The sequence below is a fragment of the Corallococcus silvisoli genome (assembly GCF_009909145.1).
Lineage (GTDB): Bacteria > Myxococcota > Myxococcia > Myxococcales > Myxococcaceae > Corallococcus > Corallococcus silvisoli.
The window spans coordinates 1-109,693 of sequence record NZ_JAAAPJ010000015.1 but is presented as its reverse complement, the minus strand read 5'-3'; the positions used below and the strand labels follow the sequence as shown (position 1 = coordinate 109,693).

Below are 109,693 nucleotides of genomic sequence, written 5' to 3'. Positions count from 1 at the left end.
CTGCGAGGAAAGGCGGGCGTGGGCTGGACGACGGCCACGGCGCTGAGCGTGCTGCCGTACTACTACTTCGAGGAGCTGCTCTGGCGGCGCTTCGGGGACCGCATCCGCGCGAAGGAATTCGACGTGGTGCACCGCTACACGCCCATCAGCCCCACGACGCCCAGCACGCTGGCGGCGCGGTGCGCGGAGGCCGGGGTGCCCTTCGTGATGGGGCCGATGAACGGCGGCCTGCCGTGGCCCAAGGGCTTCGGGGACGCGCGCCTGCGCGAGCGCGAGTGGCTCAGCTACATCCGGGACGTCTACAAGCTGATGCCCTTCTACAAGTCGACGCGGAAGAACGCGGCGGCGCTGATGACGGGCTCGCGGGCGACGCGCGCGCAGCTGGCGGCGGAGTACCAGGACAAGACGGTCTACATCCCGGAGAACGCCATCGACGTGCGCCGCTTCGGCTCGGCGAAGGCGGAGGCGCCCAAGGCAGGGGAGGCGCTGCGGGTGGCGTTCGTGGGGCGCTTCGTGCCGTACAAGGGCATGGCGATGCTCATCGACGCGGCGGCGCCGCTGGTGCGCGAGGGCAAGGTGCAGCTGGAGTTCATCGGCGACGGCGCGGAGATGCAGAACCTGCGCGCGCAGGTGGCGCGGGGCGGGCTGGAGAACGGGGTGACGTTCGCTGGCTGGGTGAAGCACCAGGAGCTGCAGGGGCGGCTGTCGAAGAACCACATCTTCGGCTTCCCGAGCGTGCGCGAGTTCGGCGGCGCGGTGGTCGCGGAGGCGATGGCGCTGGGCCTGGTGCCCATCGTGATGGACTACGGCGGTCCGGGTGAGATTGTCAGCCCGTCCACGGGCTTCGCCATCCCCATGGGGACTCCGCAGGAGATCGTGGAGCGGGTGCGCGCGGTGCTGGAGAAGCTGGTCGCCGACCCGTCCGTGATTGGACCCATGGGAGAGCGCGCGAGGACGCGCATCTTCAAGCACTTCACCTGGCGGGCGAAGGCGGAGCAGGTGGTGGAGGTCTATCGCTGGGTGTCCGGCGAGCGGGGCCAGCCGGACTTCGGGATGCCGCTGGCGGACTGAGGTCGGGGAGTATTCGGGCCGTCATCCCTCTCGCGAGGGATGGTCGGCCCCGCCGGTTCGACGGACGTTCCAGGTTCCCATTCCGGGAACGAAAGGACGCGTCATGGCGAAGCGGTACAAGACGGGCGACACGTGCGAGGCGACGGGCCGGTATGCCTTCGATGGCTACTCGGACGGCCGTGGTGGACCCCCGGTGACGGCGGAGGAGCGGATCATCCCCCTGAGCCGGGGTGAGACGTTCCCGCCCATCAGGTCCCAGAACAGAGGGGCTTTCTGGACGCTGGTGTGATGCGCGGTCTCCGGCACGGGGCTGCTGCTCCGTGCCGGGACGCGGCTAGTGTTCCCACGCATGAGCCCTGACTCCCCGTGGTTCCGCCGCATCGTCCGTGGCTTCGCGCTGTACGACCTGGCCGTCACGCTGCCGTTCGCCACGCCATGGACGGCGCAGGTGATGCTCTCCGTCATGGGGCAGGTGCATCAAGGGGTGTCATTGGGCGGTGAGGCGATGCCGCCGTTCACGCCCATGCACCTGTTCTTCGTCGCGCTCTTCGGCGTGCTCGCGGTCATCTGGGCGCTGGTGCGCATCACGCAGCCGACCGTGCTTCACGGCGCCATCGACACGGTGGGCCGGGCGCTCGTCGCCACGTGGATGGTGCTGGCCGTCACGCAGGGCGCGTCGCAGGTGCTCATCCTGTTCCTCGTGATGGAGCTGGCGGGGATGGTCGCGCAGGGCGCGGTCCTGTCGCGCGTGTGGCGGCGGGAGGCGGCCCCCGCGCCGGCGCGTTGAAGGGCGGGCTTGCCTCTGCACCCAGGTGCAGGGGTTACGGTTTCTGGCATGACCCCTGACGCCTCCCTGCTTCGCCGTGTCGTCCTCGCCAGCGCGCTGTATGACTTCGTCGTCACCGTGCCCTTCGCCACGCCGTGGACGGCGGAGGTGGTGCTCGCGCAGGTCCGCTCCGCGCACCATGCGCTGTCGCTGGGAGGCGAGCCGCTGCCCGCGTTCACGCCCACGCACCTGTTCTTCGTCGCCCTCTTCGGCACCATCGTGACGCTGTGGTCCGTCGTGCGGCTCGTCCAGCCGACCGCGTTCAACGGCGCCGCCGACACCGCGGGCCGGGCGCTGTTCTCCTCGTGGATGGTGTGGGCGCTCACGCAGGGCGCGACACAGGTGCTGCTCGGGTTCCTCGCGCTGGAGCTGGCGTGGATGTTCGCGCAGGGCGGTGCCATCCTCGCGGGCAGGAGGTGGCGTGGTGGCATCCCCGCGACGGCCCGTTGAGGCAGCGCCCATGCGGATTGGCGAGCTCGCTCGCGCATCGGGCGTGAAGCTGTCCACGCTGCGCTACTACGAGCGCCGCGAGCTGCTCCTGCCGCTGTCCCGTTCGGAGAGCGGTCAGCGGCTCTACGGGCCGGACGCGGCCATCCGCGTGCGCTTCATCCGACGCTCGCAGGAGCTGGGCTTCACCCTGCGCGAGGTGTCCGCCGTGCTCGCCCTGTCCGACCGGCGCGGCATCCCCACCCGCGACGTGGAGCGCTTCGCGGAGGCGAAGCTGCGGGCCATCGACGCGCGCATCGAGGACCTGCGCCGCATGCGACGCGCCATCACCACCCTGATGGTGGAAGGCTTCTGCCCGCCGGACACCGTGTGCCCTGTCCAGGCGTCACTCGGTGCACCTGTGAAGGCGGTGAAGCGGAAGCCCCGGGAGTAGGTCCCACGGGCTTCCTCCGGCTCCGCCACCGGCCCGGTCCTCCGGAGCCTCGCGGGTCCGCGCTTCTTCGAGCACAGGGGCCAGGTCGCCGCCCCGCCCCGCGCCACGGGCGTGCCGCGCGCCTGGAGCGACTACCGCCGCTCCGCCTCATGCGTGCAGCGCGCCTCGGGCCGCGACCGCCGCTCCGCCTCGGGCGTGGTGCGCACCTACTCGCGTGCCGCGCGCCCGGAGCTGCTACCGCCGCTCCGCCTCTCGCGTGGTGCGCACCCATTCGCCGCGCTTCTCCGCGCCGGGGCCCCGCACCATCAGCCACACCTTCCACACGACGTAGATGGGCGCCCACGCCAGGTCCAGCAGCCCGCGCGCGCCCACGCCGGACACCCACCAGCCGCGCAGCACGTACAGCGCCAGCGACGTGAGCCCGAACGACGCCAGCGCGGACGCCGCCACCGCCGTGCCACCCGACAGCCACGCCACCCCGGCCGCCAGCACCGCGCCTCCCACCGTGGCCAGCACCAGCTGACTCAGGGGCGGCACCAGCACGTCCATGGACAAGTCGAAGAGCAGCCCGCTCTTCTGCTTCAGCGCGTCGCTGAGCAGCGGCCAGCCGTGCAGCTTGCGCATCTGCGCGCGGCCGCCCTCCCAGCGCTGGCGCTGCGAGCGGCTCTGCTTCTCCGCCGTCACCATCTCGCCCAGCACCTCCGCCTCCCAGGCGTAGTGCACGCGGTGCCCCGCGCGCGCCAGGCGGATGCCGTACTCCAGGTCCTCCACCACGCTGAACGCGTCGTGCGGCACCTGCTTCAGCACCGCGTGCGTGAAGCACATGCCGTTGCCGCGCAGGCCGCACGACACGCCCATCCGCTCGCGCCCCATGGAGCGCACGCGGTGGAACATGCCCAGCGCGATGGTCATCAGCCGCGTGCGCCACGACGCCGTGGGGTTCATCACCCCGTAGTGCGCCTGCACGCCGTGCGCCCCGTCCTCCAGTCGGCGGGAGAACGCGTGCAGCAGGTTGGCGGACACCACCGTGTCCGCGTCCACCACCACCACCGCGTCCGCGAAGCCGTCGCGCTGGCTGCGCTCGAAGGCGTGCGCCAGCGCGTAGCCCTTGCCGCGCTTCTCCGCGTCCTGGCGCTCCAGCACCGTGGCGCCCGCCTCGCGCGCCTTCTGGGCCGTCGCGTCGGAGCAGTTGTCCGCCACCACGATGATGCGCCGCAGGTTCGCCGGGTAGTCCACCGCGGACAGGTTCGCCACCGTCCGGGCGATGCCCAGCTCCTCGTTGTGCGACGGGATGATGACGTCGAACTTCCGCACCGCGGGCGCCGGAGGCGCCGGCGCCGCCTTCCGCCCGGACAGCAGCGTCAGCAGCAGCAGGTAGCCGCAACCTCCCGCCACCGGCAAGAGGCCCACGCACAGCGCCACGTCCACCCAGGTCCAGACCGTCACGGTGTCACCCCCGCGCGCGCCACCTCCCAGGGCGGCCGCGCGCTTGAACCTTCAGCGTCGTTCCAGCTCCGCCAGCACCGGCAACTTGAGCAGCCGTTCCACCTGCCACTTCTCCAGCACCCGGCGCCGCAGGATGTCCAGCGCCACCGCCGCGAACACCGCCAGCGCCACCCCGCCCACCACGCCCGCGATGGCGATGAGCTTCGGGTTCGGCTTGGACGGCTTCTCCGGAAAGAGCGCCGGCAACAGCACGCTGTAGCGGTGCTTCATGGACGCCTTCGAAATCTCCAGCTCCGTCTGCGCCTGGTCCAGCCGGCGCAGCTTCTCCTGGTGCCGCATCACCACCATCCGCATCCGGTCCGTGGCCACCGCCACCTCCGGATCATCCGGCGTGCCCAGCAGCGCGCCCGCCAGCGGGCCCCCGGCGCCCAGGCTGGTGCCCTCCGTGGCGGACTCCACGTCCGTGCCGCCCATGCGCAGGTACTCCTGGATGAGCGACTGCTCCTCGGAGCGGAGCGCCGTGAGCTGCGGCGTGTCCTGCTGCATCGCCGCCACGCGCTGCTCCAGGTCGACAATCACCGGGTGCTGGGGCGAGAAGACGACGCGCTGCTCGGCCAGCTGCGCGCGCAGCTCCGTGAGCCGGCGGCCGCGGAACTCCTCCACGTCGCGGATGGCGCGGCGCTTGGCCTGCACCAGGAACTTCAGCTGCGCGAGCGCGTGGTCCGTCTGCAAGAGCGCCTGCCGCGCGCTGGCCTGCTTGGGGTCCGCTTCCTTCTTCTTGCGGCGCGCGTCCGCCTGCTTCACCGCGCGCTCCAGGTCCGCGATGGCCTGCTTGATGTTCGCCGCCTCGTTGGCCACCTGGCCCTGGAGGATGTTGACGGACTCGGAGATGGCGCCCATCTCCGAGTCATGGCGCATGTCGAGGAAGTTCTGCGACGCGGCCTCCACGATGTTGAAGGCCAGCTGCGGGTCGCTCCAGTCCACCCCGATGGTCACCGTGCCGCTGCCGCCCTCCGCCATCACGTTGAGGCTGGTCTCCAGCATCGCGATGAGGGCCTCCTCCTTCTCCTCGTCCGTCATGGGAGGAGGCGCCTTCTTCAGGTACTGCTCCTTCGCGCGGCTCAAGGGGGACCGCATCAGGTCCCAGTACTCGATGAGCTTCGCGTTCTTGACGACGGACTTCAGGTTGCCCCGGCTGAGCACCATCTCCCACGCGGCGCGCGTGGGTTGATCCGCCTCCACCGGGATGGACCGGCCCGGGTTCACCAGCGAGGAGATGATGAGGTTGCGGTACGTCAGCATCCGCGTCTCGACGTGGTACTTGCGCGGCATCAGCTTCGCCGCCACGGAGCCCAGGCCGCTCATCACCGCGATGATGCACAGGCCCAGGAACCAGTGCCGGAGGATCGCCCGGCGCACGAAGCCCAGCCCGTCGAACAGGAAGCCCCAGTCGATGAGGTCCGCCGGCGCGTTCGTCTCTTCGCGCTCGGGGACGTACGCCGGGGGCGGGGCGGGGCGGGGCGTGCGGGGGGCGGGCGTCGTCACGCGCTGCTCCGAGGGGCCGCGGCCTTCAGCACCTGGCGCACGCGCTTCTCCAGCTCCTCGGGCGTGAAGGGCTTGCCCAGGTAGCCGTTGGCGCCGGCCTCCTCCGCGTACGCCTTGTCCTCCGGCAGGTTGCGCGCGCTCACCATCAGCACCGGCACATGCGCGATGGCGGGCGTGCGCCGGATGTGTTCGCACACGTCGTAGCCGGACACGTCCGGCAACGTCAGGTCCAGACACACGAGGTCCGGCGGCGACTGGCCCTGGAGGTACTCCATGGCGGCCTTGCCGTTGGGCTGCTCCACCACGTTCTTCACGCCCATCTGCTGGAGCATGTCACGCAGCATGACGCGGAACATCGGAGAGTCCTCCACGAGGAGGACGGTGAGCTGTTGGAGCTCCATCACGTCAGACGCCTTTCCTTCCCTCACCCGAACCCATACCTGGGCACGAGGACGAGCACGCCGTATGCGTACGCCATGTTGAAGAGTGCCACCCACAGGATGGCCTTCTTCATCCCCCGCCACGGATGCGCATCGCGCGCGGCCGCTCCGGGCAGCGCGATGGTGGCAATGAGGACGGAGAGGAGGATGAGCTTCGCCATGGGGGGAGCCTCAGAGGATACCCGTTTTCTGGACTGTCAGTCCCAACGTCGCGGACCACACCGTGCGGGCCGCCTCCACGTCGGGCGAGCGAGTCCAGGCCGTCCGCGTGTCGACCTCCAGGGTCATCCACCGGGACACCGTCCATCCAGCGCCCACCCCTCCCACCACCTGCCGGTCTCCCACCGCCCCGCCCACCGCGAACGCCGACCCCGCCGTCCCGGACACCCGGAGGCGCGGGCCCAACGCCCAGGTGCCGTTCAAGGTCAGGTCGGCCCTCGGGTACACCAGCCCTGTCAGCCGGTCCACGAAGGGCGTCACCCGCGCCGCCAGCCGGCCGTTGAAGTCCGCCACCCGTGACGGCACCCGGTGGGACACCGCCAGCGTGAGGTCCGGCAGGAGCTGAAGCGTCGCGGGGGGCGTCACCTCCGGCTCCGCGCCTCCTACCTGTTGGGTCCGCACCCGCCGTCCCCACGCCGGGGTCTGGTCGGGTGGCGGATCGGTGTCCGCGGGGGCCTCCGTGGCCCGCAGCGAGTACGCCACGCCCACGCCCACGCCCATCTCGAACGACGTGCGCCGGTCCAGCCGCTGCGTCCAGGCGCCGGTGAGCGTCGTCACGGTGGCGTGCGCGCCGGTGGAGAAGCGCGAGTCCGTGAAGCCCACCGTGGTGGCCAGGGTGTGCCGGGGCGCGGGCGTCCAGCCCAGCGACAGCTGCGCGCGCGGGCCGTACTGGAAGGGCACCGCCGCCCGGGCCGTCGCGTCCAGGCCGCCGCTGGCGGAGAAGCCCGCGCTGCCCGACAGCCGCACGCCCCGGCCCAGCCACCCCGTCTCCGCCGCCAGCGTGGTCAGGGACGACAGGAAGAACACCGAATCCGTGCCCTGGGGCAGCGGCTGGATGGGGATGTCCGTCCCCGGGTCCCCCGGCGTGTCGCCGCCCTGGCTCCCGCCCAGGGGCAGGTGGGTGAAGAGGTTCACCTGGCCCAGCACGAACTCCTGGGTGCCGTGCAGGGTGAGGCCGCGCGAGGGCCGCCAGTCGCCCAGCAGGCGCCCCACGTGCTGCACCTCCGTGCGCGGGTTCGTGGTGGCCTCGCGGAAGGAGATGCGCGGCGCGTACTGCACCCGCGCCACCGCGCTGCCGTCGTCGTACTTCAGGCCCACCGTGGGGACGATGTCCATGTCCCCCGCGACGGGCGCGACGGCCGCCCCGGTGGCCTGCGCCTCCATGGAGCGCATGCGGGTGTCCACGCGGGCCGCGGCGTCGTACGTCACGGAGGCGGAGGCCACCTCCAGCCACAGGCTCGCGAGGGCCGCGTCCAGCATCCGGCTACTCCACCACCACCACGTCGCCGGGGCGCAGGCGGAAGGCCGCCGCGCGGCCCTCGCCGCGGATGATGTCCTCGTAGCGCACGCGGATGCGGGTGGGCTGATCCACCTGCGGGTCGTCCCGGCGCAGCACGAAGATGCGGTCGCGGTGGGCGTAGTCGGTGAAGCTGCCCGCGGCGCCCAGCGCCTGGAGCAGCGTCGCGCCCGGGTCCAGCACGTGCGCGCCCACGTTGGCCACCTCTCCCAGCATCGTCACCGACATGGGGCGCGCTTCCTCCAGCGCCACGGTGACGACGGGGTGGTTGATGAAGTCCTTGAGCCGCGTCTGGATCTGCTGCGCCAGCATGGCCGGCGAGTGCCCCGCGGCCTCCACGTCGTCCAGGAAGGTGAGGCTGATGCGGCCGTCCTCGCGCACCTTGGCGCGCGTGGTGAGCGCGTCCTGTCCGAACACGCGCACGTTGAGCACGTCACCGGGGACGATGCGGTAGGCCTCGTCCGACGCGGCGGGCTTCTCCGTGTAGTCGTTCACCCAGGTGTACTGGCCCAGGCCGGTGCACGCGGGGGCGAGCAGGAGCAACCCCGCGCACGCGAGCGCGCGGGAGACGGAGCCGCGGAATCGGGACGGATGGGACGGCATGGCGCTGGAGGTCCTCACGCGGTGGGGGCGGCCGTCACGGCCACTTCGGCGGGAGCCCCATTACCGCGCTGGCGCGCCATGCGCACCACCTGGAGCAGCTCCGCGGGGCGCACGGCGCCGGTGATGAGCACGCCCGCCACGTAGGCGGTCGCCGTCAGCCCCAGGCGAGGCCACGGCGCCACGGTGCCGGACAGGACGCGGTCCAGGGCCACGCACACGGCGCACACCAGGGCCGTCTTCGCCACCATGAGGAGCGAACGCCGGTCGAAGGAGTTCCTTCCCATCCGGCTGAGGAACAGCACCGTGACGATGACCTCCGTGAGGAACATGGACAGCGCGGTGGCGGTGGCGCCGCCGGACGGGCCGATGCGGCCGTACAGCCAGGGGATGAGCGCCAGGTTGAAGAGCGGGTTCACCACCGCGCCCATGGTGGCCGCCAGCGTCACCCACCACTCCTTGTTCGACATGGTGAGCCAGATGCTGCTGACCATGGTGACGTAGGCCATCACGAAGATGGGCGACAGCACGCGCAGGGGCAGCGCCGCGGGTTCGAAGCCGGGGCCGCACATCAGGCGCACCCACAGGTCCGCGCCCAGCACCATGGCCATCATCACCGGCACGGTGAAGGCGAGCACCCCCTCCAGCGAGCGGCGCGTCAGGTGGGACAGCTCCTCCGGGGAGCGGGCCGCGGCGCGCGACATCATGGGCATCAGCACCCAGCCGAAGATGGGGCTGATGAGGAAGGTGAGCCCCGCGATGCTGAACGCACCGCCGTACCAGCCCACCTCCTCCTTCGACGCCAGCTTGCCCAACAGCGACATGTCCGTGCGCCCGTTGCACGCGAGCGCCGCCGCGGTGAGGAAGAACGGCAGGCACGCCTTCATCACCTTCTTCGTGGCGGCGAGGTCGACGCGGAACTTCAGGCCCAGGTGCTCCTTCGCCAGCTTCCAGCTGATGAGGAGCTTCACCGCTTCGGACGCCACCATGGGCACGGCCAGCCACTGCAGGCCCACGCCCAGCGCGGCCATCAGCGCCAGGCCGCCGCCCCATACAATCTTGGTGATGACGTTGGACACCGACAGGCCCGCCACCTTGCCCTTGGAGTGCAGCAGCGCGGCCATGGAGGCGTTGATGACGATGAGCGACTGGGCGAGCGCGAACCACTGCACCAGGTGCTGCACCTCCGGCGGCTCTCCGGTGTGGTGGAGCACCAGCGCCAGCGCCACCATCAGGATGAGCGTCATCCCCAGGCGCAGCAGCATGGTGGTGCCGAAGAAGTCGCTCGCGTGCTCCGGGCGGACGGGCACCTCCTTGCGGATGTACGTCTCCAGGCCCAGGTTGGTCGCGACGAAGAACGTGGCGGCGAAGGCCTCCGACCAGTTGAAGTAGCCGAACGCCTCCGGCCCCAGGTAGCGCGGCATCAGCGCGCGGATGCCCAGCGCGATGGCGTACGTCACCATCAGCGAGCCCCCCAACTGCAGGGTGCTGCGGACCGCGCCGCGCACTTCGTTCGCGCGCGCGCCGTCGTCGGCTTCAGCGGTGGAGGAGGTCTGACTGTTCACGGTCATGGAGACGCGGGCCTTCGAAGGCTGCTTCGCACTCAAGGGGAGGAAGGCCCGCCCCATGGAAAGACAAACGGGCCCGGCGCGTCAACGCCGGGCCCGGAAAGACACCCCCGGTCGCTAGCTTGCTCCGCGGCCGGTGATGACGACCGGCACCGTCTGCAGCAGCAGGCGGAGGTCGCCGGTGAGGCTCCAGTGGTCGATGTACTGCATGTCCAGGTACATCCACTGCTCGAAGGAGATCTGATTCCGGCCGGACACCTGCCAGATGCAGGTGAGGCCCGGGCGCACCGACAGGCGGCGGCGCTGCCAGGTCTCGTACTTGGCCACCTCGCTGGGCACCGGCGGGCGGGGGCCCACGATGCTCATCTCACCCCGGAGCACGTTGAGGAACTGGGGCAGCTCGTCGATGGAGAACTTGCGGATGAAGCGGCCGATGCCGGTGATGCGCGGATCGTTCTTCATCTTGAAGACGGGGCCGGTCTGCTCGTTCTGCGCGGCCAGGCGCTCCTTGAGCTCCTCCGCGTTCACCACCATGGAGCGGAACTTCAGCATGTAGAACGGCTTGCCGTGCTGCCCCGTGCGCAGCTGCTTGAAGAAGATGGGGCCGCGCGAGGTGAGCTTGATGGCCGCCGCCACCACCGCGAACAGCGGCAGGAGCGCCCACAGCGCCACCGCGGACACGGCGATGTCGAACAGGCGCTTCATCGCCATCTGGTGCGGCTTCGGGGCCACCGCGGCGAAGTGCAGGTAGCCGTCCGCCACCGCGCGGGACTCCACCGGGCGCGCGCGGTCCAGGCGGAACGAGTGCGCCGGCAGCGCGAACGGCACGCCGAAGCGCTCGGCCAGCTTGATGGCGGCCTGCATGGACTCGCCCTGCTTGAGCGTGTTGCCCGCGATGTAGACCTCGCTCACCGGCAGCGTCCGCAGCAGGCGCTCCAGCTCGTCCGCGGGCCCCAGCACCCCGGCGGGCAGGCTGTCGCCGGAGGCGTGGTCCTCCGGGAAGCGCACGTAGCCGAGGATCTTGTGGCGGCCCCGCTTGAGCAGGTCCTCGCCGGTGTAGCGGCCCATGGCGCCGGTGCCGACGATGAGCACCTCCTCCGTGGGCGCCTCCTGCGAGGCCACCTGGCGGAAGACGCCCAGGCGCAAGAGCAGCGCCACCGGCCAGAAGATGAACAGCAGCGGCGCCAGGCCCACGTGCGCCGCGGCGGGCATCGCCAGCTCCAGCACCGCCTGCATCGTCACGACGGCCAGCGTGGTGACGGACACCAGCGCCACGTGGTCCAGCTTGCTGCGCTCGGCGAAGCGCGAGTCATACAGACACAGCGCGGTGCCCGTGATGAGCCACACCAGCACGGCGGTGGTCACCATGCCCGGCAGCTCCCAGCCCGGCGGGTACGTCAGCCCTCCGCGCATCCACGCCGAGCCCACCAGCACCGCCACCAGCAACACCACGTCCACGGTGAGGTTCAGCTTCGCCGCGAAGCCAGGAGCCAGGCGCGGCGGGTCGGTGACCTCGGTCGCGGTCATCTTCCCCGTCGCCGGGGAAGCCTTGACCTCGGCACTTGCAGTCGCACTGCTCATCGTGTCCACCCCCCTCTGCTTCGACCCGTCGGGTTTCGCAGAGGATACCGTCAAGGCTAGAAAAGTTTAATCAGGAGGAAATGCAAGACTGCCAAATTGTGCGTCGCGGCGCAACCTGGGTTCAGCAAGAAATACACGACATCAGGTAAATCCTTGAACAACCGCGACAGCCCTCTTTTTGCGAGCCTTTCCAGAGATGGTGACGTCGGACCCGGAGAGGGGATCGCCAGGGGTGTGTTGGAGGTCGCGGCCGGCGCTTTGACTGCATGTACGATGCCGGTCTGACAGGTGGTCGCAGGCCCCTTCACCGGGGTGGGTCATGGCGGAAGTCATGAGGGATTCCCAGGGGTTGGGGGTGAAATTCCAGCCGCTCCACGGCGGTGTAGACGTTGCAGCGGCCGTTCCTTGAGAACGCAGCGAGCGTTATGCCGGCACGCAGGGCCAGGTCGATGGCCAGCGAGCTGGCGGCGGAGACGCTGACGACGACGGGGATGCGGGCGCGCGCGGCCTTCTGGACGATCTCGAAGCTGGCGCGGCCACTGACGGCGAGGACGGTGGGGGCGGCGGGGAAGGGCGGGGCGGGCAGCCGGCGAGGGGCGCGCACGGCGCCGGCGAGCACCAGGGCCCCCACCACCTTGTCCACGGCGTTGTGGCGGCCCACGTCCTCGTAGGCGGCGAGCAGCCCGCCGTGGGCGTCGAGCGCGGCGGCGGCGTGGAGGCCCCCGGTGTGTTCGAAAGCGTGCTGGATGGCGCGCAGGCGTTCGGTGGCGCGGGCCACGGTGTGGGCGGAGAGGACGGGGCCGGGCGCGACGGGGGCGCAGGTGGCCATCAGGTCGTCCACGTCGCGGCGGCCGCACACGCCGCAGGCGGAGGTGGTGAGGGTGCCTCGGCGGGTGGCGTCCACGCGCTCCAGGTCGAGCACCGCGCCGGCGGCGGGGACGACCTCCAGCACGTTGCCGTAGCCGTCTTCACCGGGGTGGCCGCAGTGGAAGAGGCTGCCCAGGTCCTCGGCGTCCTGGAGGATGCCCTCGGCGAAGAGGAAGCCCACGGCGAGCTCGCGGTCGTGGCCCGGGGTGCGCATGGTGGTGGCGACGGTGTCGCCGCTCACGCGGATCTCCAGGGGCTCTTCCACGGCGATGCGGTCGTCCTCGGTGGCGCGGAGGGCGTCGCCGTCGAAGCGGCGCACGGCGCGGTGGGTGACGCCGCGCGGCTCGGGGCCCCGCGCGGGCGCGGCGACCGGCTCCGCGGAGACGGGCGGGGCATGGGCGTGCTCGCGCATCCACGCGAGCACGAAGTCCGCGACGGCGCTCGCGTCGGCGGGCAGCCGCTCCAGGTGGGCCAGGGCGGGCGGAGGCGCGGGCGCGTCCGTCACCAGGGCGAGCACGCCGGGACGCGAGGCCGCGAGCGGCGCGTCCAGCCCCTCACGCCACACCTCCAGCTTCGGCAGCGGTCCGTCCTTCCAGCCCTCCACGAGCACCAGGTCCACGAGGTCCGCGTAGCGCGCGAGCCGCGCGGAGGACAGGGCCTCCTGGGTCGTGAGCTGCGTGCCGTCCGGCGTGGCGAAGCCCACGAGCACCGCGCCCGCGGCCTGGAGTCGCGCGGTGTCGCTGCCCGGACGGTGGAGCGGATGTGCATCCGACGAGTGCTTCACGCACGCCACCCGCAGGCCTCGCGAGGACAGCGCCCGCACCAGCTGCTCCAGGAGCGTCGTCTTGCCGGCGCCGGACCAGCCGATGATGCCGAGGGCGGGGGGCGGCTTCACGCGGCCCCCACGGCCTGGAAGTCCGGTTGATCAAAGAGCTGCACGTCCACGCACTCGCCCTCGGCGAAGTCGGCGCGGCCCGCGGGCAGCACGGCCCAGCCCCGGGCGGCCACGTTCTGGAGGATCTGCCCCGCGCCCTGTGGCCGCAGCCGGGCCCACGGCTCGGCGCCGCCGTCGCGCGCGTCGAGCGCCGCGACGGTGACGAGGTAGGTGAGCCCCGCCTGCTTGTGACGTCCCTCGGAGAGGCGGGCGCGGGTGACGCGGCGCTGCTCGAGCACGCCCTGGTGCTTGAAGAGCAGGGGCCGCGCGAATTGATCGAACGCGACCGTGGCGGCGCCCGGATTGCCAGGCAGCACCACCACGGCGGTGGTTCCCAGGCGGGCCACGGCCACGGGCTTGCCCGGCTTGAGGGCGACGCCATCCACGACGAAGTGGGCCCCCATCCGGGCGAGCACGCGCTTCACGCAGTCCTTGTCGCCCACGGAGGCGCCGCCGGTGGTGATGAGCACGTCCACCTGGGGGGCCAGCTGCTCCAGCCGCGCGCGCAGCTCGGCCTCGTCGTCGCGCGAGCGGGCCAGCTGCGTGACGTCCGCGCCGGCCTCGCGCGCGAGCGCGGCCACGAGGATGCGGTTGCTTTCGAAGACCTGGTGCGGCTGCGCGGGCTGCCCCGGAGGCACGAGCTCATCCCCGGTGGCGATGACGGCGACGCGCGGCGCGGGGCGCACCAGCGCGGTGGCCTCCCCCAGGGACGCGAGCACGCCCAGCACGGTGGCGTCCACGCGCTGTCCGGCGGAGAACAGCGGCGCGCCGGACCTGACCTCCTCACCGGCGCGGCGCAGGTCATGGCCGGGCTCGACGTGGAGGAAGAGGTCCACGTGGGCGCCGTCATCGGTGGCGCGCGCGGCCTCCTGGCGGATGACGGCGTCGGCGCCGGGAGGGAGCGGGGCGCCCGTGAAGATGCGCGCGGCCTCGCCGGGCTGGAGGGCGCGGCGGGGGAGGTGGCCCGCGTAGACGGTGTCGACGACGCGCAGGCGCGCGGGACGGTCGCGGTTGGCGCCCCGGGTCTCCTCGGCGCGCACGGCCCACCCGTCCATGGCGGAGTTGTCGCAGCCGGGCAGCGCGCGCGAGGCCGCGATGCGGGTGGCGAGGAACCGTCCATGGGCTTCCATCAATGGAAGATGTGCGGGCGCCGCGGGCGCGATGGCTTCGAGTGCGGCCATTCGCGCGGCGGAGAGGGGAGTCAGCGGCATGCGTCCAGAGAGGGGAGGCGGAACTCTACGACGTGGGGCGCGGCCCTTGTCCACGGCGAGCGTGGGATTCGCGGCTGCTCCCTCCCCCCAGGACCTGGCGAAATCCCAGGAGTGGCGTGTTTTCTTGGAGGTTGGGACAGGGAGTGCACGAAGGGAAAGCTGTGTAGGGTCCCGCGGACATGGACGGATCCGCGACCTTTCCCGACGTGACGCTGGCCATCCTGGCGGGGGGGCAGGGGACCCGGCTGGGTGGGGCCGCGAAGGGGCTGCTGACCGTGGAGGGGCGCACGACTCTTGAACGGCTGCTGGCGCTGGGGTCGCATTTCGCGGACGTGGTGTTGGTGGCGAACGCACCGGAGCCCTACGCGCGCTTCGGGGCGCGCACGGTGGCGGACGCGGTGAAGGGGAAGGGCGCACCCGGCGGTGTCCACGCGGCCTTGGGCGCGGCGCGCACGCCGTGGGTATTCGCGGTGGCGTGCGACATGCCGTTCGTCACGGAGGCCGCGGCGCGGGTCGTGCTGGACGCGCGAGCGGAGGACGTGGACGCGGTGTGCTTCGAGCGCGAGGGACGCTGCGAGCCGCTGCTCGCGGCGTACCGCGCGGGGCTGGTGGCGCGGTGGGGCGAGGCGCTGGCGGAGGACCCGTCGATGCGGCGCGTGCTCCTGCGCTTCCGCACCCGGACGTTGCCCGAGGCCGCGTTGCGCGCGGTGGATCCACAGCTGCGTGCGCTGGCGAATGTGAACACGCCGGAGGACCTGGTGCGCTACGGCGTGACGCTGCCGGCGCGCTGAGTGGCGGTTGGCGGACGGAGGGCGGAGGCGAGTGACGGTGGAACCTCGCCGGGACGCGGTGCTGCTGGCGGACGGAAGTGTCGCGCGGAACGCCGCGCGCCGCCGTGACGTCGCGGCAACATGGCGCCATCACGACGGTTCCGGCGGCGTCACCATGAAGCGCGCATAGGGGGCGTCCGGTCGGGGCGCGCGCTCCGGCGCTCCCTGCCCCAGCACGGGCAACGGGAAGCTCAGCGGCCTTCCATCCGAAGCCTCCGTGTTCCCCTCCACCTGCGCCGCGCCCAGCCCCTGGCGCTGGCCCTGGAACGTCGCCTGCGGATCCCTCGCGGAGACCCGGCCCGCCTGGATGATGCCGAACCTCGCGGCCACCGCGCCCACCGTGGACAGCGTGTCCGCCATCACCTGCTTCCACCGCGCGCGTCCCGGCAGCACGTCCACCCCCAGCCCCGCCAGCGAGCACGTCCGCGACAGCGCCCACAGCGCTCCCGCCGCGCCCCCGCGCAGCGGCCTGCCCACCTCCACCACCCGCCGCGCCTCCAGCTCCACCGCCTCGCGGGTGAACGCCTCCGCCACCTTGCCCGCCACCCGGAAGCGGCGCAGCACCCGCTCCTCCGCGTCCGTGTGCGGGAACAGCGACAGCAGGCTCCCGGCGCTCGCCGTCGCGGAGGCCATGAAGAACAGCGGCAACACCCGGCCCACCTGCTGCCACAGCGGCACCGCGGTGTTGCTCACCAGCACCGCCGTGTAGCCCGCGAGCGGCAGGCCCAACGCCGCGCCCACCGCGCCCGCCGCGCGCCCCAGGCTCCCCCACGCGCCCGGCCGTCGACGCAGCGCCAGCGCCGCCGTGTTCGCCGCCCCCGAGCCCGCCAGCACCCACGACCCCATGCTCATGGGCGACGTGGGCCGGAACACCCGCAGCATGTTCAGGAAGCGCGACGGACGGCCCAGGTCGTGGATCAACAGCCCCGCGCTCACCAGATCCCCCGCCGTGGCCACCGTGTGGCAGCGCCCCGCCAGCCGCTCCAGCCCCCGTCCCCCCAGGTGCTCCAGCGCCGCGCCGAGCACGCTCGCCGCGCCCGCCACCCCGCCCACGTAGAAGTACGCGGGGACGGACCAGATCCACAGCGGCTCCTTCAACACGGGCAGGCCGTAGTAGCTCGGGGCCTCGGCGCTGTCCGGCCCCGACCGCGAGGGCACCGTGGCCAGCACCTCCGGCCCTGGCTTCGGTGGCTCCGGATCCTTCACCCGCTGCTGGGCCCCCTCGCCTTCGAGGATGCCCGCGCGCGGGTCGATGTTCCGCCCGTCCGCCTTGCGTTGCAGCCGGTCCAGCAGCGTGTCGTCGCTCATCCGCGCCCCTCCCGCCCGAACACCGCCGCGCCCACCGCCACCGCGACCATCCCCACCGCGCCCGCCGCCACGGAGGCCCAGGCGCGCAGCGCCTTCTTCGTCGGCGCCACCGGATCCGGCGGCAGGTTGTAGACCTCCGGCTTGTCCAGCAGCAGGAAGAACGCGTTGAGCCCACCGGTCCCGGGCTGGCTCTCCGCGTCCTTGCCGTACAGGTACGCGTCCGTCACGCCCTGGCCATGCAGCGCGCGCACCCGCGACTCCGCCCGCGCGTGCAGTTCGTCCAGGTCGCCGTACTGGATGGACGCCGTGGGGCACGCCTTCGCGCACGCGGGCGTCTGGTCGTCGCCGATGCGGTCGTAGCAGAGCGTGCACTTCCACGCGCGCCCGTCATCCTCGCGCCGGTCCACCACGCCGAACGGACACGCGGACACGCAGTAGCCGCAGCCGTTGCACACGTCCGGCTGCACGTACACGGTGTCGAACTCTGTCCGCACGATGGCGCCCGTGGGACACGCCTCCAGGCATGCCGCGCGCTGGCAGTGCTTGCACACGTCCGACATCATCAGCCACGAGAAGTCCCCCGCGCCCGACGTCTGCCCCTGCAGCGGTGCGGGCCGCTCCACGAACGCCACGTGCCGCCACGTCGACGCGCCCAGGTGCGCCGTCTGGTCGTACGACATGCCCGTGAAGTGGAAGCCGTCGTCCGGGAGCTGGTTCCACTGCTTGCACGCGACCTCGCACGCCTTGCAGCCGATGCAGAGCGTCGTGTCCGTGAAGAACCCCTTGCGGCTGCCCATGCGCCTACTCCTTCTCCCCGGGTTCCTGTGCTTCCGAGTGGTCCACCGGGCCCGGTGGTGACACGTCGCGCGGCACCTCCGGCACCGTGAGCGGCGGCGGCCGTGCCCCCGCCGCGGCCCGCTCACCCGTGCGCAGCCGCCCCGCCTTCAGGTCCGCCGTGAACACCTTCGACTCCTGGATGTCCACGTTCTGATCCGCGACGAAGGACGTCAGCTCGTTGGCCGCGTCGCCCCGCACGCGCCCGGTGACGCCCCAGTGGTACGGCAGGCCAATCTGGTGCACCCACGCCCCCTTCACCCGCAGCGGGCGGAGGCGCTCGGTCACCAGCGCCCGGCACTCGATGTCCCCTCGCGCCGTGAGGAGCGTGCACCAGCCCCCGTTCGCCAGCCCCTTCTCCCGCGCCAGCTCCGGGGAGATTTCACAGAACATCTCCGGCTGCAGCTCGCTCAGCCACGACAGCCAGCGCGACATGCCGCCCGCGGTGTGGTGCTCGGTGAGCCGGTACGTCGTGACCAGATAGGGGTAGCGCGGGTCGCCCCAGGCCCGGTGGTAGGGGTTGTCCCCGCGCCTCCACTCCTCGCGCGTGGGGCTGCACTGCTGCGCATGGAGCGGGTTGGGCACCACCGACTCCATGGGCTCGTAGTGCGTGGGCAGCGGCCCGTCCATCAGCCCGCTGGGCGCGAAGAGCCAGCCCTTGCCGTCCGCCTGCATCAGGAAGGGATCATTCCCCGCGAGGGTCGCGAGCCCCGTCGCGCCCTCGGGCGGCCGGTACTCCGGGGGCCGGTCCGCGATGAAGTCCGGCACGTCCTCGCCCGTCCACCTCCGCGCCTCCGCGTCCCACCACACGTAGCGCTTGCGCTCGCTCCACGGCTTGCCATCCACGTCCGCCGACGCGCGGTTGTAGAGCAGCCTCCGGTTGGCGGGCCACGCCCAGCCCCACTCGGGCGCCACCCACGTCTGCTCCTGTCCGGGCCTGCGTCGCGCGGGCTGGTTGACGCCGTCCTGGTAGCAGCCGGAGTAGATCCAACAGCCGCACGCCGTGGAGCCGTCGTCCTTCAGCGCCATGAAGCCGTCCACCGGCTGGCCGTCCGCCACCGTGTACCCGTTGATCTCCTTCAGCACCGCCTCCGCGGAGGGCTCCGCGTGCGGCCCCCGCGTGGGGTAGTCCCACGTCAGGTCCAGCAGCGGCGCGTCCTTGGGGTCCGTGGAGCCCGCGTGGAGCCGCCGCAGCTTGAGGCCCAGGTGATAGGCGAAGTGCAGCTCGCTGCGCGTGTCCCCCGCCGGCTCCACCGCCTTGTGGTGCCATTGCAGCAGCCGCTGCGTGTTGGTGAAGCTGCCGTCCTTCTCCGTGTGCGCGGCGGCTGGGAAGAAGAACACCTCCGTCTGGATGTCCTCCGTGCGCACCTGCCCGGCCTGGATTTCAGGCGCCGTGCGCCAGAACTCCGCGGTCTCGATGAGGGTGAAGTCGCGCACCACCAGCCAGTCCAGCTGGCGCAGCCCCTTGCGCTGGAGCGCCCCGTTCATGCTGCCCACGGCCGGGTTCTCCCCCATGACGAAGTAGCCCTGGAGCTTCCCGTCCGCCATGTCCGCCACCGTCTGCATGTGCGAGTGGTTTCCCGTCAGCCGGGGCAGGTGGGCGAAGAGGTAGTCATTGGCCCGCGTGGCCTTGTCTCCGAACCACGCCTTGAGCAGCGACACGGCGTACTTGGGGAACTCGCTCAACCAGCCGCCGCCGGACGTGTTGTCGCGGAGGTACTGCTCCAGCCGGTCCTGGGGTTGCGCGCGCGGCATGGGCAGGTAGCCGGGCAGCAGGTTGTAGAGCGTGGGGATGTCCGTGGAGCCCTGGATGGACGCGTGCCCGCGCAGCGCGAGGATGCCGCCTCCGGGCCGGCCGATGTTGCCCAGGAGCAGCTGGAGGATGGCCGCGGCGCGGATGTACTGCACGCCCACCGAGTGCTGCGTCCAGCCCACCGCGTAGCAGAACGCGCTGGTGCGCTCGGGGTTGGAGTTGGCGCACAGCGTCTCCGCCACCTGGAGGAACAGCGCCTCCGGCACGCCGCACACCTGCGACACCACCTTGGGCGTGTAGCGGGAGAAGTGGCGCTTGAGCAGCTGGAACACGCACCGGGGATGCTGGAGCGTGGGGTCCTGGTGCTCGTCGCTCGGCGCCCCCCGGTGCTCATCCCCGCCGCCGCCCGCGCCCGGTTCGTCCGTCAGCTCCTTGTGGCCCGCCGCGGGCACCACGCCCTCCGCGCCCTGGTACTGCCAGGAGAGCGGGTCGTAGCGGTTGTCCTTCGGCTGGAAGCCGCTGAAGAGGCCCTCCAGGTCCTCCGTGTCCAGGAAGTCCTCGCGGATGAGCGTGGCCGCGTTGGTGTATTGCACGACGTAGTCGCGGAAGTAGCGCTCGTGCTCCAGCACGTAGTGGATGAGCCCGCCCAGGAACGCGATGTCGGAGCCCACCCGGATGGGCGCGTACAGGTCCGACACCGCGCTGGTGCGCGTGTAGCGCGGATCCACGTGGATGACCTTGGCGCCCCGGGCCTTCGCCTCCATCACCCACTGGAAGCCCACCGGATGGCACTCGGCCATGTTGGACCCCTGGATGAGGATGCAGTCCGAGTGCTGCAGGTCCTGCTGGAACGTCGTGGCGCCCCCGCGGCCGAACGTGATGCCCAGACCGGGCACCGTGGACGCGTGTCATATTCGCGCCTGGTTCTCCACCTGCACGACGCCCAGCGCGTTGAACAGCTTCTTGAGCAGGTAGTTCTCCTCGTTGTCCAGCGTCGCCCCTCCCAGGTGCGCCATCCCCAGCGTCCGGTTCAACCGCTGGCCCTTCGCGTCCGTCAGCTCGAACGTCGCGTCGCGCGTGCGCTTCACGCGCTCCGCCACCCGGTCCATCGCCTCTTCCAGCGGGATGGGTTCCCACCGCGTCCCGCCGGGGCGGCGGTAGAGCACCTGCTGGACGCGCTGCGTGCCCGTGACGAGCTGGAAGGTGGCGGCCCCCTTGGGACACAGGCGCCCCCGGGAGATGGGCGAATGCGGGTCGCCCTCGATGTCGAGGATGCGCCCTCCGCGCACGTGGACCTCCTGGCCACAGCCCACCGCGCAGTACGGGCAGATGGACTTGACCACGGTGTCCGCGGACTTCGTGCGCGGCTCCAGCGCGCGGCTGCGCGCGGACATCGCCGTGTCCCCCAGCGCCCGGCCGTCCCCCCGGGCGAGCTGCCGCAGCACGGGCCAAGCGTTCAACAGCTCACGGAACTTCAAGGCCGCTCCTCCGGGAGATGCGCGGTCCACCGCGCGTCCCCAAGATGGGGACGCGCGAGGGCGGGGACCAGTGCCGGGGAGGCCCGGGCTTCCGTCCAGCAACCCCTAGGAACGAGCCGGCGGGCAGGCATGAGCGTGCGCGCCCCCAAGAGGCGGAGCGGAAATGCCGGGCGTGTCGGGGAGCGAGTGGAGACCCGCATGACAGACAGGACCCCCCTCATCTTGCTGATTGAAGACGAGGAAGACATCCGTGACGCGGTCGCGACATTGCTGGAGATGGAGGGCTACCGCGTCGCGCAGTGCGTGCACGGCGAGGACGCGTGGTCGTGGCTCCAATCCCACCCGCGTCCGTCGCTGGTGCTGCTGGACCTGATGATGCCGGTGATGGATGGCCAGGCGTTCCTCCTGCGGTTGTCCCAGGAGCACCTGCTGCGGGGCGTGCCCATCATCGTGCTCTCCGGCAGCCCCTTCCGGCCGCCGGGCGCGGTGGCCTACCTGCGCAAGCCGGTGGCGGTGGATCCACTGCTGGAAGCAGTGCGCCACTTCCTGCCGTCATCCGAGGAAGGACCGGAAGGACCTCACACGTCGTGAAACATGTGTCGCGAGGGGCGCTCCGAGCCCATCAGGGACTCGCGGTGGGGCGTGACCTGTGGAATCCTCGTGGCCCGTCAGGTTCCCGCCTGGTGGATTCCCCCAATCAAAGGACGACGCTAATGCCTCCTGGCATGCTGGAACTTCCCGAGGACGTCGCCCGCGACCTGGAAGCGCGCCTTGCCGCGACCACGTCGGAGGACACGAGCCGGGGTCTGTTCTTCCTGGGCGTGCTGGACGCGGTGCGCTTTCTGGGCGGACCCCAGGCGGTGGCGCGCTGTCTGGAGCAGGTGGGCGAAACCGCCGACTTCCTGCCCATGCAGACCTATCCCTTCCCGCGCTTCCTGCGGCTGTCGTACGTGGCGGCCGAACAGCTGTCGCCGCTCGTCGGAGGCCATGAGGCGGCGCAGCGGCAGATTGGCACGCAGGCGATGCTGGACTTCCTCAACTCCATGTTCGCGCGCGACTTCGTGCAGCAGGCGGGAGGCGACCCGAAGCGGCTGCTGGAGCTGATGCACTCCGGTTACCGCACGGCGCTGAACTTCGGCGAGCGCACCGTGGAGTGGACGGGCCCCACGTCGGGCCGGGTCGTGATGAAGCGCTCGTTGATGCCGGTGCCGTACAACGAGGGCATCCTCCAGTCCGCGCTGGAGGTGACGGGCGTGCATGACGTGCAGGTGCGCGGCAAGGCGCAGTCGCTGGTGGACGCCATCTACGAAGTCTCCTGGTCGTGAGCCGCGCGAGCCCCCCGCCCTCCTGGAGGGCACGGGGGCCGGTGGCGCTCGCCGTCGCGCGCGGGGCTCAGGCCAGGGCGCGGCGCACGAGGCGGTAGGTGCCCTCGGTGGTGGTGCCGTAGACGAGGTGGGCGGCCAGCGCGCTCAGGTGTGACTTCGCCGGGACCTTGTGGGGCGGCGGGGCGAGGCGCAGGAGCGGCACCGCCAGCTCGTCGCCGAAGAGGAAGAGGCCCAGGCCGAAGCCCACGCCGAACAGCTTCCCCGCCAGCGGCGCGCGGCCGTGCAGGGCGCCGTGAAGGGCCCCCCACAGCGTGCCGTAGCCCCAGTGCACGGCGTTGCCCGCGGCCTTCTTCCGTTCGCCCTCCAGGTGCACACCCACGGGCTCCGCCAGCTTGCGCGCGGCCACCTCCGTGGCGGGCTCCCGCGCGGATGACTGTGAGCTGTCCTCGTCCTTCGACTTGCTCCACTTCGCGATGAGCGCCTGTGACTGGTTCATCGCGAAGGTGCCCACGGCGCCGCCCACCGCGCCCATGAGGACGTCCTTCCAGATTGAGCGCCGCTCCTCGCGGGCGAACGGAGGGAGGCGGTTCCAGCGGATCATGGGCGGTCCTTTCGGTGTCGGGGGGGACGGCTTCAGCCAGACGCGGTGCTCCGTCCGGCCCTGTCCTCCGGCGGTGGAGGGCGGGGGCTGTGCGTGCTTCCTGGTCCATAGGGTGGGGTGGCCCCGGGCCGGGTGCATGGCGAAGAGAGGGAGGGCGAGGCCCGCCTCGACCCTGGCATGAGGGGCGGCCGGGCGGGCGGGCCCCCTGCTGGACGGTTTTTCCGGAGGCTCGCGGCGTGCCGGGGCTCTCTGGAGGGCCCACCTGTGAAGGAGGGGGGCGAAAGCGCATGGCACGTCGCGAGGACTTGAGGGGACAGGTGGCCATCGTCACCGGCGCATCGAGTGGCGTGGGCTGGCAGTCCGCGGTGCGGCTGGCGGAGGCCGGGGTGAGGCTGTGCGTCACCGCGAGGCGGCAGGCGGCGCTGGAGGCCTTGCGCGTGGAGGTGCTCCAGCGCGGCGGCGAGTGTCTGGTGTCCGAGGGCGACGTGACGGTGGCGGAGGACGTGGAGCGGGTGGTGCGCGAGTGCGTGGCGCACTACGGCCGCGTGGACCTGCTGGTGAACGCGGCGGCGGTGCGGTCGTACGGCTTCTTCGACCAGCTCCCCTGGGAGCACCTCACGCGCGTGTTCGACGTGGCGTGCTTCGGCGCCTTCCGCTTCGCCCGGGCGGTGCTGCCGCACTTCCGCGCGCGCGGGCACGGCCATGTGCTCAACGTGCAGTGCCTGCTGTCGTCGGGGGCGGCGCCGCTCCTGTCGGCGTCCGCGGCCGCGAAGCACGCGACGCTGGGGTGGGCGCGGGCGCTGGAGGTGGAGCTGGCCGGCACGGGCATCCACGTGTCCAACGTGCTGGCGCCGTCCCTGGACACGCCCCTGTTCGACCACGCGGCGACGACGCTGGGACGCATGCCCGCGCCGCTGCCGCTCACGTACGACGTGGACCGGGTGGCCAGGGCGGTGGTGCGGAGGGCGCGGCGTCCAGGCCGCGCGTCGGTGCCGGTGTTCTTCCTGGGGCGATGGATGCCGTGGCTCGACCGGCTGGCGCCGTCGGTGGGCAGGGCGGTGCTGGGCCGCTTCGGCGCGCGGCCCCGGATGACGCGCGCGCCGCCGCACCGGCCCGAGGGCAACCTCTTCTTCCCCATGGAGGAAGGGGTGGGGCCTCGGGGCAGCGTCCCTCCGACGCCCGCGTGGCTGCGCTTCACGGCGACGCTGGGGCTGGCGGTGCTGACGGGCGGTGCGGTGCTGGGCGCGCGGAGCCTGGCCCGCGTCGCGCGCTGAGGCCGGGGCGCGATCAGGAATTCCAGCGCGGTCAAAGGAAGGGGCTGTCTGGGCGAAGTGTCAGGCGGCGGCAAAACATCCTCGCGTTGCGGCGCTCTTTGATTAGAAGAGGCGTCGCATGCGTACCGGGAAGGGTCGGCCGGGCGCGAACGTGAGGAGCAACCTCGATGCGTGGAAACAGCAAGTGGACGGGCCTGGCGCTGGTGGCGGGGCTCGCGGTGTCGGCGGAGGCAGTGGCGGCGGATGGCAACCTGGACAGTGACCCGGGCCGCTCGTCCTCGTTCGGTCAGCAGGGCCAGGTGGTCGTCAGCCAGGAGCTGAATGGCTTCCTGGGCTACAACACGGCCTCGGAGGTGTTCCTGGTCCGGCTGGAGCCGTCGGCGGACTACTTCCTCCAGCAGAACCTGTCCGTGGGCGCCTCCGCGCTCGTGGCCTTCGGCTTCGGTGACTCCACCGTCGTGGGCCTGGGCGTGCTGGGCCGCGTGGGCTACCACCTGCCGCTCAACGAGCGCGTGTCGTTCTGGCCCAAGGCGGGCTTCGGCGTGCAGTTCGCCCACGTGCCGGGCGCCAGCGACGTGAACTTCGTCCTGGATTTCAACGCCCCCATCCTGTTCCACGTCGCGCCGCACTTCTTCGTGGGCGCGGGCCCGCAGGTGCGCGCCCTCATCAGCCAGCGCGTGGGCAGCCTGGGCTCGGAGCAGGGCAACTTCTCCGGCAACGACGTGACCATCGGCATCAACACCACGGTCGGCGGCTACTTCTAGCCTCCCGCCTTCTCCGGCACCCTGGGCCATGGGCCCGGGTGTCGGGGAAAGCAGGACCTGGGACGTAGGGCGGTCTGGATTGACGTCCCGGGTTGGATGTGTTGGGTTGGAGCTCGCCATGTCCGTGCTTCCGTTCGTCTCCCGGCTGCCCGCGTTCGCACCCCTCCATCCGCTGGGTCGGGGTCCGTTGGGCGAATGGGTGTCCCTGGTGTGGCCGCTGGAGCAAGGCCCCGGGGTCGCGCGCCCGCTGGTGGTGAAGACGTTCCTGCTGGCGTCGGGGCTGGCGCCGGAGACGCGGCGTCCGTTGGAGGAGGCGCTGGCGCGGGCGGTGCCGCTGCGGCATCCGGGCATCGCGCGGCTCCACGGCTTCCAGGTGGATGCGCGCGACACGCTGACGGTGGTGTCGGACTACGTCCCCGGCTGTTCGCTGGCCACGGCGCGAAGGCGGGTGGTGGGGCGGGGCGGGCGGCTGTCGGAGGCGTTCGTGTGTCACGTGGGCGCGGAGGTCGCGGGCGCGCTGCAGGCCGCGCACGCGTCGCGCGTGGTGCACGGGGACGTGTGCGCGCACCGCATCCGCGTGGGGCCTCGGGGCGAGGTGACGCTGACGGACTTCGGGCTGAGGCCCGCGCACCGGCTGCTGCGCCGGTTCACGTCGCCCTCGCGGCCGGACGTGGTGGCGCCCGTCGCGGAGGACGCGGGCGGCGCGTCCGCGGAGGCGCGGGAGGACCTGCGCGCCCTGGGCCGGGTGTTGTGGGAGTTGGTGACGGGCCGCCCCGGGGGCCCGGAGGATGCCGGGGACACGGCGGCCTCGTGCGACGTGTCTCCCGCGCTGCGGGACGTGCTGCGGCCGTTGCTGCGGGATGCGCCCGTCGAAGGGGACGCCGGTGCGCGGCTCCAGGCGGACCTGCGCGCATGTCTGGAGCGCGGCGGGACGTGCCACGGGCGCGAGGACGTGGTGCGGGAGCTGGCGGCGTTGCCGGGGTCGGGCCCGCTGTCGCCGGTGGAGCTGTACGTGGGCGCGGCGTCGGTGATGACCGCCTCCGTGCCGGTGCGTGAGCGCGCGCTGAAGTCCTGAGCGGGCCGCGGATGATCCGCGTGCGGGCTCGCGCGGTCGTTCCCCCGTCGGAGTGACCTGTAGGGTAGCCAACGTCCTGCGTCCTCGCCGTGCGAAACGCGACGGGACGGGATGGAGGCGCTGGTGGCTGTCGTCATGCCGCGCCCACAGTCGTGCCCACCTCCGGCGTGAGCAGTCGCGGAGGCCCGCCGCGCTGGACGGAGGAGGGCATGGCACCGCTGTTCCACCCTGGGACGGACTCATGGCTGCGCGCGCTCATCGCGCTGGCGCTGGGGGTGCCCGCGGTGTCGTTGGCGGGGCTGTTGCTGCTGGCGCGCAACCCGCTGGGCCGTGGCTCGTTCGCGCCCCGGGAGCAGCCCATCCCGTTCGACCACCGGCACCACGTGGGCGACGAGGGCATTCCGTGCGGCTACTGCCATGACGGCGCGTGGCGCTCGCCCGTGGCGGGGGTGCCTCCCACGCAGCGCTGCCTGGGCTGTCACGCGCAGGTGTGGAACGAGAGCGCGAAGCTGGAGCCGGTGCGCGCCAGCGGCTTCGACGGCATGCCCCTGCGGTGGAACCGGGTGCACGCGCTGCCGGACTACGTCTGGTTCAGCCATCAAATCCACGTGAACAAGGGCGTGGGCTGCGTCACCTGCCATGGGCGCGTGGACACCATGGCGGCGGTGCAGCAGGTGGCGCCCCTCACCATGGGCTGGTGCCTGGACTGCCACCGCGACCCGACGCCCTGGCTGCGCCCGGTGTCCGAGGTCGCGAACCTCACGTGGCGCCCTCCTGGCGACGCGCGCGCGACCGGCCGCGCGGTGCAGGCCGCGCTCGACGTGCACCCCCGCACGGATTGCAACACATGCCACTTCTGACCGGCCCCGCATCGCTGGAGGTCCAGGACACGTCCTCGCCAGACGGGGCCCCGCGCGCGTGGCGGAGCCTGGAGGAGTGGCGCGCGGGAGGGCCCGGCCACGAGGCCGTGTCGCGCGAGCATCCCGAGGGCGCGGCCCTGGCTCCCGAGGGGCTGGCGCGGCGCACCTTCCTCCAGATGGCGGCGGCGTCGCTGGCGGCGTCGGGCTTCACCGGGTGCTTCCGGCAGCCTCCGGAGAAGATCCTCCCCTATTCGAAGCCGCCGGAGGGACTGACGCCCGGCGTACCGCTGCACTTCGCCACGGGGCTGGAGTGGAACGGGCGCACGGTGGGGCTGGTGGTGGCGAGCCATGAGGGGCGGCCCACGAAGGTGGAGGGCAACCCGTCGCACCCGGCGAGCCTGGGCGCGGCGGGCGTCTTCGAGCAGGCCGCGCTGTTGGGCCTGTACGACCCCGCGCGGGCGAGGACGGCCCGGCTCCAGGGCGTGGAGGTCGCGTGGAGCACCGTGCGGGATGCGCTGTTGAAGCAGGCCTCGCGCGAGGACGGAGGCGCGGGGCTGCGCTTCCTGGTGGAGCCCACCGGCAGCCCGCTGGTGCAGGCGCTGCATGCGCGCATCCAGCAGCGCTTTCCTCGGGCGCGCATCATCCCCTGTGGCGCGGCCCTGGCGGACGGGCGCGTGGAGGGCACGCGGCTGGCGTATGGACGGCCGCTGGACGTGGTGCACGACGTGGGGCGCGCGGTGGTGGTGGCGCTGGACGATGACTTCCTCGCCACGACGGAGCCCGGCCACCTGCGTGCGGCGCGGGACTTCGTGAGGGCGCGCGGCCCGGAGGCGATGAACCGGCTGTGGGTCGCGGAGAGCACGCTGACGCTCACGGGCGCCTTCGCGGACGCACGGCAGCGGATGAAGCCCTCGCAGGGCGTCGCGGTGATGGTCGCGCTGGCGGCGGAGGTGGGCGCGGGGCTCGCGGGCCCGGGTGCCACGGCGGGCGCACCGGCGCCTGGAGCGGGAGCCGGGCTCGAGCGCCCGGGTTCCACGGCGGGTGCACCGGCGCCTGGAGCGGGAGCCGGGCTCGAGCGCCCAAATGCCACGGCGGGCGCACCGGCGCCTGGAGCAGGAGTCGGGCTCGAGCGCCCGGGTTCCACGGCGGGCGCACCGGCGCCTGGAGCGGGAGCCGGGCTCGAGCGCCCAAATGCCACGGCGGGCGCACCGGCGCCTGGAGCGGGAGCCAGGCTCGCGGACCTCCGCGTCCCCGAGGGCGCGTTGACCGAGGCGCAGCGCGCCTGGGTGCGCGGCGCGGCGAGGGACCTGCTCGCGCACCGGGGACAGGGGCGAGTGACGGTGGGGGCTCGGCAGCCCGCGCTGGCGCATGCGCTGGCGTTCGCGGTGGACGAAGCGCTGGGCAACGCGCCCCGGTTGGTGGAGCCCGTGGCGCTCCCACCGGGAGGGCCCGAGGCGCTGACCTCGCTGGTGGACGAGCTGCGCGCGGGACGGGTGGACACGCTGATCATCACCGCGTGGAACCCGGTCTACACGGCCGCGGTGGACGCGGGCCTCCAGGAGGCGCTGCCCCGCGCGCCCTTCCGGCTGTACCACGGACTCCACGAGGACGAGACGGCGGCGCGCTGCCCCACCTTCGTCCCCGCGACGCATCCCTTCGAGTCCTGGCGCGACGGCCGCGCCCCGGACGGCACCGCGTCGCTGCTGCAACCGCTCATCGCGCCCCTGTTTCCCGGCGCGGTGCAGGAGGTGGAGGTCCTGGCCGCCTTCGCGGGGCTGGAGTCGCGGAGCCCGTACGAGCTGCTCCAGTCCCTGTGGCGCGAGCGCTCGGGTTCACCTCCGGACTTCGAGGCGCGGTGGGAGGCGTGGCTCGCGGACGGCGTCATCCCCGGCACCCAGGCACCGCCCGCGCGGGCCGCGCTGGACGCGGCGGCGGTGGTGGCCGAGGCGCGCCGTGCGCCAGGGGCGGCAGCTCCAGGGCTGGAGCTGGGGCTGGTGCTGGACTCGCGGCTGTACGACGGCCGCTTCGCCGGCAACGCGTGGCTCCAGGAGCTGCCGGAGCCGATGACCAAGCTGACCTGGGACAACGCCGCGCTGCTGTCGCCCGCCACCGCCCGGACGCTCGACTTGGAGAAGGGGGACGTGGCGCGGCTGGAGCTCTTCGGGCAGGCGCTGGAGGTGCCCGTGCTGGTGCTCCCCGGCCAGCCGGACGACACCGTGACGCTGGCGCTGGGCCAGGGCCGCGAGCGCGTGGGCCCGGTGGGCCAGGGCGTGGGCGTCAACGCGTACCGGCTGCGGCACCGGGACGCGCCCTGGGGCGCGCCGGGACTGCGTGTCACGAAGGCGGGCCGTCACCACGCCCTGGCGCTCACGCAGGAGCACTGGAGCATGGAGGGCCGCGAGCTGGCGCTCCAGCTGCCGGACGCGGCCTTCCGCGCGCGGCCCGGGGCCTTGAAGTCCCTCCAGGAGGAGGGTGAGCGGCTGTACCCGCCGGTGCCCGCCTCCCGGAGGAGCGAGCGGCACCAGTGGGCGATGGCCATCGACCTGCACCGGTGCACCGGATGCAGCGCGTGCATGGTGGCCTGCCAGGCGGAGAACAACGTGCCGGTGGTGGGACGCGACGGCGTGCTCAAGAGCCGGGAGATGCACTGGCTGCGCATCGACCGGTACTTCCTGGGCGACCCGGACGACCCGGGCGTCATCACCCAGCCGGTGGCGTGCGTGCACTGCGAGGCCGCGCCCTGCGAGTACGTGTGCCCGGTGAACGCCACCGTCCACTCGGACGAGGGCCTCAACCAGATGGTCTACAACCGCTGCATCGGCACGCGGTACTGCTCCAACAACTGCCCCTACAAGGTCCGCCGCTTCAACTACCTGGAGTACCAGCAGCGCGAACCCCTGGCGGGCCTGCGCCAGAACCCGGACGTGACGGTGCGCTCGCGCGGGGTGATGGAGAAGTGCACGTACTGCGTGCAGCGCATCGAGCGGGCCCGCGCCGTCGCGCGCTCCGCGCACCGGGACGTGCGCGAGGGCGAGGTGCGCACGGCCTGCCAGCAGGCCTGTCCCACGGAGGCCATCACCTTCGGGGACCTGCTCGCGCCGGAGTCGGAGGTGCGCCGGAAGCACCAGGACCCCCGGCACTACAAGCTGCTCAACACGCTGGGCACCCGGCCGCGCACGGTGCACCTGGTGCGCCTGAAGAACCCGGCGCCGAAGGGGGGCGCATGAGCGCGGCGGATCCACAGGTGCCCGCGCCCGGGGACCCGCTCACGGAGCACCCGCTGCTGGAGGGGCACCACTCCGACCGCGAGTACAGCGAGTCGTTGCTGGCGTACGTGCACCAGCCGCCGCGACGCGGGTGGTGGGCGCTGCTGGCGGTGGGGCTGGCGGGCACCGCGCTGCTGACGGTGGCGGTGAGCGTCACGCTGCTCGTGGGCGTGGGGACGTGGGGCAACAACATCCCGGTGGCGTGGGCGTTCGGCATCACCAACTTCGTGTGGTGGATCGGCATTGGCCACGCGGGCACGCTCATCAGCGCCATCCTGCTGCTGCTCCAGGAGAAGTGGCGCGGGTCCATCAACCGCTTCGCGGAGGCGATGACGCTCTTCGCGGTGACGTGCGCGGGGCTCTTCCCGCTGCTGCACCTGGGGCGGCCGTGGAAGTTCTACTGGCTGGTGCCGTACCCCAGCAGCCTGAGGGCGTGGCCGCAGTTCCGCTCGCCGCTCACGTGGGACATCGCGGCGGTGAGCACGTACCTCACGGTGTCGCTGTTGTTCTGGTTCCTGGGGCTGCTGCCGGACCTGGCCACCGCGCGGGACACGGCGAAGACGCCCCGGGCGCGCTTCTGGTACGGGCTGGCGAGTCTGGGGTGGCGCGGGTCCGCGCGGCACTGGCGGCAGTGGCGCACGGGCTACCTGCTGCTGGCGGGGCTGGCCACGCCGCTGGTGGTGAGCGTGCACACCATCGTGTCCTTCGACTTCGCGGTGTCGCAGCTGCCCGGCTGGCACACGACGGTGTTCCCGCCGTACTTCGTCGCGGGCGCGGTGTTCAGCGGCTTCGCGCTGGTGCTCACGCTGCTCATCCCCGCGCGCAAGGCGCTGGGCATCGAGCACGTGGTGACGCCGCTGCACCTGGACAACATGGCGAAGGTGCTGCTCGCCACGGGGTGGATGGTGGCGTACGGCTACATCCAGGAGCACTTCTTCGCCTGGTTCAGCGGGAACCCGTTCGAGATGCACGCCACGCAGGCGGAGTTCTTCGGGCCCTACGCGCCGCTGTTCTGGATGCAGGTGACCTGCAACGTGCTGGTGCCGCAGCTCTTCTGGTCCTCGCGGCTGCGCACGAACGTCGGGGTGCTGTGGGTGGCGTCGCTGCTCATCAACGTGGGGATGTGGACCGAGCGCTTCCTCATCGTGGTGGCGTCGCTGAGCATGGACTTCCTGCCCTCGTCCTGGGCGCCGTACCGGCCCACGTGGGTGGACTGGAGCCTGCTGGGCGGCACGGTGGCCTTCTTCGGCACGGCGTTCCTGCTGTTCCTCAAGCTGGTGCCGCCGGTGTCGGTGAGCGAGACGAAGGAGCTCCAGCGCGAGGTGGACGCGTCGCTGCGCTTCCGGCGGGAGCACGAGCGCCCGAAGGGCGGTGCTCCATGAGCCTGCACTGGGTGCTGGGGGAGTTCACGTCCAGCGAGGCGCTGGTGGTGGCGCTGAAGGACCTGCGCGCGCGGGGCTTCGCGCGGCTGGACGCGCACACGCCGTTCCCGGTGGAGGAGACGTTCGAGGCGCTGGGCTTGAAGCGCTCGAGGCTGCCGCTGCTGACGCTGGTCGCCGGGTTGGGCGGCGCGGTGCTCGCGTACGTCACGCAGTGGTTCACGAACGCGGTGGACTATCCGCTGGATGTGGGGGGGCGGCCGTTGCACAGCGCGCCCACGAACCTGCCCATCACGTTCGAGCTGGGCGTGTTGAGCGCGGCGCTGATGGTCTTCGGGGCGCTGATGGTGATGTTCGGCTTCCCGCACGTCACGCACCCGGTGTTCGACGTGGAGTCCTTCCGCAGCGCGTCCGTGGATGGCTTCTGGGCGAGCGTGGCGGTGGAGGCGGAGGACGCACCGGCGGCGGAGGCGGCGCTGCGCGAGCTGGGGGCGCGGCACGTGTCGGTGGTGGTGGAGGGGGCGCGATGAGGGGGTGGGGGCTGATGGCGCTGCTGGGCGGCCTGGCGGCGTGTGACGACACGGACCCCATGGCCTCGCAGCCGCGCGCGGAGGCGTTCCGGGAGAGCGCGTTCTTCGAGGACGGCCGGGCGATGCGCCCCCTGGTGCCGGGCACGGTGGCCCAGGAGTGGAGGGCTCCGGCGCGCGAGGACCCCACCCGGCGGCAGGGGCTGGCGGCCGGAGGCGGGTGGATCCGCGCCGTGCCGGTGCCGCTGACCCGCGAGCTGCTGGAGACGGGGCGCGCGGCCTACGACACCTGGTGCGCGGTGTGCCATGGGCTGACGGGGGACGGGGACAGCCTCGTCGCGCGGAAGATGCCGCAGCGCCGGCCGCCCGGGCTGTTCGTCCCCCACGACCACGCGACGCAGGAGGTCTACGGCATCGCGGAGGCGGAGGCGCCGTACACGGGCACGCGGGCCGTGGCCGAGCGCGTGGGCCCGGGGGCGTTCCCGCTGCCGCGCGAGGTGGACGGGTGGGGGGCCGTGCGGGACACGCGCGGGAGGTCCGACGCGGGGACGCCTGGCGCTTCCGCTTCCATCCAGGGGATGGGCGACGCGGGAGTGCCGGTCGCGTGGGGGGCACCCCACCGGCCTCCGCGCATCCCCGGTGCGCCGGAAGCGAGCCAGGTGACGTCGGCGGAGTCGGCGCGCGCCCGGCAGGTGGCGCTGGTGGGGCCCCGCGGCATCGCCATGGAGGGGCGGCTGGACGAGCGCTCCGCCACGGGAGACCTGCCGCATCCGGTGGGCTTCTACTTCGCCGTCATCTCCGAGGGCTTCGGCGTCATGCCGGCCTACGGCGCGCAGCTCTCCACCGAGGAGCGCTGGGCCGTGGTCGCGTACCTGCGCGCGCTGGGCCGCAGCCAGCGCGCGCCGCTCTCCGCCGCGCCCGCCGACGTGCAGGCGCGACTTCGCCAGGAGGTCCACGCCCCATGACGGCCCCCGTGCTTCCACGCTTCGAGGGAGGGCAGCGCGCGCTGACCATCAGCGCGGCGCTGGGCGTGGGGGGGCTGGCCGCGACCGCGCTCGGCGCCTTCCTGGACGTGCGCGACGCCCTGGCCGGCTACCTCTTCGGCTTCACCTACTGGCTGGGGCTGTGCCTGGGCGCGCTGCTGCTGCTCGCCACCTTCCACGCGGCGAAGGCGCGCTGGCCCGTGGTGCTGCGCCGCGCGCAGGAGGTGATGGCCGCCACCGCGCCGCTGTTCCTCCTGCTCTTCGTGCCCCTCGCGCTGGGCCTGCGGCACCTGTTCCCGTGGGTCGAGCCCCCGGCGGACCTGGGGGCGCACACGCTGCACGTGCTGGAGCATCGGCGGCCCTACAACAACGTGCCCTTCTTCCTGGGGCGCGCGGCGCTCTACTTCGTCACCTGGGGAGTCGTGGGCCACCTGCTGCACCGCTGGTCCTTGCGCCAGGACGCCACGGGCGACGTGCGCTGGACCTTGTGGCAGCGGCGGCTGGGCGGGGGCTCGCTGCCCGCGCTGGCGCTCACGTTCTCCTTCATGACGCTGGACTGGATGATGTCGCTGGAGGCGACGTGGCAGTCCACCATGTACGCCGTCCACGTCTTCTCCGGCGCCTTCGTGGGCGCGCTGGCGCTGCTGGTGGTCGCGGGCGTGGCCACGCGCGACACGCTGCACTTCGGCAGCCTGCTGTCCCCCGGCCACTACCACCGCCTGGGCACGCTGATGTTCGCCTTTGTCTGCTTCTGGGCCTACATCGCCTATTCGCAGTTCATGCTGATCTGGGTCGCCTCGCTGCCAGAGGAGGTGAGCTGGTACCGCGTCCGCCTGGAGGGCGGCTGGGGCGTCCTGTCGCTGCTGCTGGTGCTGGGCCACTTCGTGCTGCCCTTCGCCTTGCTGCTGTCGCGCGAGCTGAAGGCGCGGCCTCGCATGCTCGCGGGCGTGGCGCTGTGGCTGCTCTTCATGCACGCCGTGGACGTGGCGTGGCTGCTGTTCCCCTCGCTCTTTCCGGAGCGCGTCACCTTCCCCTGGACGGCGCTCACCGCGTGGGTGGGCGTGGGCGGGCTGTCCGTGGCCCTGGCCCTCTGGTGCGCGCGCGGCACGTACCCGGTGCCGGTGGGAGACCCGTACCTCGTCCACTCGCTCCAGGTGCGCCCGCCATGAGGGAGACCCGGCCACCGCCTCCTGAGATGGAGCGACTGCCCACCGCCTGGCTCATCCGCGTGGGCGCCGTGGCGCTCGGGCTGCTCGCCGCGGCCAGCGTCGCGGCCTGGGGCCTGTGGGTGTACTGGCGGCCCGCGTCCGAGAACCCCCTGCCCGTGGCCCCGGGCACCTGGCAGGTGGGCATGGTCAACCAGGCTCCCTTCACGTTGGACCGGCGCGCGGACGTGTTGAAGGCGGAGCAGCGCGCGAAGCTGGACGGCTATGGCTGGGCGGACGTGGACGCGGGCCTCATCCACCAGCCCCTCGAAGCGGCGATGGAGCAGCTCCTCTCCAGCCCGGACGGGGAGGGCGAGCGATGAACGAGCTGCTGCGCCGCCTGTTCTTCCTCCCCGAACAAGGGTCCACCTTCGCTGTCCAGGTGGATCACCTGCACTACGCCCTGTTCCTCACCACGCTCGCGGTGGCGGCGGGCATCGGGGGCGTCGGCGTCGTCTTCCTGGCGCGCTACCACCGGCGCACGGCGACGGACCCCACGCCGCGCATCGTCGCGCCCGTGTGGCTGGAGGCGCTGTTCATCGGGGTGCCGCTGTCGCTGTTCCTGCTCTGGTTCGTGCTGGGCTTCCGGCAGTTCGTCTGGGTGATGAGCCCTCCCCGGGACGCGCTGGATGTGTACGTCACCGGCAAGCAGTGGATGTGGAAGTTCACCTATCCCGGAGGCCCCAGCGCCATCGACACGCTGGTGGTGCCCGCGGGCCGCCCGGTGCGGCTGCTCATCACCTCGCGCGACGTCATCCACTCCTTCTACGTGCCGGACTTCCGCATGAAGCGCGACGCGGTGCCCGGCCGCTACACCGACCTCTGGTTCGAGGCCCCGAAGCCCGGCCGCCACCCGGTGCTGTGCGCGGAGTATTGCGGGCTGGACCACTCGCAGATGCGCGGGGAGGTGGTGGTGCTGTCGCCCGCGGACTTCGAGTCCTGGCGGGACGCGCAGCGAAGCAACATCCCCGTGGCCGCCCTGCCCGGCGCCAGCACCCGGCCGCGACCGGAGACGATGGCCGCGAGGGGCGAGCACATCGCCGCCACGCAGGGCTGCCTGCAATGCCACACCGTGACGGGCGCGCCGCACATCGGCCCCACGTGGCTGGGGCTGTACGGACGGAGGGAGCCGCTGGAGGGCGGCGGCGTCGTGCTCGCGGACGAGGCGTACCTCACCGAGTCGATGATGGACCCCCTGGCGAAGGTGGTGGCCGGCTACGCGCCCGTGATGCCCGGCTACCACGGGCGCCTGAGCGCGGAGGACTCCGGCGCGCTGGTGGAGTTCATCAAGTCCCTGCGTCCCATGCGCCCGGGCGTCACCGCGGCGGAGGAGCCCGTCTATGTCCCCACCGGCCGCTGAGTCCTACCTGACGGACGGCCGCACCTTGTGGTCGTGGCTCACGACGCATGACCACAAGCGCATCGGCCTGATGTTCCTGGGGCTGACGCTGAGCTTCTTCTTCCTGGGCGGGGTGTTCGCGCTGGCGCTGCGCATCGAGCTGCTCACCCCGGGCCGCACCATCATGGGGCATCTGGCATACAACCGGATGTTCACGCTCCACGGCGTCACCATGGTGTGGCTGTTCATGATTCCGGCCATCCCGTCCGCCTTCGGCAACTTCCTGGTGCCGCTGATGATCGGCGCGAGGGACGTGGCCTTCCCCCGGCTCAACCTGGCGTCCGTCTACCTCTACGTGCTGGGCGCCAGCGTCACGCTGTGGGGCATGTTCGAGGGCGGCGCGGACACGGGCTGGACCTTCTACACCCCCTACAGCACCACCACGGGCACGGCGGTGCTGCCGGTGCTGCTGGGCGTGTTCATCATCGGGTTCTCCACCATCCTCACCGGGCTCAACTTCATCGCCACGGTGCACACGCTGCGGGCGCCGGGCCTGACGTGGATGAAGCTGCCGCTGTTCGTCTGGGCCATCTACGGCACGTCCATCATCCAGGTGCTGGCGACGCCCGTGCTCGGCATGGTGCTGGTGCTCGTCGCGCTGGAGCGGGTGGTGGACGCGGGCATCTTCGACCCCGCGCGCGGCGGCGACCCGCTGCTCTTCCAGCACCTGTTCTGGTTCTACAGCCACCCGGCCGTCTACATCATGGTGCTGCCGTCCATGGGCGTCATCAGCGAGGCGGTGAGCGCCTTCAGCCGCAAGAACGCCTTCAGCTACCGGATGGTCGTCTACTCCACGCTGGGCATCGCGTTCGTGGGCTTCTTCACCTGGGGCCACCACATGTTCGCGTCGGGCCAGTCCACCTTCGGCTCCGGCGCGTTCGGCGCGATGTCGATGCTGGTGGCCATCTTCACGGCGATCAAGATCTTCTCGTGGATGGGCACGCTCTACCGGGGCTCCATCGCGATGGAGGCCCCGCTCTTCTACACGCTGGGGTTCATGTTCTTCCTCTTCTTCGGGGGGATGATTGGGGTGGCGTACGCGACCACGTCGCTGAACCTGCACTGGCACGACACGTACTCGGTGGTGGCGCACTTCCACTTCATCATGGTGGGGGCGACGGTGATGGCGTTCCTGGCGGCGCTGCACTACTGGTTCCCGAAGATGTCCGGGCGTTGCTTCCCCGGGAGGCTGGCCAACGGCGCGGCGGTGTTGATCATCTTCGGCTTCATCGCCACGTTCGTGCCGCAGTTCCTGCTGGGGAACATGGGGATGCCCCGGCGGTACGCGGACTATCCGCCGCACTTCCAGTCGCTGCACGTGGCCTCCACGGCGGGTGCGTCGCTGCTGGCCTTCGGGTTCGTGTGCATCGCGGGCTATCTCGCGTGGAGCCTGCGCTACGGCGCCGTCGCGGGGAACAACCCGTGGGGCAGCGAGGGCTTCGAATGGAAGTCCGCCTCTCCACCCCCCACGCACAACTTCCCGGTCACGCCCGAGTTCCCCACGGGCCCGCACGAGTACGCGCGGGAGGAGGTGCCGCATGCCGCCTGAGGCCGTCACGGGGCACTGGGGCTCCGAGGGCGCGCGCCGTCAGGCGGCGTACCTGGGCATGTGGGTCTTCATCGCGACGGAGGTGTTGCTGTTCGCGGGGCTCTTCACGGCCTATGGCGTGTATCGCTCGGTGTACCCGGAGGTGTTCCGCGCGGCGCAGCTCACGATGAACGTGGGGCTGGGCACGCTGAACACCTTCCTGCTGGTGACGAGCAGCGTCCTGGTGGCGCTCGCGGTGCACGCGGTGCGGGAGGACAGGCCGGGGCTGGGCGGCGTGCTGCTGCTGGCGGCGGCGCTGCTGGGCGTCGTGTTCCTGGGGGTGAAGGGCGTGGAGTACGCGCAGCACGTGAAGGACGGCGGGCTGCCGGGCGCGGCGTACCGGTTCGGAGAGGTGCCCCGGGTGGGGGCGAGCCTCTTCTTCACGCTGTACTTCCTGCTGACGGGCCTCCACGCGGTGCACGTGACGGTGGGCGTGGGGGTGCTGACGGTGCTGGGCGTGCGCTCGGCGGGAGGGGCGTTCGGCGCGGAGTCCGCGACGCCGGTGGAGCTGGGCGGCATGTACTGGCACCTGGTGGATGTCATCTGGTTGTTCGTCTATCCCATCCTGTACCTGTCATGAGGAGCGGGCCCGTGATGGAGGACGCGGTGGAGAAGCCGGGGCGTCAGCTGGGGGTGCCCGCGGTGCTGGGCGTGGGCGCGGTGTTGCTCGCGTTGACGACGCTGACGTACCTGCTGCACCGGCTGCCTCACGGCGCGTGGTCGCTGCCGGTGGCGCTGTTCATCGCGGGGGTGAAGGGGCTGCTCATCGCCCTGTTCTACATGCACCTGCGCGAGCAGCGCGCGAGCAACGGGCTGGTGTTGCTCACGGCGGTGGTGTTCGTGGCGGTGCTGCTGACGGTGTGCCTGCTGGAGACGCGCACGCGCTTCCGGCCCACGATTCCGCCGGGCCCGTTCGCGGTGGAGCCCCTGCCCGGGAGGATGGAGGATCCGAGGGGCGCATGGCCGCCGGAGCCCGCGGGTCCCCGGTCGCCGTGAGCCTCAGCGCGGGGCGGTCCTCAGGGCCAGGACGTGGTGGCGCAGGCGGTCCGCGCGGGTGAGGACGCGCCGGAAGGCAGGCACGGTCCCGAGCGAGGCCCCGAAGGCCAGGTGCAGCAGGAAGAGCAGCGCGGAGGGGTCCTCGCGCGAGAGCGGGGGCGAGCCGAAGGGAATCACCAGGTGCGCCATCACGGCCCACACGGCCAGACCGTAGAGCAGCCCCAGGAAGAGGGCCGCCACGGCGGTGCCTCGGCGTGGCAGCAGGAGCGAGAAGCCCGTGGCCAGTCCGCCCGCCACCGCGAAGTGGACCAACACCCCGAGCAGCACCGCCCCCGCGCCCCGGGCCGTGCCGTCGCGGAGGAAGAGCCCCGCCACGCTCAGCGCTGGCCGCGAGGGCTCGCCGTGCAACACGCCGGTGAACGCGCAGGCGAGGAGCGCCATCGCGCAGGCGCCCAGTGTTCCGGCCATGGCGCCTGGGAGGACGGCGTCCCGCACGAGGTTCCACGGCGCCACCGCGAGGTCCACGGCCCGGGTCCTCCGTCGTCCGCGCGTTCGCATCAGGCGCTCCTGTTCCTGTCTCAGCGTGTCTCTTCCGCGCTGATTCCCTTGTTTCAAGGGTAGGGATGGCCCCGCTCGGGCGGGACCCGCCAGCCCCCGAGGAGAGGCGGGCCCTCCGCCCAGGGGCGGGCGCCCGGGGAGGGCCCGGCCGCCTGGAGGGAGGGTGTGGAGGACTCCCTGTGTCACGGCGTGGGTCCGGGCCGAGCCAATGGACGACCCCTGGGGGGAGGCCGCTAGGCTTCCAGGTGTGATCGCCTCTGTCGACTTCGAGCACTTCCGGTGCCTGTTGCGGGTGCGGCTCTCGTTGGAGCCGTTGACCGTCCTGGTGGGGCCCACGGCGTCGGGGAAGACCGCGGTGCTGGAGGGGCTCCAGCACCAGCTCGCGTATGAGTCGGCGGACTTCTGGCGACGGGATGAGTCGCGCCCGCTCTCCATCGAGTGGACGTACGTGCACGGGGACCGCACGCGCGTGGAGTATCCCTTCAGCGTCATGGACACGCTGCCTGGCCAGGGCCACTCCACGCAGCAGCTGTCGCTGAGCATGGAGGCGCTGCGCGAGGGGAGATCCTCCGCGAAGGCGACGTGGTTGGAGCGCAAGGGCGGCAACCTCGCGAGCGTCTTCGCGGCGCTGCCCATGTCCACGCGCGGGGTCATCTCGGAGGAGCTGGCGAAGCGCGTGCCGTCCCTGTCGGAGGTGGACGTGGCGCGCGACCTGGAGGACCGCTCGTTCCGTCTGCGCTTCCGCGACCGCTGGAGTCCGGACGTGTGGTTCGGGCCCAGCCATGTGTCGGACGGGGTGCTGTGGCTGCTGGCGTTCCTGGTGTTGCCCTACCAGCGGCCGTTGCCGGAGCTGCTCACGCTGGACGAGCCGGAGCGCGCCCTGCATCCGGGGCTGGTGCGCGAGGTGCTGGAGCTGCTGCGGGCGATGACGCGGGGCGAGTCCACGGGAGGCCAGCCGGTGCAGGTGGTGTTGGCCACGCACTCGCCGGACCTGCTGGAGCACCTGCGTCCGGAAGAGGTGCGGCTGTTGTCCCGGGAGCCCGCGGACGGCTCCGTGCGGGTGCGGCCGGTGCCAGCGGCCTCGCTCCACTGGCGGCGCGAGTGCCGGGAGTTGCTGGACGCGCTGTAGCACCGGGGCCGGAAGGGGCCGGGCTGTCCACCAGCGCACGACATCCACGCCACGACTGACCGCGAGGTGACGCTCCGCGTGGAGGGATGACGGTTGTGCGGCTGCATCGGTGGACCACTCCTAACGTGGGTCCGCGCGCCCACCCATGCCCCTGCTCCTGCCCATCCTCCTCGCCCTGGCGTGCGCGCCGCTCGCGTATGCCGCGGGCCGGTGGCGCACCGCGGCCGCGGCCTGGGTTGGCGCGGCGGGGGCGCTCGTCGCGCTGGGGGCGCTCGTCTGGGAGGGGAGGCAGGGGCCCGCGCGCCTCGTGCTCCCCTGGGCGCCCACCTGGGGCCTGTCGCTGGAGTTCACGCGCGACGGCCTGTCCAACCTCTACGCCGCGATGGCGCTCGGCGTGGGCGCGCTCGTCGTCCTGTACTCGCGCGCGTACATGCCGCACCACCTGGAGGAAGAGGGCCGGCCCGCGCGCGACGAGGTGCGCTTCCAGTTCCTGCTGCTCGCCTTCATGGCCGCCATGGTGCTGCTCGTCACCGTGGATGACCTGCTGCTCTTGTTCGTGGCGCTGGACCTCACCACCATCGTCTCGTACCTGCTCATCGGCTTCGACCGCGACGACCCCGAGTCGCGCGCCGCCGCGCTCCTGTCGCTGGTGCTCACCGGCGCCACCTCCGTCGTCTTCTTCGCGGGCGCCATGGCGCTGGGCCTCCAGTACGGCACCTTCTCCCTGCCGCTCGTCATCGAGCGCGCCGCGAGCAGCCCCGCGTCCACCGGCGCGCTGGTGTGTCTGGCCGTGGGCGCGCTGGGCAAGAGCGCGCAGGTGCCGTTCCACTTCTGGCTGCCGCGCGCCATGGCCGCGCCCACGCCCGTGTCGTCGTACCTGCACTCGGCCGCGATGGTGGCCGCGGGCGTCTTCCTCCTCCAGCGCCTCTTCCCGTTGTTCGCCCCCGCCACGGCCGTGCGCGACGGGCTGCTCGCCGTGGGCTTCCTGTCCCTGGGCATGGGCAGCCTGATGGCCCTGGTGGCGGATCCGTTCAAGCGCGTGCTCGCGTACTCCACCATCGCGCAGTACGGCTACGCGCTGGTGCTGGTGGCGCTGGGGTCGGAAGGCGCGCCGCTCTACGTCGCCGCCCACGCGCCCTGCAAGGCGGCCCTGTTCCTCACCGCGGGCGCGGTGACGCAGGTGACGGGCCGCAAGAAGCTGTCGGAGGTCGGCGGCCTGCGCCACTCGCTCCCCGTGCTCGCGGGCGCCAGCGCCGTCGCGGCGGCGGGGCTCGCCGCGCTGCCCCTCACGGTGGGCTTCTTCAAGGACGAGGTGTTCTTCCACGCGCTGGTGGCGCGGGGCCCCGCGTTCATGGCGGCGGGGCTCGTGGGCGCGGGCCTGACGCTCGCGTACACGCTGCGCCTCTGGTGGGGCCTCTTCGGCGGACCGCGCCAGGGCGTGCCCGCCGCGCCCCGGTTGCTCGTCGCGCCCGTCGTCGTGCTCGCCGCGCTCATCCTCGCGGGCGGCGTGCTCCCGGGGCTCCTCGTCGCACCGGCCCGCGCCGCGGCGGCCACGATGCGCGGCACGCCGTCCACGCTGGCGCTCGCGTACCACCTGGATGCGCGAGCGGAGAACCTGCTCGCCGTGGGGGCCTGGGCCCTGGGCGCGACGCTGTTCGCCACGCGCCGCGCGTGGACCCCCGCGCTCTCCCGCGTGCTGGAGGGCACGTCCCGGGTGGGGCCCGCGCGGGGCTACCGCGTGCTGCTGCACCAACTGGACACGCTGTCGACCTGGCTGCACGAGAAGGAGGTGCGCGACCTGCGCGACCGGGTGGCGTCCGTGCTGGTGCCCACGGGCCTGTTGGGCATCGCGGTGCTGGCGGTGACGCCGCTGCGGGGCCGCTTCATCGTGGGCTCGGTGGGGTGGGCGGACCTGACGCTGGTGATGGCGCTGGCCTTCGCGTCCGCCGCCGCGCTGGCCACGCTGCGCGCGAAGGACCACCTGGTGCTGGTGCTGCTCCTCTCCTGCGTGGGCTTCAGCCTGGCCATGGTGTTCGCCTTCGCCGCCGCGCCCGACGTGGCGCTCACCTCCGTGCTGGTGGAGACCACCTTCACGTTGCTCTTCGCGGGCCTGCTGGCCCTGCTCCCGGTCGGCCGGCTGAAGCGCGCGCAGCAGGAGTCACAGAACCCGAGGGGCCGCGACCGCATCGCCTCCGGGGTCGCGGGCGCGAGCGCCTTCCTCCTCTGCTGGAGCGCCCTGTCCCACCTCCAGGCCGAGCGGGTGGGCGCGCGCACGGTGCAACTGGCGGAGGCCGCGCACTCCCCCAACGTCGTCGCGGCCGTGCTCACCGACTTCCGAGGCCTGGACACGGTGGGGGAGATGAGCGTCGTGCTGGCGGCGCTGCTGGGCGTCACCAGCCTGTTGAGCCTGAAGGGGAGGCGCTGAAGAAGCCATGCGTTCCTTCGTCCCGCCCTTGTCGCGCCTGTTGCTGTGGCCGTCGTTGATGATCGCCCTGGCCTTCTGGCTGAAGGGAGGCGCGTCGGTGGGCGGCGGCTTCCCGGCCGGGGCGTTGGCGGGGCTCGCGGTGTTGTTGCAGTACGTGGTGACGGGCCGCGAGCAGGCCCGGCGCTACGCGGCGGTGCGGTACGCGGCGCCGCTCGCGGGCGTGGGCCTGCTGCTCGTGGTGGGCACCGCGTTCCTGCCGGTGCTCGCGGGGTACACGCCCATGACCCTCTTCCCCCGGCCGGGGGAGCCCGAGGTGGGGATGGGCGGGCTCCACCTGCACACCGCGCTCGTGTTCGAGGGAGGGCTGATGCTCATCGTCTTCGGGTTGGTCGTCACGGTCATCGACCGCTTCGCCCTGAGCACCGGAAGGGGAGAGGAGACCGGGCCATGATCCTCATCGCGTCCCTGGTGGTGGGCCTGCTGTTCGCCTGCGGTGTGCGGATGGTGCTGGAGCGCGAGCTGGTGCGCGTGGCGTGCGGCACGGTGCTCATCACCAACTCCAGCGTCCTGCTCATCCTCGCGGGCGCCTTCCCGGAGCGCGGCGAGGCGCTGGGCGTGCAGGAGGGGTGGCCGGTGACGGATCCGGTGCTCCAGTCGCTGGCGCTGACGGCCATCGTCATCGGCTTCGCGGTGTCCGCGCTGCTGCTCACGCTGGTGCACCGCACGCAGCGCGCGCACGGGTCGCTGCGCACGGACCGGCTGGCGGAGGCGGAGCTGAAGCGCGTGCACACCGCCGAGAAGGGAGGGCCGTGATGCCGCTCTGGGGGCCGCTGCTCTTGCCATGGGTGATGGCCGTCGTGCTGGCGTTCCTGGACGGGCGCCGCGCGTGGGTGGCGTGGCTGGCCATCGCGGGCCTGGCGGGGACGCTGGTGTGCACGGCGTGGCTGTTGCCGCAGGCGTGGAGCGCGCACCCGCCGGAGTTCGTCACCGGCGACTGGCCGGTGGGCGTGGGCATCCGCCTGCGCGCGGATCCGCTGTCCCTCGTCTTCGCGCTGGTGTCCACGGCGGTGCTGCTGGGCACGCTCGTCTACGAGCACGTGGCGGGGGGCATCACGTCGCGCAGCTTTCCGGCGTTGGTGCTGTTCCTGGGCGCGGGCTTGACGGGCGTGTTCTTCACCTCGGACGCGTTCAACTTCTACGTCTTCTTCGAGCTGGCGATGACGGCCGCGTTCGCGCTGGCGTCGTATGGCGAGAAGCCCCGGAACCTGCGCGCCGCGTTCACCTTCGTGGTGGTGAACCTGATGGGGTCCACGCTGTTCCTCACGGCGGTGGTGATGCTGTACCTGACCACCGGCACGCTGGACATGCAGTCCATCATCGCGTCGGGGCAGGCGGGGGCGCCGTTCGGGATGGTGGTGCCAGGCACGCTGCTCTTGTGCGCGTTCGGGGTGAAGCTGGGGTTCTTCCCGTTCCACTTCTGGGCGCCCGCCGTGTACCGGGACGCGGGCCCCACGGTGGCGGCGCTGCTGGCGGGGGCGCTGGCGAACATTGGCAGCTATGGCCTGCTGCGCTTCGGCGCGGACGTGATGCCGCGGGCGCTGGCGCAGGCCCGGCCGCTGCTGGAGATCCTGGGCGCGACGAGCATCCTCTACGGCTCCCTGCTGGCGCTCTCCCGGCGGGACACGCGCGAGGTGCTGGCGTACGCGTCCATCACGCAGGCGGGGCTCATCATCGCGGCGCTGGGGTTGGGGGGGCGCGAGGGGCTGGCCGCGGCGGTGGCGCTGGCGCTGGCGGGGTCGGTGGACAAGACGGCGCTGTTCCTGGCGCAGGACCGGGGCGGTGAGCGCGCGAGGAAGGCCTATTCGGTCGCGGCCTTCAGCACGGCCGGCGTGCCGCCCACCGCGGGCTTCTGGTCCAAGGCGTGGCTGTTGCGCGCGGCGCTGGAGCGGGGGCACGCGCTGCTCGCGGGGCTGGTGGTGCTGGCGAGCATCCTGTCCCTGCTGGCCCTCTTCCGCGCCTATCAGCGCGAGGCCTGGTTGCGCGAGGGCGCGGCCCTGCACCGGGGCACGGGCGCGGTGGTGTACGCCCTGGCCCTGGCGCTCATCGCCGTGGGCCTGTGGCCGGAGCCGCTGCTGCGAGCGGGGCGCGACGCCATCGCGGGACTGGGGGCGCTGCCATGAGTCACCGTGGGGTGGGTCCAGCGCGGGAGCGGGCGCCGCGAGCAGGCCCCGAAGCCAGTGTGCGCGAGGGGGCGCCGCCATGAACCACCGGATCGTCGCGCAGGTGCTGGCCCTGGCGCTGCTGTATGCGCTGATGGTGGGGAGCTTCCACCCGGTGGACCTCGCGCTGGGCGCGGTGCTGGCCACGGGCGTGGTGCGGCTGTTCCCGCTGGCGGGCCTGCCTCCCGTGGTGGGCGGTCGCGAAGCCTGGCGGCGCACGCGCCACCTGCCGCGCTTCGCCTGGGCCCTGACGGTGTTGGTGGTGAAGAGCTGCCTCCAGGTGCTGGGCATCATCTTCGGGCGCCACTGCCGCGCGGACCACGCGGGCGTGGTGGAGGTCCCCATGGGCGAGCGCACCGCGCGCGGCGTGCAGGTGTCCTCGTGGATCATGTCCCTGGCCCCGGGCACGGTGCTGCTGGAGCTGGACTGGGAGCGGCGCGTGATGCGCATGCACGCGCTGGACGCCTCGAACCCGGACCAGCTCCGCCAGCAGCAGGAGCACTTCTACCAGCGCTATCAGCGCGCGGTGTTTCCGTAGCGGGAGGACCCGGTGCACGAGACCTTCTTCACCCTGGCCATCCTCTGGTTGGTGGGCCTGCTGGGCACGCTGGTGCTCCTCGCGTCACGCCAGCGCTCCGCCGCGGACGTGCTCATGTCGGTGGACACCCTGGGCCTGGTCATCGGCGCGGCGCTGGCCCTGTATGGCGCCACGCGCGGCGAGGCCGGCTATCTGGACGCGGCCCTGGTGCTGGCGCTGCTCTCCTACGTGCAGACGGTGGCGGGAGCGCGCTACCTGCACCACGGCCGCGCCTTCCACGACGAGGAGGACTCCCGATGATGACCGTGCTCCAGCAATGGGTGGCGGATGGGCTGGTGGCGCTGGGCCTGCTCTTCATCACCGGCGCCATCATCGGGATGTACCGCCTGCCCTCGGTGCTCACGCGGGTGCACGCGGCGGGCGCGGTGCCCTTCGGCTCGGTGCTGGTCATCATCGGCGCCACGCTCGCGACGGGGGACGTGCAGTTGATGCTGCGCGGGTTGCTCGTCTCCGCGTTCCTGATGCTCACCATCCCCAGCTCCGCCCACGCCATCGCCTGGCTGGCGGAGGGACGCCCCGAGGTCGCCCACGAGAAGGCGCGCTCGCGCGGGTCCCACGGACACGGAAGGAAGGACGCGCCACCGGAGCCGCCCGGCCGCTGACACGGGCGGCCCCATGAAGAGGGGGCGCGCTCGCCTCACCCCTTCGTCAGGTGGCGCAGGACGAACCCCAGGTTGGCCGGGCGCTCCGCCAGCCGTCGCATGAAATACGGGTACCAGTGCTTCCCATACGGGACATAGACACGCACCGGGTGGCCCTCCTTCACCAACCGCTCCTGGAGGTCGCGCCGGATGCCATACAGCATCTGGAATTCAAACGCGTCCTTGGGCAGGCGGTTGCGCGCGGCGTGCTCCCGCGTGGCGTCAATCATCCGCTCATCATGCGTGGCGATGCCGTGATACACGCCGCTGTCCAACAGGATGCGCATGCAGCGCACGAAGCTCGCATCCACGTCCTTCTTGTCCGGGAAGGCCACGTCCGGACCCTCCAGGTAGGCCCCCTTGCACAGCCGGATGCGGACGCGTTCCGCGCACAGGGCCTTCGCGTCCGCCTCCGTGCGCCGGAGGTAGCTCTGGAGCACGGCGCCCACGTGCGGCTCGCCGAACTCCGCGCGCAGGTCCCGCACGATGTCCAGGGTCGCCTGCGTCACCGCGCTCTCCTCCATGTCCACGCGCACGAAGGAGTCGCGCGCCGCCGCGTCCGCCACCACCGCCCGCGCGTTCTGGAGCGCCAGGCCCCGGTCGAACAACAACCCGCACTGCGTCAGTTTCAATGACACGTTGGCCTTCACGCCCACCTGGTCGATGCGCGCGAGCAGCCGCTGATACTGACGCACTTCGTCGCGTGTCTCCTGGGGCGTGCGCACCGCTTCGTTGAGGTGGTCGAAGCTGGCCATCAACCCGCGCGCCGTGAGGGCCCGCACCGCGTCCACCGCCTCCTCCAGCGTCTCCCCCGCGATGAAGCGCGAAGCCAGCTGGCGAAAGGGTTTGAACCGCGTGGCCATGTCCTTGAGCTGGGACTGGCGCGACAGGAACAGCAGCGCGGAGCGGGACAGGTGGTCGGCGGCGGTGGTCATGCGAGTGGGCTCCCCCGCCCCTGGAGATAACGCCTGCTCAGTCGAGGTGCCGCGCGAGGAAGTCCGACACACGGGCATTGAACGCTTCGGGATGGCTCATGTACGGCAGGTGACTGGCCGTCTCCAGGAACTCCAGCCGGGCGCCCGGCACGTGCGCCGCCACGTCGCGCGCGGCCGAAGGCGGCACCAGCAGGTCGCGTCCGCCCTCGATGATGAGCGTGGGCACCCGCAGCTCCCCCAGCCGGTGCAGGAAGTCCGCGCCCAGGATGTCGCGCAGCCGTCGCAGCAGCTCCAGCGACGACAGACGCCGGGCCTCGCGCACGATCTCCGCCCGGGCCTCCGGCGGCAGCGAACGGCCGCCCATCACCCGGGCCACCGTGGGCGCGAACACATACGCCAGCGGCCGAGGGGCCCGCACCAGCGTGGACAGCGTCAACGCCAGCCGCCGCCACCGGCGCACGCTGGCCACCGGCGACACCAGCACCAGCGCCTTCACCCGCTCCGGGTGCTCCAGCGCATAGCCGATGGCCACCAGGCTGCCATAGGACGAACCCATCAGCGCGAAGCGCTCCGGGAGCTGGGCCTCCGGGTGGTTCAACACGGACAGGTTCCACTGCAACGGCGTGTGGGTCGCGGGTGTCTTGAGCGGCGGCGTCCACAACAGCAGCCGCCACGCCTCCGCCAGCGGCTCCATGGGCGCGAAGGACCGGCCACTGGCGCCCAGCCCCGGAAGACAGACCACCGTGCGTGAGACATCCCTGTTGCCCCCGGGAAAGGTGAACAGACGCACCGGAGTGCCCCGCACGCGGCGCTCCTCGCGCTCCAGCCGCTCATAGCCGCGCTGGATGTCTTCCACGGCCGGAACCAGCGGGGGCGCGCGGTCGCGGCCCGGGGGAGTGGCGGAGGCATCAGACATGGCTGGCCCTCAAGAGCAGGCGGCGGACGCTGGCGGCCACGCTGTCGCGGAAGGCCCTCACCCTCGACTCCGGCGCCCCCGACGGTGGCGGCGGATGGGGTTCACCCACGGCGAAGGTGAGTTGTACTGGCAGCGGCAGGGGCCCCAATCCCATCACCAGGGGCATGCGGTATTTGGCCTCGGCGGCCAACCGCAGGCACCACCGCTCCTCGTCCGGTGGCCAGAAGAAGGTGTCATCCACCCCGAAGCCCGCGAAGGGCACCACCGGCACCCCGGCCCGCATGGCCAGCCGGGCGAAGCCCAGCGTGCGCTCCCATCTCAGGCGGTAGCGGCCCTGACTGCGTTTGAAGGTCTCCCGCGCGCCCCCGGGATAGCAGACGACAAGCTGCCCGTCCGCCAGCGAACGCAACGCATTCTCCGGCGTGCCCTCCACCCCGCCCAGCCAGGGCAGCACCGTGCGTACGAGGGGAATCTTGAAGAACCCCCGCTCCGCCAACCCCAGCGGATAGCGCCCCGTGGCCCGGTGGAGCAGGTGGAAGAACGCCGGGGTCTCGTATCCCCAGACACCGTGGTTGCCCACGAGCAGCAGGGGGCCCTGGCAGCGCAGGTGTTCAACACCCACCAGACGGGCCCGGTGATAGCGCGCGGACAGGGCGGCGCCGCCTTCCGCGACATGGAACACGGCCTGCCGGAGGCGGGTGAGTGGATTTTCCACGGTGGAGCCAAGATGCAGCCGCCCTCGCGGCCCGGCACCGTGGCGCCAGCCTGCCGGACGGGGGCTCCGCCGCCGCCGTCACCGGGCGCCCGTCCGCCCGGGCGTGCCCGCCAGCAGCCTGCCTTTCACGACCACCCACCCCGTGCGGTTGTCTGCCTCCAGGGCCGTGCCGATGCTTGGAGGCATGGTGGGGCCATTCGACATCCTCCTGGAGCAACACCGCGAGCTGGAGGCGCTCCTGGAGCGGCTGGACACGGAGACGGACGCGGGGGAGCTGGAGTGGCGACAGGCGGCCCTCTCGGACCTCCTGCGCCTGCATTGTCGCCTGGAGGAACGTCACATCTACCCACTGCTGGCGCGCGTCGAGGGCCGCTCCCGCGCCCGCGAGGAGGCGGAGGACCACCTCACGCTGCGTGAGTTGCTGGAGGAATTGCAGGAGCTGACGCCTCGCGGAATCGAGTGGCAGGCGCGGCTCTGTGCATTGGAGGACCAGGTGGTCGCGCATGTGCAGGGTACGGAACATCTGTTGCTGCCCCGACTGGTGACTTCGCTCGACGCCGACGAGCTGGAGGAACTGGGACATGACCTCGCCCTGACGTACGAGGAGCTGCTGGAGCGCTCGCAGCGCACCCCCGCTTCCAGTCGTGGGGCGTTGTTGGAACCCCTGCATTGGGACGTGTGAAAGGGCGTTTGAAAGCGCTCCGAGCCCCATTTCCCGGGCCTTTCACGCCTGCTGATACGCAGTGGCGTCACAACTTTTTATCGCTTCCTTCGACAATCGCCTTTCTGGAAGGTATTGGTAGTCCGGCGTGCCGGTTCACGCCAAGGCAATGCTCCCCCCTTAAACCGAGGATTGGTCGAAATGTCAGTTGACAAGGCGTTCCGCGAGATGATTCGCAACGAGATTGAAGTTCAACTCAAGCCCCTGCGCGACGTGGTGTCTCGTCTGGAGTCGGGGACGGCGGACCTGGACGCGCTGCGCAGCGTGGCCGAGCGGCTGGCTCCCCTGGCCCAGGTGGTGGGCCCCCTCTTCGGCGCGAGCGCGCCGGCGGCGAGCAAGGCGGGGCGTCGTCCCGTGGGCCGTCCCGCGGGGCGTCCGGCCGTGAGCGCGCCGGTGGCGGCGGTGGGTGGCAAGCGCCGGGGCCGCAAGCCGGCGGTGGCGGAGGGCGGCGCCCGCGAGTGCGCCATCAAGGGCTGCGGCAAGCCCAGCCGCACCAAGGGCTACTGCGCCGCGCACTACCAGAAGCTGCGCATGCTGGAGAAGACCAACCGCCGTCCCGCGGAGTGGGCGGATTACGCCAACCCCAACAGCGTCGAGGACATCAAGCTGCCGCGGGGTCGCGCCGCTTCCAAGGCGCTGGCGGAAGCCGCTCAGAAGAACGGTTAAGCAGTACGTTTGCCCCGGCCCGGGCAGAAGGTGGACCACGTCTTCCGAACGGAGGTGCGTGGCTGGAGTATCCGCGCGGAGGATGTGCTTGCGCCGCGAGGTGGTTGGGGTGCATGAGTGCCCGGGCCATGAACAAACGCGATCTGGAGCCTGGAATCGTCACGGACCTCGCGGGACGGACGACGTATGGCGACTACCTGCAGCTGGACCGCTTGCTGTCCGCGCAGGTGCCCCGCTCGCAGCCGCCCCATCACGACGAGCTGCTGTTCATCGTCCAGCACCAGACGAGCGAGCTGTGGATGAAGCTGCTCCTCCACGAGCTGTCCGCCTGCATCCGCTACATCCAGGCGGACCGGCTGGAGCCGTCCTTCAAGATCTTCGCGCGCGTGGCGCACATCCAGCGGATGCTCTTCGAGCAGTGGAGCGTGCTGGAGACGCTCACGCCCAATGAGTACCTGGAGTTCCGCGACACCCTGGGCCACGCGTCGGGCTTCCAGAGCTTCCAGTACCGGGCGCTGGAGTTCCTGCTGGGCAACAAGGACGAAGCGGCGCTGGGGCCCTTCCGGCACGTGCAGGGCGTGCACGCGGAGCTGGAGCGCCTGCTGCAGTCCCCCGGCATCTACGACGAGTTCCTGCGGCACCTTTCGCGCATGGGCCACGACGTGCCCAAGAGCCACGTGGAGCGCGACTGGCGTCAGCCGTATGAGAAGAGTCCCCAGGTGATGGAGGTGTTCCGCCGCATCTACGAGGACACCGAGACGCACTGGGATGCGTATGAGATGTGCGAGAAGCTGGTGGACACGGAGGAGCGGTTCCAGCTCTGGCGCTACCGGCACATGATGACGGTGATGCGCATCATCGGGTTCAAGCAGGGCACGGGCGGCTCGTCGGGCGTGGGCTTCCTGCGCAAGGCGCTGGACCTGCGTTTCTTCCCGGAGCTGTGGGACGTGCGCACGTCGCTGACGCCGCCGTCGAAGCCCCGGGGCCCCGCGTAGGCTCGGGCCCCCGCATGCCCCGCGGACGTGCGGAGGCGGGGTGTCCGCGAGGCCACGGGCTTCCTGGCTTGGGAGAGGTCAAACCCTCTCAACGCGCGAAGGAGTCCGCGTCCCCCTTTCCAGGCCGGGCCCCAGGGTGACGGCGACTGAAAGACATCTTGTGAAACATCCGGATGTCTCCCGGACGGGGCCTTTCGTGGCTCCCCGCCGCCGGGGTACACGTGTCAGACGGGCATGAGAGTGTCCGGGCATGGCCCTACCTGTTAGGTTCCTTCTTCCAGAGATGACCCAAAAGCCCGCCACCTACGCCGACCTCCAAGCGCTCCCCTCGAACCAGGTGGGGGAGATCGTCGATGGGGTCCTGCACGCGAGCCCGAGGCCCGCGGCACCGCACGCCCGCACGGCCTTGGAGCTTGCGGGTGAGCTGCGAGAGCCCTTCGACCGGGGACGCAGCGGGCCTGGAGGGTGGCTGTTCCTCCTCGAGCCGGAGCTGCATCTGAGGCGGGACATCCTGGTGCCGGACCTCGCGGGGTGGCGTCTGGAGCGGATGCCCAAGATTCCCAGGGTGGTGGGCATCACGATGGCGCCGGATTGGCTGTGCGAGGTGTTGTCCCCCTCCACGGCCCGGCTGGACCGGGGCCGGAAGCTGGCGGCCTACGCGCGCGAGGGCGTGAAGCACGTCTGGCTGGTGGATCCCCTCCAGCGCACGCTGGAGGTCCTCCGGCTCGAAGGGGCGCACTACCTGTTGATGGGCACCCACGAGGACGTGGAGACCGTCCGCGCGGAGCCATTCGAGGCGTTCGCGCTGGAACTGGGGGTCCTGTGGGACGACATCGCGGAGTAGGCTGACGGGCACCATGTCCGTGTCCGCGGAAGTGCCGCTGCTCTTCGAACAGGCCCACATCCTCTGCTACCGCACGTTCGACATCGCGGAGGAGATCGACCTGGAGCGCGCGCGCAAGGCGCTGTCGGAGGACTCGCGCCGGTTGAAGCTGTCGCGTGAGAACAGCCAGTACATCCAGCTGCCCAACCCGCCCGTGGCCTATGAGCTGGGCCGCAAGCCATTGGCGCTGCGTGACGGCCCCGTCACCGTGGACGCCACCGCGCGCCTGTTCGACCACGGCGCCGCGTCCATCATCCTGCGGGTGCCGGTGCCGCCTGGCACCACCTGGGAGACCCTGACCCAGGTGGCCGACGAGCTCTATGACAGCCAGGCGCTGGAGGACCTGGCGCTGGAGCTGGTGGAGGGGGTGCGCCGCACCATCTCGGCGGCGGTGCAGGGGCCGCACCTGTGGGACCAGAGCGAGAGCTACACCGTCATCTTCGCTGAACGCATCCAGGGCAACCCGTCCGCGGAGGAGCTGTTCCAGCGCGCGGACATCGCGCGGCTGTTGTTGGGGGAGATCACCCCGGCGGACCTGGCGCCGCGCGAGCGCGAGGCCGTCACCCAGGTGCGCTTCAGCTACACCGCCCATGACCTGGTCGTCGTGGACTGGAACAGCGCGTTCGTCTACGAGCCGTCTGGCTCGCGAGACATCCCGGACCTGCTGGAGATCGCCAACGCGCAGCTGCTGGAGTTCCGCTACTACGACGAGCGCCTGGACAAGCACATCGCGCGCATCCACGACGAGGTGCAGGCGCGCAAGCGCGGCTGGATGGCGTTGTTCCGCAGCCCCTACCGCGACCTCGCGCGCGAGACGCTGGGCACGCTCGTGGACCTCAATGAGTTCGTGGAGCGGGTGGAGAACAGCCTGAAAATCATTGGCGACTTCTACCTGGCCAAGGTCTACGAGGGCGCCGTGCGCCGGATGCGCATCCCCGCGTGGCAGGGCTCCGTGACGCGCAAGCAGCTGCTGCTCGCGCAGACGTACGGCCTGCTCAAGGGCGAGGTGGACATCGACCGTTCGCACATCCTGGAGGTGATGATCGTCGCGTTGATCATCCTGGAGACCGCGCTCGCCTTTGGCCGCGTGTTCCAGCACTGACGGGCGGCGGCGTTCGCCGGTGGGGGGGCTTGGCGGATGGGGCTCGCCCGGAGGGAGGGGCATGCCGTCGGGTGCCGGACGTGGGGGATGCGCGAAAGGATGGACGTGGACGTTCGCGGCGCGCGAGGAGGCTTCGCGGCGCGCGGGGTTGGGTTACGTTTGCCGGATGGAGGCTGCCGCGTGAGTGCTTCGAACCCCCTCTTCGGTGACCTGTTGCTCAAGCTGGGCGTCGTGACGCCGGGGCAGGTGCAGGAGGCGCTCGCGCTCCAGGCCCTCACCGGGCAGCGCGTGGGCGAGGCGCTCATCTCCCTGGGCTACGTGTCGCGCGAGCAGATCCAGGACGCGCTCGGCGAGGCCCTGGGCTTGAACCCGGAGAAGGGGCCCGCGCAGCCGCCGCTGGGCGAGCTCCTGGTGGGCCTCAAATACGTGACGCTCGCGCAGCTTAGCGAGGCCCTGGCGCGGCAGCGGCGCGACGGGCGGCGGCTGGGGGAGATCCTCGTCGAGCAGGGCCACTGCACCTACAAGCAGATCTACGAAGCGCTGGGGTTGCAGAACCGCATCGCCGGACGGCAGGACCTGCCGCGTCCCGCGATGGAGGGCCGCCGCCGGGTGGTGGTGGTGGACGACAGCCCCCTGGCGTGCGCGTTCGTGCAGGAGGGGCTGGTGGGGCTGGGCTACGAGGTCCTCTGCTTCCAGGACCCGTACGAGGCCCTGGAGGGCATGGGCCGGCTGCAGCCCGCCATCGTGCTGAGCGACCTGGAGATGCCGGGGCTGGATGGCGTGGAGCTGTGCCGGCGGCTGAAGGAGGGCCCTCGCAGCGCCATCCCGGTCATCATGCTCACCGCGAACGACCGCGAGGCGGAGCGCGTGCGGGGCCTGCGCGCGGGCGCGGACGACTACGTGAACAAGTCCGCGTCCATGGACGAGCTGGCGGCGCGCATCGAGAGCGTGGTGCGCCGCACGGGCGAGACGGAGCGCATGCGCAAGCTGTTCGCGCGCTACACGTCCGACGCGGTGGTGGAGGAGATCCTCAAGAGCGCGGACGCGGCGGTGCTGGCCGGGGAGAAGCGCGAGGTGACGGTGTTGTTCGCGGACATCCGCAACTTCACGGGCCTGGCGGAGAGCCTCCCTCCCGAGCAGGTGGTGGCGGTGCTCAACCAGGTGCTGGGCCGGCTGTCGGACGCGGTGCTCACCTGCGGCGGCACGCTGGACAAGTTCCTGGGGGACGGGCTGATGGCGGTGTTCGGCGCGCCGGTGGGCCGCCCGGACGACGCGCTCCGGGGCCTCCAGTGCGCGAAGATGATGATGGAGGCCGTGGCGGAGCTGCGCGCGGCGGCGGAGGCCGAGTGGGTGGCCCACGGCCGCGAGGGCCGGCCCCTGGTGCTGGAGCTGGGCGTGGGGCTGAACTCGGGCGTGGTGGTGTCCGGCAACATCGGCAGCGCGCTGCGCGCGGAGTACACCTGCATTGGCGACGCGGTGAACGTGGCCGCGCGGCTGTGCGCGCTGGCCGGGCCGGGGGAAATCCTGGTGGGCGAGCGGACGCGCGAGCTGGTGGACGCCAACGAGACGGCCTTCGAGGACCTGCCGCCGGTGCGCTTGAAGGGCAAGCAGCAGCCGGTGCCGCTGTACCGCGCCCTCTGACGCGGTAGGGTGGGCGCGCCATGGCCGCCACGTCCTCCGCCTCCGCCGTCCCCGAGAAGTCCCGCCGTTCCCCGCTGCCCTGGGTGGCGGTCGTCTTCGGGTTGGCGCTCGTCGTGGCCCTGGTGTTCACCGCCTTCCGCCGCCGCGACCCCGAGCTGGCCCGGCAGATCCACGCCGACTTCACCGTCATCCTGGCCGCGCTGGAGCGCTACCAGTCCGACCACGAGGGCCGGTTGCCGGAGGAGGGAGACCTGGACGCGCTGCTGGTGCCCCGCTACCTCCCCGCCGTGCCGGCGGACCCGTGGGGCCGGGCGTACCACTACGCGAGCAACGCCCAGGGCGTGTTCCTGGCCACCTTCGGCCGGGAGAACCTGCGCGGCGGCGTGGGCGAGGACCAGGACCACACCAACCACGACGGGCACCAGGAGCTGCTGCGCTAGGTCCGCGCCGCGGGCCGGTAGGGCCGCGCGGTGGAGGCCGGCGGCCCCTCCGCGCGGGGGTCTGCCTGGGAGGGGGAACGGCACCGGCGTGCGTGGAGGGGCGCCTGCACGCCCAGGCGGTGGGGCAGGGGGCAGGCAGGTCGGAAGGGCGGACGGGCCGGCATGCCCGGCGAGCCGCCACCGCGCGGGCCGCGTGCGCATCCTTCCCGCGAGAGGAGGCCCAGCGGGCATCGCCTCCTCGGAGGGGGGCCGCCATGGCCATCATCTGCGCAACGAACCTGTCCGCCGAGGCCGTGCACGCGGCGACCGTCGCGGCGACCGTCGCCGAGCGGCTGGGGGAGCCCCTGCTGCTGCTGGGCGTGGATGACGAGGTCCCGGACGCGAACGCGCCGGAGGCCCTCTCCGCCGCGGAGGGGGGGCTCGCCGAGGAGGTCGTGCGCCTCCGGACCCTCACCGGGACGGTGGAGCCCCGCATGCAGCGAGGCGCCTCGGTGGAGACGCTGCTGGGCGACGAGGAGTGCCGCGACGCCCGGCTGGTGGTGGTGGCCGCGGACGGCTGGCGCACGTCCCCCTGGCGCAAGACGTCCCTGGCCGAGCGGCTGGCCCGGCACGGCTGTGCCCCGGTGCTGGCGGTGCGCCAGGACACGGCGCTCCTGGACTGGGCCCGGGGCCGGCGCCGGCTGCTGGTGACGGTGGGGGTGGATCCGCGCTCCGTCACCTCGGACGCGGCGCTCACCTTCCTGCGCGAGCTGCGGCGCGTGGGCGGGTGCGACGTGCTGGCCACCTTCGTGTGCTCGCCCATGGAGGAGCGCGCGCGGCTGGGCGTCCATACGCCGGTGCACGTGGAGCGGCTGGACCCCTGGGCCCGCCACATGGAGGGCCTGGACCCCCTGGTGGAGCGCGTGCTCCAGCGCGAGGTGCGCGAGCGCGTGGGAGACCTGGAGGGCGAAGGCTGCGTGGAGGTGGTGCTGGAGCCTGGCTATGGCCGCCCGGCGGACCACCTGCTGCACGTGGCCCACGCGCGGGCCGCGGAGCTGACGGTGGTGGGCATGCACCTGCGCGGCGGCATGCAGCGGCTGTGGCACGGCTCCGTGTCCGAGGGCGTGCTGCGCCACTCGGAGCGCTCCGTGGCGTGCATCCCGCCGGGGGCGCGCGAGCCCCGCCGCCTCCCTCCGCCCCGGAGCGCGCTGGTGCCGGTGGACTTCAGCCCCGCGTCCGGGCGGGCCATCGCGCAGGCGTGCTCGCTGGTGGGCCCGGGGGGCCGCGTGCACCTGCTGCACGTGCACCGGCTCCGGGGCCGTGAGCGGGGCCCCCGGGACTTCCACGGCGTGCTGCCGGAGCCCGCGGGCGAACGGGACGCCGTGCTGGGCCGGCTCTGGGAGCAGGTCCCCCAGGACGCCGACGCGCTGGCGGTGCACTGGAGCGTGGAGGGCGTCAGCGGGGAGGACGTGGCCACCGCCATCTGCCAGGCCACGGAGCGCGAGGGCGTGGACCTGGTCTGCGTGGGCACGTCGCACCGTCACGAAGTCGTGACGGACGGACTGGCGGGCGCCGTGGCCCGCCAGCTGGTGCTGCGCTGCCGCCGACCGGTGATGGTGGTGCCCGCCGCCTGACCCATGAATGCGTGTTCAGTTTTCGGGTCCCCGGGGCGCGGGTCCATGTTTTTTTATCGCAAGTAAGGGATTGAACAGGCGACCCAGGAGGGCGTTAGACTTTGGGAGGACCCGCTTTCCCAGAAGGGTAGGGCATCCCGTGGCTCTTCGCGGTTATCGAGAAGAGGACCTCGTCTCCAACCGTGCATCGCTGCTCATCCACGGAGGCACCGAGGACGAGCGCAGGGCCTGGGCGGAGGAAGCCGCGCGCAACTTTGGCGTCTCCCTCACGGAGGTGCGTCAGGCGCCGGAGCTGTCCGCGGCGCTGCGGCAGCCCAACGGCGTGGTCTTCATCGCGGACGCGGCGAAGCTGCCGCTGGAAGCCCAGGGGCTCATCCTGCGCTGCCTGCAGATGCAGGAGGAGCGGCCCAAGGTGGTGGTGGGCGTGTCGGGCACGGCGACCGCGGCCCTCACGCGAGGCACGCTGCGCGAGGACCTCCACTACCGGCTGAACCAGGCGCAGGTGGACCTGCAGACGGACGGCCTGCGTGACGCGCTCAAGCGCCGCTGGGCGCAGCAGGCGGAGCAGCTGGCCGTGCGCGCCGCGGCGCTGAAGGCCGCCGAGGAGAAGGAGCGCGCCGCCGCCGTGGCCCGCCGCCCCGGCTCCGTCACCCGCATCCTCCCCAAGCGCAAGGCCTCGTCGTCCACCCGCAAGGGCGCGCCCCGCAACGCGGTCCGCTGACCGGGACGCCCCGGGGCCTTGCCCGCCCCGGTCGCGGCCCCCTCCCCTGAGGGCGTGTCTGGCCGCGGGCCGGGCCCGACAGAGGGGAGGCGCGGGGCCCGGCTGGAGGGGGGACGGAGGGGGCCGGAATGCACTCCGGGTGAGGGAATGGGTACTACTGGAAAGATGGGCTAGAGTTGTTCAGGTCCTCTTTCCTCTCCTCTCCGGAGCGAATCACCATGTCCCAGCAAGCCCCTGGCAAGAAGCGTGGTCTGTCCCGTCCCGTGGAAGTCGTCCGCGCGGAGCTGCTCAAGGATCCCGAGACGAAGCGCATCGCGGATGCCGTGGGCATGAAGCTGGAGGACTACGTCGAGCTGGTCCTCGAGTACGCGCAGGACAAGGACAAGGAGCCCATGCTCAACGTCGTCTCCGACGAGGAGCTGAAGGCGAACGGCTTCCCGGTCCACACGGTGGAGGAGGTGGGTGAGTTCCTCGTCGCGGGTGCCAAGGGTGAGCTGCCCGGCCAGGGCAACCCGTTCGCCAAGTCCGAGTTCGAGGCCGGCAAGGGGAACTCCACCGCGGGCAAGCCCAGCCTGAACCCTACGGGGGAGGGTCACCCCAAGGTGCCGGAGGACGAGGCGAAGCGTCAGGAGCTGATGGACCAGCTGAAGAAGGGTGGCGGCGGAACCCGCGGCTGAGGTCGCCCGGAATCCCCGTGAAATTGATCGGAAATTCGGAGGAAACATTTCCCCTCCCCTTCCGAGAATCCTTTTGCAGCTTCACTTCGGCACACACTCTCCAAACCAGACTTAAGCAGGGGGTATTACCATGGGCGGCATCGGCAAGATTGTCAGCAGCATCGCGAAGACGGTCAGCAATGTGGCCGGCGGCGTCGCGAACATCGCGGGCAAGGCCCTGAACTTCGTGCAGAACCCGGTGGGTGCCCTGGCCGGTGGCCTGAAGGGCATCGCGGGCGGCCTCCTGGACAAGCTCCCGTTCGGTCTGGGCAAGCTGGCGAAGCCGTTCGTCGACAAGTTCATCGACTCCGGCGCGTCCCTGCTCTCCAAGGGCCCCCTGGCCGGTCTGTCCCAGCTGACCAAGTTCGCCCCCACCGTGAAGTCCATCGCGGACATCGCGGGCGTCGTGAAGCAGGGCGCGGACAAGGTCGGCGCGCTGGCCTCCGCTCCCGCGCAGCAGAACGTGCAGAACCTGTTCGCCCACGCGCAGGCTGCGCTCATCAACTGAGTTCCCCGCTGAAGTTGGCGTGACTCAGGCACGAGGGCCGGTACTCACCGCGAGGTGGGGGCCGGCCTTTCGGCTTTGCGGGCCTCCGTTTCGGAGGCGCATGCCCGACTCCGCCGGGCGAGGGCCGGTCCTCCATCCGTTCCGGGTGGGGCGCCGGCCCTGCTGCTTCGTGGGCCCGTCCTCCATCCGTTCCGGGTGGGGCGCGGGCCTTCTTGCTTGAGTGGGGCGTGCCGGACTCCGCCGGGCGCCGGCCGATCCTCCGTCGGCCCCGGTCCCGCACCGGCCCTCCGGCTTCGTGGGTCCCTTCCGAGGCCTTGGGGGGGCCATGGAATGCGGGTTGAACGCGACCTCGGAAGCCATACTTCCAGTGTGGGCGCGATCAGGAACGGCGGGTTTCAGCCCTCTTCGCTGGCGAGCCGCCGGGCATCGGTTTCCAGGCGCTGGGTGGCCTCGGGGTCCGCGCTGTCGTAGTAGCCGCGAATCTCGCCGGTGCCGTCCACGAGCACGAAGTGGGTGCCGTGGAAGATGGAGAGCAGGTCGTCCTCGGCGGCGCCGGGCTCGCGGCCCATGCTGATCTTGAACCCCTGGACGATGGTGTCCTTGAGGGTCGCGTAGTCGCCGGTGAGGAAGTTCCAGCGGGCGAAGTCCGCGCGGTACTTCTGGCCGTACTCGGCGAGCCGCTCCGGGGTGTCGTAGGTCGGATCCACGGAGAAGGACACCAGCCGCAGCTTCTGCCCGAGCCCCGCGGTGTGCTCCTGCACGCGCGCCATCTTCTGGGTGAAGACGGGGCAGACGGTGGGGCAGCGGGTGAAGATGAAGTTGGCGATGAAGGGCTGGCCGCGGAGCTGCTTCGACCCGAAGGGCTGTCCGTCCTGCCGCGTGAAGGTGAAGTCGGGCAGGGCGCCCAGCCGAGGGGGCGGCGTGGAGCGGGCGTCAGCCAGGTCGTGGAGCGCCACCGCGAGCATCCCGAGCGACGCCACCACGACCCCTGCCCAGACCCAGGAGCGGCGGAGGCTTTGGGGACGGGGCGCGGCGGGGGAGGAGGGCGATTCGGCGGACATGGGGGGGCACGTAACGGCATCGGCGGGGGGCGCACAAGCGCCAGGCTCGGGGCGGCTAGGGGCTGGCCGCATGCGAGGCATGAGGGAGAGTGGCCGCTTCGGGGTGGGGGCGCGGGGATGGGGTGCGCCTTGAGGGGACTCCAGGTGCGTGCTAGCCGGAAGGTCCAGACATGGCCCGCGCCTTCTTCCAGCTTCAGGGTGGCCGCTCTCCGTGGGGCAGGTGGGGAGGACTCCGGCCGCTGTCCGGGTGCCTCCTCGGGTGCGTCGTGGCGCTCGCGCCGGTGGAGGTGCTGGCGTGTCCCTCGTGCACGGCCCGCGCACCGGAGTCCCCTGGGGGAGCGGGCGTGCTGCTGCTGGCGCTGATGTTCGTGCCCTTCGCGTTGGTGGGCCTGGGGCTCTGGGCGGCCCGGCGGGCGGCCCGTGAGGAGCGGACCCCGGCGCCCGTGGAACAGGAGCATCCGTGATGCCCGCGTCCAGTGACTCGACGGCCGTGGCTTCGACATCCGCGCCGCCGGATGCGCAGACTCCCCTGGCGGTGGAGCCCTCGCGCGGAGCGTGGAGCCTTTCACCCCCGGAGAACGCGAGCGCGACGGGGGACCGCATCGACGCGCTGCTGGCCAGGAGCCACGGCTTCGACTTCGCGCTGGCGGCGGTGATGCTCGGGTGGCTGTTGGTGGCGGTGCTGCGCTTCCGGGGCGCCCGGAAGGTGGCGCCGGATGGCGGCACGCGGCGCTCGCGGGCGTGGGTGCTGGGGCTGGCGCTCGGCGTCTTCGGCGTCGTGGACGGGACGCTGTTCCTGGGCTCCGAGGGCTACCTGCGCGACGTGCTCTGGAACCTCCGCGTCCCCGCCGAGGATCCGCGCACGGTGCGCATCGAAATCAACGCGCATCAGTGGTCCTGGGAAGCGCGCTACGCGGGCGCGGACGGGACGTTCGGCACGAAGGACGACGTGGTGACGTGGAACGACCTGCGGATCCCGGCGGGCGTGCCCGTCTGGGTGCAGCTGGTCTCCACGGACGTGGTGCACGGCTTCTCGCTGCCGGCCTTCCGCGTGAAGCTGGATGCGATTCCGGGCCGCGTGAACCAGACCTGGTTCCAGGCCGCTCGCGAGGGTGCGTGGGAGGCGGCCTGCTACCAGCACTGTGGCACCAGCCACTACCGGATGCGCGGCATGCTGACGGCGATGTCGCCGGAGGCGTACGCGGCCTGGCTGCGCGAGGCGGGCCGGCAGGCGGCCCAGACCTACGACGCGGATGACACGGCGGCCCACTGGGGCTGGGCCTGGAGGACGCCATGACGCCGGGGGCGCTGCTGCGCTCGCTGTGGACCACCGACCCCCAGCGCGTGGCGCGGCAGTACCTGTGGGGCGGCTTCCTGTTCCTGCTGGTGGGCGGCCTGCTCGCCATGGTCATCCGCTTCCAGTGGGGCTGGCCGGGGCAGCCGGTGCCGGGGCTCGCCTGGGCCCTGCCCGAGTCCGGCGGCGCCATCACGCCCCCCACGTACACGGCCGTGTTCACGATGCACGGCCTGCTGATGATCTTCTTCGCGGTGACGCCGCTGCTCTTCGGCGCGCTGGGACACTTCGTGCTGCCGCTGGCCATCGGCTCGCGTCAGATGGCGTTCCCCCGGCTGTCGGCGTTCGGGTTCTGGGCGTACGCGGTGGGCGGCGCGCTGATGCTGGCGTCGTTCGTCGTGCGGCTGGGGCCGGCGAGCGCGGGCTGGACGTCGTATCCGCCGCTGGCGACGCCCGCGTTCACGCCGGGCCTGGGCCAGACGCTGGTGACGGTGGCGGTGCTGTGCGTGGGCGTGTCCGCGTTCCTCTACGGGCTCAACTTCGTCGTCACGGTGGTGCGCTGCCGCGCGCCGGGCATGACGTGGGGGCGGCTGCCGCTGGTGGTGTGGGGGCTGTTCTACGGCGCGGTGCTCAACGTGCTGTTCGTGCCGGTGCTGGCGGCGGCCACGGGCCTGCTGCTGCTGGACCGGGTGGCGGGCACGCAGTTCTTCATCGCGGGCGCGGCGGCGGTGGGCGGGGGCGGGGACCCGGTGGTCTACCAGCACCTCTTCTGGCTGTTCGGCCACCCGGAGGTCTACATCCTCATCCTGCCCGCGTGGGGCATGGTGGGGGACTTCGTGGCCTTCTTCAGCCGCAAGCCCGCGCATGGCTACCGGCTGACGGCGGGCGCGATGGGCGCGGTGACGGCGCTGAGCGGCGCGGTGTACGCGCACCACCTGTTCACCAGCGGGATGGCGCCGGTGCTGGGGCGCACGTTCATGGTGCTCACGCTGCTCATCTCCCTGCCCGCGGAGGTGATGTTCCTCAACTGGCTGATGACGCTATGGCGGGGCAGCGTGCGGCTCACGTCGCCGATGCTCGCGGCGCTGGCGACGATGATTGTCTTCGGCCTGGGCGGCATCACCGGGCTGGCGCTGGGCGCGGTGGCGACGGACGTGCCCCTGCACGGGACGATGTGGGTGGTGGGCCACTTCCACCTGACGATGGGCGCGGCCAGCTTCCTCGCCGTGTTCGCGGGGCTCTACTTCTGGTTCCCCCGGATGTATGGCCGCGCGCTGGATGAGCGGCTCGCGAAGGTGCACGTCGTGGCGAGCGCGGTGCTGTTCATCGCCGTCTTTGGCGGACAGCTGGTCGCGGGGTACGCGGGCCAGCTGCGGCGGCTCTATGACCCGTACCAGTACGCGTTCCTCGCGCACCTGCTCACGCTGAACCGGTGGACCAGCGTGGCCGCGTTCCTGCTGGGCGCGGTGCAGCTGGTGTTCGTGGTGAACCTGGTGCGGACGCTCGGGTGGGGCCGGGCCTCGGAGCCGAATCCGTGGCGGGTGGGCACGCTGGAGTGGACGGACGCGGGGCCCGCCGCCGTGGTGCTGCGCGGGCCGCACGCGTTGTCGCAACCGGAGGTACAGCAGCAACTGGGTCGCGACTGGATTGGGCAGGCGGAGCCGCTGCCCTCGGGGGGACTGGCGGCGGAGCCGGTGGCGCCTCCGGTGCCCGGGGTGGAGGGCGCCGGCTAGCGCTCCGGAGGGCGGTGCTCCCAGAGGTCCACGCCGCCGGTATCGCCCGTGGGGAAGCGGCGGACGAAGCGCTGCTTGAACCAGGGTCGGCTCTCCGGCGTGAGCTGCCAGTCACCGCGCGGGCCGAGGACGACGAAGCGGCAGGCGTCCAGCATGACGCGCAGGGCCTGCTGTGCTTCCGGGGCGGAGAGGGCCTCGGCGGTGTCTTCGAAGCGGTCGCCGGTGCTCATGGCGTCCTGGAGCATGGTGGCGTAGCTGTCCACCACGGGCGTGGCGCCCGTGGGGAGCCGCCCGGCCGCGAGCCCCCATCCCGGGTCGAACGCGAAGAGGCACGCGTTGGGGGGCACCTCGGCGCGCAGGTATCGCGCGAGCGCGACGACGTCCGGGGCCTGCCACAGGGCGCTCTCGACGACGTGCCACGCACCAGGCAGGCACGCACCGGCCAGGGCGAGCCCGGCCACGGCGCGCGACGCGGTGCGGCCCCAGCGCTGGCTGAAGGCATGCAACACGGCGGCGCCCAGGCCCGCGAGCACGGCTTCGGACGCGGCGAGGTGCGCGTTGTACTGGTTCCAGTAGGTCCGCGACGCGAGGAACAGGGCCACGCCGAGGACGAACGCGCAGGCGAAGAAGCGGGAGGTGGGGCGGCCCTCGGCGTCGGTGCGAAGGGCTCGCGCGCCGGCCGCGCCCAGGCCGATGAGGGCGAGCACGACCTCGCCCAGCCGGCGCTCGTGGAAGAGGTCGTGCAGGCGCAGCCAGCGGTCCGACTCTCCATCCGGGGGGCGCAGGGCCTGGAAGGAGATGACGTCGCGGAGGAACTCGGAAGGCGCGAGCGCGGCCAGCGGGCCCACGACGACGGCGAACGTGGCGAGCGCGGCGACCATGCACAGGAGCGCGTCGCGGCGCGACTCCTTCCATGGACGGGCGAGCAGCGCGGCGACCAGCCAGGCTCCTCCGGGCAGCTTCACGGACACCGCGAGGCCCAGCAGCACGCCCGCGCCGATGCCGCGTCCGCGCGAAGGGGTGGCGGAGGCGAGCCACAGGTTCGCGAAGCCCAGGCACAGGACGTTGAGCAGGGGCTCGAGGAAGGCGCCGCGCTCGACGAGGGCGGCCTCCGGATACGCGGCATAGGCGAGCGCGGCCACGCAGCCCGCGAGCGGCCCCCACGCGCGCCACGCGACGCGGCCCGCGAGGAACGCGCAGAGCGCGCCCACGGCGGCGGCGGCATGGCGGGTGACACCGTAGGCGGTGGCCGCGTCGAACCCCAGCGTGAGCGCGGCGCCGGGGGCCCAGAGCAGGAGCGAGCCCGGCGGGTGCACGAAGATGAAGTCCCGGTAGGGCAGGTCTCCGCGCAGCAGGAGGGACGCGGCGGAGAAGTAGACGCCCTCGTCGTAGTCCATCGGGTAGCCCAGCGGGCCGGAGTGGAAGAACGCCAGCGCGCGAAGCACCCAGGCCCCCAGCGCGATGAGCAACAACGGCCAGAGGTCCCGGCCCCGCGAGGCGCGCGGAGCGGTGGACGAGAACGGCGCTGCGAGCGGAGTGGGAGCGGGCTGCATCGGGATGGAGCTTGGGAGGCTACTACCGGTGCGCCCGGCCGCACGTGGGCTTCTTTCACGGCGGCGCGCACCGGCTTCGGAGCACCGCTCCGAGGGGCGGGGGACTGCCCGGCTTCCTGGTGCTTTCCGCCGGGCCCAGGCATGCGAGAGTCCTCCCCCGTGAGCACGAACGACCCCAGCGGGACGCTGGACTCCGCGTCCCTCCAGCGCGACGAGGCCAACCTCTGGTTCGGCGTCGTCCTCGCGCACGCGGCGGCGGCGATGCTCTTCTGCGCGGTGGCCTTCGCCGCGGACTTCTATCGCCTGCGCGGCTTCTGGCCTCCGGCCTCCGCGCGGCCCGGATACCTCGTTCCCTCGCTGGCGGGGGGGCTGCTGCTCACCGGCGGCGCGCTGCTGCACGTCGCGCTCCGGCCCGCGCCGCGCCGGGCCCGGCGCGTGTTCCTGGGCGCGCTGGGCGCGGGGGCGGGGTTCCTCGCGGCGCAGGCGTCCTGGCTGCACGTGCTGTGGTGGTACCGCGACCTGCGCATTCCGGACGGCGGCGTCTTCGCCTCCGCGTTGTACGGCCTGTCGGCGGTGCAGGCCGCGCATCTGGCGGTGGTGCTCGGCGGGTTGCTGCGCGCCGCCCTTCGCTTCCTGCGCGGCGGCGATGTCCGCGCCCCGCTGCGGCGGGCCCTGCCCGGCTGGTGGTGTTCGACGGTGATGTACGGCGTCCTCTTCGCGGTGGTGTACCTCCCATGAAGCCCACTCCCTGCCTCCCTGGAACGTCCTCCGTCTCGCGCTCGCTCCGCGTGCTCGCCGTGCTCGCGCTGGGGACGCTCGCCCCCGCCTGCCGCCGGGAGGCGCCCACCTTCGAGCCGCTGAAGCTCGCGGACGGCGCCACGGTTCCGGCCGCGACGCTGGCGCGCGGCTACGACGTCTACACGCACTACTGCGCGTCCTGTCACGGCGAGAAGGGCGACGGCCAGGGCCCCGCGGGTTCGGGCATGCGCCCCCCGCCGCGCAACTTCCACCAGGGCCTGTTCAAGTTCGGAGGCGTGGCCGCCGGCGAGCTGCCCACCGACGACGCGCTGAAGCGCACCCTGCGCAGGGGGCTGCACGGCACCCCGATGTTCGGGTGGGACGTGCCCCCGGCGGACGTGGACGCCGTCGTGCAGTACCTCAAGACCTTCAGCCCCCGCTGGACGCAGGAGCCTCCGGGCGCGGCGCTCGCGCTGTCCGAGGACCCCTGGAAGGGCCGCGAAGCCGAGGCCGTGGCGCGCGGACGCACCGTCTACCACGTGGCCGGCAAGGGCAACGCGGGCTGCTCCAGCTGCCACGTCGCCTACCTTCCCCGCGCCGAGCTCGCCGCGCTCACCGAGAGCGTCACGGGTCGCAAGGTGAACCTGGCGAACGCGGATCCGTACACCGCGCTGCCCAGGGACTCGGACTACTCGCTCACCGTGGACGCGAAGGGCGAAGCCACGCGGTTCGCCAAGGTGCTGCCCCCGGACTTCCTCTTCCACCGCCTGCGCACCGTGTGGCCCCAGGGCACCCGCGTCGAGGGCCAGCCCTACACCGCCCAGGTCCAGCGCGAGGACCTCTACCGCGTCATGGCCGCCGGCGTCGGCGGCGCCGCCATGCCCTCGTGGAAGGGCGCCATCCCGGAGGAGAACCTCTGGGCGCTCGCCTACTACGTGCAGACCCTCGTCGCGATGCACGACACCGACGCCGCCCGCGACCTCCAGCAGCAGCTGCGGGACTCCAAGGTGCAACCCTGATGGATTGATGCAGTTACCTGAAAAGTAGGTCTTTCTGGGAAACAAATTCCCAGACATCGCGAAAATCCGGGCATTGATTACCTCTTTTCCCGGAGTTTCACCCGTGACGACCTATTCCGTTCGTAGCGGCGACACGTTGAGCGGGCTGGCGCAGCGCTTCAACACGTCGGTGGGTTCGCTTCAGAAGACGAACCACATCGCGAACGCGAACCTCATCCGCGTGGGCCAGAGGCTGACGGTCCCGGATGGGTTCCAGGCGGCGCCTTCGAAGGGCGGCAGCTACACGGTGCGCAGCGGCGACACGCTGAGCGGCATCGCGGGCCGGCACGGCACGACGGTGGCGGCGCTGGCGAAGGCGAACCACATCGCGGATCCGAACAAGATCTACGTGGGCCAGAAGCTCACGATTCCGGGGGCGAGTGGCGGTGGTGGCGCGGCGCCGGTGCCGTCGAAGCCGACGGGTGGCGCGACGTACACGGTGCGCAGCGGCGACACGCTGAGCGGCATCGCGGGCCGGTACGGCACGTCGGTGGGCGCGTTGCAGCAGGCGAACCACATCGCGGATCCGAACAAGATCTACGTGGGCCAGAAGCTCACGATTCCGGGCCGCAGCGGGGGCGCGGGCACGTCGAATCCGCCGCCGGCGACGGGCGGGGTCGGGGGGACGCCGGGCACGTCGGGCGGCAAGGGTGGGGTGTCGGTGGCGCAGCTGCGGCGGATCATGCCGAACCTGTCGCAGGCGAAGGCGGAGCAGTACCTGCCGCACCTGAACAAGGCGATGGCGGAGGCGAACATCAACACGCCCCGGCGCAAGGAGATGTTCCTGGCGCAGCTGGCGCACGAGAGCGGCGAGCTGCGCTACATGGAGGAGATCGCCTCGGGCGCCGCGTACGAGGGCCGCAAGGACCTGGGCAACACGCAGCCGGGCGACGGCATGCGCTACAAGGGACGCGGGCCCATCCAGCTCACGGGGCGCGCGAACTACCGCGCGGCGGGCAAGGCGCTGGGCATCGACCTGGAGGGCCACCCGGAGCGCGCGAAGGATCCAGACGTCGCGTTCCGCATCGCGGGTTGGTACTGGAACTCGCGCAACCTGAACAGCTACGCGGACGCGGGCAACTTCCGCGAGGTCACCCGCCGCATCAACGGCGGCTACAACGGCCTGGCCAGCCGCGAGATGTACTACCGCCGCGCGCAGGACGTGCTGGGCTGAGCACGCTGCGCCGTCCGCACGAGAGCCGTCTGTCGCGCGGGACCTGGGTCCCGCGTCAGGGCGGCTGGCCGTGGTGGGGTGCCGTGATTCCAGGCACCTGACGGTGGCGCACCGGCTGCATCGCGGACCGGCTCCTCCTTCCTCGGAGCGAGCCCGATGTCCCGAATCGATGTCCCCGGTAGCAGCCCTCTTCCTCCCGACCCCACGCTCCCCGAACCCGGAGCCCCCACGCTGGAGCCACGCGTGGGCCCCGCCGGTGCCCGCCGGTCCTCCGTCAGCGAGAGCAGCGCCGCCCCGCCCGCGCGCAACGAGCTGCGGACCTACGACGGTCCCCCCGGTGCTCCGCCCAAGCCCCTTCCCCCGGGTACAGCCCCGGGGCCCGCCGTGTCCGCCCGGGAGCTCGCGGCGCTGGGGGGCCGGACGCGGGCCCCCTCGGCTCCCGTTCCCGAGGACGTCTACGCCACGCTCCGGTCGCACCTGACGCGGAGCCTGACGAACCCCTTCCTCACCGGCGGCGACGTGCAGGCCGCGCACACCGCGCTGGGCACCGTGCCGCGCGAGGCGTACCGCGCCACGCTGGAGCGCATGGACCGCGAGGGCCTGCTCGCCACGTACGTGTCCCGGATGGATGCCACGTCCCGTCAGGCCTTCCTCGAGCAGGCCGCGTCGAACGGCGTCCTCCTGCGGCGTCCGGGCGGTGTCTCGGGGCCGCTGGGCCTGCCCGGCCGGCCCGAGGTCTTCACCAATGATCCGAAGCTGCCGGGGGCGCTGCGGGACGCGGTGAATGCCCACGCCACCGACACGGGCCGTGCAGCCGTCGTCGCCCATGACGCCTACCTGCTGCGCTACGGCGAGGCCGTGGCACGGGCCGACAGCCTCCGAGCCCTGCGCGCGCTCGGTCCGCCTCAGGCGCTGGACCTGCGGGAGACGTCGCTCGGGCTCGCCTGGTCCGACCCCCAAAGGGAGCGCTACGAGTCCGAATGGAAGGCCGGCCTGGGCCGCCCCCAGCGCTCGCTCGTCCAGGCCTACGAGGCCGTCACCGCCCGCGCGCAGGTCCTCTCCGGAGAGAAGCCCGCCGGGGCCTTCCTCTCCGCCGAAGCGAGCGCGTCCCACGACCTGCTCCACCTGAAGACCGAGGCCCGCGCCTCCGCGCGCGGCCCCGTCGACGTCCATGCGCAGGCGGGGGTCGCCACGAAGGCGGGACCCCTGGGGCTGGAGGTGATGACGGATGCGCACGGCAAGGTGGAGACGCAGCTCCAGGTGGACCTGAGCATCGCCAGCGTGAGCCGCGACTCGGAGGGCAAGGTGGAGCTGTCCCTGGGCGCGGGACCGCACGCCCGCGCGCACGCGACCCTCAACCCCCGCACCGCGGAGTTCGGTGGCGGCGTGTCCTTCGCGGTCTCAGACAAGAGCGGCCAGCACCACGCGGGCCTCAAGCTCGGCTACGGCCTGCGCGGCCTCACCCCCGAGCGCGCCGCCCAGGCCGTCCGGAGCGATGTCCCCGGCCTCTTCAGCCGCCCGAAGGACCTGGATCCCGGCCTCACCTGGGACGCGCTGCCCACGGAGCGCCGGGCCCTCTATGAACGGCAGGGTTGGACGCGCGAGGAGTGGGCCCAGGACTCGCGGGGGTGAGCACCGCGAGGTCAGGGCGTGGTCCGGGGGGCGGGTGGATCCGGCGACTCCTGTGGGGCGGGCTGCGGGCGCAGCGCGATGGCGGTCCACAGGGCCAGGTGCCAGGGAAGGAAGATGAGCGCCATGCCGCCCGTGAGCAGGGCGCCCAGGATGCTCAACAGCCCCCAGCCCACCGCCATCGCCCACAGCCCCACCGAGCCGAGGACCTGCAGGTCCCGAGAGCGCTCCAGGTGGCCCAGGACGGCGCACAAGGTCACGAGCCAGATGCCTCCGCCCGTGACGGAGAGGAACGTGTCGTCGCTCATCTTGAAGGAGTTGCCCAACTGCTGGAGCAGGAAGAGGGCTCCGGACTGGTACAGCACGGACAGGGCCGCGATGACGATCTTGCCCGCGTTCTGGGGCTCTTCCTTGAGGGAGAGCCCCTCCTTCTCCAGCAGCTCCGGCGGCAGCTCCATCGCGTACGGGTAGCCCAGGGCCAGCAGGGCCTCCTTCGCCGCGTGCCGCACCTTCATCCCGCCCGAGCCCACGTGGTCCCCCACCTCGTTGCTCCGGTCCAGCAGCCCCAGGAGCAGGTCCGCCCGCTCCCGGAGCGACTCGTCCGCCGAGGGCGGGCGGCCCAGTCCCACGATGAGCGCGTCGACGTCCGCGGGCACCCTGCCCGGGGAGCGCGCCTCCTCCAGCAGGAGCGCGAGCGGAGGAAACGCCTCCGCCGCGATGGGCGCGAGCGCGCCTTCGGACGGCTCGTCTCCGGTGGAGGGCGGCGCGGAACGGGTGGCTTCCTGGGACATGGGGTGCTCCTGGGCGACAGTCATCCTCCGCCGGATGGGTGGGGAGCAAGGGCCCCCCTTCCGCCTGGACTCCGAGGGAGAGGCCGTCTCCGTGGCGCGGCTCAGCGCACGCTCGCGGACAGGACCTTCTCCACCACCACCACGTCGTGCCGCGTCCCGTTGAGCTCCGCGTGCTTCGCGTGGACGCCCACGCGGGTGAAGCCCAACTTCTCGAACCGCTCGAGCGCGTGCGTGTTGCCGGCGAGCACGCAGGTCGTGAGCTTGTGAATGCCCCGGGCCTCCGCGGCCTTCATCAGGGACTCGAGCAGGAGGGTGTCCACGTTCCTGCCCCGGGCCTCCTTCGCCACGAAGACGTGGAAGTCCGCCACGCCCGCGTAACACTCGCGCAAGCTGTAGGCGCTGGTGGAGGCGCACCCGATGACGCGGCCGTCCTCCTCCGCCACCAACACCGGGTGGCGCTCGTCCCACTCCGCGCCGGGCTCCAGGGCGAAGAGCGAGGGGCGCCGGGCGACGGCCGCGGACTGGAGCGACGCGACAGCGGCCCGGTCCTCAGGCGCCGCGGGCCGCACGGTGGGCGGTTGAAGTGGGGTGCTCGGCGGCACCGGCGCCTCTTCTCGAGGCCCCGTCGTCGGGGTCATCAGGATGGCGGACACCAGCGTCAGGTGCCAGGGCATCAGGAGCGCCGCGACGAACTCGCCCTGGAAGAGCACCACCAGCCCCACCACCGCCCAGCACACCGACTGGAACAGCAGCCACATCGAGCCCTTTTCCTGCCGCGTCGGGTCGCCCCTGATGATGCCCCACAGCGCCATCAGCGTGGGAAACAACACCAGCAGGGCCAGGGTGCCGTAGCCCTTCGCGAACAGCGCCGAGAAGTCCCATGGCGCCACGTCCGCGAGCGGCATCAGCCGGCGCAACTGGTACAGCCCCGTCAGCAGCAGGAAGACCGTGCTGCCCACTCCGGCGCCTTGGCGCGACCGGGGCGGAGGGCGGCGGCCTTCCCTGGCGTTTTCTTCCTCTGGAGTCGTCACCCGCGCTAGCGCCGGTGAGCGCGCCAGCAGGGCGGCCTCGGCTTTTCGCCACGCTCTCTCCGCGAGCGCTCGCTCCGGTGCCAGTTCTCCGAGGTCGGTATCCACTTCCCGCCACCCTCGCTGGGCTGACGCTGGCCCGGGAGGACCCGCCAGCAGGGCGGCCTCGGCTTCCTGCCACGACCGCTTGACCCGGGGTGGTGCGGTAGGCGTCGGAGAGGACTCCTCCTCGGTCGGAGGCCGGGTGCGGTGGGCTTCCTGCGACATGGATGTGCTCCTCTTTCACCTGCGAGCCAGCGGCGGGCAAGGGGGGCTGCCTTCGCACGGGGTACGAGGGGGCAGCCGCCAGAAGAAGGTCGCAGCTCCCCCGCGTGCGCACCTTTCCCGGGCATATCCCTACTCCACTTCGAAGAGCGAGGACACGCGATGCCGATGGAACGAGCACAGCGCTTCGTGGACGCACTGCGGAACCTGGAGGAGCACGGCGACATCGAGCCGCTGGTCGCCCTCTTCACCGACGACGCGCGGGTGAGCAACGTGGCCTCGCACAGCGTCTTCTCCGGCATCGCGGGCGCCCGGCGCTTCTGGACCGAATACAAGGGCACGCTCGGTCAGGTGCGCTCCACCTTCCGCAACGTGATTGAGTCCGGCGACCGCGTGGCCCTCGAATGGGAGACGCAGGGCACCGCGCACAACGGGGCCGCCATCGCCTACGAGGGTGTCTCCATCATCGAATGGGATGGCGACCGCGTCCGCCGCTTCTTCGCCTACTTCGATCCGCACGCCCTGGGCCTGGAGCTGGCCCAGGGGACCGCGCCCCGTTCAGAAGTGCCCGCGACCACGCCCGCGTGAGCGGCGTGCACGACTTCAGGCGGCCCTCGGAGGGTGAGCAGGCGTCATCCGCCCTGGTTGCGCCGCTGTCACAAGGGTTCATCAGACAAGGGTTCTCCTAGACCCAGAGCCCACATGCACTTCCGTGCACCGGGGCCGCGAGCCGGGGTAGCGTGGAGCGGTGGCGGCCCACTTCGACGGGCCGCGTCGTCTCCTTGGGAATCCCATGATGACCCGCGTCATTGCCCCTCTGCTGGCCGTCCTGCTCCTGGCGGCCTCCCCCGCCAGCGCGGCCCTCGCGCCGGATGCACCCGTGCTGATCGCGGCGGCCAAGCGCAAGCCCGTGAAGAGCAGGGCTTCTTCCTCGACCCCGTCGTCCACGCAGGAGATGGCGGAGCAGACGACCTCCTCGCCGGCCGCGCCGGTGCCGGTGACGCCGGACGTGACGCCGCCGGTGTCCGCCACGCAGGAGCCGGGCTCCACGGCCACCCCGGGCGCCGCGTCGGAGCCGGGCCTGGACTTCGACCTGCTGACGCCGGAGTCGGAGGCGTCCGCGGGCCTGCTGGACCCGAACCTGGAGGGCCAGCTCAAGACGCGGCGGACGATGCTCAAGCTGCACCAGGGCTTGGGGCTCGCGATGGCGGGCGGCCTCACCGCGGCCACGGTGCTGGGGCAGATCCAGTTCAACCGCTCGTTCCGGGGCCATGGCGATGACCGCTCGCTGCTCGCCTGGCACCGGGGCGTCGTCATCGGCACGTCGGTGCTGTTCGCCACGGTGGCCACGCTGGGCGTCCTGGCGCCGGATCCGGTGGAGCGCGCGTTCCAGTGGGACACGGTGACGTTCCACAAGATCTTCATGAGCCTGGCCACCGCGGGGATGATCACCCAGGCGGTGCTGGGCATCCTGGCGACGGACAGCTACGGAGAGCTGCGAGAGCCGAAGCTCGCCACCGCGCACCAGGTGGTGGGCTATGCGACGTTGGGCTGTGTCGCCGCGGGCATCGTCACGCTCACCTTCTGACGTGAGACTCCCTGTCGTGAATGTCTCCGCGCGCAGGTCGTTATGTGGAGGCAGCTGTATCCCTTCCTGGAGGACGCCGTGATTGCCTGTCGACTCGCCCCGCTTGCTGCCCTGCTGCTCGCGCTCCCCGCCGCCGCGCAGGACGCGGTCCGCATGTATTCCGTGAAGAAGGACTCCAGCAACCTCACCTACAAGCTCATCCACAAGCTGCACGAGGTGTCCGGCAAGGCCCCTCCCAGCGAGGGCAAGGCCGTGCTGAAGCCGGACGGCACCCTCCAGGTGGCCGTGCGCGCCCAGGTGAAGGACTTCGACTCCCAGAACTCCAACCGCGACACGCACATGCTGGAGGTGACGGAGGCGTCCAAGTTCCCGCTCGTGGAGCTCAAGGCCGTGGCCACCGGCGTGAAGGCGCCCGCGACCTTCCCGGGCTCCGTGCCGGTGAAGCTCAAGGGCAAGCTCACCTTCCACGGCGTGACGAAGGACGTGGAGGTCCCCATGACGGTGAAGTTCGACTCCGCGAAGCAGGTGACCGCGGACGGCGCCTTCGAGATCAGCCTGGAGGGCTACAACATCGAGCGCCCCACGCTGCTGCTGGTGAAGGTGGATGACAAGCTGGTGCTGGAGCCCCACCTCGTCTTCCAGGAGGGCACGTGAGCTCGTCGCGCCGGGACTTCTTCAAGAAAGTGTTGGGAACGGGCGCCGTGGTCGCGGGGCTGCCGGCGTGCGCGCCGGACATCGACCCCGCGCCGGTGCTGGATGTGCCGATGCCGGGCGAGGACGGCATCGTGGCGCTGGTGGTGCAGCGCTACCCGGACCTGTCCCGCACGGGCGGCGCGGTGACGCTGCGCTTCCCGGGCGGCTCCGGTCAGGAGAACCTGCTGGTGGTGCACCCGTCGGCGGACACCTACGCGGTGCTGTCCGCCACGTGCACCCACGTGGGCTGCCCCATGGGCTTCGACGGCACGGAGGCCGTGTGCCCCTGCCACCTGTCCCGCTTCGCCACCGACGGCAAGGTGACGCACCCGCCCGCCACGGTGCCGCTGAAGACGTACGTGGCCACGTACAACGCGGGCACGCAGGTGCTGAGCATCTCGCTCAAGGCCGGTGACGAGACCTTCCCCGCCGTGGTCAACGGGAAGCTGACCCTCACCTTCGCCCAGTTCCCCGACCTGCAGAACGCGGGCGGCATGGTGAGCGGGAAGCCCACCGGCTACGGCAAGACGGTGTTCATCTTCAAGCTGGCGGACGGCACGTACTCGGCGGTGGACTCCATCTGTCCGCACCAGCAGTGCGAAGTGGGCTTCGAGGCCAGCCTCGACGAGCTGCTCTGCCCCTGCCACGCGTCGACGTTCACCAAGACGGGCACCGTGACGCAGGGCCCGGCCACCAGCGACCTGAAGACGTTCACGGTGGCGCCGGGCGCGTCCGAGGTGGTCGTCACCATCCCCTGAGGCGAGGGGCCCGTGGCGGAGGGGAGGCCGCGTGCCTCCCGCTCCCAGGGCCTTGCTCAGCGCAGCCGGCTCCAGAACGAGCGCCGCGACGAGATGCGCGCCAGCGCGTCCTGCAAGGCCTCGTCCTGGTCCGCGCGCTGGGCGATGTCCCCCAGCGCGATGATGCCCACCAGCCGGTCATCCGGCTCCACCACGGGCACGCGGCGCACCTGCCTGCGGCCCATCAGGTCGATGACGCCGTGGAGGTCCTCCTCCGGCATCACGGCCTGCAGGTCCTCCGTCATCACGTCCCCGGCGCGCAGGCCGTCCACGGAGCGCGGGCCGGTGAAGGCGCGCAGCGCGAGGTCCCGGTCCGTGACGAGCCCCAGCAGCCGGCCCTCCGCGTCCACGATGGGCACGGCGCCGCAGTCCTCGTCCCGCATCAACCGCGCCACCTCGCGCAGCGTGCTGCCGCGGTGGGCGGTGCGCACCTGTCGGGTCATCACGTCGCGCGCGGTGAGCCGCTCCCGCCTCCAGCGGCGCTGGGAGGACGCGGCCGGTCGGGCGGGGGCCGCGCGCGGGTCCCGGGCCGGGCGGTCGCGCAGCAGGGGCTCCTCTCCGCCGTAGCCGGTGCGGTCCCACTCCCGGTAGTCGGAGCGCTGGCCGCGCAGCTCGTAGTCGGGGACCTCGCCCATCGTCCGGTCGGGGCCTTCGCCGTTGGCGAAGCGCACGTCCCGGTCGTCGCGGCCGTAGGGGCCCTCCGCGCCGCCGTGCTCGCCGTCGCGGTCCGCGCGCCACGCGCCGGTGTCGTCCACGTCGGTGCGCACCTGGCCCAGGCGCCAGGCGGCGGCGCGGTGGAAGCGGCCCTCGCGGGCGGCGGGCTCCTCGTCGCGCGCGGGGTTCCAACCGCTCACGTCGGACTCGGCGCGCTCGCGCGAGCCCGGGGGGGCCACGTCCGGGGCGCGGTGCGTGGCCATGGCCTCCGTGGGCGGCGTGGAGATGTCCGAGCGCCCCAGGTCCTGCCGTCCGTTGCCGTTGCCGTGGTCCTTGGTGCCCATGTGCGTCGCAGGCCTCCTCGCCTGACGAACATGGGAAGCCGGCCGGGGCGCGCAAAGCTCCAGCCAGCCGTGGGCGGCGACGCTCGTCCGCCCGCCCTTCGCGAGGACGGCCGCGTCAGGCGACGGTGAGCGCGTCGCCCAGGTGCACGAGTCCCCGGAAGTCCTCCAGGTCCGCGCCCGCGTCCGGCGCGGCGATGGCCAGCGCGCCCCGGGGCAGCCCCTCCGCAAGCCTCGCCAGCAGCGACCGGTGGGCCTTCGCGCGCGCGTCCTCCATGCCCTCCAGGTGCTCCAGCGCGAGCACCGCGTCGGTGTCCGCGGCGCCGCGGGCGTGGGACTTCAGGTTGGCGGCCGGGGCGAGGCCGTCCTCGCGCGCCCAGCTGCGGTTGAGCACGTAGCCCGCGAAGGGCAGGCCCTTGGCCTGGAGCGCCTCCTGGAAGAAGGCGGCCTCGCGCAGCGCCGCGGCCTCCGGCGACGTGACGAGCAGGAAGGCCGCGTCCTTCGACGACAGGTGCTGGCGCAGCCGGTCCGCGTGCAGCCGGATGCCGGCGAACAGGCCTCCGAAGGCGGCGACGAAGGTGCGCATCTCCTGCGCGAAGCCGTCGCCGAAGATGCCGTCCAGCACCTTGCCCACCAGCGCCTGCGCGCCCTGCCACAGCCGGCCGGCGCGGCCCGAATCCGGACCGAAGAGGGACACCACCCGGTCGTCCAGGAAGCGCGCCAGCCGGCCCGGGGCGTCCAGGAAGTCCAGCGCGTGGCGGCTGGGCGGGGTGTCCAGGAGGATGAGGTCGTAGTGCCCCTCCGCCAGGAAGCCGTCCAGCGCCTCCGCGGCGGCGTACTCCTGCACGCCCGCGACCAGCTCCGACAGGAAGCGGTACAGGCGATGCTCCAGCACGGCGCGCGCGGCGCTCTCCGTGGCGGACAGCCGGCGCACCATGCGCTCGAAGACGATGTGCGGCTCCAGCATCCACACGTCCAGCCGGCCCGCGCCGCGGGCGCCGTCCGCGTAGAGCCGCTCCGGGGGCACGGACGTGGGCTCCGAGCCGTTCTCCTTCAGCCCCATCGCCTCCGCCAGCCGGCGCGCCGGGTCGATGGTGAGCACCAGCACGTGGCGCCCCGCGCGGGCCGCGGCCACGCCCAGCGCCGCCGCCGTCGTCGTTTTGCCCACGCCGCCCGCGCCGCACAGGACGATGATCCGCTTGTCGCGCAGCAAGCCGTCCAGGCTCATGGCGTGGCCTCCTGGCCGCTCGGGACAGCGGCCCCTTCGAGTGGGGACACCAGCAGCTCCGACAGCCGCTCCACCAGCGCCATGCCCGTCAGCGCCAGCTCCGGCATCCCCCATTGTGGCACGGGCGTGCCCGCCGCCAGCCGCCGCCGCGCCTCCCTCGCGCGCTCCAGCCGCTCCAGCGCCCGCTGGCCGCGGTGGGGGCCGTGCGTCTCCAGCAGCCGCTCCAGCGCCGCGCGCGACTCCGGCGTGAAGGGGTCCTCCGGCATCCGGTTGAGCACCGCGGCGGACAGGGGCAGGCCCACGTCCTTCAGCTCCTCCACCAGCGCCAGGGTCTCGCTCACCGGCAGGGGCTCTGGCAGCGTGGTGAGCACCACGCCGGTGCGCGAAGGGTCCTGGAGCAGGTCCAACCCCTCGCGGACCGCGCGGCCCACGGGCCCGCCCGGCATCAGCGACAGGATGCTGCGGGGCAGGGTGGCCAGCGCCAGCGCGTGGCCGGTGGCGGGCAGGTCCACCACCGCCAGCGGGTGCACCGCGCGGCCGTCCGGGTGCTTGCGCCGCAGCAGGGCGAGCATCTGGAACAGCAGCCCCATCTCCTTGAGCGCGGGGCCCGCCTCCAGGAAGCGCCGCAGCGCCCTGGAGCGCAGCGCGGCCTCCGCCAGCCACTTCACGGGCAGCGTCTCCTCCAGGAAGAGCCGGTGCCCCTCCTGGGCGGACAGGCGCACGAAGGACAGGTTCGGCGCCACCGGCACCACGCGGGGCCCGGCCTCCTTCGCGCCCACCAGGCTCGCCAGGGCGGACGGGCCGCCCTCGTCCGGGGACAGCTCCACCAGCAGCACCGGACGGCCCGTGCGGGCCGCCGCCAGGGCCAGGGCCGCGGAGACCGTCGTCTTCCCCACGCCGCCCTTGCCCGACACAAGCACGGCGCGTCTGCTCCACAAGGACTCCAGCACCACGCTCCCATCCCCCGCGCCTCGGGCGCGACCCTACACAGTGAGCAAGGAAGCGCGTCCCGACAACCACCCGGTGATGCGCCCAGGAACGGTCGTCCGCACGGCCGCTCGCCGGCAATCATAGCGGCTTCCGCCGGCGACCCGTCAGGTCCCCACCCCCACGGAGCGCATGGGTGGAGGGGCGCCGGGGTCCACCGCCCGTGGGTCATGACGCGACGTGCGAGGCCGCGCCGCGCCCGCCGTCCACGAGCGCGCGGAGGACCCGACAGGTCCCACGCGTCCGTATCCTCCGGGAAAGAGAGGGCCACGGACTGGTGGCGTCCCTGTGGTTTTAGGTACCCTGCGGCCCTCTGCGTGGGAGAGGGTATGGCGGTGCTGCGGGAGTGGGTCTTCGGGACACAGCGTGTCTCGCTGGAGTCCTCCGACATCCTCTGGACGAAGGTCCGGGGTTCGTTTTCCGAGACGGACGTGCGTGAGCTCGTGGACGTGTTCCATGAGCTGGAGGCGGGCCCCGACAAGCGCCTCTACCTCGTCGTGGACCTGAGCAGCTCCGAGGGGCTGTCGGTGGCGCCACGCAAGTACCTGGCCGAACACGTGCGCCCCACGTGGTTCCGCGGCGTCGTCTTCTTTGGCGCGAAGCGCACGCACCGCGAGGTCCTGCGGGCGTTGGTGGTCGCGCTCCAGTTCTCCGGGGACACGAAGCTGGACGCCGAGTTCGTGGACTCCGAGGCCCAGGCCCGCGCGTGGCTGGAGGCCCACCGGCGCCTTCAAGCCCCCTGAAGCCGGCGCGGGGGACCCAGGCCGTCAGTGGACGGCCCAGCGCTCGGCGATCTCCTCGCACGCGAGCACCACGTCGCCCAGCCGGCGGATGTGCGCGCGCGGCGCGACGAACAGCGACCCGGCGAACACGTCCACCACGGTCATCAACCGGTGGTCCGCGGGGCCCAGCCGGCACAGGTGCTGCTCCGCGAAGCGCTGGAGCAGCGTGCCGATGTACTGGCCGCTCCGCTCGTCCAGCGGGTGCGTCTTGGAGAAGTAGAGCTTCATCAACCCCACGCGCGGGTTGCCCTGCTTGTCCAGCCGCTGCACCACCACCTCCGGGCGCACGCTGATGGTGACGCCGGCCATCTCCAGCACGGGCGGCTCCGCGCCCACCGCGCTGATGATGGCGTCATCCAGGTCCAGCCAGGGCACCAGGTCCGCGAAGCGCTCCAGCGCCTCCGAGCACAGTTGCATGCGCTGCGCCTCGAACTCCGTCTGGGGTACCGCGCAGGCGAAGCGGCGCTGGGCCTCCCGCAGGACGTTCAGGTCCAGGCCCCGGCAGAGGAACTCCGTGATGGCGTGGGACGCCTCCGGGTAGCGCAGATACTGGGCCTCCGGCGGGTGCTTCTGGTCGTGGATGATGCGCTTCCGGCGGGCAGGCGTCGCGATGAGGTACTCCCCCAGCTTGTTGACCGAGACGCGCGGCAGTTCACGGGTTTCCGGCACGGTGTTCCCCCTCTGGAAGGCTGTCGGAATGGGTACACAGTACAGTGAGGGTCTGACATCCAATGGACAGCCGCGCCTTGTCCCAAGGTGCAGGTTCGCCAGGGGGCGCTTCCCTGGGGTGGCGGGGGTCGGCGTAGGGTTCGTCCAGTGACGCCGGGGGGAGGACCGAATGGATCAACTGCGTGAATGGACGTGTGGCGCGCACCGCATCCGGATGATGGCGCCGGACGTGTTGCACACGAGATACACGGGCATGGTGGGGCTGCAGGACGCCAAGTGGGCGCTGCGGGTCTACGAGGAGATGGCGGCGCAGGGGCCGTTCTACCTGGTGGCGGAGGTGCCGGGCTCCGAGCTGCCGGCCGAGTCCCGCAAGTACCTGGCCAACAACGTGCGCGCGGAGTGGATGCGCTCGGTGGTGTACGTCGGGTCGGACCTGACGCAGCGGGTGGTGGGCAAGGCGATGTCGGTGGCGATGCTGCTCACCGGCCACACGGCCAGCTTCGACACGGTCTTCGTGGACACGATGGCGCAGGCCGAGGCGTGGGTGGACACGCACCGTCAGGAGCACGCCCCGCGCCGCACCGGGTGACACGCGGCCGTCGTCCGGTGGAGCGCGGAGGCGGGCCAGGACGGGCATCCCGTGCCCACGCCCTGGCCCGCGCAGGGCGGCCTCCGGTGGCTCCGCTCCTCCTCGGCGTCAGGAGGGGCGGGGGGCCGGGAGCCTGCGCGGCTCAGACATCCAGGCACCGGTCCGGGTGGCCATAGCGATACACGTCGGAGAGCGGGTTGGTGCCCGCGTCGCTGCGCGGGCCGTCGCCATCCGGGATGTCGTCGAGCATGGCCCCGGGCGTGCGCTCGCGCGGGTCGAACAGGTGCAGGCCGCTGGCGTCGTCGTGGAGGCGGAGGTCGCGGTCGTCGTCGTCGTCCTCGGTGCGCAGGTGGACGCCCTTCTCGTCGGCCTCGGTCAGCTCGCGGCGCGGGGGCCGCGTCTCTTCCTCCTCCGAGTCAGGGCGCGGCGGCGCCTTCGGCTCCGTCGCTTCGCGGGGAGCCTCTTCGCCATGTCGCGGGTCGGTCGGGCGCCCGTAGTAGTCCTCGGCGGGCTGCGGGGGTACGGGGCGCTTGTTGTTGTCGGCCATGGTGGGTTCCCTCCGTCGAAGGAGGTTCGTCATCGCCCCCCGCGAACGGCAACCTGTGCCCGGAGCGTTCCCGCGGGGCCGCAGGGCGAGCAGCCAGGCGTCATGGCCCTCCCGTGGGTGGCATCCGGGCGACACGCGGAAGCAGGGAGGGACAGGGCCCGGGGGCCCAAAGACTGTCATGCCATGGATGGGGTTGGGTGACGGCGCGCCGATGTCTGGATTGGCGTGGGAGCTGGCCTGGGCTCACACCGGCTCGTGGCCGTCGTCGTCCAGGTCATCGTCCTCGAAGGACTCCTCGAAGACCTCTTCGGGGGCCTCCTCGTCCAGCCCGGCCAGCTCATCCAGGTCCTCCACGGGCAGGGGCTCGTCGTGCACGCTCGGCGTCACGTCGTCACCGGCCAGGAAGGGCGGCGGGTGCGCGGGCTCGGCGGTTTCGGAGGCCATCGCGGCCTCCTCGGCCGTCAGCTCCCGAGGGTGCAGCCCGCCCTCCAGCAGCTCCGCCTGGTTGCGCCGGCCGGTGGCCTCGCGCGCGGCCTCCGCCACCTCTTCCGCGGAGGCCTGCCGTCCGTAGGTGGGGGCGTGCTCGCGCAGCCACTCGCGCAGGGCCTCCGCCAGCTCCGCCGCCGTGCCGAAGCGGTCGGCCGGGGACTGGCGCAGCGCCCGGACCACCACCGCCCTCAGGCCCGCTGGGACGTCGCGCGCCAGGTCCGCCACCTCCTGGGGGCCCACCAGCGCCATGCGCGCCGCCACCTCCGTCAGGGGCATCCACGTGGGGCCCTGGGCCTGGACCGGGGGCAGGTCCGGTGGCGGCGGGGGCGCCGTGTCCCCGTGGGCCAGGGGATGCGTCCCCGTCAGCACCTCCAGGAGCACCAGCCCCAGGGAGAACAGGTCGCTCCTCGCGTCCACGGGCTCGCGCCGGAGCGCCTCGGGTGACGCGTACGCCACGTCCCCCTTCACCAGCGGGCGGCTGGTGATCTCCCGCCCGGGCAGCGTGGAGAAGGCGGCGGTGAAGTTGGTGAGCTTCACCTCGCCGTGCACGCCCAGGCGCAGGTTCCGGGGGCTCACGTCGCGGTGGACGATGCCCAGCGGCCGGTTCCATTCATCCCGCAGCGTGTGCGCGTGGTGCAGGGCCTCCGCGACCTCGGAGACGACCCACGCGCCGAAGGCCGGGGACATGGGCTTGCGGCGCATGGCCACCAGGTTGAGCACCGTGTCCAGGGAGCGGCCCTCCACGTACTCCATCACCACGTGCGGCACGCCCCGGTAGGCCTTCAGGTGATAGACCTTCGCGATGCCCGGGTGGTTGAGGCGGTACGTCAGCTCCACCTCCTCCACCAGCCGCCGCCGCTCCACGAAGCCAGAGGGGTTGCGCAGTCGCTTGATGACCACCGGGCCGCCCATCCCGCCCCGGTAGCGCCGCCGCGCCAGCATCAGCAGCTCCCCGGTGGAGCGCACCTCCAGCTTGCGGACGAACTCGAAGGCCGTGCCTCCCACCGTGAACAGCACGCGCGGCCGGCGGGGCACGCCGGGGATCTCCTCCGTCGTCGTATCGGGCGTCTTCATGTCCTGCCTTTCAACCTGTGAGGTCGAGCGCGAATCGCTCGACCCCGCAGGTAGCACAAACCCAGTCGCGGGGAAAACCTCCAGGGTTGTTTGGAAGGCGGAGGACGTCAGGGGTTCAGCGGTCCCGGCGCAATCCCAGACGCCGCAGCCCCCGGGCCCACCACCGCCGCAAGGCCAGCCACCGGGCCTGGGGCCAGGACCGGGGAGGCGGGAGCGGCGCGGCCAGCCCCACCGTGGGGGCGGGGGTGGGGTCGCTGGAGTGGGGCGCGGCGCCCGGGGCGCGGCGTTCGGGGGCGCGGGCCCACCGGCGCAGCTCGCGGGCCTCCTCGTTGCCGTCGAAGTACGCGTCGGACTCCTCGGTGACGGCGTCGTGGAGGGGCGGGGCGTTGAACAGGGGGAGGTCCCAGCTGGACGTGGCCTGCTCCAGGGCGGCGCTCAGGTCCGCGTAGAGGTCCGCGCCCATCTGGTAGCGCTGGTGGACGTCCTGGCGCAGCAGGCGTTCACAGATGTCATCGAGGGCGCGAGGCACGCGGGAGTTGAGGGCCCGGGCGGAGCGGCCCTTGATGGATTGGATCCCGCCCAGCAGCGCCGCGGCCGGCACGTCCGGCGGGTAGGGGAAGTCGCCGGTGAGGACCTGGAAGAGCACGAGCCCCAGGGAGTAGAGGTCGTCGGTGGGCTGGTACACGTAGCGGGACATGCCCTGGGGGTGGCTCAGCCAGTAGCGAAGCAGCTCCGGGCTGCGGTAGCTGGGCGTGCCCGGCGGGGGCCGGCCGTCGGTGATGGCCGGGGCGCAGGCGTGGTCGCTGGAGCCGAAGTCCACCAGCACCGGGCGCTCGTCCGACGCGCGCACGATGATGTTGCTGCCTTTGATGTCGCGGTGGCGCACGCCCGCGCGGTGGATGAAGTCCAGCGTCAGGCCCAGCTCCGCGAACAGCCGCGCCACCTGCCGGGCGGTGGGCCGCGCCTCCACGGCCCAGTCCGACAGCGTGGGCCCCTCCACGTAGTCCATCACCAGGAAGAGGTAGCCCGTGCGCGGGTGCGGCCAGCGGTGGTAGCCGCGCAGCGCCACCACGTTGGGATGGGTCATGCGGTGCAGGACGCTCACCTCCTTGAGGGTGCGCGCGTCCACGTGCGAGCCCTCCTCGGAGTCCTGCGGGCCGTGGAGCGCGAACTTCAGCGCCACGGGGATTCCGCCGCTCTCCGCCAGGAACACGGTGCCGTAGCCGCCGGTGGCCAGGCGCTTCACCAGCTTGAAGCTGCCCACGACCTCCTGGGGCCGCAGCAGCAGCGGATGTCCCCCGATGCCGGTGCTCATGGCGCGGCACCGCCCGGGCCCCGGGGATGGCGGGCGCCGGGAAGATGTGAGGGGTTCAATCGGAGAGGGAGAACGTGGGTGGGAGGATGCATGCGTGAAGAGGGGCGGTAGGACCTGGGAGGTCCATAGCATGGCGGATGTCCCTTGGGGTAGTGTGGCTGCCGTGTCAGGTAGGCTGCCGGACACCTGACGTCCTGGGAGACATGGTCCGGTGAGGGGTGGTGAGCGGCAATGAACGAGGAGCTGGCCATCACGGTGGGCGCGGTGGCGCGAGCGGCCCGCGAGCGGCAGGGCCTGACCCAGGGCGACGTCGCCAGCCAGGTGGGCATCGCGATGGAGGTCTACAGCCGGATGGAGCGGGGGCGGGTGTTGCCCAGCTCCACGACGTTGCGCCGGTTGAGCATGGTGTTGCGCATCCGCGCGGACGCGCTCCTGGGATTGGACGGGCCCACGCCGCCGGAGGAGGCGCGCACGCTGGCATTGGCGGACCGCGAGGAGGACTCCCCGGCCTTGCGGCGGCTGGTGCGTGTGTTGCGGCCGTTGGACGAGGAGGCGCTGAAGGCGATGGGGCTCGTCATCCAGGGTGCGCTGGCATTGCGTGAGCGTTGAAGGGCGGCGGGGCGGGCCTGAAAACTTGCATGTGAGGGGAGAGGTGCAAGGTTTTGGGGGATGCCCGCCCCGGTCAACGAGAAGCTGAACACGGTCTTTGGAGCCGCCGCCCGCGACGCGCGGATCCGGTTGGGACTCACGCAGGCGGACGTGGCGGAGCGCGTGGGCATCGCGATGGAGGTCTACAGCCGGATGGAGCGGGGGCGGATGTTGCCCCGGGCGCAGAACCTCCGGCGGCTGTGCGACGTGTTGGCGGTGTCCGCGGACGTGCTGCTGGGCGTGGGGCAGGGACCCTCGCCGGTGTCGCCCAGGGCCACGCCGCGTCAGGAGGACTCGCTGGAGTTGAGGCGCCTGCTGCGCACGCTGCGCGAGCTGGAGCCCCGCGAGCTGAAGGCCGTGGCGCGCGTGGTGCGCACGGTGGTGTCGGTCATGCCCGCGAGGCCCTCCGCGCCTGGCGCCCGCAAGAAGACCCCGGCTCCGGGCCGGAAGCGCCGGACGTAGGGCACGGCGTCACGGCACCTCGTCGAGCGCGATGAGGCGCGGTTGTCTTGACGCAATGTCAGCAATCCGAAACCCAACGCGATTTCAAGAGCCCTGACGTGCAGTCCCACCACCCATTTCCTGTCTGCTCGCCTGCTCCGCGGACCCGAGGGCGTGCCTTCGTGCGAGCCCCCCTCCCCAATGCCAGACGGGTGGGGTAGCACGGGGCGTACGCCATGCTCCCTCCCCCGACGCCCGCGGATGAGCCCCGGCGCCTCCAGGCCCTGCGCTCGTTGTGTCTGTTGGATACGCCCCCGCACGAACGCTTCGACCGCATCGTGCGCGCCGCGTCCCACCTGTTCCGTGTGCCCATCGCGCTCGTGTCCCTGGTGGACGAGGGCCGGCAGTGGTTCAAGGCCCGCCAGGGCCTGTCCGCCCTGGAGACGCCGCGCGAGCTGTCCTTCTGCGGCCACGCCATCCTCTCCCCCGCCACCTTCGTCGTGCCGGACGCGCTGCGCGATCCGCGCTTCCACGACAACCCGCTCGTGTTGGGCGCCCCGTTCGTGCGCTTCTACGCCGGCCACCCCTTGCGCGCCGGCGACGGCAGCCGCGTGGGCACCCTCTGCCTCATCGACTCTCAGCCTCGCGACTTCTCCGACGCGGACCGCGCCGCGCTCGTGGACATGGCGGGCTGGGCGGAGGTGGAGCTCAACGCGCTCGACGAGCGCGAGGCCCGCGCCGCCCTGGAGCAGCAGGAGCGCTTCTTCGAAGTCTCCGTGGACATGCTCTGCATCGCGGCCATGGACGGCACCTTCCTGCGCCTGTCCCGCGCCTGGAACCGCACCCTCGGCTTCTCCGACGTGGAGCTCTACAGCTCCTCCCTGGTGGACCTGGCCCTGGAGGAGGACCGCGCCAGCACCGCGAGGCACCTGGCCCGCGCCAGCGAAGGCGCCCCCGTCCTCCAGTTCGAGCACCGCGCCCGCTGCCGCGACGGCTCCTGGCGCTGGCTCCAGTGGAACGCCGTCCCGGATCCGGAAGAGGGCCTGCTCTACGCCGTCGCCCGCGACGTCACCCAGGCCCGCCTCCTGGCCGAGGAACACCAGCGCGTGGAGCGCATGAAGAACGAGTTCATCTCCACCGTGAGCCATGAGCTGCGCACGCCGCTCACCTCCATCCGCGGCTCCCTGGGGCTCCTGTGCGGCGGCATCGCCGGCCCCCTGGACTCCCAGGTGGAGCAGATGGTCGGCATCGCCCACAAGAACAGCGAACGGCTGCTGCGCCTCATCAACGACATCCTGGACCTGGAGAAGATGGAGTCCGGCGGCCTGGACCTCCACATGGCCTCCACCCCCGTCGCCCCGCTGCTCACCCTGGCCCTCCAGGCCCACCAGGGCTACGCCGCCGAATATGGCGTCCGCCTGGAGGTCGCCGTGGACGCCCCCCACGCCCACGCCCGGGTGGACGAGGACCGCTTCATCCAGGTGCTCGCCAACCTGCTGTCCAACGCCATCAAGTTCTCCCCCCGGGGGGAGCGCGTCACCCTCTCCCTCACCCGCGAGGCCGGCGCCCTGCGCGTGGGCGTGCAGGACCGCGGCCCCGGCATCCCGGAGGCCTTCCAGGCCCGCGTCTTCCAGAAGTTCGCCCAGGCGGACGCCTCCGACACCCGCAAGCGCTCCGGCACCGGCCTGGGCCTGAGCATCGCCCATGGACTGGTGTCCCGCATGGGCGGCACCCTGCGCTTCACCACCGCCCCCGGCGCGGGAACGCGCTTCTCCTTCGACCTCCCCGAATGCGAACCTGCCCCGGACACCGCCCACGACCCGGGCCCCACCCCCTGACGGAGATCCATCCGGGCCCCCTCCTCCGTAACGCGATCCAAACCCCACCCCCTGGAGCACTCTCCCGTCATGGCGAAAATCGAGAAGGTCCTGCTCGTGGATGACGAGGACGACATCCGCACCATCGGGCAGCTGAGCCTCAGCCGCGTGGGCGGTTGGAAGACGGTGCTGGCGGCCTCCGGCGCGGAGGCCCTGGAGAAGGCGGGCCAGGAAGGCCCCGACCTCATCCTCCTGGATGTGATGATGCCCGGCATGGACGGGCCCACCACCTTCGGCCGGCTGCGCGAGCAGCCCGCCACCGCGAACACCCCCATCATCTTCATGACCGCGAAGATCCAGAAGCAGGAGGTCGCGCGCTACCTGGAGCTGGGCGCGGTGGGCGTCATCGGCAAGCCGTTCGACCCCATGACGCTGCCGCAGGAAATCCGCCGCCTGGTGCCCTGAATGGAACCTCGCCTCTCCAAACGCTCCACCGCGCTGGCCGCCGGCGCCCTGGTGCTCTTGTGCGCGCTGTTCGTCCTGGGCCGCCCGGGCTCCACCGCCGAACACGACCGCTACCGCACCCAGCTGCGGCAGCTGCGCGTGGCCACCGCGGAGCTGGAGCTGGACGTGCTCCGCCAGCGCACGGGCATGCGGGAGGCCCATGGCTCCTCCGGGGGCGCCTTCGACGCGCTGGCCGCCCGCGCGCGCCTGTTGGAGGCGATGCCCGGCTCCCTGTCGGACGAGGGCCGCCGCTCGCTCCTCGCGGTCCTGGCGGACTACCTGCGCGTGCTGGAGGACTCACGCACCCTGCTGGCGGAGGCCCGGGCGAAGGATGACCGCTTCACCACCCTGCGCGAGTCCTTCCCCCGCGCTGTCTTCGCCGTCGCCGCCGCGCTGCCCCCGGGCCCCCTGCGGGAGCAGGTGGAGACGCTGGGCGCGGACGTGCTCACCGCCTCCCGCGCGCAGGGTGGGGACCTCGGCGCGCGGGTGGAGCGTTCGCTGGAGCAGCTGGCCCAGGCCCACGGCGCGCCGCCGCTGGCCCCCGCCCACCGCGCCGCGCTGGAGGACCTGGAGGCGCGGTCGCGGGAGCTGATGACGCTCCGGCGTTCGGCGGACGCGTCCTTCCAGGCGCTGCTGGACCACAGCGCCAGCAGCGAGGCCGAGCGCCTCATCACCAACTACCTCCAGTTCCAGGAGGAGTCCCAGTCGCGCGCCGAGCGCACCCGCATCGTCCTCTTCGGCGTGTCCCTGCTGCTCGTGGGCTACGTGCTGGTCGTCCTGGTGCGGCTCGCCGGGGCCTCCGCGGCGCTGGGGGAGCTCAACCGGGGCCTGGAGGCGCGCGTGGAGGAGCGCACCCAGGCGCTGTCCGCCGCGAGCGCGGAGGCGCGGGTCAGCGACGCGCGCAAGGCCGCCATCCTGGAGGCGTCGCCGGACGGCATCGTCGTGTTGGATGAAGCCGGCCGCGTGGCGGAGTTCAACCCGTCCGCCGTCACCCACTTCCGCCTGCCGTCCGCGCGCGCGGTGGGCGAGGACTTCCTGTCGCTGGCGCTGCCCGCGTCGCTGCCGGCCGCCCAGCGCGACGCCGTCCACGCCGCGCTCCAGCAGGCCCGCGGCCCCGCGTCGCGCGTGGAGAGCCCGTGCCTGCGCGCCGACGGCGGCGTGTTCCCCGCGGAGCTCACCTTCGCGCGCGTGCACGCGGATGGCCCCCCGCGCACCACCGTCTTCGTGCGCGACCTCACGGAGCGCAAGGCCGTGGAGCGGATGAAGAACGAGTTCGTCTCCACCGTGAGCCACGAGCTGCGCACGCCGCTCACCTCCATCCGCGGCTCGCTGGGCCTGCTGGAGAACGGCATCGTGGGGGAGCTGCCCGCGCAGGCGCTGGACATGGTGCGCATCGCGCGCACCAACACCGAACGGCTCATCCGCCTCATCAACGACATCCTCGACCTGGAGAAGATGGAGTCGGGGATGCTGGAGCTGAAGCTCCAACCCCAGACGGCGCAGGAGCTGGTGGACGCCACGCTCGCGGGGGTGCAGGGCATGGCGGAGACCGCGCAGGTGTCCCTGCGCTCGGACGTGGAGGGCGCCCCGCAGGTGAAGGGCGACCGCGACCGGCTCATCCAGGTGCTCACCAACCTGGTCTCCAACGCCATCAAGTTCTCCCCCGCGGGCGCCTCCGTGGTGGTGGCGTCCAGCCTCGCGGCGGACGGCCGGGTGCGCTTCAGCGTCACGGACCAGGGCCCCGGCATCCCGGAGGAGAAGCTCTCCCGCCTCTTCGGCCGCTTCCAGCAGCTGGACGCGTCCGACACCCGCTCCAAGGGCGGCACCGGCCTGGGCCTGGCCATCTCGCAGGCCATCGTGGAGCAGCACGGCGGCCGCATCGAGGTCTCGAGCCCCCCCGGCCAGGGCGCCACCTTCCACTTCACCCTGGAGGGCCTGCGCGCCCCGGCGCCCGTGTCGGGCACCAGCGCGCCGCTGCCCCGGGACGAGTCGCGCCACAACGTGCTCATCGTCACCGCGGACGCGGACCTGTCCGCGCTCCTGCGCAGCCTGCTGTCCCAGGAGGGCTACCGCGTGGTGCGCGCCTCCACGCTCACGGAGGCCATGCAGGCGGTGGACGCCGCGCCCCCGGACGCGCTGGTGGTGGACACGCAGATGCCGGACGGCCACGTGCTGGACTGGATGCGCCGCCTGCGTGAACAGCCGCGCACGCGCGAGCTGCCCGTGCTGGCGCTGTCCGGGCGCTCCCAGGAGGGGGCGGCGGGCGTGGGCACGCCGCTGCTGGTGGACTGGCTGCCCCGCCCGGTGGACGAGGCCCGGCTGCTGAAGACGCTGCGCTACGCCATGCGCCAGCCGGGCCAGGCGCGCGTGCTGGTGGTGGACGACGACGCCACCACGCGCCGGGTGCTGTGCGCGCAGTTCGAGCGGCTGGGCGCGCTGTGCATCGAGGCGGCGGACGGGGAGAGCGCGGTGGCGCTCGCGCGCGACACGCCCCCGGACCTCATCGTCCTGGACGTGGGGCTGCCCCGGCTGGATGGCTTCGAGGTGGTGGACATCCTGCGCCAGGGCAAGGGCCGCGCGACGCCCCTCATCGTCTTCACCGGGCGCGAGCTGTCGCGCACGGACCAGCGTCAACTCACCCTGGGCATCACCCGCCACCTGACGAAGGCCCGCTCCTCGGAGGAGGAGCTGGTGGCCTCGGTGCGGGAGCTGCTCAATGGACTGCTTTCCCGCCGCGACGTCGCGGCGGCCGAGCCCCGAAAGGCGATGCCGTGAGCACCGCGCGAAGCGACAAGACGCTGCTCTTCCTGGAGGACGACCGCGACCTCCAGACCCTGGTCTGCACCTTCCTGCGTGACAAGGGCTACCAGGTGACGCCCGCGCGCTCCGCCGCGGAGGCGCGCCAGGTGCTCCTGTCGGAGCCGGTGGACGCCGCCATCGTGGACGGCCTGCTGCCGGGCATGACGGGCGCGGACTTCATCCGGGAGCTGCGCCAGACGCGCCCCGCGCTGCCGGTGCTCTTCGCGTCCGCCTTCTGGAAGGACCTGAAGAGCCACGAGCTGCTCACGCGCCAGCTGGGGGTGGCGCGCGTGGTGCACAAGCCCTACCGGCCGGAGGAGCTGGCGGTGTGGCTGGAGCAGCTCTTCGCGCTGGCCGAATCGCCGCCCGCGCCCGCGGAGCCGCGGGAGCCGGAGGCGCTGGACCCGGAGGACGCCTTCGCGGCGAGCCTCGCCCAGTTGAGCGCGGACTACGGCGCGAAGCTGCCGGAGCGGCTGGCCACGCTCCAGGCGCTGCTGGGCCGGGGGCGCCACGGCGAGGCCTCGGTCATGGAGGAGGCCTACGCCGTCGTGCACAAGCTGCACGGCACCGCGGGCAGCTACGGCTTCCGGGACGTGAGCGTCGCGGCGGGGAAGCTGGAGGACGTGCTCCAGCCGGTGCGGGCCGGCACCCCGCTGGCGCTGGACTGGGCGGCGGTGGACGCGGGCTTCCGCGCGCTGGAGGCCGTGGTGGTGATGCCCGTCCTGGAGCCGGAGCTGGAGCCGGACCCGGCGGTCGTCTCCGCCATGGGCACGCTGCTGGTGGTGGACGAGGACGCGGAGATCCTCGCGGACGCGCGGCGCATGGGCGACAAGGAGGGCGTGCGGGTGGTGACGGCGGGCACGCCCGACGAGGCCTGCGCGGTGGTGGCGCGCCAGTGGGTGGACGGGGCGCTGCTGCACATGGGCCCCATGGGGCTCGCCACGGCGAACGCGCTCCGGAGCCTGGAGGGCCACCAGTCGCTGCCGCTGGCCTTCTCCAGCACGGGGGGCGGCCTCCAGGAGCGCGTGCACGCCGCGCACGCGGGGGCCTCGCTCTTCCTCCCCCGGCCCTTCACCCAGCAGGACTTCGCCACCGCGGCGGAGCGGCTGGTGACGGCGCGCAGGCAGGAGCGCGCCAAGGTGATGGTGGTGGATGACGACCCGGAGGCCGTGCGGGCCCTCTCCCAGGCGCTGGTGAGCGACGCGGTGGAGGTGGTGGGGCTGGAGAACCCCTACGGCCTGCTGGACGCGCTGGCCCGCCACCGCCCGGACCTGCTGCTGCTGGACGTGCAGATGCCCGGGCCCAGCGGCTTCGACCTGTGTCGCATCCTGCGCCTGACGCCGGAGTGGCAGGAGCTGCCCATCCTGCTCGTCACGGCGCAGGTGGGGCTGGAGTTCCGGCTGGCCGCGTTCCAGGCCGGCGCGGACGACTACCTGGCCAAGCCCGTGCTCAAGGAGGAGCTGCGCGCCCGCGTGCACGCGCGCCTGGAGCGGGCGCGGCTGTCGCGCGAGCGCACGGAGCGCGACGCGCTCACCGGCCTGATGTTGCGCCGCCCCTTCGTGGACGCGGTGAACGCGCGGCTGTCGGAGGCGCGCCGGGGGGAGAAGCCGCTGGCGCTGTGCTTCCTGGACGTGGACCACTTCAAGAAGGTGAACGACGAGCACGGCCACCTCGCCGGGGACCGCGTGCTGATGCGGCTGGGTCGCCTCCTGGGCGCGCGCTTCCGCCGCGAGGACCTGCGCGCCCGCTGGGGCGGCGAGGAGTTCGTCGTCGCGCTGCTGGGGGAGTCGCTGGAGAGCGCGAAGGAGATCTTCTCCCGCACCGCGGAGGAGCTGGCGGGCATGGCCTTCGAAGGCGACGCGGGCGAGACCTTCTCCGTCACCTTCAGCGCGGGGCTCGTGGTGGCGCCGCGGGACGGCACCACCCTGGACGAGCTGCTGCGCGTCGCGGACGCCCGGCTGTACCGGGCGAAGTCCAACGGCCGCGACCGCATCGAGACGGAGTGACCGCCCGTCACGGCTCCTGGAGCACGAGCAGCCCGCGCGACAGGTCCACCGCGTACACGGAGCCGTCCCCCGGCACCCGGATGCCGATGGCCCCCTGGTAGAGGCTGTCGGTGCTGCGCGGGTGCGCTTCGTCGAAGGAGTCGAAGGCCGCCACTTCCTTGGGGTGCTCGGGGTCCGCCACGTCGAAGACGCGCACGCCCTCGTGGTACCAGGCCACGTAGAGCCGCGTGCCCTTCAGCACCAGGTTGTGGATGGACGTCTGCGCGCGCATCTTCACCTGGGCGATGAGGCGGATGCGCGCCGGGTCGGTGACGTCCAGCACGCGCAGGTGCGCGCCGAAGCGCTCGCCGCCCTCGAAGGCGATGGTGCGCCCGTTGAACGTGCCCACCGCGTTCGCGTGGCTGTACTGGCCGGCGAAGGCATACCGGCCCAGCACGGGCGTCACGTCGGGCCGGGTCACGTCCACCACGGTGTACCCGAAGGTGGAGTGGTTGATGTAGAGTCGGCCCTGATAGGCGAACGCGTCGTGCGGGTAGCTGGTCACGTCCGTGCGCGGCACGGAGACGCGGCCGAGCAGCCGGGGCTCCAGCGGGGCGGCCACGTCGAAGATCAGCGTCTCCCCATTGGGTGAGGGGGACATGGCGTACAGCCGGTCGCCGTCCACGAACACGGTGTGCACGTCGATGGCGCCGCCGGGCAGCGCGCGGATGTACTGGGGCGCCGCGGGCTGGGTGATGTCATAGACGATGACGCCGGAGTCGCCGCTGGCGATGTAGAGCGCGTTGCCCTTCGCCCAGACGCCGTTCCAATAACTGTCATTGGGCAGGCTGAGGGTGGTGACGAGCGTGGGGTGGGCCGGGTCGGTCACGTTGAAGACGCTCAGCCCTCCCGGCTCCTTTCCCCGGGGCAGGGACACGACGTAGGCGTGGCCCTGGGTGACGTAGACATCCACGGAGTCTCCCAGGGGGACGGCGGACTCGGAGACGAGGTGCATGGCGGTGGGCCTGGAGGACTTGGCCTCCCAGTTCATCCGCCGGGCGTCGAAGGTGCCGGAGTACTCGGGCACGCCGTCGGTGCAGCGCACGAAGCAACCGGTGATGCGGCCGGGCTCCGGCACGCGGCAGCCCGCGAGCGCGTACCGCTGCACCTTGTTCGTGGTCGTCGTGAGCTGGCCGGTGATGAAGAAGCCCTGGCTGTTCACCTGGTTGCGCACGAGCGGCCGGTTCAGGAAGGTGGGCGAGGTGTCCAGGCGGAACCCGGCGCCGAACATGCTCTCCGAGTTGTAGCGGAGGATGGCCCGGTAGATGCCGGAGGGCTCCACCGCGCCCACCGCGGCCATGTCACAGCGGGACAGGTTGAAGCTGCCCGGGTCCTCGCAGTTCGCGCGGGGCGACGCGAAGTTCGCATCCATGCAGGGCAGGTCGGGGGTGACGTCGACGTAGTCGGTGAGCTCGACGGCGGTGCTCTCGTCCGGGGGGCCGTCATCCGGCACCTGGGGGTCGGTGTCATGACAGCCGGACAGGGACAGGGCGCAGGCGAACAGCCCCGTGCCCAGGAGGCGTGCGAAAGACTTCATCGGGAAGGTGACTCCGGCGCAGGGGCTTCGCGGTCCACGGCCGACGCGCGAGGCCCCGCGAGTCTACCTCACGGCTCGGAGAAGATGAGCAGCCCGGGGTGCGTGTCCATGACATGGACAGAGCTGAAGACAGCTCCGCATCTACGCAGGCACGACGGGTTCCTGGCTGTCCGCGACGCGCGGAAGCCCTGAAAGGCCGCGGGGCGCTCGTTCCCCACGGATGCACCGGGCCAGCTAGGCTGGGGACAGACCATGCCCCTGACGCGTCTGGACATCGCTGGGTACCGCTCCGTGCGCCAGCTCCACCTGGAGCTGGGCCCCGTGACCGTGGTGGTGGGGCCCAACGGCAGCGGCAAGACGAACCTGTACCGCGCGCTGTACCTGCTCGCGACTGCGGCGGACGGGCGGCTGGCGCGCACGCTGGCGGACGAGGGCGGCACGCCGAGCGTGATGTGGGCCGGCCCGCGCGACGGCAAGAAGCCGGTGCGGCTGCGCGTGACGGTGGACCTGGACGACCTCACCTACGAGCTGCAATGCGGCGTGGTGCCCGGGCCTCCGCCGCCCACGATGTTCCTGTTGGATCCGGAGGTGAAGGAAGAGCACCTCTGGGCGCACTCGGGGGGCCGGCGCGTGGTGCTGATGGAGCGCAAGGACCGCACGGCCTTCCTGCGTGACTCGAGCGGGACGCGCGTGGCGTTCCCCACGGAGCTGTGGTCGTCGGAGTCGGTGATGGATCAGCTCGCGGAGCCGCACCGCTTCCCCCGGCTGGCGGAGGTGCGGCGCACGCTGGGCGCGTGGCGCTTCTACCACCACTTCCGCACGGATCCGGACGCGCTGCCCCGGCACCCGCAGGTGGGCGTGCGCACGCCGGTGCTCGCGTCCGACGGTCGCGACCTCGCGGCGGCGCTCCAGACCATCTGGGAGGTGGGGGACGAGCGCGCCCTGGAGCAGGGCCTCGACGACGCCTTCCCGGGCGCGCGGCTGGAGGTGCGCGAGGACCAGGGCCGCTTCAGCCTGTTCCTGCACATGCCCGGCCTGCTCCGGCCCATGGCGGCGGCGGAGCTGTCGGACGGGATGCTGCGCTACCTGTGCCTGCTGGCGGCGCTGCTCAGTCCCCGGCCGCCCCCGTTCCTCGCGCTGAACGAGCCGGAGACCAGCCTGCACCCGGAGCTGCTGGAGCCGCTGGGCCGGCTCATCGTGCGAGCGTCGGAGTACAGCCAGGTCTGGGTGACGACGCACGCGGAGCCCCTGGCGCGCGTCATCGCGGACGGCGCCGGCATCTCGCCCGTGCACCTGGAGAAGCAGCAGGGCGCGACGACGGTGCGGCGGAACAGGGACGACGAATGACACCCGGCCTCTACCTGACGCACAAGCCCGTGGGCCCCACCAGCTTCTCCGTGGTGCGCGCCTTCCAGGAGGAGGCGCTGGAGACGCGGCCGGGGCGCCGCACGGCGCTGTGCCACGGCGGCACGTTGGACCCCTTCGCGGAAGGGCTGCTGCTCATGCTGGTGGGCCCGGCCACGCACCTGTTCGAGCACCTGCACGCCGCGCCCAAGGTCTACGAGGCCCGCGTGGAGTGGGGCACGGAGATGGACACGGGCGACCTGCTCGGCCGCCCCGTGCACCAGGGGGACGCGTCCGCGCTCACGCCCGAGCGCCTGGATGAGGCGCTGCGCCCGTTCCTCGGGTGGACGGAGCAGGTGCCGCCCGCCACCAGCGCGAAGAAGCTCGGCGGCGAGCCCGCCTACCGCAAGGCCCACCGGGGCGAGCCCGTGGACCTGCCCCCGTCGCGCGTCTATCTGCACGCCGCGCGCTGGCTCGCGCACGACCTGCCCCGCGCCAGCGTCCTGGAGCTCACCTGCCGGGGCGGCTACTACGTGCGGTCGCTGGCCCGGGACCTGGGGCGGGCGCTCGGCTGTGGCGCGCACCTCTCCGCGTTGAAGCGCACGGCCATCGGACCGTGGAGGGACCCGGGCCCCGGCCGCCGCGTGGAGCTGCACGGCCGCGACCTGCTCCCCTGGGCCTCCACCCGCGCGCTCACCGACCAGGACGTGGGGGCCCTGCGTCAGGGCCAGTCCATCGCTGGCGTGCCCCTCCAGCCCCCGGACTGGCGCCCACCGCCGGGCTTCCCGGAGCCACAGGCGCCGGTGCGAGGCTTCCACCAGGGGCGGTTGACCTTCCTGCTCACCGCGCGCGACGGCGCCCTGTGGCCCGAGACGGAGCTGCGCGGCGGCGTCTAGAACGGGCGTCCATGGCCGCTCCCGACCTGAAGACCGTCGAACTCACCCCGGCGCACTGGCCGGACCTCGAGAAGCTCTTCGGCCCCAACGGCGCCTGTGGCGGCTGCTGGTGCATGTACTGGCGCATCCCGGAGGGCGAACGCTACGACGACGTGCGCGGCCCGGAGGCGAAGCGCCGCTTCAAGGCCCTCGTCGCCAGCGGCGAGGCGAAGGGCGTCCTCGCCTACGCGGACGGAGCGCCGGTGGGCTGGGCCACCTTCGGCCCGCGTCGCTCCTTCTCGCGCCTGGACCGGGCCCCCAGCTTCCAGTGCGATGACGCGAACGCCGTCGCCTCCGTGCCCTGCTTCTTCATCCACCGGAACTGGCGCGGCCAGGGCGTGGCCACCGCGCTGCTCGCCGCCGTGGAGACCGCGCTGCGCCGCGAAGGCGCGCGCACCCTGGAGGCCTACCCGGTGAAGCCGCCCCGGGGCGCCGCGCGCATCTCCAACGGCATGGCCTACACGGGCACGCTCTCCTTCTTCCTCAAGCGCGGCTACGTCCACGTCGGGGACCGGCCCGCGGGCAAGCAGCGCGTGCGCAAGCCGCTGAAGCCCCCGCGCGGGAAGTGATGTCCGCCGTCACCACCCCGGGGGTGGGGGGGATGATGACTGTCATCACCGGTGGTGACGGTTGTCACCACCCCGGATTTCAAGCTGTCGCCGCGTAACCTCATGGAATCACGGAGGGTCGCCAGGGGGGCAGGGCTGGCACGACGCGCGCAATAGGTCCCGGCATGACCGCTTCCGCGACGGAAGCCGCTCCTCCCGGAGATCCAAAATGGCCATCACCCAGACCGCTTCCACCGCCCTCTCCTCCGCCCTCAACTCCAAGCCGGCCCTCGGCGCGAAGGAGCTCCAGAGCCTGATGGGCCCCGCGTCCGCCAGCCGCAAGGAGGCGGAGATGGCGGCCACGCTGAACAACATGAAGGCGCAGCTGGAGGGGCTGAAGGCGCAGATCAAGGACCTGAAGGCGCACCCGCATGATCAGTTCACCGCCAGCGGCGGCGGCTGCGTGAAGCCGGCCTCCGACAACTGGCAGCCCAAGGACCTGGGCGCCCTGGTGGAGATGAACAAGCTGGGCCAGACGTCCGGCCCCATCAGCGCGGAGCAGTTCGCGGACAGCATCGAGGCCGCCGTCGGGGACCTGGACGGCCAGGCCGCCTCCAGCGAGTACCGCACCGTCGCGGACTGGGCCGCCAACAACCGCGAGCGCCTCACCCCGGAGGCCCGCCAGGTGATGGACATCTACTCCAAGTACGCGGCGCTCTCCCAGGCGCGCGGCGACTCCGGCATCCCGCAGGGGGACTTCAAGAAGATGCTCGCGGAGATGCGCGACGTGGGGGACGCCAGCGCGAAGAAGGCGCTCGCCAACCTGGACAGCAAGACCCACGGCGGCACGGTGTCCGGCCAGGACATGGCCCGCGCCATCCAGACCGGCACCGCGGACCACGACGGCCAGGCCGCCGGCGCGGAGCTGAAGGAGTTCGAGAAGTGGGCCGCGAAGAACCAGAGCCGCCTGTCTCCGGAGGCCAAGGAGGTCCTGGACGTCTACCGCAAGCACACCAAGGCGGCGCAGGCGCAGGGCCGCAGCGGCCTCACGGACCAGGAGACCGCCGCGCTGAACAAGGAGATGCGCCGCGTGGGCTCCGGGGACGTGAGCGCCCGCAAGGCCACGGAGGCGCTCGACAGGCAGCACGGCCCCATCTCCGGTGAGGACCTCACCCAGGCCATCCGCGAAGGCATCTCCGACACGGATGCCCACTCCACCACCTCCGAACTGAAGGAGTTCGAGAAGTGGGCCGCGAAGAACGAGAGCCGCCTGACGCCGGAGGCGAAGGAGGTCCTGAAGACCTATCAGGCCGCCGCGAAGAAGGCCGGCCCGGACGGCCTGACGCAGAAGGAGGCGGACGCCATGTTCAAGGCGATGGGCCGCTTCCAGACCTTCCACGACAGCTCCATGCGCGACGCGCTGGAGGGACTGGACGCCAAGAGCGGGAAGATCTCCGGCAGCGACCTGACGGCCGCCATCGAGAAGGGCGCCGGCGACCTGGACGGACAGGCGGCGGGCACGGAGTTCACCGACACGATGAAGTGGGCGCGCATGAACTACGACCGCCTCACGCCGGAGGCCAAGAAGGTGGTGGACACCTACGAGAAGTACGCCACCCGCGCGCAGGCCAGCGGCTCCACCGGCATCGACCCGAAAGACTTCAAGAAGATGATCAACGAGATGAAGTTCGTCAGCAACCCGCGCCCGCCGCGCCCGCTGTTCATCGCGGCCTGAGCGGCACCGCCGGTCTCGTTGGGGAGTGGGGGGATTTGAAGCGAGGGGGAGACAGCCACACGCATCCCGGGTCGTTCCCGCCGGTCGCCCGGCGGTGAACCCAGAGGTGCCCCGGACCTTCGGGGGAGGGTTCGGGGCACCTCTCATTTTCAAGACAGGCGCGTCAGTACTTCTTCGCCTTGGCGATGGTGGCCTGCGCCTCCTTCACCACGTTCTCCACGGTGAAGCCGAACTTCTGCTGGAGCGCCTTGATGGGCGCCGAAGCGCCGAAGCTGCGCATGCCGATGACGCTGCCCGCGAGCCCCACCCAGCGCTCCCAGCCGAACGCCGCGCCCTTCTCCACCGCGACGCGCGCCTTCACGGACGGGGGCAGCACGCGGTCCTGGTACTCCTGGGGCTGCTGCTCGAACAGCTCCCACGACGGCATGCTCACCACGCGCGCCTTCACGCCCTCGGCCTTCAGCTTCTCCGCGGCCTCCACCACCAGCGCGACCTCCGTGCCCGTGCCGATGAGGATGACGTCCGGCGTCCCGCCCTCGGCCTCCAGCAGGGTGTACGCGCCCTGGGCCACGCCGGACGCGGGGGCGAACTTGGTGCGGTCCAGTGTGGGCACCGGCTGCCGCGACAGCACGAGCACCACCGGGTGGTGCTGCTGCTGCGCGATGTAGCGCCACGCCTCCGTCACCTCGTTGGCGTCACCGGGGCGCATCACCACGTTGCCCGGCACCGCGCGCAGCGACGCCAGCTGCTCCACCGGCTGGTGCGTGGGGCCGTCCTCGCCCAGGCCGATGGAGTCGTGCGTGAAGATGTGGATGGCCGGCAGCTCCATCAGCGACGACAGGCGCATGGCGGGGCGCTCGTAGTCACTGAAGATGAGGAACGTGGCGCCGTACGCGCGCACGTGGCTCAGGTTGAGGCCGTTGACGATGGAGCCCATCGCGTGCTCGCGCACGCCGAAGTGGATGTTGCGGCCCGCGTACTCGCCCGGCTTCATGGACGTGGAGGCGGACAGGTACGTCTTCGTGGACGGGTTCAGGTCCGCGGAGCCGCCCACCAGCCACGGGTAGTTCTTCGCCAGCGCGTTGAGCACCTTGCCGCCCGACTCACGGGTGGCCATGCCCTTCGCGTCCGCGGGGAACACCGGCAGCTCCTTGTCCCAGCCCTCCGGCAGCTCGCGCTTGAGCATGCGCTCCAGCTCGTGCGCCAGCGCGGGGTGCTTCTCGCGGTAGGCCGCGAAGGACGCGTCCCACGCCTCGCGCAGGCCCTTGCCGCGGGCGCCCAGGCGCTCCTGGAAGCGCTCGCGCACGCCGTCGGGGACCAGGAACTGCGAGTCCTCGGGCCAGCCGTAGTTCTTCTTCGTGCCCTTGATTTCGTCCGCGCCCAGCGGCTCGCCATGGGCGCTGGCGGAGCCCTGCTTCTTGGGCGAGCCGAAGCCGATGAACGAGTTGACGATGATGAGGGTGGGCTTGCCGCGCTGCTCCTTGAAGGAGCGGTAGGCCTTGGACAGGGCCTCCAGGTCGTTGGCGTCGGTGACGTGGAGCACGCGCCAGCCGTAGCCCTCGAAGCGGCGGCCCACGTCCTCGGTGAAGGCCAGGTCGGTGCTGCCGTCGATGGAGATGTGGTTGCTGTCGTAGATCCAGCACAGGTTGGGCAGCTGGAGGTGGCCGGCGAGCGACGCGGCCTCGGACGCCACGCCCTCCATCATGTCGCCGTCGCCGCAGAGGGCGTAGACGTCATGGGTGAACAGCTCGAAGCCCGGCTGGTTGAAGTGGCCCGCCTGCCACTTGCTGGCGATGGCCATGCCCACGCTGTTGGCGACGCCCTGGCCCAGGGGGCCGGTGGTGGTCTCCACGCCGGTGGTCCAGCGGTACTCCGGGTGGCCCGGCGTGGCCGAGTCCAGCTGACGGAACTTCTGGATGTCCTCCAGCGACACGGCGGGGACGTCCGTGACCTGCTCGTCCTTGCCCACGCGCTTCACGCCCGCCAGGTGCAGCAGGCTGTAGAGCAGCATGGACGCGTGGCCGTTGGAGAGGATGAAGCGGTCGCGGTCCGGCCACAGGGGCTGGGCCGGGTCGTACCGCAGCTCCTGCTGCCACAGCTGGTAGGCCACGGGAGCCAGCGCCATGGGCGCGCCCGGGTGGCCCGAGTGGGCCTTCTCCACCGCGTCGATGGACAGCGTGCGGATGGTGTTGATTGCCTGGGTATCGATCTTCTCGGTCGTCATGCGGCCTCCCTCGCCGGACTGCGTCGCGGGCGCACCATGCCGTAACTGGAAGCGCCGTGCCGCACGAAACACGCCCCCCGGGACCGGCCCGGCGGCGGTGTATGCCCGGCGGTCAGGCAGGGGACACTGGCGCTCCCGGGAATTACCGCCGAGCCATCGCCCCGCGGGGTGTCCTGCCCCGGGTGAGGTGGTTCACCGCCTCACCCAGCCCCTCCACGGTGAGGGTGAACATGGGGAACACCGTCGCGAGGGTCGCGATGGTGCCCGTCCGCCACGACCCGCGCGGCTCCGGGTTGAGCCACACATTGCGCTCGAAGTGCTGCGCCAGCTGCATCATCCACGTGAGCCCGTCCAGCCCCTCCTGCCGGTACTGGCCGTTGGCATCCGTGCGGATGCCCAGCTCGTACGGGGCCATGGACGCATCGCCCACCATCACCAGCTTGTGGTGCCGCCCCACCTGCGCGGTGAGCTCCGGCACGGTGATGCCACCGGTGAGCTGGGGCGTGGCGTAGAGCTTCCCGTAGACGCAGTTGTGGAAGTAGTAGGTGCGCAGCTCCTTGAAGTGCGTGGCCTGGCTGGCGACGCTGAACAGCCGGCTCACCAGGTGCGCGTACGGGTCCATGGAGCCGCCCACGTCCATGCACAGCACCACGCGCGTGTTGGGCCGGCGCGGCGGACGCGTCACCACCTCCAGCTCGCCCGCGTTCTTCGCGGTGGCGGAGATGCTCTCGTCCACGTCCAGCTCCTCCGCGGCGCCCTCGCGCGCGAAGGCCCGCAGCTTGCGCAGCGCCACCGCCAGCTGCCGCGTGTCCAGCACCACGTCGTCGCGGTAGCCCGCGTACTTGCGCGCGCCGGCCTGCCACAGCGCCTGACCCTGTCGTCCGCCCGTGCCGCCAATGCGCACGCCCTGCCGCGCCATGCCGCTGTTGCCAAAGGCAGACGCGCCGCCCGTGCCCACCCAGCGCGTGCCGCCGTCGTGGCGCTCGGTCTGCTCCTTCAACCGCTGCTCCAGTTGCTTTCGCAACTCCTCGGGGTCCCACTGCTCCAGGAGCGCCAGCTCCTCCGGGCTCAGGTCCGTGCGCTCCTTCGCCTCCTCCAGCCAGGACAACAGCTCCTCGGTGAGCTTGAGCGCGTCGGATGCGACGCCCTGGAAGTGCGCGAGGAACGCCTGGTCGAACGCATCCAGCTGCGTCTCCGAGTGCACCAGGAGCGCGCGCGCCACGTGGTAGAAGCCATCCAGGCTGCTGTCATGCAGTCCGGCCTTCAGCGCGCCGGCCAGGGCGAGCGCCTCCTGCGCGCCCACCTTCACCCCGCGCTTTCGCAGCTCATAGAAGAACGGCAGGAACATGGGCCCGGGTCCTTTGCCGTTACGCGCGGGTCCGCCGGCCGCGTCCGAACGCCTCGGCCACCGCCACCAGGTCCTGCTCCTTCTTGAGCAGCGCGCCCAGGAACGGCAGCTGCTCCTCCAGCTTCAACTCCATCACGCCGTTGGCCTTGAGCACGGAGATCCAGTCGATGAGCTCGCTGGTGGAGGGCCGCTTGCGCAGGCGGGTCATCGCGCGCAGCTCGTAGAAGACCTTGAGCGCCTGCTCCGCCAGCGCCGCGTCCAGCCCCGGGTGGTGGACCTCCACGATGCGCTGCATGAGCTCGCGCTCCGGGAAGTCGATGAAGTGGAACACGCACCGGCGCAGGAACGCGTCCGGCAGCTCCTTCTCGTTGTTGCTGGTGATGAGGACCACGGGGCGGTGCTGGGCCACGACCTCGTCGTTCGTCTCGGAGATGCGGAAGCGCATCCGGTCCAGCTCGTGGAGCAGGTCGTTGGGGAACTCCAGGTCCGCCTTGTCCACCTCGTCGATGAGCAACACCACGCGCTCGGGGGCGGCGAAGGCCTCTCCCAGCGGCCCCATGCGGATGTATCGCCGGATGTCGCGCACGTCCCCGTCGCCGAAGCGCGAGTCATACAAACGCTGCACGGTGTCGTAGACATACAACCCATCCTGGGCCCGCGTGGTGCTCTTCACGTGCCAGGTGAGCAGCTTCAATCCCAGCCCCTGGGCAATGGCCTCCGCCAGCAGCGTCTTGCCGGTGCCGGGCTCGCCCTTGACCAGCAGGGGGCGCTGGAGCGTGAGGGCACAGTTGACGGCGGCCTGCAGGCCCTCGCTCGTGAGGTAGGAGTCGGTGCCGCGGAAGCGGACGGGAGTGGGAACCGGAGTCATGATGGGTTCCTTTAACATTCCGGGCGGCAATGTTTCTCCCGCCCCGGGCGGTTGGGTGTATATCCTGCCCCACATGGCCCCACTTTCCCTTGAGACCGAACTTCGCGACATGGTCCGGCGCGAGTTGCAACTGCAACTGGCTCCCGTTCAGAAGGCCGTGGCCCGTATGGCCAAGGGTCTGGATGCGCTGGATGCCCTTCGCGACGTGACCTACCGCCTGGCGCCGCTGTCCAGCCGCCTGGGCTCCGTCGCTGGCGTGCGCACGCCCACGCTGGCGCCCGAGCCCGTCGCGCGCCGCCGTCCGGGCCGCCCGCCGTCCGCGAAGGCCGCGCCCGCCGCGAAGGCCGCGCCGGTGAAGGGCGCCGGGAAGGCCGCGCCCGCGAAGGGTGCCGCCGCGAAGGCCGCGCCGGTGAAGGGCGCCGCGAAGGCCGCGCCCGCGAAGGGTCCGGGACGTCCGGCCGCGCGTGCGGCCGCCGCGGAAGGCAGCCAGGCCTGCGCCGTCATCGGGTGCAAGCGCCAGAGCCGCTCCAAGGGCTACTGCTCGGCGCACTACCAGAAGCTGCGCCTGCTCATCCGCACGGGCCGCCGTCCGGACGCGTGGGTGGATGGCGCCCGGCCGCAGTCGGTCCAGGACGTGACGCTCCCGCGCGGCCGCGCGGGAAGCCAGGCGCTGAAGGAAGTGGCGAAGCCCGCCGCTCCCGCCGCGCCGCCCAAGGCCAAGGCCTGGGTGCGCAAGAAGGGCTCCAGTGGCGGCATGGTGTCCCTGACCTGACGAACGAAGTCGTCCACGGGGCTGCCAGCGTGGTGGGTCGCGAGCGGCGGCCCACCGTGCGTCCCCCGGGACGGACACGCGGCGCTTCCTACGGTTGACAGCAGCCCCGCGCCGGTGGGAATCCGGGCCGCATGAGCGAGCAATATCCAGTCACCGTCGCGGTCCGCCGTCCCGATGGTCAGGTGGAGCAGGTCCGGGTAGGCACGGCGTACAGGAACGGCGAAGGCTTCACGCTGCAACTGGGCGAGCTGTCCATGAGCGCCACGCCGGTGGCGGCCCCCGCGGCCCGCCGTCCCGCGTCCTCGGGCGCGCCGGCCGGTGGAGGCGGCGGCGACGGCATGCTTCTCCCCAACTACGGCCGCAGCAAGGGCGCGCCCGTCTACGGCGCCAGCCTCCAGGACCTGGAGTTCTACGCGAACGGCGCGCGCCGCTCGCTGGCGGACCCCAGCAAGTCGCGCTGGCACGACAAGGAGCGTCAGCTCCTGGCCTCCATCGAGGCGGAGATCGCCCGCCAGCGCGGCGAGGGTGGCGGCGGTGGTGGCGAGCCCCGCGGCGGTGGCGGAGGCCGGGGCGGCTACGGCTACGGCAATCCGCCGGACGACGGCGAGATCCCGCCGCCCAACGACGACGACAACATCCCCTTCTGAACAACCGGGTCATCCGTTCGGGTGACTCACGGGCTGAAATCCAATTTCGCGCGCCCCGCGTAGTGAGGGCGGGGCCCAATGCGACCTGCTGAAACGGGGGGGAGGCGCGGCGGGCCTGTCGTCGAAGTCCGCCGCTCGCAATTCCGGAGCGGCGGACCCTTGTCGCTCCGCAATCCGTTGACATTCTTCAGCCAATAGTAGACACCGCGCGTGCTTTCGGCGGTCACTCGAAGTGAAGCCCTACCTCGCGTGTGATTCATTCCACGTGGTTTGCTTCACTCTTGAAGCGTTGCGCATCCCACGGATTTATCAGGCTCAGGGGGCTCTTCTGTCCTGGCCTGTACTTCACGATTGACGTGGCCAGCCAGAGAAAGTCCGTATTTCCAAGGGCTTAGGAATTGGCCTGGAACGTGCTCTATCCATCCTTGCCAGGGAATCCATCCCGTCCGGCAAGGCTGTGAAATCACGAGGCCACGGAAATGACCGAACGGGTTTGTGTGGTGGGCGCGGGTTCCTTCGTCCCAGCGCGGACCATCAGCAACGAGCGGATCGCACGGGCCATCCCCGGTTGGTCCGCGGAGCGCATCGAGGAGAAGATTGGCATCCGGGAGCGCCGCTTCCTCTGGGACTTCGACGACGAGACGGGCCGGGCCATCCCCCCGCCGGACGACGTGCTGGGCCGCTTCTACCCGGCGACGAACACGGACATGTGTGAGCTGTCGCTGCGCCAGGCGCTGTCGCGCGGCGGGGTGGACGCGAAGGAGCTGGACGCGCTGTTCGTGGTGACGTGCACCCCGGACGCGCCGCACTTCAACCACGACGCCATGGCGCTGCATGAGCGGCTGGGCCTGCGCGAGGACGCGTTCGCGCTGGTGGTGGACGACGGCTGCGGCGGCACGCCCTACGTGCTGGACCTGGTGCGCAAGATGATGGAGGGCGGCCGCTTCCGCACGGTGGCGGTGGTGGCCTCGGCGTTCACCTCGCCGCTGCTCAACCGGGAGGTCTACACGGACGAGCTCCCGCCCACGCCGGGCCGCCCCAAGGCGCTCAATGCCTACCTGTCCATGTATGTCTTCGGGGATGGCGCGGGCGCGGTGGTGCTGCGTCGCCAGGAGGGCGACGAAGCCGGCCCGGGCATCCTCTCCTCCTTCTCCGGCAACGCATACGCGGAGCTGGTGACGCGCCGGGGGGGCGGCATGCTGAAGCTGCCCTACCAGCCAGGTCGCACGCGCCCATCCGACATGGCCTTCGTGGTGGATGGCTTCAAGGTGGCGCGCAGCTACCCGGAGTACATGCAGAAGTGCCTGGACACGGTGCTCACGACGCCCGAGCTGCGCGCGCAGGTGAAGCGCTACTACTTCCACCAGCCCAACAAGCGGGTGATGGATTCATTCGTGACCCGCGCGGGTCTTCCGAAGGAGGCCGTGGCCTGCAACGTGGATCGCATTGGCAATACGTCCGCGGCGGGAATGCTGATTCTGCTGGCGGACGATTTGGAGCACGGGCGCGTGGCGCTCGGCAGTGGGGACCTGGTGGTGGTGGCGGCGGTGGGCGCCAACGTTCATTATGGCGCCCAGCTCGTGCGGCTGTAGCGCGCACGGGTGTTCATCTCCTCCCCCCCGGAGATTTCCCCCTCTATGAGTGAGCAGCGCAAGGAAGTGGTCGGCTTGGAGCCGGCCGTGGCCCAGGACCTGGACAAACGCCTGGCCTTGGCGACTCCGGATGACACGGCCCGAGGCATGTTCTTCAACGGCGCGCTGAACGCGGTGCGCATCCTGGGCGGTGACGCGGCCGTGGAGAAGTGTCTGGCGGCGTCCTCGGAGAAGAAGTTCGTCGACTTCTTCAACTACCCGGTGTCGGGCTTCCTGAAGCTGTCGTTCGCGGGAGCGCAGCTGATGGGGCCGCAGCTGGGCGGCTTCGACGCGATGTTGCGCAAGATGGGCACGCAGGCCACCACGGACTTCCTGTCGTCGGCCGCGGGCAAGACGCTGCTGCTGCTCGCGGGCGACAGCCCGAAGCGGCTGGTGTCGAACCTGCCCACGGGCTACCGCGCGGCGGTGAGCTATGGCGAGCGCAGCGTGGAGTGGCAGGGCGACCGCGCGGGCCGGCTGCTGATGAAGCGCGACTTCATGCCGCCCGCGTACCACGAGGGCGTGCTCCAGGCGGTCATCGAGGCGCTGGGCGCCCGGGGCGTGCAGGTGAAGGGCCGTCAGACCGGAACGGTGGACACGGAGTACGCGCTGTCCTGGCAGTGACCCGAGCACGCCCCTCACCTGGGAATGGAGCCGAACATGTCGCGGGAACAGGCAGGGGCCCCGGTGCGACTGCAGTCCGGAGATGAGTGGGTGTATGCGTTCCGCTCGCAGGAGGACGCCGCGACGCCGCCGGATGAGGCGGTGTGCGCGGCGGCTCCCTTCGAGCCCACCGTGAAGCTGGGCGCGGGCCTCTACGTGCCCGTCCATCGCGTGGTGGACGGCAGGGCCGTGACGGACGGCGGCTACGAACGGGTGGGCACGGCGACGGCCTGTTTCCGGCTGACGGACCGGGCCTTCACCCCGGGCACGCAGGTGCCCTTCCACGCGCGCTTCCTCCTGCCGGTGGGTGGCTTCACCGCGTCGGGGGTGTGCACGCTGGTGAGCAACGACCAGCCCCAGGCGGGCGTGGTGCTCGCCGGCGGCGCGCTCAAGCTGGTGGAGGTACCGCCGGGCTTCGTGGGCGGCGTGCTGTCCAACCTGAGTGTGTTCAACCCGCTCAGGCTGCCCGGCTTCGCCACCGGCTCGTACTACACGCTGTACACCTTCCGGACCCCCAACCCCTGAGCGGCGAGCCGGCCCCTCCCGGCACCCCGGGGGGCGCGGGAATGTCGGGGTTGCCTGGGAGAATGCGTCCCTGGGCGTCCGATGGCATCGCGAGGGGGACGCATGGAAGGCAGGTGGAATCCACTCTACGAGTCGCTCGGCTACCGTCCGCCAGCGGGCGCGAAGGCCGCGCCGCCCGCGAATGAAGCCGAGGCTCCGGCGAAGCGGCGGGCGGACTCCGTTTCCCTGGTGGACACGGACCTGCCCATCCTGGGGCCGGAGGAGCTGGAGGCGCTCAAGGCGGCCTTCCTGCGGGAGCCGGAGGACGTGCTGCGCTGGACGGAGAGCGGCCTGGGCGCGAGGGTCACGGTGGGCGCGTTCGTGGAGGTGCTACACGAGCTCGAGCTGCTCTTCACGGACCCGGGCCAACTGGAGGAGCGCCTGGACGCGGCCGGGCGGCACGGCCGGCAGGGCGCGGGAGGGCTGCCCGCGGACTTCACCTTCCCGCTGAGGACGGAGGAGATCCCCATCGACCCCACGCGCACGCGCTTCGAGCCGGGGGCGGACCTGCGCGGGTGGCTGTTGTTCGGCGGCCCGGTGTGGCTGGAGCAGGGCGCGGCGGCGCGGCAGGCCCCGTTCCGCTGGCACTTCGGGGCGAAGAGCCGCTTCGTGTACCCGCTGCGGGAGCCGGAGCGGGGGCACCCGGTGGAGGTGGCGCTCTTCGCGGACTTCGGCACGGGCGAGTACGCCTCGCGATACCTCGCCCGGCAGCTGGTGATGCGGGGCGAGCGCCTGGACTGCGCGGTGCACCTGGGCGGCGTCTTCTACGCGGGCCGCCAGGGAGAGTTCGACGCGCACGTGGCACGCCCCCTGGAGCCGCTGCTCGCGACGACGACGTTGCTGACGCTGAACGCGGCGCCGGAGATGCGCTCGGGAGCGGGGGCCTACTTCCGCTACCTGGATGAGCGGCGGGGCGCCGGCCCCCGTCACCCTCAAGAGGGAAGCTACTTCTGCCTGACCGCGGAGCGCTTCCAGCTCATCGGCCTGGACACCGCCTGGTTCGAGGAGGGCCGCCACCGCGAGCCCGCGCTCCTGCAGTGGTTGGAGCAGCGCTTGTCGGAGGGCCGCAGGCGAGGCGCGATGAACATCCTGCTGAGCCACGCGGCGCCCTACGGGCCAGAGGACCCGGTCCGGCTGGCTCCGCTCGTGTCGGAGGACCTGAAGGCCCTGGTGGTGGGGCGCGAATGGGTGGACCTCTGGTGCTGGGGCGGCGCCCGAGGGGGCGCGCTATATGACCGGGCCCCGGGCCTGCCCTTCCTTGGCGCGAGCCTGGGCCACGGAGGCTTCCCCTACGCCCGGCAGGACGCGCCGGAGCACCCGGTGGCGCCGGTGCGCTTCTTCGAGTCCCGGCCGCGCTTCCCGGAGTGGACGGGCGTGCGCCAGGACCGAGGCAATCACGGTCACGCCACGCTGTGGCTGCACGCGGATGGCACGGCGTCGCTGCGCTACACGGACTGGATGGGCGAGGTGCGCTGCGAGGCCACCCTGGCACGTCAGGGTGCCCGTGGCCCCGTGATGTTGAGGCAGCTCGACCTGGGCGGGTGAGCGTCAGGGGCCCTGGATGCCGCGCTCGCGCATGTACTTGCGCAGGCCCGCGGCGCCCTGGGCGCGCACCTTGTTGTGCAGCAGCGGCGTCCACCCGAGCACCAGTCCCACGGGCCCCAGCGCCTGCCGCGACCACGTCCAGAAGGGGAACCGGTCGTGGTGGCGGATGATCTTGCCGTCGGCGAACTCGAAGGACGCGTCGATGCGGTTGAGCACCTTCCGGCCCGTCTGGCTGAAGGTGTAGCGCGCATCCCAGTGCGCGCGGCCGGCGCGGTCGTCGGCCTGGACGTCGCTGAAGGTGAGCTCCAGGTCGCGGCCGCGCTCCAGCAGCATGCGCCACATGGAGGTGGCGCCCGCGTAGCGCAGTCCCTGGAACACCTCGTCGTTGAACTCCACGTCCGGGTGGTAGCAGGCGGCCATGCCGTCCGCGTCGCGCCGCTGGAAGGCCGAATAGAAGTCGGTGATGAGCTGGGAGTGCGGGTGCATCCCGCCCGTCTAGCAGAACCGCCGGGCGCCGCGCTCGAGGCCCGGAGGCCGTCCGCCGCCGGACCGGGACTGGCCGGAAGTGCTCAGCAACGGGGGGGACGCGTGGCAAAGTACGGGCGCATGGCTCGCGACATCGTCATCTGGCCCCACAAGGTTCTCACCACGACCACCCAGCCCGTGACCGACTTTGGCCCGGCGCTCGAAACGCTCCTCCAGGAGATGGCGGCGTCCATGGCGGAGGCCAAGGGCATCGGCATCGCCGCCAACCAGGTCGGCGTGCCCCTGCGGGTGGCCATCGTCGGCAGGGAGGACGGCACCCAGTTCGAAATCGTGAACCCCCAGCTGCTATCCAAGGAGGGGAGCGTGAAGCTGGAGGAGGGCTGCCTGTCCGTGCCGGACGTGTGGGAGAAGTGCCCCCGCGTCGAGCGCGTGAAGGTCCGCTACCAGGACAGGACGGCCCAGTGGCACGAACTGGAGGCGGAAGGGCGGCTCGCGCACGTCCTCCAGCACGAAATCGACCACCTGGATGGCCACGTCTTCGTGGACCACCTCTCCAGCCTGAAGCGGACGCTCATCCTGGACCGCATGCGCAAGCTGCAGAAGTCGCTCGCGCGCCGGAAGGACGAGGCGCCGGAATCAGGCCCGGAGGGGAAGGGCTCGAAGCGCTCCTAGCTGGACGGCGGTGGAGAGGGGCGCGCTACGCTCGAGCGCATGGCGCCGCCCCCCGTCCCACGCCTGGTCCAGGCCTTCCGAGCGCAGTACCGGGCCCGGGCCATCGGACCGGGCTACAGGGGGTGGGCCCACTTCGCCTTCACCAGCCTCGTCTGTCTCGGGGGAGTCTCCCTGGCCCTGAGCCGGGTGGAGGCCCCCCACCTCTGGGAGCTGCTGGGGGTCCCCGTGGCGGTCGTGTTCGCGAACACGGTCGAATTCCTGGGCCACCGGGGCCCGATGCACCACCGGAGACGGGGGTTGGGCCTCCTCTTCGAGCGCCACACCGCCCAGCACCACCGCTTCTTCACCCACGAAGCGATGGCCTACGAGTCCAGCCGGGACTTCAAGATGGTGCTCTTCCCGCCCGTGCTGCTCCTCTTCTTCCTGGGCGCTGTCGCCGCGCCGCTGGGAGCGCTCTGCTTCCTGCTGATCTCCGCCAACGCGGGCTGGCTCTTCGGGGCCACGGCGCTGGGGTACTACCTCGCGTACGAGTGGGTGCACTTCGCCACGCACCTGCCAGGCGACCATTGGAGCGCAAAGCTGCCTGGCATCCCGTTTCTCCGGAGGCACCACCAGGTCCATCACGACCCGAGCCGGATGGGCCGCCACAACTTCAACATCACGTTTCCCCTCGGAGACGGGCTCTTTGGGACGCGCTGGCGAGGAGCCCCCCTGACGAAGCGCCGCCCCGCCGAGTGAGGGGCAGGCGGCACGCCGAGGGAGATAAGGCGGAAAGAAGAAGGCGGGAGACAGGGGTTCACACCTGGGGACGGCGTGCGCATATCCCCGGCGGTGCCGAAGGAATGATCAGGCCCGGATCATTCAAGGTTTGACGGCACGGAACCGAAGCGTTAGACAGTGGACCCCCCGCGCAACGGACCGGCGCCTCACGGCTTCGGAACGAGCGCACGGGGATGAAGCAAAAAGGGTCGAAGCAGGTGGTGACCCTGAACGCGGCGAAGTGAAGGCCGTGTCCCGCCCAAGATGGATCCGAAGGCAGCAGGTCGGACAGCTGCGCGGGAAGCAGCATGAATCGACATCGATCACAGCGGGCGTTGATGGTGTAGGTGTGGGTTGCCGCCTCATGGGAGGCGGAGCAGGTGGCGGTGTTGGACGGGAATGGGAAGCAACGGCAGGGCGGTTGACAGTAGACGCGGCGGTGGTAGAAGCCGCGCCCCTCGACGGAAGCGGGCAGCAAACGCGGACGCCGATCAGCAGCACGAGCCAAGCCGAAAGGGTTGACTCAGAAGGCGGCGGTGGTAGAAGCCGCGCCCCTCGCTTCGAAGCCCGCGCACTGGCGCGGAAGGTACTTCGAGGAGAGGTGTAGCTCCGACAAGAAAATAGGGCAGTCAACAAGCAAGTTGACGGCGGAAGCGGCGAAGAGGTAAAAGCCGCGCCCCACCGAAGAAGTCCGGAAGGCAGCACTCGGACGAAATGCGGTGAGGAAAGCTGACAACAAGCGGTTGACCGGGATGCTGGCGAAGAAGTAGAAGCCGCTCCCCTTCGAGAAACCGGCGGAAGTCACTGGACGGCGCCGGGGAAACGAAGAAGCCCGCAGGACGCAAAAGCAGAAGTTGACGGCGGATGCGGACTGAAATAGAAGCTGCAACCCCGCCGGTCGGAAAGAAGCTGGCAAGCGGGACGAAGCAACGGTAACAAAAGTCGCGAAGCAGGACAAGCGGCTCGGTCTTTGAAAACCAAATAGCAAGCCCAAGAAGTAATGGATTGCGGAA

At 71.9% G+C, this 109,693-nt stretch carries 107 protein-coding genes and 1 pseudogene (1 of these 108 cut by a window edge); 72 read left to right on the top strand and 36 right to left on the bottom strand.

Annotated elements, in window-relative coordinates; all coding sequences use genetic code 11:
* The 5 genes from epsH to GTY96_RS27865 form a co-directional block, all read left to right on the top strand.
* Nucleotides 1-1,071, top strand: the 3' portion of a protein-coding gene (gene epsH / locus GTY96_RS27885) for an exopolysaccharide biosynthesis glycosyltransferase EpsH (protein ID WP_407926984.1). It extends 183 nt beyond the left edge of the window; the window shows 1,071 of its 1,254 coding nt (coding positions 184-1,254); its start codon lies off the left edge, out of view; the stop codon is at nt 1,069-1,071.
* Nucleotides 1,072-1,174: 103 nt separating this feature from the next.
* Nucleotides 1,175-1,360: a YjzC family protein gene (locus GTY96_RS27880; protein ID WP_161666316.1), complete on the top strand. Its 186-nt coding sequence runs from the start codon at nt 1,175-1,177 to the stop codon at nt 1,358-1,360.
* A gap of 60 nt (nt 1,361-1,420) precedes the next feature.
* On the top strand, nt 1,421-1,858 hold the full coding sequence (locus GTY96_RS27875) for a hypothetical protein (RefSeq protein WP_161666315.1): 438 nt from the start codon (nt 1,421-1,423) through the stop codon (nt 1,856-1,858).
* Between the two features lie 48 nt (nt 1,859-1,906).
* Nucleotides 1,907-2,347 carry a hypothetical protein gene (locus GTY96_RS27870; RefSeq protein ID WP_161666314.1) on the top strand — a complete coding sequence of 147 codons (441 nt, stop codon included), beginning with the start codon at nt 1,907-1,909 and terminating at the stop codon, nt 2,345-2,347.
* A 10-nt stretch (nt 2,348-2,357) separates the two neighbouring features.
* Complete coding sequence (locus GTY96_RS27865; RefSeq protein ID WP_161666313.1) at nt 2,358-2,777, top strand: MerR family transcriptional regulator; 420 nt, start codon at nt 2,358-2,360, stop codon at nt 2,775-2,777.
* A 234-nt stretch (nt 2,778-3,011) separates the two neighbouring features.
* Here the strand turns inward: GTY96_RS27865 and epsU are convergent, their stop codons facing one another.
* The 11 genes and pseudogenes from epsU to GTY96_RS27820 form a co-directional block, all read right to left on the bottom strand.
* The gene (epsU, locus tag GTY96_RS27860; protein ID WP_143907623.1) at nt 3,012-4,223 is read right to left on the bottom strand and encodes an exopolysaccharide biosynthesis GT2 family glycosyltransferase EpsU; all 1,212 of its coding nucleotides are present in this window, start codon (nt 4,221-4,223) and stop codon (nt 3,012-3,014) included.
* 51 nt (nt 4,224-4,274) lie between these two features.
* The gene (gene epsV, locus GTY96_RS27855) at nt 4,275-5,768 is read right to left on the bottom strand and encodes a PCP family exopolysaccharide biosynthesis protein EpsV (protein WP_143907625.1); all 1,494 of its coding nucleotides are present in this window, start codon (nt 5,766-5,768) and stop codon (nt 4,275-4,277) included.
* Complete coding sequence (epsW, locus tag GTY96_RS27850) at nt 5,765-6,169, bottom strand: exopolysaccharide biosynthesis response regulator EpsW (RefSeq protein ID WP_161666342.1); 405 nt, start codon at nt 6,167-6,169, stop codon at nt 5,765-5,767. The genes epsV and epsW overlap by 4 nt, the downstream gene beginning before the upstream one ends.
* Before the next feature lie 23 nt (nt 6,170-6,192).
* The gene (locus GTY96_RS37300) at nt 6,193-6,369 is read right to left on the bottom strand and encodes a hypothetical protein (protein ID WP_167508149.1); all 177 of its coding nucleotides are present in this window, start codon (nt 6,367-6,369) and stop codon (nt 6,193-6,195) included.
* A 10-nt stretch (nt 6,370-6,379) separates the two neighbouring features.
* A complete protein-coding gene (gene epsX, locus GTY96_RS27845) occupies nt 6,380-7,687 on the bottom strand; it encodes an exopolysaccharide export protein EpsX (protein ID WP_161666312.1) in 1,308 nt (435 codons plus the stop codon).
* A gap of 4 nt (nt 7,688-7,691) precedes the next feature.
* Complete coding sequence (gene epsY, locus GTY96_RS27840; RefSeq protein ID WP_143907628.1) at nt 7,692-8,327, bottom strand: exopolysaccharide export protein EpsY; 636 nt, start codon at nt 8,325-8,327, stop codon at nt 7,692-7,694.
* Between the two features lie 14 nt (nt 8,328-8,341).
* Complete coding sequence (wzx, locus tag GTY96_RS27835) at nt 8,342-9,895, bottom strand: exopolysaccharide biosynthesis flippase (RefSeq protein WP_201756460.1); 1,554 nt, start codon at nt 9,893-9,895, stop codon at nt 8,342-8,344.
* Between the two features lie 114 nt (nt 9,896-10,009).
* Nucleotides 10,010-11,419, bottom strand: a complete 1,410-nt coding sequence (epsZ, locus tag GTY96_RS27830; protein ID WP_235685913.1) for an exopolysaccharide biosynthesis polyisoprenyl-phosphate hexose-1-phosphate transferase EpsZ — start codon at nt 11,417-11,419, stop codon at nt 10,010-10,012.
* Between the two features lie 358 nt (nt 11,420-11,777).
* Nucleotides 11,778-12,752, bottom strand: coding sequence for a formate dehydrogenase accessory sulfurtransferase FdhD (fdhD, locus tag GTY96_RS38410; protein ID WP_407926985.1), 975 nt, complete (start codon nt 12,750-12,752; stop codon nt 11,778-11,780).
* A gap of 63 nt (nt 12,753-12,815) precedes the next feature.
* Nucleotides 12,816-13,235: pseudogene (gene mobB / locus GTY96_RS38405) on the bottom strand (molybdopterin-guanine dinucleotide biosynthesis protein B); the annotation flags it as partial.
* Entirely contained in the window at nt 13,232-14,485 is a 1,254-nt protein-coding gene (locus GTY96_RS27820) for a molybdopterin molybdotransferase MoeA (protein ID WP_143907633.1), read from the bottom strand. The gene GTY96_RS27820 and the pseudogene mobB, both read right to left, overlap by 4 nt.
* Nucleotides 14,486-14,664: 179 nt before the next feature.
* On the opposite strand from GTY96_RS27820, the gene mobA reads away from it, so the two are divergent.
* Nucleotides 14,665-15,276: a molybdenum cofactor guanylyltransferase gene (gene mobA, locus GTY96_RS27815; protein ID WP_161666310.1), complete on the top strand. Its 612-nt coding sequence runs from the start codon at nt 14,665-14,667 to the stop codon at nt 15,274-15,276.
* Nucleotides 15,277-15,405: 129 nt separating this feature from the next.
* Here mobA and nrfD (GTY96_RS38400) read toward each other — a convergent pair whose 3' ends face one another.
* From nrfD (GTY96_RS38400) to fdh, 3 genes are read right to left on the bottom strand one after another with little or no spacing between them, the layout of a single operon-like run.
* Nucleotides 15,406-16,623: an NrfD/PsrC family molybdoenzyme membrane anchor subunit gene (gene nrfD, locus GTY96_RS38400; RefSeq protein ID WP_161666309.1), complete on the bottom strand. Its 1,218-nt coding sequence runs from the start codon at nt 16,621-16,623 to the stop codon at nt 15,406-15,408.
* Nucleotides 16,620-17,420 carry a 4Fe-4S dicluster domain-containing protein gene (locus tag GTY96_RS27805; RefSeq protein WP_201756458.1) on the bottom strand — a complete coding sequence of 267 codons (801 nt, stop codon included), beginning with the start codon at nt 17,418-17,420 and terminating at the stop codon, nt 16,620-16,622. The genes nrfD (GTY96_RS38400) and GTY96_RS27805 overlap by 4 nt, the downstream gene beginning before the upstream one ends.
* Before the next feature lie 4 nt (nt 17,421-17,424).
* A complete protein-coding gene (gene fdh, locus GTY96_RS27800; RefSeq protein ID WP_268903984.1) occupies nt 17,425-20,688 on the bottom strand; it encodes a formate dehydrogenase in 3,264 nt (1,087 codons plus the stop codon).
* Nucleotides 20,689-20,886: 198 nt separating this feature from the next.
* Between fdh and GTY96_RS27790 the strand changes: the two genes are divergently transcribed.
* Together GTY96_RS27790 and GTY96_RS27785 are read left to right on the top strand one after the other, a co-directional pair.
* Nucleotides 20,887-21,279, top strand: a complete 393-nt coding sequence (locus tag GTY96_RS27790) for a response regulator (RefSeq protein WP_161666308.1) — start codon at nt 20,887-20,889, stop codon at nt 21,277-21,279.
* A gap of 134 nt (nt 21,280-21,413) precedes the next feature.
* Nucleotides 21,414-22,013: a DUF2378 family protein gene (locus tag GTY96_RS27785; RefSeq protein ID WP_161666307.1), complete on the top strand. Its 600-nt coding sequence runs from the start codon at nt 21,414-21,416 to the stop codon at nt 22,011-22,013.
* Between the two features lie 67 nt (nt 22,014-22,080).
* Here the strand turns inward: GTY96_RS27785 and GTY96_RS27780 are convergent, their stop codons facing one another.
* Nucleotides 22,081-22,614: a DUF1440 domain-containing protein gene (locus GTY96_RS27780; protein WP_161666306.1), complete on the bottom strand. Its 534-nt coding sequence runs from the start codon at nt 22,612-22,614 to the stop codon at nt 22,081-22,083.
* Between the two features lie 287 nt (nt 22,615-22,901).
* Here GTY96_RS27780 and GTY96_RS27775 point away from each other — a divergent pair, with 287 nt between their 5' ends.
* The 14 genes from GTY96_RS27775 (at nt 22,902) to GTY96_RS27705 (ending at nt 37,930) form a co-directional block, all read left to right on the top strand.
* The gene (locus GTY96_RS27775; RefSeq protein WP_161666305.1) at nt 22,902-23,888 is read left to right on the top strand and encodes an SDR family NAD(P)-dependent oxidoreductase; all 987 of its coding nucleotides are present in this window, start codon (nt 22,902-22,904) and stop codon (nt 23,886-23,888) included.
* 167 nt (nt 23,889-24,055) lie between these two features.
* Nucleotides 24,056-24,652, top strand: a complete 597-nt coding sequence (locus GTY96_RS27770; RefSeq protein WP_143907646.1) for a hypothetical protein — start codon at nt 24,056-24,058, stop codon at nt 24,650-24,652.
* 118 nt (nt 24,653-24,770) lie between these two features.
* Nucleotides 24,771-25,727, top strand: coding sequence for a protein kinase (locus tag GTY96_RS27765; protein WP_161666304.1), 957 nt, complete (start codon nt 24,771-24,773; stop codon nt 25,725-25,727).
* Between the two features lie 209 nt (nt 25,728-25,936).
* Nucleotides 25,937-26,587 (top strand): cytochrome c3 family protein, encoded by a 651-nt coding sequence (locus GTY96_RS27760; protein ID WP_161666303.1) that lies wholly within the window; start codon nt 25,937-25,939, stop codon nt 26,585-26,587.
* Complete coding sequence (locus GTY96_RS37955) at nt 26,575-29,814, top strand: TAT-variant-translocated molybdopterin oxidoreductase (RefSeq protein ID WP_235685912.1); 3,240 nt, start codon at nt 26,575-26,577, stop codon at nt 29,812-29,814. The genes GTY96_RS27760 and GTY96_RS37955 overlap by 13 nt, the downstream gene beginning before the upstream one ends.
* On the top strand, nt 29,811-31,235 hold the full coding sequence (gene nrfD / locus GTY96_RS27745; RefSeq protein WP_143907652.1) for an NrfD/PsrC family molybdoenzyme membrane anchor subunit: 1,425 nt from the start codon (nt 29,811-29,813) through the stop codon (nt 31,233-31,235). Before GTY96_RS37955 ends, nrfD (GTY96_RS27745) begins: the two co-directional genes overlap by 4 nt.
* Nucleotides 31,232-31,762 (top strand): DUF3341 domain-containing protein, encoded by a 531-nt coding sequence (locus GTY96_RS27740; protein ID WP_143907654.1) that lies wholly within the window; start codon nt 31,232-31,234, stop codon nt 31,760-31,762. The genes nrfD (GTY96_RS27745) and GTY96_RS27740 overlap by 4 nt, the downstream gene beginning before the upstream one ends.
* Nucleotides 31,759-32,724, top strand: a complete 966-nt coding sequence (locus tag GTY96_RS37950) for a cytochrome c (RefSeq protein WP_235685911.1) — start codon at nt 31,759-31,761, stop codon at nt 32,722-32,724. The genes GTY96_RS27740 and GTY96_RS37950 overlap by 4 nt, the downstream gene beginning before the upstream one ends.
* Nucleotides 32,721-33,911 (top strand): hypothetical protein, encoded by a 1,191-nt coding sequence (locus GTY96_RS27730; RefSeq protein WP_143907656.1) that lies wholly within the window; start codon nt 32,721-32,723, stop codon nt 33,909-33,911. The genes GTY96_RS37950 and GTY96_RS27730 overlap by 4 nt, the downstream gene beginning before the upstream one ends.
* The gene (locus GTY96_RS27725; protein WP_143907658.1) at nt 33,908-34,270 is read left to right on the top strand and encodes a hypothetical protein; all 363 of its coding nucleotides are present in this window, start codon (nt 33,908-33,910) and stop codon (nt 34,268-34,270) included. Before GTY96_RS27730 ends, GTY96_RS27725 begins: the two co-directional genes overlap by 4 nt.
* Nucleotides 34,267-35,307, top strand: coding sequence for a cytochrome c oxidase subunit II (gene coxB, locus GTY96_RS27720; protein ID WP_143907660.1), 1,041 nt, complete (start codon nt 34,267-34,269; stop codon nt 35,305-35,307). Before GTY96_RS27725 ends, coxB begins: the two co-directional genes overlap by 4 nt.
* Nucleotides 35,288-36,895, top strand: a complete 1,608-nt coding sequence (locus GTY96_RS27715) for a cbb3-type cytochrome c oxidase subunit I (RefSeq protein WP_143907662.1) — start codon at nt 35,288-35,290, stop codon at nt 36,893-36,895. Before coxB ends, GTY96_RS27715 begins: the two co-directional genes overlap by 20 nt.
* Entirely contained in the window at nt 36,885-37,514 is a 630-nt protein-coding gene (locus tag GTY96_RS27710; RefSeq protein ID WP_143907664.1) for a cytochrome c oxidase subunit 3, read from the top strand. Before GTY96_RS27715 ends, GTY96_RS27710 begins: the two co-directional genes overlap by 11 nt.
* Before the next feature lie 14 nt (nt 37,515-37,528).
* Entirely contained in the window at nt 37,529-37,930 is a 402-nt protein-coding gene (locus tag GTY96_RS27705) for a cytochrome C oxidase subunit IV family protein (protein ID WP_143907814.1), read from the top strand.
* A 3-nt stretch (nt 37,931-37,933) separates the two neighbouring features.
* Here the strand turns inward: GTY96_RS27705 and GTY96_RS27700 are convergent, their stop codons facing one another.
* The gene (locus GTY96_RS27700) at nt 37,934-38,488 is read right to left on the bottom strand and encodes a hypothetical protein (RefSeq protein WP_143907666.1); all 555 of its coding nucleotides are present in this window, start codon (nt 38,486-38,488) and stop codon (nt 37,934-37,936) included.
* A gap of 247 nt (nt 38,489-38,735) precedes the next feature.
* Between GTY96_RS27700 and GTY96_RS27695 the strand changes: the two genes are divergently transcribed.
* From GTY96_RS27695 to GTY96_RS27660, 8 genes are all read left to right on the top strand, one after another.
* Complete coding sequence (locus tag GTY96_RS27695; RefSeq protein ID WP_161666302.1) at nt 38,736-39,617, top strand: AAA family ATPase; 882 nt, start codon at nt 38,736-38,738, stop codon at nt 39,615-39,617.
* A 145-nt stretch (nt 39,618-39,762) separates the two neighbouring features.
* Nucleotides 39,763-42,042: a hydrogen gas-evolving membrane-bound hydrogenase subunit E gene (mbhE, locus tag GTY96_RS27690; protein ID WP_161666301.1), complete on the top strand. Its 2,280-nt coding sequence runs from the start codon at nt 39,763-39,765 to the stop codon at nt 42,040-42,042.
* Between the two features lie 7 nt (nt 42,043-42,049).
* Nucleotides 42,050-42,493 carry an MnhB domain-containing protein gene (locus GTY96_RS27685; RefSeq protein WP_143907672.1) on the top strand — a complete coding sequence of 148 codons (444 nt, stop codon included), beginning with the start codon at nt 42,050-42,052 and terminating at the stop codon, nt 42,491-42,493.
* On the top strand, nt 42,490-42,855 hold the full coding sequence (locus GTY96_RS27680; protein ID WP_143907675.1) for a sodium:proton antiporter: 366 nt from the start codon (nt 42,490-42,492) through the stop codon (nt 42,853-42,855). The genes GTY96_RS27685 and GTY96_RS27680 overlap by 4 nt, the downstream gene beginning before the upstream one ends.
* On the top strand, nt 42,855-44,222 hold the full coding sequence (locus GTY96_RS27675; protein WP_143907828.1) for a complex I subunit 5 family protein: 1,368 nt from the start codon (nt 42,855-42,857) through the stop codon (nt 44,220-44,222). The genes GTY96_RS27680 and GTY96_RS27675 overlap by 1 nt, the downstream gene beginning before the upstream one ends.
* A gap of 79 nt (nt 44,223-44,301) precedes the next feature.
* Complete coding sequence (locus tag GTY96_RS27670) at nt 44,302-44,799, top strand: Na+/H+ antiporter subunit E (protein WP_161666300.1); 498 nt, start codon at nt 44,302-44,304, stop codon at nt 44,797-44,799.
* Nucleotides 44,800-44,811: 12 nt separating this feature from the next.
* Nucleotides 44,812-45,099: a monovalent cation/H+ antiporter complex subunit F gene (locus tag GTY96_RS27665; RefSeq protein ID WP_143907679.1), complete on the top strand. Its 288-nt coding sequence runs from the start codon at nt 44,812-44,814 to the stop codon at nt 45,097-45,099.
* The gene (locus tag GTY96_RS27660; RefSeq protein WP_143907681.1) at nt 45,096-45,461 is read left to right on the top strand and encodes a cation:proton antiporter; all 366 of its coding nucleotides are present in this window, start codon (nt 45,096-45,098) and stop codon (nt 45,459-45,461) included. The genes GTY96_RS27665 and GTY96_RS27660 overlap by 4 nt, the downstream gene beginning before the upstream one ends.
* A gap of 35 nt (nt 45,462-45,496) precedes the next feature.
* Here GTY96_RS27660 and GTY96_RS27655 read toward each other — a convergent pair whose 3' ends face one another.
* The 3 genes from GTY96_RS27655 to GTY96_RS27645 are packed head-to-tail and all read right to left on the bottom strand — an operon-like array spanning nt 45,497 to nt 48,066.
* Nucleotides 45,497-46,435, bottom strand: coding sequence for a proline dehydrogenase family protein (locus tag GTY96_RS27655; RefSeq protein ID WP_143907683.1), 939 nt, complete (start codon nt 46,433-46,435; stop codon nt 45,497-45,499).
* A gap of 37 nt (nt 46,436-46,472) precedes the next feature.
* Entirely contained in the window at nt 46,473-47,351 is an 879-nt protein-coding gene (locus tag GTY96_RS27650; protein ID WP_143907685.1) for an alpha/beta fold hydrolase, read from the bottom strand.
* Nucleotides 47,344-48,066: a lysophospholipid acyltransferase family protein gene (locus tag GTY96_RS27645; RefSeq protein WP_143907687.1), complete on the bottom strand. Its 723-nt coding sequence runs from the start codon at nt 48,064-48,066 to the stop codon at nt 47,344-47,346. The genes GTY96_RS27650 and GTY96_RS27645 overlap by 8 nt, the downstream gene beginning before the upstream one ends.
* Before the next feature lie 184 nt (nt 48,067-48,250).
* Here GTY96_RS27645 and GTY96_RS38395 point away from each other — a divergent pair, with 184 nt between their 5' ends.
* The 11 genes from GTY96_RS38395 (at nt 48,251) to GTY96_RS27590 (ending at nt 58,072) form a co-directional block, all read left to right on the top strand.
* Nucleotides 48,251-48,748 (top strand): hemerythrin domain-containing protein, encoded by a 498-nt coding sequence (locus GTY96_RS38395; RefSeq protein ID WP_268903983.1) that lies wholly within the window; start codon nt 48,251-48,253, stop codon nt 48,746-48,748.
* 180 nt (nt 48,749-48,928) lie between these two features.
* Nucleotides 48,929-49,453, top strand: coding sequence for a cell wall protein (locus GTY96_RS27635; protein WP_143907690.1), 525 nt, complete (start codon nt 48,929-48,931; stop codon nt 49,451-49,453).
* 128 nt (nt 49,454-49,581) lie between these two features.
* A complete protein-coding gene (locus tag GTY96_RS27630; RefSeq protein WP_143907692.1) occupies nt 49,582-50,448 on the top strand; it encodes a tryptophan 2,3-dioxygenase in 867 nt (288 codons plus the stop codon).
* 283 nt (nt 50,449-50,731) lie between these two features.
* Nucleotides 50,732-51,292 carry a Uma2 family endonuclease gene (locus tag GTY96_RS27625; protein ID WP_161666299.1) on the top strand — a complete coding sequence of 187 codons (561 nt, stop codon included), beginning with the start codon at nt 50,732-50,734 and terminating at the stop codon, nt 51,290-51,292.
* A 19-nt stretch (nt 51,293-51,311) separates the two neighbouring features.
* Nucleotides 51,312-52,433: a hypothetical protein gene (locus GTY96_RS27620; RefSeq protein ID WP_143907830.1), complete on the top strand. Its 1,122-nt coding sequence runs from the start codon at nt 51,312-51,314 to the stop codon at nt 52,431-52,433.
* Between the two features lie 180 nt (nt 52,434-52,613).
* Entirely contained in the window at nt 52,614-54,074 is a 1,461-nt protein-coding gene (locus tag GTY96_RS27615) for an adenylate/guanylate cyclase domain-containing protein (RefSeq protein ID WP_143907696.1), read from the top strand.
* Between the two features lie 20 nt (nt 54,075-54,094).
* The gene (locus GTY96_RS27610; RefSeq protein ID WP_143907698.1) at nt 54,095-54,514 is read left to right on the top strand and encodes a type II secretion system protein GspG; all 420 of its coding nucleotides are present in this window, start codon (nt 54,095-54,097) and stop codon (nt 54,512-54,514) included.
* Nucleotides 54,515-54,768: 254 nt separating this feature from the next.
* Nucleotides 54,769-56,127 carry a universal stress protein gene (locus GTY96_RS27605; protein WP_161666298.1) on the top strand — a complete coding sequence of 453 codons (1,359 nt, stop codon included), beginning with the start codon at nt 54,769-54,771 and terminating at the stop codon, nt 56,125-56,127.
* 139 nt (nt 56,128-56,266) lie between these two features.
* The gene (locus tag GTY96_RS27600; RefSeq protein ID WP_143907702.1) at nt 56,267-56,848 is read left to right on the top strand and encodes a P-loop NTPase family protein; all 582 of its coding nucleotides are present in this window, start codon (nt 56,267-56,269) and stop codon (nt 56,846-56,848) included.
* A 218-nt stretch (nt 56,849-57,066) separates the two neighbouring features.
* Complete coding sequence (locus GTY96_RS27595; RefSeq protein ID WP_143907704.1) at nt 57,067-57,525, top strand: hypothetical protein; 459 nt, start codon at nt 57,067-57,069, stop codon at nt 57,523-57,525.
* A gap of 130 nt (nt 57,526-57,655) precedes the next feature.
* A complete protein-coding gene (locus tag GTY96_RS27590) occupies nt 57,656-58,072 on the top strand; it encodes a hypothetical protein (RefSeq protein WP_143907706.1) in 417 nt (138 codons plus the stop codon).
* A 395-nt stretch (nt 58,073-58,467) separates the two neighbouring features.
* Here GTY96_RS27590 and GTY96_RS27585 read toward each other — a convergent pair whose 3' ends face one another.
* The gene (locus GTY96_RS27585; protein ID WP_161666297.1) at nt 58,468-59,133 is read right to left on the bottom strand and encodes an SCO family protein; all 666 of its coding nucleotides are present in this window, start codon (nt 59,131-59,133) and stop codon (nt 58,468-58,470) included.
* 170 nt (nt 59,134-59,303) lie between these two features.
* Between GTY96_RS27585 and GTY96_RS37290 the strand changes: the two genes are divergently transcribed.
* From GTY96_RS37290 to GTY96_RS27575, 3 genes are read left to right on the top strand one after another with little or no spacing between them, the layout of a single operon-like run.
* The gene (locus GTY96_RS37290; protein ID WP_201756454.1) at nt 59,304-59,597 is read left to right on the top strand and encodes a hypothetical protein; all 294 of its coding nucleotides are present in this window, start codon (nt 59,304-59,306) and stop codon (nt 59,595-59,597) included.
* Nucleotides 59,597-60,430 (top strand): cytochrome c oxidase subunit II, encoded by an 834-nt coding sequence (locus tag GTY96_RS27580; RefSeq protein ID WP_201756453.1) that lies wholly within the window; start codon nt 59,597-59,599, stop codon nt 60,428-60,430. The genes GTY96_RS37290 and GTY96_RS27580 overlap by 1 nt, the downstream gene beginning before the upstream one ends.
* A complete protein-coding gene (locus GTY96_RS27575) occupies nt 60,427-62,160 on the top strand; it encodes a cytochrome c oxidase subunit I (protein WP_161666296.1) in 1,734 nt (577 codons plus the stop codon). The genes GTY96_RS27580 and GTY96_RS27575 overlap by 4 nt, the downstream gene beginning before the upstream one ends.
* On the opposite strand, the gene GTY96_RS27570 is transcribed toward GTY96_RS27575, so the two are convergent.
* Nucleotides 62,157-63,713 (bottom strand): glycosyltransferase family 87 protein, encoded by a 1,557-nt coding sequence (locus tag GTY96_RS27570; protein WP_161666295.1) that lies wholly within the window; start codon nt 63,711-63,713, stop codon nt 62,157-62,159. The two genes, GTY96_RS27575 and GTY96_RS27570, sit on opposite strands and share 4 nt — an antisense overlap.
* Nucleotides 63,714-63,872: 159 nt before the next feature.
* Here GTY96_RS27570 and GTY96_RS27565 point away from each other — a divergent pair, with 159 nt between their 5' ends.
* The 4 genes from GTY96_RS27565 to GTY96_RS27550 all read left to right on the top strand — a co-directional run bounded on the left by GTY96_RS27565 (nt 63,873) and on the right by GTY96_RS27550 (nt 68,315).
* Complete coding sequence (locus tag GTY96_RS27565; RefSeq protein ID WP_143907714.1) at nt 63,873-64,451, top strand: cytochrome C oxidase subunit III; 579 nt, start codon at nt 63,873-63,875, stop codon at nt 64,449-64,451.
* Nucleotides 64,448-65,470 carry a cytochrome c gene (locus tag GTY96_RS27560; RefSeq protein WP_235685910.1) on the top strand — a complete coding sequence of 341 codons (1,023 nt, stop codon included), beginning with the start codon at nt 64,448-64,450 and terminating at the stop codon, nt 65,468-65,470. The genes GTY96_RS27565 and GTY96_RS27560 overlap by 4 nt, the downstream gene beginning before the upstream one ends.
* Before the next feature lie 103 nt (nt 65,471-65,573).
* Nucleotides 65,574-66,683: a LysM peptidoglycan-binding domain-containing protein gene (locus tag GTY96_RS27555; RefSeq protein ID WP_161666294.1), complete on the top strand. Its 1,110-nt coding sequence runs from the start codon at nt 65,574-65,576 to the stop codon at nt 66,681-66,683.
* 156 nt (nt 66,684-66,839) lie between these two features.
* Nucleotides 66,840-68,315, top strand: coding sequence for a hypothetical protein (locus GTY96_RS27550; RefSeq protein WP_161666293.1), 1,476 nt, complete (start codon nt 66,840-66,842; stop codon nt 68,313-68,315).
* An 11-nt stretch (nt 68,316-68,326) separates the two neighbouring features.
* Here GTY96_RS27550 and GTY96_RS27545 read toward each other — a convergent pair whose 3' ends face one another.
* Nucleotides 68,327-69,103, bottom strand: coding sequence for a hypothetical protein (locus tag GTY96_RS27545; protein WP_161666292.1), 777 nt, complete (start codon nt 69,101-69,103; stop codon nt 68,327-68,329).
* Between the two features lie 101 nt (nt 69,104-69,204).
* Nucleotides 69,205-70,062: a GNAT family N-acetyltransferase gene (locus GTY96_RS38615; RefSeq protein WP_161666291.1), complete on the bottom strand. Its 858-nt coding sequence runs from the start codon at nt 70,060-70,062 to the stop codon at nt 69,205-69,207.
* A gap of 501 nt (nt 70,063-70,563) precedes the next feature.
* On the opposite strand from GTY96_RS38615, the gene GTY96_RS27535 reads away from it, so the two are divergent.
* The 4 genes from GTY96_RS27535 to GTY96_RS27520 all read left to right on the top strand — a co-directional run bounded on the left by GTY96_RS27535 (nt 70,564) and on the right by GTY96_RS27520 (nt 73,434).
* Nucleotides 70,564-70,983 carry a nuclear transport factor 2 family protein gene (locus GTY96_RS27535; RefSeq protein WP_235685909.1) on the top strand — a complete coding sequence of 140 codons (420 nt, stop codon included), beginning with the start codon at nt 70,564-70,566 and terminating at the stop codon, nt 70,981-70,983.
* A 205-nt stretch (nt 70,984-71,188) separates the two neighbouring features.
* Nucleotides 71,189-71,983 (top strand): hypothetical protein, encoded by a 795-nt coding sequence (locus GTY96_RS38390; RefSeq protein WP_143907726.1) that lies wholly within the window; start codon nt 71,189-71,191, stop codon nt 71,981-71,983.
* Between the two features lie 78 nt (nt 71,984-72,061).
* Nucleotides 72,062-72,637: a YceI family protein gene (locus tag GTY96_RS27525; protein WP_143907728.1), complete on the top strand. Its 576-nt coding sequence runs from the start codon at nt 72,062-72,064 to the stop codon at nt 72,635-72,637.
* Nucleotides 72,634-73,434, top strand: a complete 801-nt coding sequence (locus tag GTY96_RS27520) for a Rieske 2Fe-2S domain-containing protein (RefSeq protein ID WP_143907730.1) — start codon at nt 72,634-72,636, stop codon at nt 73,432-73,434. The genes GTY96_RS27525 and GTY96_RS27520 overlap by 4 nt, the downstream gene beginning before the upstream one ends.
* A gap of 56 nt (nt 73,435-73,490) precedes the next feature.
* On the opposite strand, the gene GTY96_RS27515 is transcribed toward GTY96_RS27520, so the two are convergent.
* From GTY96_RS27515 to GTY96_RS27505, 3 genes are all read right to left on the bottom strand, one after another.
* Nucleotides 73,491-74,471 carry a CBS domain-containing protein gene (locus GTY96_RS27515; protein WP_143907732.1) on the bottom strand — a complete coding sequence of 327 codons (981 nt, stop codon included), beginning with the start codon at nt 74,469-74,471 and terminating at the stop codon, nt 73,491-73,493.
* Between the two features lie 115 nt (nt 74,472-74,586).
* On the bottom strand, nt 74,587-75,696 hold the full coding sequence (locus GTY96_RS27510; protein ID WP_143907734.1) for an ArsA family ATPase: 1,110 nt from the start codon (nt 75,694-75,696) through the stop codon (nt 74,587-74,589).
* The gene (locus tag GTY96_RS27505; RefSeq protein WP_161666337.1) at nt 75,693-76,646 is read right to left on the bottom strand and encodes an ArsA-related P-loop ATPase; all 954 of its coding nucleotides are present in this window, start codon (nt 76,644-76,646) and stop codon (nt 75,693-75,695) included. Before GTY96_RS27505 ends, GTY96_RS27510 begins: the two co-directional genes overlap by 4 nt.
* A 366-nt stretch (nt 76,647-77,012) precedes the next feature.
* Here GTY96_RS27505 and GTY96_RS27500 point away from each other — a divergent pair, with 366 nt between their 5' ends.
* Nucleotides 77,013-77,426, top strand: coding sequence for a SpoIIAA family protein (locus GTY96_RS27500; protein ID WP_161666290.1), 414 nt, complete (start codon nt 77,013-77,015; stop codon nt 77,424-77,426).
* A gap of 24 nt (nt 77,427-77,450) precedes the next feature.
* Here the strand turns inward: GTY96_RS27500 and GTY96_RS27495 are convergent, their stop codons facing one another.
* Nucleotides 77,451-78,134 (bottom strand): hypothetical protein, encoded by a 684-nt coding sequence (locus GTY96_RS27495; RefSeq protein ID WP_143907738.1) that lies wholly within the window; start codon nt 78,132-78,134, stop codon nt 77,451-77,453.
* Nucleotides 78,135-78,303: 169 nt separating this feature from the next.
* On the opposite strand from GTY96_RS27495, the gene GTY96_RS27490 reads away from it, so the two are divergent.
* Nucleotides 78,304-78,723: an STAS/SEC14 domain-containing protein gene (locus GTY96_RS27490; RefSeq protein WP_161666289.1), complete on the top strand. Its 420-nt coding sequence runs from the start codon at nt 78,304-78,306 to the stop codon at nt 78,721-78,723.
* Nucleotides 78,724-78,865: 142 nt separating this feature from the next.
* Here the strand turns inward: GTY96_RS27490 and GTY96_RS27485 are convergent, their stop codons facing one another.
* The 3 genes from GTY96_RS27485 to GTY96_RS27475 form a co-directional block, all read right to left on the bottom strand.
* Nucleotides 78,866-79,270 carry a hypothetical protein gene (locus GTY96_RS27485; RefSeq protein WP_201756450.1) on the bottom strand — a complete coding sequence of 135 codons (405 nt, stop codon included), beginning with the start codon at nt 79,268-79,270 and terminating at the stop codon, nt 78,866-78,868.
* A 243-nt stretch (nt 79,271-79,513) separates the two neighbouring features.
* Nucleotides 79,514-80,833: a serine/threonine-protein kinase gene (locus GTY96_RS27480; protein WP_143907742.1), complete on the bottom strand. Its 1,320-nt coding sequence runs from the start codon at nt 80,831-80,833 to the stop codon at nt 79,514-79,516.
* 115 nt (nt 80,834-80,948) lie between these two features.
* Nucleotides 80,949-82,148 (bottom strand): serine/threonine-protein kinase, encoded by a 1,200-nt coding sequence (locus GTY96_RS27475; protein ID WP_143907744.1) that lies wholly within the window; start codon nt 82,146-82,148, stop codon nt 80,949-80,951.
* Nucleotides 82,149-82,379: 231 nt separating this feature from the next.
* On the opposite strand from GTY96_RS27475, the gene GTY96_RS27470 reads away from it, so the two are divergent.
* From GTY96_RS27470 to GTY96_RS27445, 6 genes are all read left to right on the top strand, one after another.
* The gene (locus tag GTY96_RS27470) at nt 82,380-82,757 is read left to right on the top strand and encodes a helix-turn-helix domain-containing protein (RefSeq protein WP_143907746.1); all 378 of its coding nucleotides are present in this window, start codon (nt 82,380-82,382) and stop codon (nt 82,755-82,757) included.
* A 60-nt stretch (nt 82,758-82,817) separates the two neighbouring features.
* Entirely contained in the window at nt 82,818-83,258 is a 441-nt protein-coding gene (locus GTY96_RS27465) for a helix-turn-helix domain-containing protein (protein ID WP_143907748.1), read from the top strand.
* 215 nt (nt 83,259-83,473) lie between these two features.
* The gene (locus GTY96_RS27460; protein WP_161666287.1) at nt 83,474-85,075 is read left to right on the top strand and encodes a GAF domain-containing sensor histidine kinase; all 1,602 of its coding nucleotides are present in this window, start codon (nt 83,474-83,476) and stop codon (nt 85,073-85,075) included.
* A gap of 69 nt (nt 85,076-85,144) precedes the next feature.
* Entirely contained in the window at nt 85,145-85,519 is a 375-nt protein-coding gene (locus GTY96_RS27455) for a response regulator (protein WP_143907752.1), read from the top strand.
* Nucleotides 85,520-88,333 (top strand): ATP-binding protein, encoded by a 2,814-nt coding sequence (locus GTY96_RS27450; RefSeq protein WP_161666286.1) that lies wholly within the window; start codon nt 85,520-85,522, stop codon nt 88,331-88,333.
* Complete coding sequence (locus GTY96_RS27445) at nt 88,330-90,363, top strand: response regulator (protein ID WP_161666285.1); 2,034 nt, start codon at nt 88,330-88,332, stop codon at nt 90,361-90,363. Before GTY96_RS27450 ends, GTY96_RS27445 begins: the two co-directional genes overlap by 4 nt.
* A 7-nt stretch (nt 90,364-90,370) precedes the next feature.
* On the opposite strand, the gene GTY96_RS27440 is transcribed toward GTY96_RS27445, so the two are convergent.
* A complete protein-coding gene (locus GTY96_RS27440; protein WP_161666284.1) occupies nt 90,371-91,939 on the bottom strand; it encodes an LVIVD repeat-containing protein in 1,569 nt (522 codons plus the stop codon).
* A 252-nt stretch (nt 91,940-92,191) separates the two neighbouring features.
* Here GTY96_RS27440 and GTY96_RS27435 point away from each other — a divergent pair, with 252 nt between their 5' ends.
* The 4 genes from GTY96_RS27435 to GTY96_RS27420 all read left to right on the top strand — a co-directional run bounded on the left by GTY96_RS27435 (nt 92,192) and on the right by GTY96_RS27420 (nt 96,501).
* Entirely contained in the window at nt 92,192-93,286 is a 1,095-nt protein-coding gene (locus GTY96_RS27435; protein ID WP_161666283.1) for an AAA family ATPase, read from the top strand.
* A complete protein-coding gene (locus tag GTY96_RS27430; RefSeq protein ID WP_143907766.1) occupies nt 93,283-94,179 on the top strand; it encodes a pseudouridine synthase family protein in 897 nt (298 codons plus the stop codon). Before GTY96_RS27435 ends, GTY96_RS27430 begins: the two co-directional genes overlap by 4 nt.
* Before the next feature lie 11 nt (nt 94,180-94,190).
* Entirely contained in the window at nt 94,191-94,787 is a 597-nt protein-coding gene (locus GTY96_RS27425) for a GNAT family N-acetyltransferase (protein ID WP_161666282.1), read from the top strand.
* 208 nt (nt 94,788-94,995) lie between these two features.
* A complete protein-coding gene (locus GTY96_RS27420; protein WP_161666281.1) occupies nt 94,996-96,501 on the top strand; it encodes a hypothetical protein in 1,506 nt (501 codons plus the stop codon).
* A gap of 163 nt (nt 96,502-96,664) precedes the next feature.
* Here the strand turns inward: GTY96_RS27420 and tkt are convergent, their stop codons facing one another.
* From tkt to GTY96_RS27405, 3 genes are all read right to left on the bottom strand, one after another.
* Nucleotides 96,665-98,725, bottom strand: a complete 2,061-nt coding sequence (gene tkt / locus GTY96_RS27415; protein WP_161666280.1) for a transketolase — start codon at nt 98,723-98,725, stop codon at nt 96,665-96,667.
* 142 nt (nt 98,726-98,867) lie between these two features.
* Nucleotides 98,868-100,073, bottom strand: coding sequence for a vWA domain-containing protein (locus GTY96_RS27410; RefSeq protein WP_161666279.1), 1,206 nt, complete (start codon nt 100,071-100,073; stop codon nt 98,868-98,870).
* 19 nt (nt 100,074-100,092) lie between these two features.
* Nucleotides 100,093-100,941 (bottom strand): AAA family ATPase, encoded by an 849-nt coding sequence (locus GTY96_RS27405; protein ID WP_143907777.1) that lies wholly within the window; start codon nt 100,939-100,941, stop codon nt 100,093-100,095.
* Between the two features lie 166 nt (nt 100,942-101,107).
* On the opposite strand from GTY96_RS27405, the gene GTY96_RS27400 reads away from it, so the two are divergent.
* From GTY96_RS27400 to GTY96_RS27375, 6 genes are all read left to right on the top strand, one after another.
* Nucleotides 101,108-101,713, top strand: a complete 606-nt coding sequence (locus tag GTY96_RS27400; protein ID WP_407926983.1) for a vegetative protein — start codon at nt 101,108-101,110, stop codon at nt 101,711-101,713.
* A 131-nt stretch (nt 101,714-101,844) separates the two neighbouring features.
* Nucleotides 101,845-102,360, top strand: coding sequence for a hypothetical protein (locus tag GTY96_RS27395; protein WP_161666278.1), 516 nt, complete (start codon nt 101,845-101,847; stop codon nt 102,358-102,360).
* 479 nt (nt 102,361-102,839) lie between these two features.
* On the top strand, nt 102,840-103,952 hold the full coding sequence (locus GTY96_RS27390) for a 3-oxoacyl-ACP synthase III family protein (RefSeq protein WP_161666277.1): 1,113 nt from the start codon (nt 102,840-102,842) through the stop codon (nt 103,950-103,952).
* A gap of 45 nt (nt 103,953-103,997) precedes the next feature.
* Nucleotides 103,998-104,615, top strand: coding sequence for a DUF2378 family protein (locus GTY96_RS27385; protein ID WP_201756448.1), 618 nt, complete (start codon nt 103,998-104,000; stop codon nt 104,613-104,615).
* 36 nt (nt 104,616-104,651) lie between these two features.
* Nucleotides 104,652-105,179 (top strand): hypothetical protein, encoded by a 528-nt coding sequence (locus tag GTY96_RS27380; protein ID WP_143907783.1) that lies wholly within the window; start codon nt 104,652-104,654, stop codon nt 105,177-105,179.
* Between the two features lie 102 nt (nt 105,180-105,281).
* On the top strand, nt 105,282-106,763 hold the full coding sequence (locus GTY96_RS27375; RefSeq protein ID WP_161666276.1) for a hypothetical protein: 1,482 nt from the start codon (nt 105,282-105,284) through the stop codon (nt 106,761-106,763).
* 3 nt (nt 106,764-106,766) lie between these two features.
* Here the strand turns inward: GTY96_RS27375 and GTY96_RS27370 are convergent, their stop codons facing one another.
* On the bottom strand, nt 106,767-107,249 hold the full coding sequence (locus GTY96_RS27370; protein ID WP_143907787.1) for a nuclear transport factor 2 family protein: 483 nt from the start codon (nt 107,247-107,249) through the stop codon (nt 106,767-106,769).
* A 120-nt stretch (nt 107,250-107,369) separates the two neighbouring features.
* Between GTY96_RS27370 and def the strand changes: the two genes are divergently transcribed.
* Entirely contained in the window at nt 107,370-107,921 is a 552-nt protein-coding gene (gene def, locus GTY96_RS27365; protein ID WP_161666275.1) for a peptide deformylase, read from the top strand.
* A 39-nt stretch (nt 107,922-107,960) separates the two neighbouring features.
* Nucleotides 107,961-108,659 (top strand): sterol desaturase family protein, encoded by a 699-nt coding sequence (locus tag GTY96_RS27360; protein WP_161666274.1) that lies wholly within the window; start codon nt 107,961-107,963, stop codon nt 108,657-108,659.
* A gap of 650 nt (nt 108,660-109,309) precedes the next feature.
* On the opposite strand, the gene GTY96_RS37925 is transcribed toward GTY96_RS27360, so the two are convergent.
* The coding region (locus GTY96_RS37925) for a hypothetical protein (protein WP_235685908.1) at nt 109,310-109,693 on the bottom strand (384 nt) is incomplete at its 5' end.

What these genes read in the sequence shown, in the direction of transcription:
- GTY96_RS27455 (WP_143907752.1), top strand. Translation starts at nt 85,145, where the DNA reads ATGGCGAAAATCGAGAAGGTCCTGCTCGTGGATGACGAGGACGACATC.
- GTY96_RS27780 (WP_161666306.1), bottom strand. Translation starts at nt 22,614, where the DNA reads ATGATCCGCTGGAACCGCCTCCCTCCGTTCGCCCGCGAGGAGCGGCGC.
- GTY96_RS27740 (WP_143907654.1), top strand. Translation starts at nt 31,232, where the DNA reads ATGAGCCTGCACTGGGTGCTGGGGGAGTTCACGTCCAGCGAGGCGCTG.
- GTY96_RS27865 (WP_161666313.1), top strand. Translation starts at nt 2,358, where the DNA reads ATGCGGATTGGCGAGCTCGCTCGCGCATCGGGCGTGAAGCTGTCCACG.
- mbhE (WP_161666301.1), top strand. Translation starts at nt 39,763, where the DNA reads ATGCCCCTGCTCCTGCCCATCCTCCTCGCCCTGGCGTGCGCGCCGCTC.
- GTY96_RS27500 (WP_161666290.1), top strand. Translation starts at nt 77,013, where the DNA reads ATGGCGGTGCTGCGGGAGTGGGTCTTCGGGACACAGCGTGTCTCGCTG.
- GTY96_RS27375 (WP_161666276.1), top strand. Translation starts at nt 105,282, where the DNA reads ATGGAAGGCAGGTGGAATCCACTCTACGAGTCGCTCGGCTACCGTCCG.
- GTY96_RS27685 (WP_143907672.1), top strand. Translation starts at nt 42,050, where the DNA reads ATGCGTTCCTTCGTCCCGCCCTTGTCGCGCCTGTTGCTGTGGCCGTCG.
- GTY96_RS37950 (WP_235685911.1), top strand. Translation starts at nt 31,759, where the DNA reads ATGAGGGGGTGGGGGCTGATGGCGCTGCTGGGCGGCCTGGCGGCGTGT.
- wzx (WP_201756460.1), bottom strand. Translation starts at nt 9,895, where the DNA reads ATGACCGTGAACAGTCAGACCTCCTCCACCGCTGAAGCCGACGACGGC.
- GTY96_RS27380 (WP_143907783.1), top strand. Translation starts at nt 104,652, where the DNA reads ATGTCGCGGGAACAGGCAGGGGCCCCGGTGCGACTGCAGTCCGGAGAT.
- GTY96_RS27650 (WP_143907685.1), bottom strand. Translation starts at nt 47,351, where the DNA reads ATGTCTGATGCCTCCGCCACTCCCCCGGGCCGCGACCGCGCGCCCCCG.
- epsW (WP_161666342.1), bottom strand. Translation starts at nt 6,169, where the DNA reads ATGGAGCTCCAACAGCTCACCGTCCTCCTCGTGGAGGACTCTCCGATG.
- GTY96_RS27430 (WP_143907766.1), top strand. Translation starts at nt 93,283, where the DNA reads ATGACACCCGGCCTCTACCTGACGCACAAGCCCGTGGGCCCCACCAGC.
- GTY96_RS27785 (WP_161666307.1), top strand. Translation starts at nt 21,414, where the DNA reads ATGCTGGAACTTCCCGAGGACGTCGCCCGCGACCTGGAAGCGCGCCTT.
- GTY96_RS27805 (WP_201756458.1), bottom strand. Translation starts at nt 17,420, where the DNA reads ATGGGCAGCCGCAAGGGGTTCTTCACGGACACGACGCTCTGCATCGGC.
- GTY96_RS27715 (WP_143907662.1), top strand. Translation starts at nt 35,288, where the DNA reads ATGTCCCCACCGGCCGCTGAGTCCTACCTGACGGACGGCCGCACCTTG.
- epsY (WP_143907628.1), bottom strand. Translation starts at nt 8,327, where the DNA reads ATGCCGTCCCATCCGTCCCGATTCCGCGGCTCCGTCTCCCGCGCGCTC.
- GTY96_RS27880 (WP_161666316.1), top strand. Translation starts at nt 1,175, where the DNA reads ATGGCGAAGCGGTACAAGACGGGCGACACGTGCGAGGCGACGGGCCGG.
- GTY96_RS27570 (WP_161666295.1), bottom strand. Translation starts at nt 63,713, where the DNA reads ATGCAGCCCGCTCCCACTCCGCTCGCAGCGCCGTTCTCGTCCACCGCT.
- GTY96_RS27655 (WP_143907683.1), bottom strand. Translation starts at nt 46,435, where the DNA reads ATGACCACCGCCGCCGACCACCTGTCCCGCTCCGCGCTGCTGTTCCTG.
- GTY96_RS27440 (WP_161666284.1), bottom strand. Translation starts at nt 91,939, where the DNA reads ATGAAGTCTTTCGCACGCCTCCTGGGCACGGGGCTGTTCGCCTGCGCC.
- fdhD (WP_407926985.1), bottom strand. Translation starts at nt 12,752, where the DNA reads ATGCGCGAGCACGCCCATGCCCCGCCCGTCTCCGCGGAGCCGGTCGCC.
- GTY96_RS27730 (WP_143907656.1), top strand. Translation starts at nt 32,721, where the DNA reads ATGACGGCCCCCGTGCTTCCACGCTTCGAGGGAGGGCAGCGCGCGCTG.
- GTY96_RS27515 (WP_143907732.1), bottom strand. Translation starts at nt 74,471, where the DNA reads ATGGGCACCAAGGACCACGGCAACGGCAACGGACGGCAGGACCTGGGG.
- GTY96_RS27490 (WP_161666289.1), top strand. Translation starts at nt 78,304, where the DNA reads ATGGATCAACTGCGTGAATGGACGTGTGGCGCGCACCGCATCCGGATG.
- epsZ (WP_235685913.1), bottom strand. Translation starts at nt 11,419, where the DNA reads ATGACCGCGACCGAGGTCACCGACCCGCCGCGCCTGGCTCCTGGCTTC.
- GTY96_RS27485 (WP_201756450.1), bottom strand. Translation starts at nt 79,270, where the DNA reads ATGGCCGACAACAACAAGCGCCCCGTACCCCCGCAGCCCGCCGAGGAC.
- epsX (WP_161666312.1), bottom strand. Translation starts at nt 7,687, where the DNA reads ATGCTGGACGCGGCCCTCGCGAGCCTGTGGCTGGAGGTGGCCTCCGCC.
- GTY96_RS27790 (WP_161666308.1), top strand. Translation starts at nt 20,887, where the DNA reads ATGACAGACAGGACCCCCCTCATCTTGCTGATTGAAGACGAGGAAGAC.
- GTY96_RS27725 (WP_143907658.1), top strand. Translation starts at nt 33,908, where the DNA reads ATGAGGGAGACCCGGCCACCGCCTCCTGAGATGGAGCGACTGCCCACC.
- GTY96_RS27585 (WP_161666297.1), bottom strand. Translation starts at nt 59,133, where the DNA reads ATGTCCGCCGAATCGCCCTCCTCCCCCGCCGCGCCCCGTCCCCAAAGC.
- GTY96_RS27680 (WP_143907675.1), top strand. Translation starts at nt 42,490, where the DNA reads ATGATCCTCATCGCGTCCCTGGTGGTGGGCCTGCTGTTCGCCTGCGGT.
- GTY96_RS27625 (WP_161666299.1), top strand. Translation starts at nt 50,732, where the DNA reads ATGACCCAAAAGCCCGCCACCTACGCCGACCTCCAAGCGCTCCCCTCG.
- GTY96_RS27605 (WP_161666298.1), top strand. Translation starts at nt 54,769, where the DNA reads ATGGCCATCATCTGCGCAACGAACCTGTCCGCCGAGGCCGTGCACGCG.
- GTY96_RS27760 (WP_161666303.1), top strand. Translation starts at nt 25,937, where the DNA reads ATGGCACCGCTGTTCCACCCTGGGACGGACTCATGGCTGCGCGCGCTC.
- GTY96_RS27360 (WP_161666274.1), top strand. Translation starts at nt 107,961, where the DNA reads ATGGCGCCGCCCCCCGTCCCACGCCTGGTCCAGGCCTTCCGAGCGCAG.
- def (WP_161666275.1), top strand. Translation starts at nt 107,370, where the DNA reads ATGGCTCGCGACATCGTCATCTGGCCCCACAAGGTTCTCACCACGACC.
- mobA (WP_161666310.1), top strand. Translation starts at nt 14,665, where the DNA reads ATGGACGGATCCGCGACCTTTCCCGACGTGACGCTGGCCATCCTGGCG.
- GTY96_RS27765 (WP_161666304.1), top strand. Translation starts at nt 24,771, where the DNA reads ATGTCCGTGCTTCCGTTCGTCTCCCGGCTGCCCGCGTTCGCACCCCTC.
- GTY96_RS27700 (WP_143907666.1), bottom strand. Translation starts at nt 38,488, where the DNA reads ATGCGAACGCGCGGACGACGGAGGACCCGGGCCGTGGACCTCGCGGTG.
- GTY96_RS27535 (WP_235685909.1), top strand. Translation starts at nt 70,564, where the DNA reads ATGGAACGAGCACAGCGCTTCGTGGACGCACTGCGGAACCTGGAGGAG.
- GTY96_RS27770 (WP_143907646.1), top strand. Translation starts at nt 24,056, where the DNA reads ATGCGTGGAAACAGCAAGTGGACGGGCCTGGCGCTGGTGGCGGGGCTC.
- GTY96_RS27705 (WP_143907814.1), top strand. Translation starts at nt 37,529, where the DNA reads ATGGAGGACGCGGTGGAGAAGCCGGGGCGTCAGCTGGGGGTGCCCGCG.
- GTY96_RS27395 (WP_161666278.1), top strand. Translation starts at nt 101,845, where the DNA reads ATGAGCGAGCAATATCCAGTCACCGTCGCGGTCCGCCGTCCCGATGGT.
- GTY96_RS38390 (WP_143907726.1), top strand. Translation starts at nt 71,189, where the DNA reads ATGATGACCCGCGTCATTGCCCCTCTGCTGGCCGTCCTGCTCCTGGCG.
- GTY96_RS27465 (WP_143907748.1), top strand. Translation starts at nt 82,818, where the DNA reads ATGCCCGCCCCGGTCAACGAGAAGCTGAACACGGTCTTTGGAGCCGCC.
- nrfD (WP_143907652.1), top strand. Translation starts at nt 29,811, where the DNA reads ATGAGCGCGGCGGATCCACAGGTGCCCGCGCCCGGGGACCCGCTCACG.
- GTY96_RS27390 (WP_161666277.1), top strand. Translation starts at nt 102,840, where the DNA reads ATGACCGAACGGGTTTGTGTGGTGGGCGCGGGTTCCTTCGTCCCAGCG.
- GTY96_RS27660 (WP_143907681.1), top strand. Translation starts at nt 45,096, where the DNA reads ATGATGACCGTGCTCCAGCAATGGGTGGCGGATGGGCTGGTGGCGCTG.
- GTY96_RS27410 (WP_161666279.1), bottom strand. Translation starts at nt 100,073, where the DNA reads ATGTTCCTGCCGTTCTTCTATGAGCTGCGAAAGCGCGGGGTGAAGGTG.
- GTY96_RS27370 (WP_143907787.1), bottom strand. Translation starts at nt 107,249, where the DNA reads ATGCACCCGCACTCCCAGCTCATCACCGACTTCTATTCGGCCTTCCAG.
- GTY96_RS37955 (WP_235685912.1), top strand. Translation starts at nt 26,575, where the DNA reads ATGCCACTTCTGACCGGCCCCGCATCGCTGGAGGTCCAGGACACGTCC.
- GTY96_RS27820 (WP_143907633.1), bottom strand. Translation starts at nt 14,485, where the DNA reads ATGCCGCTGACTCCCCTCTCCGCCGCGCGAATGGCCGCACTCGAAGCC.
- GTY96_RS27420 (WP_161666281.1), top strand. Translation starts at nt 94,996, where the DNA reads ATGGCCATCACCCAGACCGCTTCCACCGCCCTCTCCTCCGCCCTCAAC.
- GTY96_RS27550 (WP_161666293.1), top strand. Translation starts at nt 66,840, where the DNA reads ATGTCCCGAATCGATGTCCCCGGTAGCAGCCCTCTTCCTCCCGACCCC.
- GTY96_RS27630 (WP_143907692.1), top strand. Translation starts at nt 49,582, where the DNA reads ATGAACAAACGCGATCTGGAGCCTGGAATCGTCACGGACCTCGCGGGA.
- GTY96_RS27435 (WP_161666283.1), top strand. Translation starts at nt 92,192, where the DNA reads ATGCCCCTGACGCGTCTGGACATCGCTGGGTACCGCTCCGTGCGCCAG.
- GTY96_RS27580 (WP_201756453.1), top strand. Translation starts at nt 59,597, where the DNA reads ATGCCCGCGTCCAGTGACTCGACGGCCGTGGCTTCGACATCCGCGCCG.
- tkt (WP_161666280.1), bottom strand. Translation starts at nt 98,725, where the DNA reads ATGACGACCGAGAAGATCGATACCCAGGCAATCAACACCATCCGCACG.
- GTY96_RS27675 (WP_143907828.1), top strand. Translation starts at nt 42,855, where the DNA reads ATGCCGCTCTGGGGGCCGCTGCTCTTGCCATGGGTGATGGCCGTCGTG.
- GTY96_RS37300 (WP_167508149.1), bottom strand. Translation starts at nt 6,369, where the DNA reads ATGGCGAAGCTCATCCTCCTCTCCGTCCTCATTGCCACCATCGCGCTG.
- GTY96_RS27475 (WP_143907744.1), bottom strand. Translation starts at nt 82,148, where the DNA reads ATGAGCACCGGCATCGGGGGACATCCGCTGCTGCTGCGGCCCCAGGAG.
- GTY96_RS27460 (WP_161666287.1), top strand. Translation starts at nt 83,474, where the DNA reads ATGCTCCCTCCCCCGACGCCCGCGGATGAGCCCCGGCGCCTCCAGGCC.
- coxB (WP_143907660.1), top strand. Translation starts at nt 34,267, where the DNA reads ATGAACGAGCTGCTGCGCCGCCTGTTCTTCCTCCCCGAACAAGGGTCC.
- GTY96_RS27385 (WP_201756448.1), top strand. Translation starts at nt 103,998, where the DNA reads ATGAGTGAGCAGCGCAAGGAAGTGGTCGGCTTGGAGCCGGCCGTGGCC.
- GTY96_RS27875 (WP_161666315.1), top strand. Translation starts at nt 1,421, where the DNA reads ATGAGCCCTGACTCCCCGTGGTTCCGCCGCATCGTCCGTGGCTTCGCG.
- GTY96_RS27450 (WP_161666286.1), top strand. Translation starts at nt 85,520, where the DNA reads ATGGAACCTCGCCTCTCCAAACGCTCCACCGCGCTGGCCGCCGGCGCC.
- GTY96_RS27470 (WP_143907746.1), top strand. Translation starts at nt 82,380, where the DNA reads ATGAACGAGGAGCTGGCCATCACGGTGGGCGCGGTGGCGCGAGCGGCC.
- GTY96_RS27775 (WP_161666305.1), top strand. Translation starts at nt 22,902, where the DNA reads ATGGCACGTCGCGAGGACTTGAGGGGACAGGTGGCCATCGTCACCGGC.
- GTY96_RS27480 (WP_143907742.1), bottom strand. Translation starts at nt 80,833, where the DNA reads ATGAAGACGCCCGATACGACGACGGAGGAGATCCCCGGCGTGCCCCGC.
- GTY96_RS27545 (WP_161666292.1), bottom strand. Translation starts at nt 69,103, where the DNA reads ATGTCCCAGGAAGCCACCCGTTCCGCGCCGCCCTCCACCGGAGACGAG.
- GTY96_RS27635 (WP_143907690.1), top strand. Translation starts at nt 48,929, where the DNA reads ATGTCAGTTGACAAGGCGTTCCGCGAGATGATTCGCAACGAGATTGAA.
- GTY96_RS37290 (WP_201756454.1), top strand. Translation starts at nt 59,304, where the DNA reads ATGGCCCGCGCCTTCTTCCAGCTTCAGGGTGGCCGCTCTCCGTGGGGC.
- GTY96_RS27710 (WP_143907664.1), top strand. Translation starts at nt 36,885, where the DNA reads ATGCCGCCTGAGGCCGTCACGGGGCACTGGGGCTCCGAGGGCGCGCGC.
- GTY96_RS27560 (WP_235685910.1), top strand. Translation starts at nt 64,448, where the DNA reads ATGAAGCCCACTCCCTGCCTCCCTGGAACGTCCTCCGTCTCGCGCTCG.
- GTY96_RS27575 (WP_161666296.1), top strand. Translation starts at nt 60,427, where the DNA reads ATGACGCCGGGGGCGCTGCTGCGCTCGCTGTGGACCACCGACCCCCAG.
- GTY96_RS27670 (WP_161666300.1), top strand. Translation starts at nt 44,302, where the DNA reads ATGAACCACCGGATCGTCGCGCAGGTGCTGGCCCTGGCGCTGCTGTAT.
- GTY96_RS27425 (WP_161666282.1), top strand. Translation starts at nt 94,191, where the DNA reads ATGGCCGCTCCCGACCTGAAGACCGTCGAACTCACCCCGGCGCACTGG.
- GTY96_RS27610 (WP_143907698.1), top strand. Translation starts at nt 54,095, where the DNA reads ATGGCCGCCACGTCCTCCGCCTCCGCCGTCCCCGAGAAGTCCCGCCGT.
- GTY96_RS27595 (WP_143907704.1), top strand. Translation starts at nt 57,067, where the DNA reads ATGTCCCAGCAAGCCCCTGGCAAGAAGCGTGGTCTGTCCCGTCCCGTG.
- GTY96_RS27400 (WP_407926983.1), top strand. Translation starts at nt 101,108, where the DNA reads ATGGCCAAGGGTCTGGATGCGCTGGATGCCCTTCGCGACGTGACCTAC.
- GTY96_RS27510 (WP_143907734.1), bottom strand. Translation starts at nt 75,696, where the DNA reads ATGAGCCTGGACGGCTTGCTGCGCGACAAGCGGATCATCGTCCTGTGC.
- GTY96_RS27590 (WP_143907706.1), top strand. Translation starts at nt 57,656, where the DNA reads ATGGGCGGCATCGGCAAGATTGTCAGCAGCATCGCGAAGACGGTCAGC.
- GTY96_RS27870 (WP_161666314.1), top strand. Translation starts at nt 1,907, where the DNA reads ATGACCCCTGACGCCTCCCTGCTTCGCCGTGTCGTCCTCGCCAGCGCG.
- GTY96_RS38395 (WP_268903983.1), top strand. Translation starts at nt 48,251, where the DNA reads ATGGTGGGGCCATTCGACATCCTCCTGGAGCAACACCGCGAGCTGGAG.
- GTY96_RS27405 (WP_143907777.1), bottom strand. Translation starts at nt 100,941, where the DNA reads ATGACTCCGGTTCCCACTCCCGTCCGCTTCCGCGGCACCGACTCCTAC.
- nrfD (WP_161666309.1), bottom strand. Translation starts at nt 16,623, where the DNA reads ATGAGCGACGACACGCTGCTGGACCGGCTGCAACGCAAGGCGGACGGG.